We start from the raw sequence: 109,846 nt of genomic DNA, 5'->3' as shown, positions 1-109,846 counted from the left end.
CTTCGAGCGCCTTGTAGATCACGCGCATGCCGTCGTAGCCACCGACCGCCATGAAGTTCGGGCGGAACTTGTTCGCGGCCGTGAAGGCCTCGACGAACTTCTTGTTCGTGGCCGACGGGTGCGCCGCCGAGTAATGGTGCGAGTTGACGACGCCGAGCGCCACGTCGCCCATGTCGTTCAGCTGGTCGTCGTCGGTCACGTCGCCTGTCGCGATCAGGCGGATGCCGCTCTTGTCGAGGCCGCGTTCGGCGAACTGCTTCATGAAGGTCGCGCCCTGGCCGGAGGGCAGGAACACGAACAGCGCGTCGGGCTTGGCGTCGGAAACTTTCTGCAGCACCGGTGCGAAATCGGGCGCGCGCAGCGGCGTGCGCAGCTTGTCGAGGACCTGCCCGCCGTTCAGGCGGAACTGGCTGTCGAAGAACTTCTCGGCGTCGAAGCCGGGGCCGTAGTCGGCCACCAGCGTGATCACCTTCTTGATGTTGTTCTTGATCGCCCAGTCGGCCATGGGTGTGGTCACCTGTGGCAGGGTGAAGCTGGTGCGCACGATGTAGGGCGAGGCTTCGGTGATGCTGCTGGTGGCCGCGGCCATCACGACCAGCGGCGTCTTGCTCTGCGTGGCCAGCGGCGCCGTGGCCATGGCGGTCGGCGTGATGCCGAAGCCGGCGATCACCGCGACCTTGTCGTTCACGATCAGCTCTTGCGCGATGCGCTTGGTGGCGTCGGGCACGGCGCCGTCGTCCTTGACGATGACCTCGACGGTGCGGCCCGCCACCTTGTTGCCGTTCTGTGCGACCCAGAGCTTCACGGCGGCGTCGATCTGGCGGCCGGTGGAAGCCTGCTGGCCGGTCATCGGCAGGATCAGGCCGATCTTGATCGGGCCGGTGTCGGCGGCCATCACGGTGGCACCGCAGGCTGCGGCCACGAGGCCGAGCGAGAGCTGCAGGAGTTGGCGTTTGCTGGTCATGGTGTCTCCGTTTGTCGAGGCTGATGCTGAGGTGAGAGCGAGCGTAAATGTAGCGAAGCTGCGCGAGCGGCGCGGCGCAAGAATCAGTCGGGCCGATAGGCGGAGTCGAGCACCAGACCCCCGCCGCTGACCCGCGAGACGCAGGCGCACAGGCGCTGGTTGGCCGCCTTCTCGTGCGCGCTGAAAAACACGTCGCGGTGGTCTATGGTGCCGTGCGCCGAGACGATGTCCATAACGCACAACCCGCATTCGCCGCGTTTGCAGTCGAACAGGGTCTCGATGCCGGCATCGTTCAGCACGTCGAGCAGCGTGCGATCGGCCGGCACCAGCAACTCGATGCCGTGGCGCGGCAGCTTGACCCAGAACGCCTCGCTGGCGACGGTGCCGCTGTTGCCGAAGGTCTCGAAGCGCAGGTTCGCCGCCGGCCGGGGCGTGCGCGCCCAGGCTTCGCGCACGGCATCGAGCATCGGCAGCGGGCCGCACATCAGCAGCAGCGCGTTCGGGTGCAGCGAGGCGATCTGCGCGGTGATGTCGATCCGCGCGCCGCTGTCGTCGGTGAAGGTCTGCAGCCGGTCGCCCAGCACACTGCGCAGCGTGTCGGCGAAGACCAGCTCTTCGGCGCTGCGCGCGGCGTAACACAGGCGCACATCGGCACCCCGCGCGGCGAGCATCTGCGCCATGCCGACGATCGGCGTGATGCCGATGCCGCCGGCCACCAGCAGGTATTGCTTCGCCGTGAGCGGCAGCTCGAAGTGGTTGTTCGGCTCGCCGACGAGCAGCTCGGCGCCGGTCTCCAGCGACCACAGGTGGCGCGAGCCGCCGCGCCCGGGCTGGGCGCGTTTGACGGCGATGCGGTAGACGTCGGCTGCCGCCGCTTCGTGCGGCAGGCCGACCAGCGAGTACGAGCGCGTCTCGGGCCGGCCTTCGACGAGCACCTGCACGTTCAGGTGGCTGCCCACCGTCCACGGCAGCACGCCACCTTCGGGCCGCAGCTCGAACTCGCGCACGGTCGGGCTCAGGTCGCGGTGCTGGCGCACGGTGGCCGGGTGCCACTGGATCGCATTGCGCATGCTCGAACCTCAGCGAACCGAACGGCGCCGGATCAGGCTCGCGCCCGGCACCAGTTGCAAAGACTGGTGGCTGCGCAAGGCCTGCTGCAGGTTGCGGCGCGCGATGCGCGCGTGCTCGCGCATCAGGCTCTCGGCGCGTGCGCCTTCGCGCTGCACGATGGCCTCGATCAGCATGCGGTGCTGCGCCTGTGCCACCACCAGCACGTCACGCGCATGGGGCCCGACCGACTGCGCCATCACGAAACCGTTGGGCGAAGCGAACGGCAGCGCCTTGGTCTTTTCGAGTTGGCGCGAGACGAGTTCGCTGCCCGCCATCTCTGACAGCAGCGCGTGGAAGCGTGCGTTCTGCTGCACGTAGACAGCGAAAGTCTCGTCGCTCAGCTCGGCCGAAGCCAGCGCTTCGTCGATGCGGTCGAGGCACTCGCGCGCTTCGGTGATCAGCACCGGGCTCACGCCGCGCTCGGCCGCGAGCCGCGCGGCCAGGCCTTCCATGGTGCCGCGCAACTCGATCGCGTCATGGATGTCGGCTTCTGAAAAGTCCTTCACCGCGTAACCGCCCGAAGGCAGCGCGTCGAGCAGCCCTTCTTCGGCGAGCTTCACGAGCGCCAGCCGAACCGGCGTGCGCGAGACCTTGAGCCGCTCCACGAGCCACAGCTCGGCGATGCGCGCGCCCGCCTTCAGCTCGCCGCCGAGGATCAGCTCGCGCAGCGCGAGCTGGGCCTTCACGGTCTGCGACGTGGCGGGCGGCGCTTCGGTGTCCACCGGGCTCGCCGCTGCGCTTTCGAGCGCCGCCATCACGCCGCCGGCCGCAGCGGAATGACCCGCGGCCCGGGTTTGGCTTCGGCCGCGATCATCTTGTCGATGAGCCGGCGCATCCACATCGAGCCGGCGTCGATGTTGAGGTTGTAGAAGCTGTAGCCGGGGTGCTCGTCGATCGCCTGTTGCTGCGCTTCGAGGATCAGCTCGTCTTCGCGGAAGATGCTGGCCACGCCTTCGCGCAGCTCGTGCGTGAGGCGCTGGTCGCGAAGCGCGTAGTTGCGTGCGAAGGCCCAGAAGTACAGGCAGCTCTTGTCGGTTTCGGGTGTGATGGTGTTGAGCACGTAGCCGTTCACGCCTTTGCTGCGGTCGCCTGTCGGTGCGCCGGTGCCGGCTTGTGCCACGCCCACGTCGATGTTGATCGTGGCCGGCGCCTGGAATTTGATGATCTGCCAGCGGTCGACCGGGCCTTCGTAGCCGATGCCGTGGCGGATCTGCTTGGCCCAGAACGGCGGCGCTTCGATGCCTTCCATCCAGCGCGTGACGGTCGCGGTCTTGTCGCCATGGGTCGCAACGAACGGTGCTTCGGCCACGGCCGCCTGGCCGATGCTCGAGCCGTGCACGAAGGTCTCGTGCGTCAGGTCCATCAGGTTGTCGAGCACGAGGCGGTAGTCGCAGGCCACGCGGATCATCTTGCCGTCGCCGGCCCAGGCCGGGTCGTCGTTCCAGTGCAGGTCGGGCACGAGCGCCGGGTCGGCCAGCGCCGCCTCACCCGGCCAGACCCAGACGAAGCGGTGCTTCTCGACCACCGGGTAGCTGCGCACGCAGGCCGAGGGGTTGATCGTTTCCTGCGACGGCATGTGGGTGCAACGGCCGTCGGCGTTGTAGACGAGGCCGTGGTACCCGCAGGTCACCTCGTCGCCGCTCAGCCGGCCCTTCGAGAGCGGCAGCAGGCGATGCCAGCACGCGTCCTCCAAGATCGCGACCGCGCCGTTCAGCTGACGGTACATCACCAGTTTCTGGTTGCAGACGGTGCGCGCGAGCAGCTCGTTCTTCACCTCGACGTCGTAGGCGCAGGCGTACCAGGCGTTGAGCGGGAAGGTGGGCGAGCTCACGACTTATGAATCCAGCATGTATACAGAACCGCAGTTTCATCGCCAGAACGTCGCTTGAATATCGGGTAATCCACTAATAAAGCCGGCTCTCTGGATTCAATCAGTCGACGATTGCAGTCCTATCATCGCCAGACGAAGCACCAGGAGACCCCATGAGCACCCGCAGCACCGCCCCGTTCCGCGCCGACCACGTCGGCAGTTTTCTGCGCCCCAAGTTCCTGATCGACGCCCGCGAACAGCGCGCCAAGGGTGAGATCACGCCCGAACAACTGCGCGCGGTGGAAGACAAGGCCATCACCGAGATCGTGAAGTTCCAGGAGGACGTGGGCCTGCAGTCGGTCACCGACGGCGAATTCCGCCGCACCTACTTCCACATCGACTTTCTCGAGCAGCTCGGCGGTGTGAAGACCGACATCCCGGTCACGATCGAAAAGCCCGACGGCACGCAGGAACTGGCGCCACCGGTGATGCGCGTGGTCGACAAGGTGCGCCACGTGAAAGACATCCAGCGCGCCGACTTCGAGTACCTGAAGAGCCAGGTGAGCGCCGGCCGCACACCGAAGGTGACGATCCCGTCGCCGACGATGCTGCACTTTCGCGGCGGCCGCGCCGGCATCAGCAAGCAGCACTACCCCGAGCTCGACCCGGCGTTCTACGACGACGTGGCCAAGGCCTACGGCGAAGAGCTGCAGTCGCTCGCCGACGCCGGCTGCACCTACGTGCAGATGGACGACACCAACATGGCCTACCTGTGCGACGAGAAGATGCGCGAAGCGGCGCGCCAGCGCGGCGACGACCCGAACGAGTTGCCGCACCGCTACGCCGGCTTCATCAACAAGGTGGTCGCGCACAAACCCAAAGGCATGACGCTCGCCATGCACCTGTGCCGCGGCAACTTCAAGAGCACGCACGCAGCGGCCGGCAACTACGAGCCGGTGGCCGAAGCGCTGCTCGCCGAGATGAACCTCGACGCCTACTTTCTCGAGTACGACGACGACCGGTCTGGCGACTTCCGCCCGCTGCGTTACCTGCCCAAAGGCAAGATCGTCGTGCTCGGCCTCGTGACCACCAAGTTCGGCGAGATGGAAAGCAAGGACTCGCTCAAGCGCCGCATCGACGAAGCGGCGAAATACGCGCCGCTGGACCAGCTGTGCCTGTCACCGCAGTGCGGCTTCAGCAGCACGGTGCACGGCAACAACATCGCGGTGCAGGCGCAGCGTGACAAGCTGCGGCTCGTGGTCGAAACGGCGCAAGAGGTCTGGGGCTGAGCGTCGCCGGCAGCCCGCTCAGAAGCCGGGCCAGATCGTCTTGATCACGGCGGCGTCGTCTTCATCGCCGAGGCCACCGGCCACGGTCGCCTTGAAGACGCCGAGCGCCGCGTCGCCGAGCGGCGTGCCGATGCCGGCGGCCTCGGCCATCTGCACCGCCAAACCCACGTCCTTGGTCAGGATCGCGGCCCGCGCACGCGGTGCGAAGTCGTTCGCCAGCGCCCGCGCGAGCCGGTCTTGCCCGATCCACGAAGCGCCGCTCGACGCGCTGATCACATCGAACAAGGTCTGACGGTCCAGGCCGAGCCGCACGCCGAGCGCCATCGCTTCAGCAGCGGCCACGAGGTTGACGCCGGCGAGCAGGTTGTTGACGAGCTTGGTGCGGGCCGCGTCGCCGAGCTTCGGGCCGATGTGGATCAGCTTCGCGGCCATGTCGCGCAACAGCGTGTCGTGCCGGGCCGCGAGCACCGGCTCGCCGGCCAGCATCATCGACAGGCTGCCGTCTTCGGCACGCGCCGGGCCGCCCGAGATCGGGGCGTCGAGCAGGTCGATCGTGTGGCCTTGCAATCGTTGGCCAAAGCGCTCGGTGTCGTCGCCGGCGATGGTCGAGCAGATCATCACCACGAGCGGTGTGGATCGGGGCGCTGGCTTGGCGTGCACCACGCCGTGCGGCCCGAACAGCACCTGCTCGATCTGCGCCGAATCGACGACCACAACCACCAGCACGTCGCTGCAGGCAGCCAGCGCCGCCGGCGTTGCACAGGCTTCGATGCCGAACGCCGCGGCAGCCGCCACGGCGGCCGGGTCGACGTCGCACACCCGGGGCGCGTAGCCCTTGCGGTGCAGGTTGCGCGCCATCGGCAAACCCATCGCGCCGATGCCGACGATGCCGATGCGTGGCGTGCCGGCGTTCATCGAACGGTCAGGCCCGCTTGGCAGGCTTGCCACCTGCCACCTTCATCAGCAACTCGATCAGCAGCGCACGCTCGGCGGGCGAGAGTACACGCAGCGTGGCCTGCTCCATGGTCGAGGCGATCTTTTCGGCGCGCTGCACCAGCTCGGCGCCCTTGGTGGTGAGGTGGATCTGCTGGGCGCGACGGTCTTGCGTGCTGCGCACGCGCTCGACCCAGCCGCGCTCGACCATGCGGTCGAGCGTGACGGCCATGTTGGGCGGCGAGATGTCGAGCGCGGTGCCGAGCCGCTTCTGGTTGACCTGCGGGTTCGCAGCCACCAGCATCAGGATCGAGAACTCCACCACCTTCAGGTCGAGCGGGCCGAGGTGGCGCGCGAACACACGGCGCATCGTGATCGAGGCGCGCGTCGAGGCATAACCCACCAGGTGAGTCAGGCGCGACTGGTCGAGTTCGTCGGCGCCGGTGTCGTCGCGAAGGGTCGGCATCGCGCTGACAGGCTAGGCCGCGCTCTTGCGCGCGGCGCCCAGGTAGGTGTCGATCACACGCGAATCTTTCGCCAGATCGGAAGCCGGGCCTTCGAGCGCGATCTCGCCCATCTCGAGCACGTAGCCGTAGTCGGCCACTTCGAGCGCGGCACGCGCGTTCTGCTCGACCAGCAGGATCGTCACGCCGGTGCTGCGCAGGCTGTCGATGATGCGGAAGATCTCTTTCACCACCAGCGGCGCCAGACCGAGGCTGGGTTCGTCGAGCATCAGCAGGTCGGGTTGGCTCATCAGCGCACGGCCGACCGCGAGCATCTGGCGTTCGCCGCCCGAGAGCGTGCCGGCGAGTTGCGCGCGGCGCTCTTTCAGGCGCGGGAACAGCGTGTAGACCCTCTCCATCGCGGCGGCACTGTCTTTCACGCCGAGGCGCACCTGGCGGTAGGCACCGAGCAGCAGGTTGTCTTCGACCGGCATGGTGCCGAACAGTGCGCGCGTTTCGGGCACGAGCGCCATGCCCTGCATCACACGCTCTTCGAGCGAGTCGAGCACGACCGACCGGCCCTGGTAGTCGATGCTGCCGCGCGAGGGCAGCACGCCCATCAGCGCGTTCAGCATCGTCGACTTGCCGGCGCCGTTCGGGCCGATCACGGTGATGACACTGCCCTTTTTTGCGCTGAGGTTCAGGCCGTGCAAGACCTCGGCGCGGCCGTAGCCGGCGTGCAGGTCCTTGACGTTCAACAAGAGGTCGTTCGGCATGCTCAGTGCTCCGTGCCGAGATATGCCGCGCGAACCGCGGGGCTGGCCTGCACGACGTCCGGCGTGCCTTCGATCAGCTTCGTGCCGAACTCCATCACCACCACGCGATCGACCAGGCCCATCACCAGGTCCATGTCGTGTTCGACGAGCAAGATCGACAGGCCTTCATCGCGCAGTTGCCGAAGCACATCGGCCAGGCCCTGTTTTTCTTTCAGGCGCAGGCCGGCGGCGGGTTCGTCGAGCAGCAGCAGCGTCGGGTCGGCGCACAGCGCCCGCGCGATCTCCATCAGGCGCTGCGGGCCGAGCGCCAGGTTGCCGGCGAGCTCGTGCATGCTGGCTTCCATGCCGATGCGGCGCAGCTGCTTCTCGGCTTCTTTCAGCAGCTGGCGCTCCTCACTGCGGTCGAGCCTGAACATCGCCGAGGCCACACCGCGGTTACCGCGCAGGTGTGCGCCGAGCGCCACGTTCTCGAGCACCGTCATGCCGGCGATCATCTTCACGTGCTGAAAGGTACGCGACACGCCGCGCCGCGCGATCTCGCGCGAAGGCAGGCTGTCGATGCGCTCGCCACGCAGCGTGACCGTGCCGCGCGTCACCGGCAACACGCCGGTCACGAGGTTGAAGGTGGTCGACTTGCCGGCACCGTTCGGGCCGATCAGGCCGAGGATCTCGCCGGCCCGCACCTGGAAGCTCACGTCGTTCACGGCCACGAGCCCGCCGAATTCCTTTCGAGCCGCGTTCACGTCGAGCACCACCTCGCCGTGCGGCGGCCGGGCGCGCTCGGGCAAGGCGGGCGATTCGACCCAGTCGTTCTTGCGCTGCACGCGGGGCAGCCGCGCTTCGATGAAGGCCCACACGCCGTCGCGCGCGTACTGCAGCACCAGCACCAGCAGGACGCCGAACACGATGATCTCGTAGTTGCCGCTGCCGCCGAGCAGCTTGGGCAAGAGCACCTGCAGCTGGTCTTCGAGGATCTTCACGAGGCCGGCCCCGACCAGCGCGCCCCACACGTGGCCGACGCCGCCGATCACCGCCATGAAGAGGTACTCGATGCCCATCTTCAAACCGAAGGGCGACGGGTTCACGGTGCGCTGGAAGTGCGCGAACAACCAGCCCGACACGCTGGCCAGCAAGGCCGCGAGCACGAAGGCCGTGACCTTGGTCTGGAAGGTGTTCACGCCCATCGCCTCGGCCATGGTCGTGCCGCCCTTCACCGCGCGCAGCGCGCGCCCGGTGCGTGAGTCGAGCAGGTGCGTGACGGCAATGGCGGCGAGCACGACGATGGCCCACAGCAGGTAGTAGAAGCTGCGGCCGGTGTTGAGTTCGGTGCCGAAGAAGCGCAACGCCGGGATGCCGAGCAGGCCGTCGTACTTGCCGAGCGCGTCGATGTTGCCGAGCAGGTAGTACAGGCTCAGGCCCCAGGCGATCGTGGCCAGCGGCAGGTAGTGGCCCGACATGCGCAGCGTGAGCCAGGCCAGCACGAGCGCAGCCAGGCCGGTGACGACCAGGCCGATCCAGACCGTGAACCACGGCGACACGCCGTAGGTGAGCGTGAGGTAGGCGGCCGTGTAGGCACCCAGCCCCACGAACGCGGCCTGGCCGAACGAGGTGAGCCCGGCGATGCCGGTCAACAAGATCAGCCCGATCACGACCAGCGTGTACAGCCCGATGTAGTTGGCTTGCGTGATCCAGAACTCGGGCACCGGCAAGACCGGCATCAGCGCGAGCAGGACGACGAAGACGATGAGGGAGGTGCGGCGCAGGTTCATCGCGTCACTCCTCTTCGTCGTGGTGGCCGTGCTGGAAACTCCTCCACAGCAGCACGGGCAGGATCAGCGTGAACACGATCACTTCCTTGAACGCGCTGGCGTAGAACGAGCCGAAGCTTTCCAGCAAACCGACGAAGATCGCGCCGACCGCCGCGGCCGGGTAACTCGCCAGGCCGCCGAAGATCGCGGCGACGAAACCTTTCAGGCCGATCAGGAAACCCGAGTCGTAGAACATGGTCGTCGCCGGGCCGATCAGCAGGCCCGAGAGCGCGCCCATGAACGCGGCCAGGCCGAAGCTCAGCCGGCCGGCACCCGACGTCGAGATGCCCATCAGGCGCGCGCCGAGCCGGTTCACGGCTGTCGCGCGCAAGGCCTTGCCACGCAGCGTGCGCCCGAAGAACAGGTAGAGCGAAATGATCAGGGCGATCGAGACCAGGAAGATGATGACGGTCTGGCCCGACAGCGTGAGCGCACCGGCCGAGAAGCGCGCGTCCCAGAAGCTCGGGTTGCGGAAACCCTCGGCGCCGAAGAACACGAGGCCAAGACCGGTGAGCGCAAAGTGCACGCCGACCGAGACGATCAGCAGCACCAGCACGGTCGCGTCGGCCAGTTTTTCATACGCCAGCCGGTACACCAGGGGGCCGAGCGGCGTGACGATCGCCAGCGTGAGCAGGCTCTGCAGCAACAGCGGCAGCTTCTGCGGCGCGGCCCACCAGGTGATGGCGGCCACCACGATGGGGATCATCAAAGACTTGCCCGCCGAAGCCAGCACCCTGGCCGCCGGCAGCCCGCGCCGCAACCCCGCCACCACATCGAGCACCGCCACCAGCACGGCCAGGGCCAGCAGCAGCCAGACCGTGCCCGGCACCTTGCCGAGTTGCAGCAGGGCCAGCGTGAGCGCCCCGTAAGCCACGAACTCGCCCTGCGGGATGAAGATGACCCGCGTGACAGCGAACACCAGCACGGTGGCCAGCCCGAGCAGGGCATAGATCGCACCGTTGGTGATGCCGTCCAGCATCAGGATGCTGGCGATAGAGAAGTCCATGGCGGGCGATGTGTAGGGGCAAAAACAGAACTGACCGATCGGTCGGCTATAGCGCGCCGAATCATACAAGCCGGCGGCACCGCAGTCAGCCCTGCGGCATGGCTGCAAACCCTAAGCCGGCGCGGCGCGCGCCGGCTTGTCGGTGCGCACTGTCAGTTCGGCACCACCTGCCATTCACCGCCCACGATCTTCAGCATCACGCCGGTTTCGGGCAGGTAGCCGAAGTGGTCGGTCGCGGTGAAGTTGAGCACGCCTTGCGAGACCGGCGTGCGGCCCATGGTTTCGAGCGCTTCTTTCAGCGCGACGCGGAACTCCTTGGTGCCCGGCTTGCCCTTCTTCATCGCCAGCGGCACGGCCTTCTCGAGCACGATGACCACGTCGAACGCGTGTGCCGCGAACTGGTTGGCCATGCCCTTGCCGTAGACCTTCTCGTAGTCGGCGATGTACTTCACGCCGAGTGCCTTGCTGGCATTGCTGTCGGGCAGCTTGCCGGCCACGACGGCCGGGCCCGAGACCACGAACGAGCCTTCGACATCGGCGCCGCCGACGCGGATCAGGTCGAAGCTGGCGGCGCCGTGCGTCTGGTAGATCTTGCCCTTGGCGTAACCACGCTCGACCAGGCCCTTGTGCGGCATGGCTGCGCCGCTGCCGGAAGCCACGACGAGGATCGCGTCGGGGTTGGCCGAGATCAGCTTGAGCGCCTGTCCGGTCACGCTGGTGTCGGAACGCGCGAAGCGCTCGGTCGCCACCAGCTTGATGCCAGCCTTCTCGGCCAGCGGCGCAAGGTCTTTCAGCCAGGCTTCGCCATACGCGTCAGCGTAACCGAGAAAGCCGTAGGTCTTCACGCCCAGCTTCTTCCACTGCTCGATGATGGGCAGCGCCATCACGGCGGTCGACTGCGGCATGCGGAACGACCAGTCGCCCTTGCCCGGCGGCAGGTTCACCGGCGAGAGCATGAGCTGCACGGTCTGGCCTTCGGCGGCCACGTCGGACATGGCCGCGGCGATCGGCGTGGCGGCTGAGCCGACGATCACGTCGACCTTGTCTTCGGTGATGAAGCGGCGCGTGTTCTTGACGGCCACGGTCGGGTCGGTCGCGTCGTCGAGGATGATGACGTTGAGCTTTTCACCGGCAATGGTCTTGGGCCAGAGTTCGATGCCGTTCTTGGTGGGGATGCCGAGCGCCGAGGTCGGCCCCGTGAGCGGAATGCACACGCCGATCGTGATGTCGGCGTAGGCGAACGAGGTGCCGAGCAAAGTGGCCAGCGTGGCCACCAGGGTGCGGATCTTCAACATGCTTGTCTCTCCTTGGATGTGCAGGGGCGGTGAACGGTTTCAGGTGCAGAGGGCGCGAATGTCTTCGGGCACGGCAATGGCGCGCAGGCGGTCGGGGTCGTGCTCGTCGCGGCGCACGAAGGCACGCACTTCGCGGCCTTCGCAGATCAGGTCTTCGGCCGCACCGTCCTTGCCGGCGCGGGTCACGCGGTGCTGCTGCACGATGACCTTGCTGCGCCATTCTTCGACGTGCGTGGTGATCGTCAGCGTTTCGCCATAGGTGGCCGCCTTGTGGAACTTGGTGTTGATCTCGAGCAAGGGCGTGCCGACGATGCCGCGCGTCTTCACGAGCTCGCGCCAGGGCGGCACGCCGCACTGCATGAAGAACGACAGCGAGGCCGTGTCCATCCAGCGCAGGAAGTTCGGGAAGAACACGATGCCCGCGGGGTCGCAGTCGCCGAAGGCGACGTCGACACGGTGGGCGGTGGAACGCGGCATGGTGGGTGGGTGCGAAAGCTTCGGGGCGATCAGCGCGGCGCCATGCGCAACGCGCCGTCGAGGCGGATCACTTCGCCGTTGAGCGCAAGGTTCTCGACGATAGAGGCGGCCAGGTGCGCGAACTCTTCGGGTTTGCCCAGCCGTTTCGGGAACGGGATGCTCGCGGCGAGCGATTCCTGCACCGGCAGCGGCAGTTCGGCCATCAGCGGCGTGAGGAACAGGCCCGGCGCGATGGTGACGACGCGCACGCCGAACTGCGCCAGGTCACGCGCGAGCGGCAGCGTGAGCGAGACCACGCCGCCCTTCGATGCGGCATAGGCTTCCTGCCCGACCTGCCCGTCGAAAGCTGCCACCGAGGCGGTGTTGACGACCACGCCACGCTCGCCGTCTTGCAGCGGGTCGAGCTTGACGATCTCGGCCACGGCGAGGCGCGTCACGTTGAAGGTGCCGACCAGGTTCACTTCGATCACGCGGCGAAAGTCTTCGAGCGGCATCGGCGTGCCGTCTTTGCCGATGAGGCGTTTCGCAGTGCCGATGCCGGCGATGTTCATCAGGATGCGCGCCACGCCATGCGCTTCACGGGCGGCCTGCAATGCGGCGCTCACGCTGTCGCTCGAGGTGATGTCGCAGCCGACGCCGATGCCGCCGATCTCGGCCGCCACGGCCTTCGCGCCTTCGGCATTGCGGTCGAACACGGCCACTTTGGCGCCACGCCGGGCGAGCTCGCGCGCGGTCTGCGCGCCGAGGCCGGAAGCGCCGCCGGTGACGATCGCGGCTTGTCCTTGGATGTTCATGGGCTGGCTTTCAAACGGGTCAACGGCGCGGCAGGATGACGCTGTCGTCACCGCCCGCGTAAAGATGCTCGACCAGCGCGTCGCGGTGCGTGAGCACCGCGCGCTGGTTGATCGAGCCCTTGTCGGTGATCTCGCCGCGGTCGATGCTGGGCGGGTCGACGAGCACCAGCGAGCGCGCCACGCGCGTGGCGCTGCCGGTGCCGCTGGCGAACATCTCGTCGGCGAGGTTCTGGAAGAACGCACGCACCGGCGCGGCTGAAAGCACGTCGAGCGTGGGCGCGTTCGCGGCCACGCCCGCGAGTTCGCGGCAGGCGTCGAGGCGTGGAAAGATCAAGAGGCCGATCTCGTTGCGGTTGATGCCAGCGACCACCACGTCCTGCACACACGGGCTGCCGGCCGCGATGACCTTGGCCCGCAGCGGGCCGACCGAGACGAAGGTGCCGGTGGCGAGCTTGAAGTCTTCGGCGATCCGGCCGTCGAACGCGAAGCCGAGTTGCGGGTTGCTGGCGTCGATGTACTTGAGCGCGTCGCCGCTGCCGTAGTAGCCCTCGGCGTCGAACGATTCCTGCGTCTGCTCGGGTGCGCGCCAGTAGCCGGGCGTGACGTTCGGGCCGCGGTAGCGCACTTCGAGCTTGCCGTCGACGGGGGTGAGCTTGAGCTCCATGCCGGGCGCCGGCAGGCCGATGTAGCCCGACTTCACGACCGGCCCGTTGGCGCAGATCGCAAAGGGCGCGGTCTCGGTCATGCCCAGGCCGGTCAGCATGCGGATGCGCTCACCGCAGGCGAGCTCGGCCATGTGGTCGAGCTTGTCCCACACCGGCTGCGAGAGCCCGGCACCGGCGAAGAACAGCATCTTCACGCGGCTGAAGAAACGGTCGCGCAAGGCGGCGTCGGTCTCGAGCGCGTTGGCGATTTCCTCGAAACCCTTGGGCACGTTGAAGTAGACGGTGGGCGCGATCTCGCGCAGGTTGCGCAGCGTTTCGCCGATCAGCGCCGGCGTGGGCTTGCCCTCGTCGATGTAGAGCGTGCCGCCGTTGTAGACCGTGAGGCCGACGTTGTGGTTGCCGCCGAAGGTGTGGTTCCAGACCAGCCAGTCGATCAGCACCGGCCGCTCCTGCCCCAGCGACGGAAAACACTGCAGGATCATCTGCTGGTTGCTGCACAGCATGCGCTGCGTGTTGATCACGCCCTTGGGCAGCTTGGTCGAACCCGAGGTGAACAAGAACTTGGCGACGGTGTCGGGGCCGACCTTCGCGTGCGCTTCGTCGACCTGCGCGGTCGGCACGGTGGCGAGCAGGTCGTCGAAGCTCAGCGTCTTGCGGCCGTCGATCGTGCCGCTCGTGAGCAGCACCGTCACATCGGCCGGCACGGTGGCAGTGATCGCCTTGCCGAAGGCCGATGCGCTCGACGCGAACACCAGCCCCGGCGTCAGCACGCCCAGAATGTGCTTGAGCTTGCCGTAGTCCTGCGACATCAGCGAATACGCGGCCGAGATCGGCGCGAACGGCACACCGGCGAGCATGGCGCCGAAGCCGAGCAGCAGTTGTTCGAGGTCGTTGTCGGACAGGATCGCCACCGGCCGGTCGGCCGAGAGCTTCATGTCGATCAGCCCCTGCGCGATGCAGCGTGCGCTGTGCAGCGCCTGGGCGTAGCTGATGCGGCGCCAATCGCCGCCCTGGTGGCGCTTGGCCGCCAGCGTGTGGTCGGGCGCGACGGCGGCCCAGTGCAGCAACCGGTCGGTCAGGCGCTTCGGGTAGGGCTGCAGCGCTTCGGTGGACGTGACGAGCGTGCTGCCGTCGGCCGCGGTGGCGAAGTTCGCCGACAGCGAACCGCCGAGCGCAACGTCTCGGTAGCGGGGCGCTGCGAGCCCAGCGCTCATGACTTCGCCACTTTCGCCGCCTTGCCTTCGAGGAAAGCACGCATGCGCGCCTTGGCGGCTTCGTCGCCGCCGGCGATCGCGGCCATCAGCGATTCGGTGAACAGGCCGTCGCTCTGGCTCATGTCGGCGATGCGCGGCAAGGCGTGCATCACCGCGAAGTTCGAGAGTGGCGCGTTGGCGGCGATCTTCTCGGCCAGCGCCAGCGCTTTCTCGAGCCCCTTGCCGTCTTCGACGAGGTATTGCGACAGGCCGATGCTCAAGCCTTCGGCCGCGTCGTAGACCCGCCCGGTCAGCATCATGTCGGCCATGCGCGCCACACCGATCAGGCGCGGCACGCGGGCCGAACCGCCACCACCGACGAACAAGCCACGCTGGCCTTCCGGCAGGCCGTAGAAGGCACTCGCTTCGGCCACGCGCACGTGCGCCGAACTCGCCAATTCCAGGCCGCCACCCACGACCGCGCCGTGCAGCACGGCGACCACCGGCACGCGGCCGAACTGGATCTGTTCGAACGCGGCGTGCCAGGAACGCGAATGCAGCACCCCTTCGGCGACTGAGCGTTCACCGAGCTCCGACAGGTCGAGCCCGGCGCAGAAGTGGTCGCCTTCACCGCTGATCACCACCGCGCGGGTGCTCGCCGGCAGGTTGACGAAGGCGGTCTGCAGTTGCGCGATCAGCGGGTCGTTGAGTGCGTTGCGCTTGGCCGCGCGAAACAGCCGCAGGTGCGTCACGGCAGCGCTGTGCTCGATGCGCAGCAGGTCGAGTTGCGCGAGCAAACCGGTCGCGGCGACAAAAGGCTGAGACATGGGCTCCCGATCAAAGTTGATTAATTGTATTAACCAGTTTGAGGCCTCGCATCTTGGTACTAACCCTAGCCTTCGGATGCCTTACCGCAAGAAATCTTCTGCAGACTTTGAAGAATCTTCAACCCCGCGGCTACGGGAAAGCCATGAGAACAAAGTTCCAGATAGTTATTAAAGTTAATCAACTGGAACGAGCCCCTTCACTTCTGAGCGCACCAGGAACAGGGCTGCGCCGGCCAATTCGTAAAGGATCCCTGCGCATGAAACACCAGCTCCAGGCCGCCACCGGCGCGCTCAGTCTGCTGACCCTGATGTCCGCCTGCGGCGGTAACGGCGACCCCGCGCCGCTGCCGCAGCTCGGCGCCGCGAGCGGGGCGGCCATCGCCTACTGCACCGAGCTGGCCACGCGCATCAGCTTCCCGAACACCACCATCACCGCGGCCAACGCCATCGCAGCCGGCACGCTCACGGTGGCCGGCACGCCGGTCGGCGCGCACTGCCAGGTCACCGGCAGGATGAATCAGCGCACCAGCACGGTCGACGGCAACAGCTACGCCATCGGCTTCGAGATGCGCCTGCCGAACGCCTGGAACGGGCGCTTCTTCTACCAGGCCAACGGCGGCATCGACGGCAGCGTCGTCACCGCCACGGGCGGCGTGAATGGTGGCGCGGGGCTCACGAACGCGCTCAACATGGGCTTTGCCGTGATCAGCTCAGACGCCGGCCACCTGGCCGCGCAAGGCCCGACCTTCGGCATCGACCCGCAGGCCCGGCTCGACTACGGCTACAACGCCGTGGCTGCGCTCACACCGATGGCCAAGAGCGCCATCAACTCGGCCTACGGCAAGCGCCCCGACCGCTCGTACTTCGGCGGCTGCTCGAACGGCGGGCGCCACACGATGGTGGCCGCCACCCGCTACGCCGACCAGTACGACGGCTTCCTCGTCGGCAACCCTGGCTTCCGCCTGCCGCTCGCAGCGATCGCCAACATGGCGGCCTACCGCGCCTACGCTTCGGTCGCCACCGACCCCGCAAACCCGTCGACCGGCTTCAGCGCCGCCGAGCGCTCGCTGGTCTCGAGCGCGGTGCTCGCCAAGTGCGACGCGCTCGACGGCAGCGCCGACGGGCTGGTGCAAGACACCACCGCCTGCCAGGCCGCCTTCAACCTCGACCGCGACGTACCCACCTGCACCGGCGCGCGCGACGGCACCTGCCTGTCGGCCGCACAGAAGACCGTGATCGGCCAGCGCTTCGCCGGCATGAAGACGAGCGCGGGCGCGAAGATCTACAGCAGCTTCCCGTTCGACAGCAGCCACGGCATCGGCAACTCGGCGTTCTGGAACTTCACCGCGCCGCCGGCCCTCGACTCGGGCGCCACCGCGATGATCTGGCAGGTGCCGCCCGAAAGCCCGACCGGCTTCGTCGGTGCCACGTTCGCGCTGACGGCCGACCTCGACGCGATGCTCGCGAAGATCCAGGCCACGAATGCCACCTACACCGAGAACGCGCTCGCGTTCATGACGCCGCCGAGCGCCAGCCAGCTCGGCACGATGAAAAACCGCGGCGCGAAGATGATGGTCTACCACGGCACCAGCGACCCGATCTTCTCGAGCGACGACACGACCGCCTGGTACAACGAGGTGCGCGCTTCGAACAGCGGTGACGCCAGTGCCTTCGCGCGGCTCTACCGCGTGCCCGGCATGACGCACTGCTCCGGCGGCGCGACCACCGACCAGTTCGACATGCTGACGCCGCTGGTGGCCTGGGTCGAGCAAGGCACGGCGCCCGACAGCGTGACGGCCAGTGCCCGCGGCGCCGGCAACGCAGCCGGCGCCAACGCCGACGTACCGACCACCTGGTCGGCCACACGCACCCGCCCGCTCTGCCCTTACCCGAAAGTGGCAAAGTACAAGGGCAGCGGCGACATCGAACTGGCCGCGAGCTTCAGCTGCCAGTAGCCACCGCCCATCGGCCGAGGACACCATGGACATCCAGAACCTGATCGCGATCGACACCCACACGCACCTCGAGGTGTCGTGCTGGAACCCGTTCGACAACTACGGTGAAGAGTACGACCGCGCCGCCGACAAGTACTTTCGCTCGAGCAAGCGGCCGACGATGGCGGAGTCGCTCGCCTACTACCGCGAAAAGAAGATCGGGTTCGTGATGTTCACGGTCGACGCCGAAACCCAGATGGGCCGGCGCCGCATTCCGAACGAAGAGATCGCCGAAGCGGCCATGGCCAACAGCGACATCATGATCGCCTTCGGCAGCGTCGACCCGCACAAGGGCAAGATGGGCGCGCGCGAGGTGCGCAGGCTGATCGAATCGCACGGCGTGAAGGGCTTCAAGTTCCACCCCACGGTGCAGGGCTTCGAGCCCTACGACAAGATGGCCTGGCCGCTCTACGAAGTGATCGCCGAATACAAACTGCCGGCGATCTTTCACAGTGGCCACTCGGGCATCGGCAGCGGCATGCGCTGTGGCGGCGGTCTGCGGCTGCAGAACTCGAACCCGATGCTGCTCGAAGACGTGGCGATCGACTTCCCAGACATGCAGATCGTGGTCGCGCACCCGTCGTGGCCCTGGCAGGACGAAGCACTGTCGCTGGCGATGCACAAGCCCAACGTGTGGATCGATCTTTCGGGCTGGAGCCCGAAGTACTTTCCGCCACAACTGGTGCAGTACGCGAACACCTTGCTGAAAGACCGCATGCTGTTCGGCAGCGACTTCCCGCTGATCCAGCCCGACCGGTGGATGAAAGACTTCCATGAAGCCGGCTTCAAGCCCGAGGTGCACCCGCTGATCCTGAAAGACAACGCGGTGCGCCTTCTCGGGCTCGGGGCTCAACCCACCGTGACGACCTGATTGCGGCCGCCGAACTTGGCGGCGTACAAGCGCCGGTCGGCCAGCGTCAGCAGCGACTGGCCGTCGGGCGCTTCCACGGCGGCGGCCACGCCGATGCTGACCGAGACTTGCAAGCCTTCGGCCACCGAACTCCAGAGCTCGGCTTCGACCGAAGCGCGCAGCCGGTGCGCCACATCGGTGGCCGCCTCGTGCGCCACACCGAACAGCGCGAGCACGAACTCTTCGCCGCCATAGCGCACGGCCAGGTCGGCACTGCGGCAGTTCTGCTGGATCAACGCCGCCACGCGCCGCAACACTTCGTCGCCCACCGCGTGGCCGAAGCGGTCGTTGACCTGCTTGAAGTGGTCGAGGTCGAGCAGCAGCAAGGTGACGGGTTCGCCCTGCTCGACGCGCGGCAGGCTCTCGCTCATCCACAGGTCGAGCGCACGACGGTTGCCCAGGCCCGTGAGCGGGTCGAGCGTGGCCTGGCGCGCCCAGGTGCTGGTGAGGCGGGCGAGCTCGATGCGCAACTCGCGCTGCGCCATCGTGTTGGCGGCCGCTTCGTCTGACTTGCGGCGGTCGATGGCGCGCACTTCTTTCAGCGCCTGCAGCGCAGCCCGGTGGTCGCCGGCTGCTTCTTCGACGCGAGACAGCCCTTCGTTCGCTTCCTGCAGATCGGGCAGCGTGCCGCCCTCTTTCAGGATCTCGATCGATCGCAGATAACTCTCGCGCGCCGCCGCGTACTGCTGGCGCGCCTCGAAGCAGCGCCCGATCTCGCAGTGGCACAGGCCCTCGTTCGGCCGCAGGCCGAAGGCGCGGTAACGCTCCAGCAAGGCCTGCAGCTCGACCAGGGCCTCGTCGTGCCGGCCGCACTGGCGCAGCGTGATCGCGTGGTTGCCCATCGCCATCACTTCGAGCGTGGCCAGGCCCGCGGCGCGGGTCTGCACCGCGAGCGAGCGCCAGTCGGCCAGCAAGGTGTGCAACTCGGCGCGGCGCTCGTCCGAGGCCTCGGCCAGCGCCATCGCGCGCCGGTTGCGTGCGTTGTTCAGCGACAGGCGCGCCACGTGGCGGTCGTAAGGCGCGCCATCGGGTTCGAGCAAGGCGCAACTTTCGGTCAGGCTCGACAGCGCCTGCTGGTGCCGCCCGACCAGCGAGCAGCAGACGCCGACGTTGCGCAGCACGTCGGCCAGGCGCTTCGGGTCGTCGAGGTCACGCGCCACTTCTTCAGCCCGCTCCAGCGTGGTGATGGCCGAAGCGTGGTCGCCGGCCGAGCGCAGCGACGCCGCGATGCGCACCATCGCGTCGCACACGCCGGGCATGGAGCGGCAACTGCGGAAAGCGTCGCCGGCCGAGACGGCGGCGCGCAAGGCGTCGAGGTTGTCGCCGGCGCTCCAGCACGCGGTCGACAAGGCGAGCAAGACCCGGCCGCGCTCTTCGCCGGTGTACTTCGGCAACTCGCGGCGCGCTGCTTCGATCGCCTTGGCGATCGCCCCTTCTTCGACCCAGCGGAGCAGTTGAGCGGGGAAGTCGGGGAGCATGATGACTGGGTCGGGCCTGGGCTGCGCGGCAATATATCAGCCGATGTCACGGCGCCCGCCGGGCCCCGAATAGTGCAGTATCTTGCACCGACTGGCCGGCAACGGCGACGGCGTCAGGGCCGCGTTGCCGTGTCGCCCAGCAACTCGCGCAAGGCCACGAGCGCGGCGTCGGGGCTCATCTCGCTGGTGTCGAAAACAGCATCGGCCTTCGAGTAGAACGCTGCGCGGCTTTCCAGAATGCGCCGCAGGTCGTTCATCGCTTCGACGTTGCCGGTGTGGCCGGCCATCGGGCGGGTGTCGCCCTGCGCGAGCACACGGCCCATGTGTTCTTCGGGCGTGGCGCGCACCCACACCGTGTAGCAGTGCGCGAGCAGCAGGTTGAAGGTGGCCGGGTCGGAAACGATGCCGCCCGGCGTGGCGATCACGGCGCGCGGAAAGCGGCGGATCGTGTCTTCGAGCGCACGTTTTTCGTAGCGCCGGTAGGCGGCCGGGCCGTAGAGCGAGTGAATCTCCGACAGCGTGCAGCCGGCCAGCGCCTCGATGCCGCGGTTCAGCTCGACGAAAGGCACTTTCCAGCCATCGGCCAGCGCGCGCCCGAGCGTGCTCTTGCCGGCGCCGCGCAGGCCGATCAGCGCGATGCGCTGGCGCCGTGCGGCCTGGCTCGCCGGCTCGCCGAACATCGAAGCGAGCGCGCTGCGCGCCTGCACCAGCTCGGCGTCGCTGCGGCCACGCAGGATCTCGCGGATCATCAACCATTCCGGCGAGCTGGCGGTCTCGTCGCCCACCAGTTCGGCGAGCGAACAGTTCAAGGCCTGCGCCAGCTGGCGCAGGAACTGCACCGACGCGTTGCCCACGCCCATTTCCACGTTCGCGAGGTGGCGCTCCGACACGTCGGCGGCCTTGGCCAGGCCCTTGCGCGTGAGGCCACGCCTTGCGCGCAGTGCACGGGTGCGTTCGCCCAGGGAGATGAGGAACGGGTCCTTGAGCTCGGTTTCGGCCGGTTCGTTGGCAGACAGGTCCACGTGCGGAGCCTTCGGGTTTGCGTGGTGATCGCGCCGAAGAATCGGCGCTATAGTGCAGTCAACATGCAACATATTACATCACATGTCGCACATTCAGAACCCGCAGGTTAACCCGCCGCCGGAGCGTTTCAACGCCGCGGCCCACCTGCTGGCACTGAATGCGGGGCGGGCAGGCAAGCTCGCGTACATCGACGACACGCAACGCCTCACCTACGGTGAACTGGCCGAGCGTGTGCAACGCTGCGCGGCCGGCCTGCTGGCGCTCGGCCTGCGGCGCGAAGAGCGCGTTTTGATGGTGATGCACGACAGCGTCGACTTCCCGGTCGCGTTTCTCGGCGCGCTCTACGCCGGCATCGTGCCGGTGCCGGTGAACACGCTGCTCACCGCCGACGACTATGCCTTCATGCTGCAGCACTGCGGGGCGCGCGCGCTGCTCGTGTCGCGCGCCTTGTGGCCGAGCCTGCAGGCGGCGGTTGCGGGCAGGTCGATTCCGGCGATCGTCAGCGGTGAAGGCCCGGCGATCGACGGCACACTTGCTTTCGCGAACCTGCTCGGCGCTGCGCCGCTGACCGAGCCCGCCGACACGCTGGCCGACGACTTCGGTTTCTGGCTCTATTCGTCGGGCTCGACGGGCCGGCCCAAGGGCACGGTGCACACGCACGCCAACCTGTACTGGACGGCCGCGCTCTACGGCACGCCGGTGCTCGGCCTGCGCGAGAACGACATCGGCTTCTCGGCCGCCAAGCTCTTCTTCGCCTACGGCCTGGGAAACGCGCTGACCTTCCCGCTGAGCGTGGGCGCCACCACCGTGCTGATGGCAGAACGGCCCACGCCGGCCGCCGTGTTCAAGCGCTGGACCGGGCAGGGTGTGACGGTCTTCTTCGGCGCACCGACCGGTTTCGCAGGCATGCTCGCTTCGCCCGATCTGCCGGCACGTTCGGGGGTGAAGCTGCGCCTGTGTTCGTCGGCCGGCGAAGCGTTGCCGAGCGAGATCGGCGAGCGCTTCACCGCCCACTTCGGCTGCGAGATCGTCGACGGGCTGGGTTCGACCGAGATGCTGCACATCTTCCTGTCGAACCGCCCAGGCGACGTGCAGTACGGCAGCACCGGCAAGGTGGTGCCGGGATACCGGCTCAAACTGATCAACGAAGACGGCCTTGAGGCCGCCCCCGGCGAGATCGGCGACCTGTACGTGAGCGGCCCGAGCTCGGCGCTGCTCTACTGGGCGCAGCGCGAGAAGAGCCGCGCGACCTTTCAGGGCGAGTGGACGAAGACCGGCGACAAGTACTCGATCGACGCTCGCGGCTGCTACGTGTACGCCGGGCGCAGCGACGACATGCTCAAGGTGAGCGGCGTGTACGTGTCGCCGTTCGAGGTCGAAGCCACGCTGATGCAGCACCCGGCCGTGCTCGAATGCGCCGTGATCGGCGTGGTCGACGCCGACGGCCTGACCAAGACCAAGGCGTGCGTGGTGCGCAAGCCCGGCCAGCAGGTCAGCGAAGAAGACCTGAAGGCCTTCGTGAAGGAACGACTCGCGGCCTACAAGTACCCGCGCTTCATCGAGTTCATCGACGAGCTGCCGAAGACCGCCACCGGCAAGATCCAGCGTTTCCGGCTGCGCGACGCCGAACGGGCGCGCGGCGACGGGCCTGCCGCTTCGTGAGTGCAGCGCCTCGTCAGCACGCGCTCTTGTCGTGGCGCGGCCAGCCGCTGCGGCTCGAATACCAGTGGGTCGGCGACTTGGCGTCGACCGCCCCGGTCGTGGTGTTCCTGCACGAAGGCCTGGGCTCGATCTCGATGTGGCGCGACTTCCCGGCGAGCTTCTGCACCGAGCACGGCTTCAAGGGGCTGGTGTTCTCGCGCTACGGCTACGGCCAGTCGACCCCGAAGCCACCCGGCGAACACTGGGCGCCCGACTTCATGCACCGGCAGGCGCACGAGGTGCTGCCGCTGCTGTTCGAGCACCTGCAAGTCGGGCGCTCCTGGCTGTTCGGCCACAGCGACGGCGGCTCGATCGCGCTGTTGTACGCGTCGAGGTTCGAGCCGGCGGGCGTGGTCGCGGTGGCGCCGCACGTCTTCGTCGAAGACGTGTCGATCACAAGCATCGAACAAGCGCGCGAGGCTTACGCCACGACCGACCTGCGCGAGCGCCTGGCGCGCCACCACGCCGACCCCGACTCGGCCTTTCGTGGCTGGAACGAGGCGTGGCTGAGCCCGGCCTTCCGGGCCTGGAACATCGAGGCCGAGCTCGGCAGCATCCACTGCCCGGTGCTCGCCGTGCAGGGCGAAGACGACGAGTACGGCACACTCGAACAGGTCCGCGGCATAGCGCGGCGTGTTCCGCACGCCGAATTGCTCGTGATCCCGCAGTGCGCCCACTCGCCGCACCGCGATCAGCCGGAAACCCTGAGCCGCGCCGCCGGCCGCTTCATTCATCATTCCAACCTTTCCTGAGCAGGAGCCTCGCATGTCGTTCAAGACCACCTTCGCAGCCGCCGCCGTCTTCGCCCTGTGCGCCGGCGCGGCCCACGCGCAGAACAACGCCCCGATCAAGGTCGGCCTCATGTTGCCGGCCACCGGCACCTTCGCCGCGCTCGGCAACATGATCGAAAGCGGCTTCAAGCTCTACGTCCAGGAACAGGGCGGCAAGCTCGCGGGCCGCGAGATCCAGTACTTCAAGGTCGACGACGAGTCCGACCCGTCCAAGGCCACCGACAACGTCAACAAACTGATCAAGCGCGACAACGTCGACGTGCTCGTCGGCACCGTGCACTCGGGCGTGGCGCTCGCGATGGCCAAGGCCGCCAAAGACAACAACACGCTGCTGATCGTGCCCAACGCCGGCGCAGACGGCATCACCGGCCCGATGTGCGGCCCGAACATCGTGCGCAGTTCGTTCTCGAACTGGCAGCCGGGTTATTCGACCGGCGTGGTCGCCGCGCAAAAGGGCTACAAGCGCGCGATGACGATCACCTGGAACTACGCCGCCGGCAACGAGACGGTGAAAGGTTTCACCGAGTCGTTCGAAAAGGGTGGCGGCAAGGTGTTGAAAGACCTGAACCTGCCTTTCCCGAACGTCGAGTTCCAGGCGCTGCTGACCGAGATCGCGGCGCAGAAGCCCGACGTGGTGTTCGCATTCTTCGCCGGCGGCGGTGCCGTCAAGTTCGTCAAGGACTACGCAGCGGCCGGCCTGAACAAGTCGATCCCGCTGTTCGGCTCGGGCTTCCTGACCGACGGCACGCTCGAAGCGCAAGGCGCCGCCGCGCAGGGCCTGTTCACCACGCTGCACTACGCCGACAACCTCGACACACCACGCAACAACGCCTTCCGCAAGAGCTTCGCATTGACGTACAAGGCCAACGCCGACGTCTACGCAGTGCAGGGCTACGACGCGGCGCAGATCTTCGCTGCCGGCCTGAAAGCGGTGAACGGCGACCTGAGCAAGCGCGACGCGCTGACCGCGGCGATGCGCAAGACCACGGTCGACAGCCCGCGCGGCAAGTTCACGATCTCGGCCGCCGGCAACCCGGTGCAGGACATGTACCTGCGTGAAGCCAAGGGCGTGAACAACGAGTACCGCTCGGTGGCCGTGAAAGCCCTGGCCGACCCGGCGCGCGGCTGCAAGCTCTGACAAGACCGGCCTGGCGCAGGCCGGCATCCAGAGAGGCCATGACATGGACCACACCACGCTCGAACCGGCTCCTGTCACGGCCCCCGCGGCGGTCGCGCCCAGGCTGCGCCACATAGCCGACCTGCCCGGCCCGCGCGGCCTGCCGGTGGTGGGCAACCTGCTCCAGCTCGACACGCCGCGCCTGCACCAGCAGCTCGAAGGCTGGTGCCGCGAGTTCGGCCCTTTTTTCAGGTTGCAACTCGGCAGCCGGGGCGTGCTCGTGGTCGGCGACCACACGGCCGTGGCGTCGATCCTGCGTGACCGGCCCGAAGGCTTTCGGCGCACCGTGCGGCTCGAAGAAATCTGGACCGAGATGAAGCTCCAGCCGGGCGTGTTCGGCGCCAACGGCGATGTGTGGAAGCGCCAGCGCCGCATGGTGATGGCCGGCTTCGACCCGGCCCACGTGAAGCGTTATTACCCGGCCATGCTGACCACCGGGCAGCGCCTCGGGAACCGCTGGTCGCTGGCCGCGAAGAACGGCACGGCGATCGACCTGCAGGCCGACCTGATGCGCTACACCGTCGACGCGATCGCCGGCCTCGCCTTCGGTGCCGAGGTCAACACGCTCGAGTCCGACGGCGACGTGATCCAGCAGCACCTCGACAAGATCTTTCCGGCCCTGTTCAAGCGCCTGCTCTCGCCCTTGCCGACCTGGCGCTTTTTCAAGTCGGCGGCCGACCGTCAGCTCGACCGCAGCGTGGCCGCCGTCACCGAGGCCGTGGCCGGCTTCATCGCCCAGGCCCGCGCGCGCATGCAGGCCGACCCCGGCCTGCGTGAGCGCCCCGAGAACCTGCTCGAAGCGATGATCGCCGCTGCCGATGCCGAAGACAGCGGCATCGACGACGCGCAGGTCGCCGGCAACGTGCTGACCATGCTGCTGGCCGGCGAAGACACCACGGCCAACACCGTCGCGTGGATGATCGACCTGCTGTGGCGCCACCCCGAAGCGCTGGCGCGCGCCAGCGCCGAAGTGCGCAGCATCGTCGGCGACGCCCGCGCGCCCACGCTCGAACAACTCGCGCAGCTCGACTACGTGGAAGCCTGTGCGCACGAGACCATGCGGCTCAAGCCCGTGGCGCCGATGGTCGGGGTGCAGGCGCTGCGCGACACCACCGTGGGCGACGTGCAGGTGCCGACCGGCACGGTCATCTTCAACGTGATGCGGCGCGACAGCGTGAGCGAGGCCCATGTGCAAAACGCCGCCGCGTTCGAGCCCGAGCGCTGGCTCGTGCAGGGCGCGCCGGGGGCGCAGGCCAGCGCGGCCAAGCGCACCTCGATGCCCTTCGGCGCCGGCCCGCGCATCTGCCCGGGGCGTTACCTCGCGCTGCTCGAAATGAAACTGGCGATGGCCACCCTGCTCGGCCGTTTCGACATCCAGAGCGTCGACACGCCTGACGGCGGGCAAGCCCGCGAACACCTGTCGTTCACGATGACGCCGGTGGGGCTGCGCATGCGTGTCCGCGAGCGAAACCAGGCTCACGCCGCATCCTAGAATCCGGCAGCCTCTCGCTGCCACGCACTGACCGATTTCCCTTGGACCTGTCGACCTTTCTTGTTCAGTGCCTGAACGCCGTTCAATACGGCTTGCTGCTGTTCCTCGTGGCCAGCGGCCTGACGCTGATCTTCGGCATCATGGGCGTGATCAACCTCGCCCACGGCAGCTTCTACATGATCGGCGCCTACATGGCCTTCGTGCTGGCGCCGTATTTCGGCGACTGGTTCATCACCCGTCTGCTGGTCGGTGTGTTGCTCGCGGCGCTGTTCGGCTTCGTGCTCGAATGGGTGTTCTTCAGCTTCCTGTATCAGCGCGAACACCTGCAGCAGGTGCTGATGACCTACGCGCTGATCCTCGTGTTCGAAGAAGCGCGCAGCCTGCTCGTGGGCAACGACGTTCACGGCGTGCAGCCACCGGCCTGGCTCACCGGCGGGTTCCAGCTCGGCGAACTGATGTCGTACCCGTGGTACCGCGTGTTCGCGTCGGTCGCCTGCATCGTGGTTGCGCTGGCGCTCTACTTCGTCGTCAACCGCACGCGCCTGGGCATGATGATCCGCGCCGGCGCGAGCAACCGCGACATGGCACGCGGCCTGGGGCTCGACATCCAGCTGCTCTACCGCGTGGTGTTCGCCGGCGGCGTGGCGCTCGCGGCGCTGGCCGGCATGATCGCCGCGCCCCTGTCGTCGGTGTACCCGGGCATGGGCGGCAGCGTGTTGATCATCTGCTTCGTGGTCGTCGTGATCGGTGGCATCGGCTCGATCACGGGCGCGTTGATCGCCTCGCTGCTGGTGGGCTTCGTCGACACCTTCGGCAAGGTTTTCTTCGCCGAGTACAGCGGCATCGGCGTGTACCTGCTGATGGCGGTGATCCTCGTGTGGCGGCCCGAAGGCCTGATGAAGCGGGCCTACTGAGATGGCCCGCACCTGGATCGTTCCGGCCGCGGCCGCCCTCTTGCTGCTGATGCTGCCGCTCGGCCTGTCGCCTTACCTGCAAGAGACGGTGGTCAAGATCGCCGTCTACGCCATCTTCGCGCTCAGCCTCGAACTGCTGGTGGGCGTGACGGGCCTCGTGAGCCTGGGCCATGCGGCCTTCCTGGGCATCGGCGCTTATGTCACCGTGATCGCGTCGGGCGACAGCGGCGGCTCGATCGCCAAGGTCGCGCCACTCGCGGTGTTGGCGGCCGCCGTCTACGCCGTCTTCGTCGGCGCGCTGAGCCTGCGCACCAAGGGCGTGTACTTCATCATGGTCACGCTCGCGTTCGCGCAGATGGCCTACTTCGTGTTCCACGACACCAAGCTCGCCGGTGGCAGCGACGGCCTGTTCCTCTACGCCAAGCCCACGCTCGGTGCACTGAACCTCGACGACAAACATCAGCTGTACTACGTGGTGGTGGGCACGCTCATCGCCACCTACGCGCTGCTCGCTTTGCTGATGCGCTCGCGCTTCGGCCACACGCTGGCCGGCATCCGCGTCAACGAACAGCGCATGCGTGCGGCCGGCTTCAAGACCTACGGCTACAAGCTCGCGGCGTTCGTGATCGCCGGTGCGCTGGCGGGCCTGGCCGGCTTTCTGCTCGCGGTGAAAGACGGCGCAGTGAACCCCGAGCTGCTGAGCTGGCACGAGTCGGGCGCGGTGCTGCTGATGCTGATCCTCGGTGGCATCGGCAGTCTGCGCGGCGCGGTGATCGGCGCGATCGCGTTCACCTTGCTGAAAGAGCTGTTCCAGTTCGAACCCCTGCTCGGGCCGCTCGCCAGCCACTGGCAGATGACGCTGGGCTTCACGATCATCGCCTTCGTCGCCCTGTTGCCGAAGGGCCTGATCGGGCTGCGTGCGCGGCTCGCGGGGGCGGCGCGTGGCTGAGTCGACCGTGCTGCTGCGCGCCAGCGGCCTGACCCGCCGTTTCGGCGGCCTGACGGCCGTGAACGAGGTCTCGCTCGACCTGCACGTCGGTGAGGTGCATGCCGTGATCGGCACCAACGGCGCGGGCAAGTCGACGCTGATCAACATGCTTTCGGGCGAGATGCCGGCCAGCAGCGGCCGCATCGAACTCGACGGGCAAGACATCGGCGGCTGGTCGCAACCGAAGCGCGCCCGCGCCGGCGTGGGCCGCAGTTACCAGCGCACCACCATCTTCCCGAGTTTCAGCGTGCTCGAGAACTGCCGCCTCAGCGCACAGGCTGCCTTGCCGCGCCCGTGGGCGGTGTGGCAGTCGGCGCAGCGTTGTGCGCAGAGCCTGGCGGCCGCGCGCGCAGCGCTCGAATCGGCCGGCCTGAGCGGCGACGCCGACCGCCCTGCGGGGCTCTTGAGCCACGGCGGCCAGCGCCAGCTCGAGATCGCGATGTGCCTGGCCTTGAAGCCGCGTGTCCTGCTGCTCGACGAACCGCTCGCCGGCATGGGCGCCGAAGAAACCGGCCGCATGCTGGCGCTGCTCGCCGAGCTGAAACGCCAGCACGCGGTGCTGCTGGTCGAACACGACATGGACGCGGTGTTTCGCATCGCCGACCGCATCACGGTCATGGTCAACGGCACCGTGATCGCAAGCGACGCGCCGGAACGCATCCGCACGAACCACGACGTGCAGGTCGCCTACCTCGGCGACGCGCATTGAGTCAGGGCCATGTTGCAGATCGACGACCTCAACACGTACTACGGTGACAGCCACATCTTGCGCGGCGTGAGTCTGACGTTGCCCGCCGGCACCGCGCTCGGCCTGCTCGGGCGCAACGGCATGGGCAAGACAACGCTGATCCGCTCGCTGATGGGCTACGTGCGTGTGGCCAAAGGCAGCGTGAAGTGGCACGGCGCCGACGTGACCCATGCCGTGCCCGAGCGCATGGCGCGGCTCGGCATCGGCTACGTGCCCGAAGGGCGCGGCATCTTCCCGAACCTGTCGGTGCGCGAGAACCTGGTGATGACGGCACGCGCCGGCGTCGACGGCAAGAAAGACTGGACCTACGAACGTGTGCTCGCCACCTTCCCGCGGCTGACCGAACGGCTCGGCCACGGCGGCCAGCAGCTCTCGGGCGGCGAGCAGCAGATGCTCTCGATCGGCCGCGCGCTGATGACGAACCCGCAGCTGCTGATCCTCGACGAAGCGACCGAAGGCCTGGCGCCGCTGATCGTGGCCGAGATCTGGCGTGTGGTCAGCGAGATCCGCGCCACCGGCATCAGCACGCTGATCGTCGACCGCAACTACCGCGCGGTGTTGGCCCACACCGACCGCGCGGTGGTGCTGGAAAAAGGCCTGATCGTGATGAGCGGCGAGTCGGCCGCGCTCGCTGCCGACACCGAAGGGCTGGCGCGCTGCCTGGGTGTTTGAGCGCGCTGCGGTGCGGGCGGCTCGGCGCTTGTAGACTGGCGCCCACCTGCCACGGAGCCACCCATGATTCTCGAACTCGCCGACATCCGCATCCCGCCCGGCAAACAGGCCGAATTCGACGCCGCCATCCAGCACGGTGTCGAAACCGTGGTCTCGCAAGCCAAGGGCTTCAGGGGCTACAAGGTCAACAAGGGGGTCGAGTCGCCGGAGCGTTACGTCCTGATGATCTACTGGGAAACGCTCGAGAACCACACCGTCGACTTCCGCGGCGGCCCGCTGTTCCCGCAGTGGCGCGCGATCGTCGGGCCGTTCTTCGCGGTGCCGCCGACGGTCGAGCACTTCACGCTCGTTGCCAAGTCGGCCTGAGCGGCACGCCATGAGTCGCTTGCTGCCGCGCCTGCTCGTCGCCCTCTCTCTTTGCGCCGGCCTGGGTGCGACGCTCGCTGCGCCCACGCCGCCGAAGATCGTGCCCGTGGTCTTCGCCGAGCGGGTGTTGCCCAACGGCCTGCAGGTGATCTCGGTGCGCAGCCAGACCAGCCCGACCGTCAGCGTGCACGTCTGGTACCACGTCGGCTCGAAGGATGACCCGGCCGGGCGCTCGGGCTTCGCCCACCTCTTCGAACACCTGATGTTCAAGAGCACGCGCTACCTGAAGAGCGAGCAGTTCGACCGCCTGACCGAAGACGTGGGCGGCTCGAACAACGCGTTCACGAGCGACGACGTGACGGCCTACCACGAGGTCGTGCCGTCGAACCACCTGGAGACGCTGCTCTGGGCCGAGGCCGAGCGCTTGTCGAACCTGAACGTCGACGACGCCAACTTCGTGTCGGAGCGCGCGGTCGTCAAGGAAGAGTACCGCCAGCGTGTGCTCGCCACGCCCTACGGCCTGTTCTACAACGCGCTGGAGCCGGCCGCCTACCTCTCGCACCCGTACAAGCGCCCCGGCATCGGCAACATCGCCGACCTCGAAGCCGCCTCGCTCGCCGACGTGGAGGCCTTTCACCGCAACTACTACCGGCCCGACAACGCCACGCTCGTGGTCGCCGGCGACTTCGACCAGAAGCAGCTGGACGCCTGGGTCGACAAGTATTTCGGCCCGATCGTGCGCCCCTCGGCCGCGATCCCGCGTGTCACCGCGACCGAACCGCCCTGGCCGAGCGACCGCAGCGTCGCCGTGACCGGCCCGGCAGTGCCGCTGCCGGCGGTCGCGATGCTTTGGCTCGCGCCGCCCGTGACCCACCCCGACAACGCCGCGCTGCAGATCGCTTCGGCCCTGCTCAGCGGCGGCGAATCGTCACGCCTGAACCAGTCGCTCGTCTATCGCCGCCAGCTCGCCAGCCAGGCCGGCTTCAGCGCTGACCTGCGCGCCGGGCCGGGGCTGCTCGCGGCCACTGCAGTGGCGGCCGGCGGCAAGCGCCTGGCCGACGTGAAGGCGGCCCTGCTGGCCGAAGTGCAGGCGCTGGCGGCCAGGCCGGTCGGTGCAGCCGAGCTGGCCAAGGTCAAGACGCAGTTGTTGACGAGCACCCTGCTGGCGCGCCAGACCCCCGACGGCCTGGCGCAGGCGCTGGCCGGGGCGGCCGTGCTCGAAGGCGGGCCGGCGCAGGTCAATGCCGGGCTGCAGGCTTTGCTGAACGTGACGCCGGCCGACGTGCAGCGTGTGATGCGCCAGTACGTGGTGGGCGCGCACAAGGTGAGCGTCGAGTACACCCAGGAAAAGAAGGCGACCCCATGACGCGGCATCCGATGATGAAAAGCGCGCTGCGCCGTGGCGCTTGCCTGGTGGGCGCCTTCACCGCGTTCGCACTCGCGCCCGGCGTTCGGGCGCAGCCTTACGAGACGCCGCCACCGCCGGCCGCCCCGCGCGAACTGCGCATCGGCGCGCCGATCGAACAGGCGCTGCCGAACGGCCTGCGCGTGGTGCTGGCCGAACGCCGCGGCGTGCAGCTCGTCAGCGCGCAATTGCTGGTGCTGTCGGGCAGCGAGGCCGACCCCTCGCAGCGCGCCGGGCTGGCGTCGCTCACCGCCGGTTTGCTGACCAAAGGCACGCGGCGCTACAGCGCCTCGGCCCTGGCGCAGGCCGCAGAAACACTCGGCGGCTCGCTCGAGAGCGCGGCGGGCTGGAACCAGACGACCGTGGCGATCACGGTCGCGGTGCCCCAGCTCGACGCCGCGCTCGCGCTCGTCGGCGAAGCGGTGTTGCGCCCGAGCTTCGCGCAGGCCGAGCTCGACCGCTTGCGCACCCAGGCGCTCGACGAAATGAAGGTGGCCTATTCGCAGCCCGGCACGCTCGCCGCGTTGGCAGCGCAGCACCTGCTGTTCGGCACCGGCCCTTACGGCCACCCCGCCGGCGGCACGCCGGTGTCCTTGCCACGCATCCAGCGGGCCGAGCTGCAGGCCCTGCACGCACAGCGCTTCCGGCCCGACAACGCGGTGCTGGTGCTGGCGGGTGACCTCGACGCTGCCACGGCGCTGACACTGGCGAAAAAGCACTTCGGCGCCTGGAAGAAGCCAGCCTCGGCCCTGCCGACCGACAGTCTGGCGAGCGCCGGCCTGCCACTCGGGCTGACGGTGATCGACATGCCGCAATCGGGCCAGGCGGCCGTGGTCGTGGCGCTGCCGATCCCCGACAGCGAGCGTGACCGCGCCACCCGCGACGTGATGAACTCGGTGCTGGGCGCGGGTTATTCGTCGCGCCTGAACCAGGAAATCCGCATCAAGCGCGGCCTGAGCTACGGCGCCGGCAGCCGCCTCGACGCGCGCCGCGAAGGCGGTGTGCTGCGGGTGTCGGTGCAGACCAAGAACGAGTCGGCTGCCGAAGTGCTGGCGCTGGTGCAGGCCGAGCTCGACGGGCTCGCCAAGGCGCCGGTCGGCCCCGATGAGCTGGCAGCGCGCAAGGCCACGCTGATCGGCGGCTTCAGCCGCAGCGTCGAGACCACGGCCGGCCTGAACGACGCCGTGGGCTCGCTGATCGTCGCCGGGCGCTCACCGGCCGAGCTGCAGCGGCGCATTGACACGCTGACGGCGGTGAGCCCGGCCGAGATCCAGGCCTATGCCGCTGCCACCATGCAGCCGGCGCGCCGGCGCGTGGTGGTGGCCGGCGTGGCGGCGCAGTTCATGGAGGCGCTGAAAGCCCAGGGCGCGCCCGTCACGGTGGTCCCGCAAGACGCGCTCGACCTGGAACGGGGTGATTCGCTGACGCGGCGCTGAGCGGCCGCAAGCGAGCCGTTTCTACCCTGTTCCGGGGCCAAAACGCAATCCCTTGCCTGATCCCGGCCCCGCCCTGCACGCGGGCTCGCGAATGCTGGGACAATAGACGCCTTCGCGGTCAGGCCACCCTCCCGGCAACCCGACCGCTCGCATACCTTTTCAGGGACCGCCATGGCCACCCGTCGCCCTTCTCCCGCTTCCACCACCCCCGACACCTCGCAGAAGCTGCGCCAGACGCAAGCCGAGTACGTGGCCGCGCGCCCGGCCGGCGAGCCCGGCGTGAAGCCGATGATGTCGAGCTCGAAGATGTACGTCTGCCGCCGCTGCCAGGCCAATTTCAAGACCGGCGACGGCAAGCCCGACGCGCGCCTGCCCGGCCTGGGCAAGTGCAACAAATGCCTCGCTGCCGCCACGGCCGCGCTCGCCGCCTGAGCTGAAGCGCCCGCTGCGCCTGCGGGCGCGGTGATCGCCAGCGTCAGTGGCCCGGGCTGCGGCTCGGGACCAGCCGTGCCAGCACGTGCGTCGACATGCCGAGCGCGAGCTCGTGCTCGCCGACGAAGATCTTCCCGACCTGTTCCTTTTCCAGCAGCGCCGCGTCCTCCAGGTCGTGGCTGCGCACGACGAGTTCGATCGCCGGGTTGAGCGCCCGCGCCACTTCGGCCATCTTGCGCACGCCGAAGCTGTCGGGCGTGGCGATCACCAGCATGGCGGCCCGAGCCACGTGCGCCTGGATCAGCACCGCCGGGTCCGAGGCGTCGCCGCTCACCGCGGCGACACCTTCTTCACGCAGGCGCTCGACGATCTCGCGGTTCTGCTCGGCCACCACGAAAGGCACGGCCCGTTCCTTGAGCGCCTGCGCGATGCGCCTCCCCACGCGCCCGTAGCCGACCAGCACCACCTGGCCCGTGAGCAGCGCCTGATCGACGGTCATGGGCAACTCGGCCAGCGGGTCGTCGGGTTGTTCGAGCCGCCGCGCCAGCGCCGAGCGTTGGCGCAGCCAGCCCTGCAGCGGGTCGATGGCGCTGAACAGCAGCGAATTGAGCGCGATCGAGATCAGCGCGCCGGCCAGGATCAGGTTCTGACCTTCGATCGGCAAGAGCTTCAACGCCACCCCGAGCCCGGCCAGGATGAACGAGAACTCGCCGATCTGCGCCAGGCTCGCGCCGACCGTGAGCGCGCTGTTCAGCGGGTAACGGAACGCCACCACCAGGGCGATCGCAGCCAAGGTCTTGCCAAGCACGATGATCGCCACGACCACCAGTACCTTGAGCGGCTCGTCGACCAGCACCCGCGGGTCAAACAGCATCCCGACCGAGACGAAGAACAAGACCGAGAACGCGTCGCGCAGCGGCAGCGATTCTTCGGCCGCTCGGTGGCTGAATTCAGACTCGCGCATCATCATGCCGGCGAAGAAAGCGCCGAGCGCGAACGACACGTCGAAAAGCTTGGCCGAGCCATAGGCCACGCTCACGGCGCCAGCAATCACGCACAGCGTGAACAGCTCGCGCGAGCCAGTGCGTGCCACCAGCCACAGCAGGCGCGGGAACACCCGGCGCCCGACCACCAGCATCAGCGCGATGAACGCCCCCACCTTGGCCAGCGTGATGCCGAGCGTGGCCCAAAGGCCCTGGCCGTTCACCGCCTCGGCCCCGGCACCGCCGAGCAGCGGCGCAAGCGCCGGCAGCAGCACCAGCACGAGCACCATCACCAGGTCTTCCACGATCAGCCAGCCCACGGCGATCTGGCCGTTCACCGAGGCCAGCACGCCGCGCGATTCGAGCGCCCGCAGCAGCACCACCGTGCTCGCGACCGACAGCGCCAGCCCGAACACGAGCGACGCACCCAGGCCCCAGCCCCACCAGGTGGCCACGCCCATGCCCATGGCCGTGGCCACGACGATCTGCAACAGGGCTCCGGGGATCGCGATGCGCTTGACCGCGAGCAGGTCGTCGAGCGAGAAGTGCAGGCCGACACCGAGCATCAGCAGCATCACGCCGATCTCGGCCAGCTGGCCGGCCAGCGCCACGTCGGCCACGAAGCCTGGCGTGGCCGGGCCGATCAAGATGCCGGCCAGCAGGTAGCCCACCAGCGGCGGCAGCTTCAGCCGCGCGGCCACGTAACCCAGGATCAGCGCCAGGCCGAAGCCGGCGGCGATGGTGGAGATGAGGCTGACGTCGTGGGGCATTCGGTCCGGTGTCTGCGTGGCGTTGATGCGCGCGCAGAGTCTAAAGGCAGGCTTTGCCCCCGGACGGGAAAGGCCTGTTTCGCGTCAGCAGGCGAGCAGCTCGCCGCGCTTGCGGATCGCCTCTTGCGCCTTGTTGATGGCGTAGGCCAGGGCCGCGTCGGCCGATTCCCAGCGGTGGCCGCAGGCCAGGCCTTCGTCGCGCAGCACTTCGCGCGGCAGGCCGGGTTCGCCGTGCACACGCTGCACGATCATGGTGGCGGTGTAACCGTCGCCGATGGGCGCTTCGAGCGCGCCGGCGTAGATGCGGAAGTCACCGATCTCACGTTCATCGAATCGCATGGATGTCGCTCCGGCCGGCACCTTGCCCGCCCATGCGACGAATGATCGGCGCCACCGTTCGCTTTCGCCATCCACCACAAGGGGGAGCGCTGACGAAGGTCACTTTCCGTAGGGGCCTAGCGCATCACCCCGAAACGCGCTTCGCCCTGGCGCCGGAATTCCTTGGGCGTCATGCCCTTGATCTCGAGGAAGCGTCGGTTGAAGTTGGCCACGTTGTTGAAGCCGCAGTCGTAGCAGACGTTGCTGATGTAGCGGTCGGTCTCCATCAGCAGCTGGCAGGCGCGCGAGATGCGCAGCCGGTTGACGAAGTCGGTGAAGGTGTTGCCGGTGGCACGCCGGAAGTAGCGCGAGAACTGGCTTTCGCTCATGCCTACACGCTGGCTCAGCTCGGCCATCGAGAAGGTCTCGGTCGCGTGTTCGGTGATGTGGTCGACGATGGCGCTGATCTGCGCCAGCGACTTGTCGTCTTCGAAGCTCTGCAGCGGCGTGCTCGAGAGCAGGCGGTAGTCGGTGCAGTCGGCCAGCTCACCGAGAAAGCCCAGGAACTCGGTGAAACGCTTCAGGCCGTGCAGGTGCTTGATGCGGTCGAGCGTGAGACGCGCCCGATCGGTCATGCCGAAGAATTCGATGCCCAGGCGCGCACGCTCCAGCAGCGGCAGCACGTCGCGCAGTTCGGGCACCAGCTCGGCAGCGCGGCGCAGCGGCTCGTCGCTGAACTGCAGCACCACGTCGCGCTGCGCCACACCTTCGGGGCCGACGTCGCTCGAGATCCAGTTGTGCGGCAGGCGCGGGCCGGTCAGCACCAGGTGGCCGGGCTCGAAGTGGCCGATGTAGTCGCCGACGAAGACCTTGCCGTGGGTCTGCACGATCAGGTGCAGCTCGTACTCTTCGTGGTAATGCCAGCGCACCAGCGGGTTCGGGAAGCCGTGCTCCAGGCAACGCACGTAACCGTAGCTGCCTTCGGGTTCGTAGCCGAGTGTCGCGTCACGAACGAAGTCGTGCTCGAGCTCGGGGGTGCGGGATCGTTTCAGATTCATGCCAGGGTGCTGCACAACACGTTCAAGGCGCCATTCTCAGCTCATCACGTTGCCGCCGTCCACGTTCAGCGTCTGCGCGGTGATGTAGGACGAGGCGGCGCTCGCCAGGAAAACCGCCGCCCCGGCGATGTCTTCGGGCAAGCCCATGCGGCCGAGCGGCACGGCCAGGCCCACCGCCTTCTTTTTCTCGCCGAGCTGCAGCCCTTCGGCCTTGGCGAACAGCGCATCGACGTGCGCCCACATGGGCGTGTCGACCACGCCCGGCGAGATGCCGTTCACGCGGATGCCGTGTGGCGCCATCGCCAGCGCCGCCGACTGCGTGTAGCTGATCACCGCCGCCTTGCTCGCACAGTAGTGCGCGACCAGCGCTTCGCCGCGGCGCCCGGCCTGCGACGCCAGGTTGATGACGCTGCCCTTCACGCCGGCCTCGACCATCTGCTTCAGCACCGCCTGCATCGTGAAGAACATGCCCTTCACGTTGACGTCGAAGATGCGCTGGTAGCTGGCTTCGTCGGCTTCGAGCAGCGGCGCCAGGTCGAACACGGCCGCGTTGTTGAAGAGCGTGGTGACGGTGCCGAACCGGGCGCGGGCGGCAGACACCATCGCTGCCACGCCTTCCGCCTTGGCGACATCGGCGCCCACGTAGTGCAGCTTCTCGGGGTGACGCGCGAGCAGCGCCTGCAAGCCGGCCGAAGGCGTGGTTGCGATGTCGGCGGCGGTGCAACGCGCGCCCTCTTCGAGGTAGGCGTTCGTCACGGCCAGGCCGATGCCGCCGCCGGCGCCGGTGATCAGCGCATGGGTTGATGCGAGTTGTTCAGCCACGGCCGTTCTCCCGCAGGAACTGCAGCACTTCGCGATGCGCTTGCCCGATCGCGGCCACGAGCCGTGCGTCGCCGGCCAGAGGCCCCCAGAGGATGGGGTCGCGGCAGAACGCCGCGAGCGGGTCGGCAGAGTCGAACAATGCATGTGCCGCGGTGGGGTCCATGCCCTGGTCCTGGTAGGCGTAGGCCAGCTCGCCGCGGTGCCAGCGGCCGAGAAACTCGAAGAACAGCGCCGGCAGCTTGGCGGTCTTCAGCACCGGCGCACCCCGCGCCAGGCATTCCTGCAGCGTGGGCCACAAAAAGCCGGGAATCTTCGCGAAGCCGTCCATCGCCACACGCTGGTTGGTGTCTTGCAGGTGGGGGTTGCTGAAGCGGTCGATCACGACGTCGCGGTAGGCCGCGAGGTCGAGCGGGTAGGGGTGCATCGACGCGTGCAGCGAAGGCATGACGTCGTCGGTCACGTAGTCGAAGGCCATCTTGCGGATGGCCGGGTGCATCACACCCTCGTGGATGTATTGCAGGCCGAGCAGCGTGCCGGCCCAGGCAAAACAGCTGTGGCTCGAATTCAGGATGCGGATCTTCGCTTCTTCATACGGCAGCACCGAAGCCACCATCTCGGCACCGGCCTTCTCCCAAGCCGGGCGGCCGTTGATGAAGTGGTCTTCGATCACCCACTGGATGAACTTCTCGCCCATCACCGGCGCGCCGTCGTCGACGCCGGTGGCGGCTTTCACGCGTGCCGCCACCTCGGGCAAGGGCCGCGGCGTGATGCGGTCGACCATGTCGTTGGGCGCGCTGGTGTTGTCGTGCACCCAGTCGAGCAGCGCTTTCTCGCCGCGCCGCGACAGAAAGTCGGTGAAGCCGGCCTGGAAGCGTTCGCCGTTGCTGCGCAGGTTGTCGCAGTTGAGCAGCGTGACCGAGCCGCCGCCGCGCTTCATGCGCTCGGCCAGGATCGCGGCGAGCGCGCCGTAGATCGTGCCGCGCGTCTGGCCGGCGAGGTCGCTCGCCAGCTCGGGGTAGCTCGTTTCCAGCCGGTTGTCGCTGTCGAGGTAGTAGCCCGCTTCGGTCACGGTGAACGAGATGATGCGCGTGTTGGCGTCGGCGCCGAGCGCGATCAGGCCAGCGAGCGAAGGCTCGTAGGGCACGATCTGGCGGATCGACGTGATGCGCTGGTAGTGGCGTTCGCCCGCCGGCGACACCGTCTCGAGCGTGTACGCGCCGCCCTGCTTCTGCAGCGCGGCCACCGTGTCGGCCATGTCGGGTCGCAGGTTGCCGCCGGCCAGCACCCACGAACTGTCGCCCTGGTCGATCAGCCGCTGCAGATAAACCGCTTGGTGCGCACGGTGGAACGACCCGAGCCCGAGGTGAAGAATGACGTGTGGAGTCGAGGCCATGATGCTCTACGCGGCTTGTTTGACTGGCCGCAGCACACGGCCCTGCTTGTCGAAGAAGTGCAGCACGTTCGGATCGATCTCGACACTCACCGCGTCGCCCACGCGCAGCCCCGTGCGCTCGCTCTGGCGCGCCACCAGGGGCGCACCCGAAGCCACGGCGGTGTGGATCAAGGTGTCGGCGCCGAGCGATTCGATCAGCGTGACCTTCGCAGAGATCGCCCCGCCCGCCGGCAGCACGCGCACGCCTTCCGGGCGCACGCCCACCGAGCCGTCGGCCGGCAGGCGGTCACCGGCCACGCGCGTGAGCTCGGGCAGGGCGCTGGCCGGCATCAGGTTCATTTGCGGCGTGCCGATGAACTGCGCCACGAACTGGTTGGCCGGGCGGTCGTAGAGCTCCAGCGGCGAGCCGACCTGCTCGATCAGCCCGTCGCGCAGCACGACCACGCGGTCGGCCAGGGTCATCGCCTCGATCTGGTCGTGCGTGACGTAGATCGTGGTGGCGCCGAGCGAGCGGTGCAGCGCTGCGATCTCCACGCGCGTCTGGCCGCGCAGCGCGGCGTCGAGGTTCGACAGCGGTTCGTCGAACAAGAAGACCTTGGGCGCACGCACGATCGAGCGCCCGATCGCCACGCGCTGGCGCTGGCCGCCCGACAGTTCTTTCGGCGTGCGCTTCAGGTAATCGGTGAGGTTCAGGATCTTTGCGGCACGGCCGACCTTTTCGTCGATCTCGGCCTTGGCGACCTTGGCGAGCTTGAGCGCGAACGACATGTTCTCGAACACCGTCATGTGCGGGTACAGCGCGTACGACTGGAACACCATCGCCAGCTCGCGCTTGCTCGACGGCAGCTCGGTGATGTCGCTTCCGTCGAGCTCGATGCGGCCCTGCGTCACCGGCTCGAGCCCGGCGATGATGCGCAGCAGCGTCGACTTGCCGCAGCCCGAGGGCCCGACGAAGACGACGAACTCGCCCTTCTCGATCGTCAGGTCGATGCCCTTGATCGTGCGCACCGGCCCGAATTCCTTGACGATGCCCTTGAGTTGCAGGAATGACATGGTCTTGTCTCCGTGATGTTTACTTCACTGCGCCGAAGGTCAGGCCCTGCACGAGCTGCTTCTGGCTGAACCAGCCGAACACGATGATCGGTGCGATGGCCAGCAGCGAAGCGGCCGAGAGCTTGGCCCAGAACAGACCTTCCGGGCTCGAGTACGAGGCGATCAGCGCGGCCAGCGTGCCGGCTTTGGCCGCCGACAGGTTCAGCGACCAGAAGGCTTCGTTCCAAGACAGCACCAGGCACAGCAGGCCGGTCGACGCCAGGCCACCCATGCCCAGCGGCAGGATCACGTAGCGGAACTCGTTCCAGATGCCGGCGCCGTCCATGCGCGCCGCTTCCAGGATGTCGGGCGGGATGTCCTTGAAGTACGAATACAGCATCCACACCATGATCGGCAGGTTCGACATCGTGAACACGATGGTCAGGCCGGTCAGCGTGTCCAGCAGGCCGCTGCTCTGCGCCATCACGTACACCGGCACGAGCGCGCCGACGGCCGGCATCATCTTGGTGGAAAGCATCCACAGCAGCAGGTCGCGGGTCTTCTTCGTGCGGAAGAAGGCCATCGAATACGCGGCCGGCGCGGCGATCAGCAGGCCGAGCAACGTCGACAACACGCTCGTGATGAGCGAGTTCTTCGCGTACAGCATGTAGTCGCTGCGCTCCTGCACTTCGGTGAAGTTCTCGAGCGTGGGCGTGAAGACCAGTTGCGGCGGCACGCTGATCGCCTGCAGCTCGGTCTTGAACGAGGTGAGAAAAAGCCAGAACAGCGGGAAGAAGATCAGCAGCGTGATGGCCCACGCGGCGATCGAACGGATGACGAGCGGAAGGTGTTTCATGGCGCTCATCCTTCAGTCGAGGTTCTTGCCGATCATGCGGATCAGGAACACCGCAGCCACGTTGGCCAGCAGCACCGCGAACAACGCACCGGCCGAGGCCACGCCCACGTCGAAGTTCATCAGTGCCTGCTTGAAGATCAGGAACGCGATGTTGGTGCTCTCGTTGCCCGGGCCGCCGCCGGTGGTCGTGAAGATCTCGGCGAAGACGCTCATCAGGAAGATCATCTCGATCATGATCACCACCGCCATCGGCCGGGCCAGGTGCGGCAGGTAGAGGTACCAGAACTTCTGGAACGCGTTGGCGCCGTCCATGCCGGCGGCTTCGAGCTGGTCGCGGTCCATCGACTGCAGCGAGGTGATGAAGATCAGGCAGGCGAAGGGCAGCCACTGCCAGGCCACCATCGTGATCACCGAAGCGAGCGGAAAGTCCGTCAGCCAGTCCACCGGCTGCAGCCCGAAATAGAGCCAGACCTGGGCGAGCACGCCGTAGATCGGGTTCATCATCATGTGCTTCCACAGCAGCGCGTTGACCGTGGGCATCACGAAGAAGGGCGAGATCAACAGCACGCGCACGATGCCGCGGCCGGGGAACGGGTCGTTGACGAGCAGCGCCAGCAGCACGCCGAACACCACCGTGATGATGATCACCGCGCTCAGCAGCAGCAGCGTGTTGCCCACCGCCGGGCCGAAATCGGGGTCGGTGACGAAGAAGTGGTAGTTCGCGAGACCGAGCCACTCTTTCTCGCCCGGCTGCATCAGGTTGTAGCGGACGAACGAGAAGTAGATCGTCATCACCAGCGGCACGATCATCCACAGAAACAGGGAGATCACGGCCGGCGCGAAGAGCACGCGGGGCAGGAAGCGTTTCATGGCGGCAGCGCTGGTGCGCGGTTGGCAGAGCCGGTCTCGTTCGGGCGACACGGGTCGCCCGAACGAACTTCGGCAGAACGAAGGTCGGACAGAGGCTCGCCGCATCGGCGGCGGCCTCGCAGTGCGGCTTACTTGTAGTAGCCGCCCTTCTTCATCTCACGGTCGGCCGCGAGCTGAGAAGCCTTCAGTGCCGCGTCGACCGTGGCCTTGCCGGCGAGCGCCGAACTCATCTGCTGGCCCACCGCCACGCCGATCGCCTGGAACTCGGGGATCGCCGCGTACTGCACGCCGACATAGGGCGACTTCGGCAACGTCGAATCGTTCGGGTTGGCGCTGTCGATGGCCTTCTTCTCGGCCTCGGCGAAGCGCGCCGCCTTCAGGAACTCAGGGCTCGCATAGGTCGACTTGCGCGTGCCGGTGGGCACCGCAGCCCAGCCCTTTTCCTTGGCCACGAGCTGGATGTAGGCTTTCGAGGTCGACCAGTTGATGAACTTCTGCGCCGCGTCGGTGTTCTTCGAGCCGGCCGGAATGGCGAGTGCCCAGGCCCACAGCCAGTTCGCGCCTTTCTGCGTGGCGCTGTACGGCCCTTGCGCGAAGGCCACCTTGTCGGCCACCTTGCTCTGCTTCGGGTCGGTGATGAACGAAGCGGCGATGGTCGCGTCGATCCACATGGCGCACTTGCCTTCGTTGTAGAGCGCGAGAATCTCGTTGAAGCTGTTGGCGCTCGAACCAGGCGGGCCGTATTTCTTCAGCAGGTCCACGTAGAACGTGACCGCGTCTTTCCAGGGCTTGCTTTCGAGCTGGGGCTTCCACGACATGTCGAACCACTGGCCGCCGAAGCTGTTGACCATCGTCGTCAGGAAGGCCATGTTGTCGCCCCAGCCCGGCTTGCCGCGCAGGCAGATGCCGTAGACGCCGGCCTTCGGGTCGTGCATCTTCGAGGCGGCGTCACGCACTTGTTCCCAGGTCGGGCGTTCCTCGAACTTGATGCCGGCCTTGTCGGCCAGGTCCTTGCGGTACATCAGCATCGAGCTCTCGCCGTAGAACGGCGAAGCGTAGAGCTTGCCGTCGACCGACAGGCCGTTGCGCATCGCGGGCAGCAGGTCGTCGACGTCGTAAGCGGCGTCGGCCTTGATCTCGTTGAGCCAGCCCTTCTTGCCCCAGATCGGGGTTTCGTACATGCCGATCGTCATCACGTCGAACTGGCCGCCCTTGGTGGCGATGTCGGTCGTGACACGCTGGCGCAGCACGCCTTCTTCGAGCGTGACCCATTTCAGCTTGATGTCGGGGTTGGCCGCTTCGAAGTGCTTGCCGAGCTTCTGCATTTCGATCATGTGGCCGTTGTTCACGGTGGCGATGACGAGGTCGAGCGCCGACGCAGACGCCGCCGCCACGACACCGAGCCCGAAGGCGAGTGCAGTCCTGAACTTCATGTGCTTGTCTCCTTGTTGTCGGAAGGTGCGATGTGGTGTGCACACCTGCAGACTGGAAGATAGGCGTATCGAGTTGCCGAATTTGGTACGGCCATTGCGACTGCTGATACTCAATTGCACCGCCCGCCCGGGGTTTTCCTGTATCGGCGGGCACAGCGTGTCGGGCCTCCCGGCCCGACGCGAGCTTCAGTGAAAGGCCACCCTTGAGGCAGCGAACCCGGCGCGGCAGCCGCGTGAGCGAACAGTGCTCCGGTCTTCAGTGCCCGGGCGCGGCCTTGGTTTCGATGTCGAGACCGCGCTCGGGCGACTCGAACACCTGCGCTTCGCCGGGCGCCTGCTCGACCAGTTCTTCGATGATGAAGCGGCCGTAACGCTGCGCTGCCACCGCCTTCATCTCGCGAGCCACGACGGCCACACGTTCGGCCAGGTCGTCGTCGGGCGCATGCACCACAAGGAAGTAGCACCCGCTTTCGGCCAGCGCACGGTGTGCCTTGACGAGGTTGAGCTCCTGGCCGAGCGACGCCAGTGCACTCGCGCCCTTCATGTCGGCATCGACCCGGGCTTTCATCTCGTCGGGCGTGAAACGCATCAATGCCGACGCCGCGAAGCCTTGCTGAAGCAAGGCCTGGGCCGCAGCCTGCTGGTCGGCGGCCGTGCGAAATGCGGCGATGACGTGGCCAACCGGCTTGAAGACACCGAAGGCTTCGGGAAGATCGTTCTTTTGCATGGGCTTCTCGCGTGAACCACGGCCGGTGCGGCCGTGCTGAAAGCATCGTGGCGCCATGCTTTCGCCGGCGTGGCCGGACGAGCGCGCTTTCGCCTGTCGGAGAACGCCGGCCCTTCGATCAGCTCGCCAGAAAGCGGTCGAGCGCGAACTTGCCGGCGGCGGCCGACACGCTGCTCACCACCACGCCCCAGGCCATGTCGATCAGCGACATGCCGACCGGCCAGCCCTTCAGCGTGGCGAGGTTGGTCAAGTCATAGGTGGCGTAAGCGAAAAAGCCGAAGAGCGCGGCCGACAACAGCGTCTTGCCCCAGGCGTCGCCGGGCGCATGTGACACCACGGCGAAGTAGACCAGGCCCGCGGCATAGAGCGCGTAGAACAGCACGGCCACGCCGATCTTGGGCGCGTCGGCCATCAGGTGGCCGATGCCCTGCTGGTAGATCGGCTTGGCGATCAGGCCGAGCCAGAGCAGGTCAAGCGCGACCATCACGGCCAGGGTGGCGCCGTAGGCGACGAGGTACTTGGTCATTGGTCGGTCGGCGCAGTGAAATTGATCGTCAGTATGGCGGGCTTCGCGTCAGGGCTTCGCGGTGACACGCCAGACCACGTTGCCGACATCGTCGGCGACGAGCAAGGCCCCCTTGCGGTCGACCGCCACGCCGACCGGCCGGCCGTAGGCCGCGCCCTCTTCGCTCAGAAAGCCCGTGAGCACATCGATCGGTTCACCCGCCGGCTTGCCGGCCGCGAACGGCACGTAGATGACCTTGTAGCCGCTGTGCGGCCGGCGGTTCCACGAACCGTGCTGGCCGACGAACATGCCGCTCGCGAACGGCGCGGGCAGCGTGGTGCCAAGCGACGAAGCAAGACCGAGCGACGCGGTGTGCGGGCCGAGCGCGTAGTCGGGCGCGATCGCCTTGGCCACCATCTCGGGCTGCGGCGGCTTCACGCGCTCGTCGACGTGCTGGCCGTAGTAGCTGAACGGCCAGCCGTAGAACGCGCCGTCGCGCACCGAGGTCATGTAGTCGGGCACGAGGTCGCTGCCGATCTCGTCGCGTTCGTTCACGACCGTCCAGAGCGCGCCACTGGCGGGCTCCCAGGCCATGCCGTTCGGGTTGCGCAAGCCTGATGCAAAGATGCGGTGCGAGCCGTTCTTCACGTCGACTTCCCAGATCGCCGCCCGTTCGGCTTCGGCATCGAGGCCACGTTCGCCCACGTTGCTGTTCGAGCCCACGGTGACGTAGAGCTTGCTGCCGTCGTTGCTGGCGATCAGGTTCTTGGTCCAGTGGTGGTTGATCGGGCCGGCGGGCAATTCGAGCACCTTCAGACCTGGCGCCTTGATGCGCAACTCGCCTTCGGTGTACGGGAACTTCATCACCGCGTCGGAGTTGGCGACGAACAATTCGTTGTCGATCAAGGCCATGCCGAAAGGCGAACTCAGGTTGTCGAGCAAGACCGAACGCAGGTCGGCCACGCCATCACCGTCGGTGTCGCGCAGCAGCGTGATGCGGTTCGCGCTCGGCGTGCCGGCACCGGCGCGTTTCATCACCAGGCCCATCACCCAACCCTTCAAGCCCTTGGCATCTTCGGGCTTGGGTGGCGCGTTGGTTTCTGCGACGAGCACATCACCGTTGGGCAACACGAGCAGCCAGCGCGGGTGGTCGAGCTTGTCGGCGAACGCCGCGACCTGCGTGCCCGCGGCGGCTTTGGGCGTGGCGCCTGGCGCCCAGCCTTTCGCCTTGGCGATGTTCACGGTCGGGATCAGCGACGGTGCCGGCGCCGGCAGTGTCGGCTGCGGCCCGGTACCGGCCGAGACCGGCAGCGTGGCCACCTCGCTGCAGCCGGCGAACCCGGCCAGCAGCGCCATCGTCGCGACGAGGCCTGTCTTCAAATCCGCCCCATCAGCAGCAGCACGATCAGGATCACGACCACGAGGCCGAGGCCACCGCTCGGCCCGTAGCCCCAGCTCTTGCTGTGGCCCCAGGTGGGCAGCGCGCCGACGAGCATCAGGATCAGGACGATCAGCAGAATGGTTCCAAGTGTCATGGTGTTCTCCTCTTGTGGTGGTTGTGGTTCGTTGGGGTTGATCAGTTCGACGCGGCGGAAGCCGCAGGCATCACGATGACCGTGGTGCTCGAGGCTTCACCCGTCGCGCCCGTCGCCCCGGTGGCCCCGGTCGGGCCCGTGGCGCCTGCCGAGCCCGGCGGGCCAGGCACGGCAACAGGCACCGGCACGGCCACGACCGCCGGCTTGTTGTCGCAGGCGCTCACGCCAAAGGTTGCGCCCAGCGCGCAGATCAGCAGTGTCTTGTTCATGTGTGTTCCTCGAAAGCTCAAGGCGGTGTTCATGGGCGGGCCGTTTGTCGCGGCCCGCCCGATACAACAAGGCCCCGCGGCGCAGCGTGCGCCGCAGGGCCGAGCGGTTGAGCGAGGACGCTCAGACGCGGTCCTTCGCCTTGGGCTCGAACCACTTGTCGGTGGCACTGCGTTCCCATTCGGAGACGCGGCGTTCGGCTTCGTCCTTGGCGTAGCCATAGCGCTCCTGCAACTTGCCGGCGAGCTGGTCACGGCGGCCGGCCACGACATCGAAGTCGTCGTCGGTCAGCTTGCCCCACTGCTCTTTCACGTTGCCCTTGAGTTGTTTCCAGTTGCCTTCGATGCGGTCCCAGTTCATGTGATGCTCCTTGCTGCGCAATGCGCGTGATGGAAAGGCTCGCGGTGAGCGCTGGCCAGTGGCCTGCTGCCCGCTGCGGTGGCGGGGAGACCCCGTGACTGAACTCTAAGAAGCATGTGCCGGGCGGCCCATCGGCCACCGGGCCGAAGGCGTGTAGGAAAGGCGGCAGTCCGCTGTTTGCGCGCAGCCGAGTACGGGGCAACCCCTACACGGCATTTCCGAATCGTTGACCGCGGTCAAGCCGTTTTCCGAAGCGGCAGTCGCAGCATTCAATGGTTGGAATCTGTATCAGCATTCCAAAGCAACGTGCCCCTTAGACACACAGGAGACAGCATGATCAAGAACCTCTTCTCGCCTTCACGCATCTGCGCAGCCGCCGTGATGGCGCTCGCGTTCGTGGCGCCTTCCCACGCCTGGGAGCCGACCAAGCCGGTCGAGTTCGTCGTGCCGGCCGGCACCGGTGGTGGCGCCGACCAGATGGCGCGCCTGGTGCAAGGCATCGTGATCAAGCACAAGCTGATGAAAGAGCCGCTGATCGTCGTGAACAAGTCGGGCGGTGCCGGCGCCGAGGGCTTCCTCGCCGTCAAGGAAGCCAAGGGCGACCCGCACAAGATCATCATCACACTGTCGAACCTGTTCACCACACCGCTGGCCACGGGCGTGCCGTTCAACTGGAAAGACATGACCCCGGTCGCCATGCTGGCGCTCGACCAGTTCGTGCTGTGGGTCAATGCCGACACGCCGTACAAGACCGCCAAGGACTTCCTGGCCGCCGCGAAGGCCGCTGGCCCCAACAAGTTCAAGATGGCCGGCACCGGCTCGAAGCAGGAAGACCAGATCATCACCGTGGCGCTCGAGAAGGCGACCGGCACCAAGTTCATCTACGTGCCCTTCAAGGGCGGCGGTGACGTGGCGGTGCAGCTGGTGGGCAAGCACGTCGACTCCACCGTCAACAACCCGATCGAGGCCGTGGCGCAGTGGCGCGCCGGCTCGCTGCGCGCGCTATGTGTGTTCGACGACGAGCGCATGCCGTTCAAGGCCAAGGTCACCGACGCGATGTCGTGGAACGACATTCCGACCTGCAAGGAAGCCGGCGTCCCGACCGACTACACGATGCTGCGTGGCATCTTCATGGCGCCCGGCACCACGCCCGACCAGCTCGCGTTCTACGTTGACCTGCTCAAGAAAGTGCGGGCCACGCCCGACTGGGCCGAGTACATGGAAAAGGGCGCCTTCAACCCGACCTTCCTGACCGGCGCGCCGTTCGGCAAGTGGCTCGAAACCGCCGAGGCCACGCACCGCACGCTGATGACCGAAGCCGGGTTCCTGGCTCCGAAGTAAAGCCGGCGCGATCACCGCGAACGACAGGGCTGCCCCACGCCGCGCGCGTGGGGTGGGTGGGCGCAGCGTCGCCCGATTGAACATCCAGCGAACATCAAGCAAGAGGGGGCTCCATGGAGCATGACAAAGACGCCGGCGAAGAAACAGGCCGGCCCGTGATCGCCACGAACATGGTCGAGGCCGTGGTGGCGGTGATCCTGCTGGTCGTCGGCGCGGTGGTGGTCTTCGAGAGCCGCCGCCTTGGCGCCGGCTGGACCAGCGACGGCCCGGGCGCGGGCTACTTCCCGTTCCTGATCGGCATGCTCATTCTGATCGCCAGCGCCGGCATGCTGTACGAGGCGCTGCTCGGCAAGAAGAAGAACACCGGCACCTTCGTCGACACGGTGCAGCTCAAGCAGGTGCTGTCGGTGCTCCTGCCGGCGATGGTCTACGTTCTTGCGGTCTCGTTCCTCGGCCTCTACGTGGCGTCAGCGGTCTACATCGCGCTGTTCATGGTGATCCTGGGCAAGTACTCCTGGGTCAAGAGCCTGATCGCCGCGTTGGCGGTGAACACGCTTTTCTTCTTCATGTTCGAAGTCTGGTTCAAGGTGCCGCTGTTCAAGGGCTCGCTCGACCCGCTGCACTTTCTCGGCTACTGAGCCACACGGAGCACCATCAAATGGATGAAATCAGCTCTCTGCTGCACGGCTTCGCGGTGATCCTCACCCCGATGAACATCGGCCTGATGTTCGTCGGCATCATTCTCGGCGTGCTGATCGGCGTGCTGCCCGGCCTCGGCGGCGCCAACGGGGTGGCGATCCTGCTGCCGCTCACGTTCACGATGTCGCCCACCTCGGCGATCATCATGCTGTCGTGCATCTACTGGGGCGCCTTGTTCGGCGGCGCCATCACGTCGATCCTGTTCAACATACCCGGTGAACCCTGGTCGGTGGCGACCACCTTCGACGGCTACCCGATGGCGCAGAACGGCCAGGCCGGTGCTGCGCTCACGACCGCGTTCACCTCGTCGTTCATCGGGGCCTTCGTGGCGGTGGTGATGATCACCTTCCTGGCGCCGCTGGTCGCGAAGTTCGCGCTCAAGTTCGGTTCACCCGAGTTCTTCGCCGTCTACCTGCTCACCTTCTGCAGCTTCGTCGGCATGGGCAAGGGCTCGCCCTACAAGATCCTGGCCTCGATGGCGCTCGGCTTCGCGCTGGCGAGCGTCGGCATGGACACCGTGACCGGCCAGTTGCGCCTGACCTTCGGCCAGTCCGAGTTGATGCGCGGCTTCGACTTCTTGATCGCCGTGATCGGCCTGTTCGGCATCGGCGAGATCCTGCTGTCGATGGAAGAGGGGCTGAGCTTCAAGGGCAAGAGCGCCCGCATCGACCCGAAGGTCGTGTGGCAGACCTGGAAACAGCTGCCGAGCTACTGGGTCACTTCGCTGCGCAGCTCGCTGATCGGCATCTGGATGGGCATCACCCCGGGCGGCGCCACACCGGCCTCGTTCATGAGCTACGGCCTGGCCAAGAAGATGTCGAAGAACGGCAAGAAGTTCGGCACCGGCGAAATGGAAGGTGTGGTCGCCCCCGAAACCGCGGCACACGCCGCCGGCACCAGCGCGCTGCTGCCGATGCTGGCCCTCGGCATCCCGGGCTCGCCCACCGCCGCGGTGCTGCTCGGCGGCCTGCTGATCTGGGGCCTGCAACCAGGCCCGCTGCTCTTCGTCGAGCAGAAGGACTTCGTCTGGGGGCTGATCGCCAGCATGTACCTCGGCAACGTGGTCGGCCTGATCGTGGTGCTGAGCACCGTGCCGCTGTTCGCGTCGATCCTGCGCATCCCGTTCTCGATCATCGCGCCGGTGATCATCGTGATCTGCGCGATCGGTGCCTACACCGTGCACAACGCGATGCTCGACATCTGGTTCATGATGGGCTTCGGGGTGGTCGGCTACGTGTTCAAGAAGATCGACATTCCGCTCGCCCCGCTGGTGCTGGCGCTGGTGCTCGGCGACAAGGCCGAAGACTCGTTCCGCCAGGCCATGCTGGTCTCGCAGGGCGACGTGGGCATCATGTTCTCGAACCCGCTGGTCGGCAGCATCACCACGCTGGCGTTGACGCTGCTGTTCTGGCCGCTGATCTCGAAGCTGATCGCGCTCGTCAAGCCCCCGAAGGCCGACGAGTTCGCCGCGGACCGGCCGGTGGACTGAGCCCGGCGTGCTGCCGAACGCCGGTGCCGCGCCGTGGCGTCAGATCTTGCCGCTCTTCCTCAACCTGCTCAGCGTTTCGGCCGACAGGTTGAGGTAGGAGGCGAGTTCCTTGCTCGGAATGCGTTCGACGAGCTCGGGGTGCTTGCGCAGGAAACGGTGCACGCGGCCCGGCGCGTCGAGCAGGTGCAGCGTGATGGTGTGGGCCATGATCTCGCTCATCAGCTGCATCACGGCGTATTCGAACAGTTCCTTGGTCGACGCGTGACGCTCCAGGAACTCGATCCACACGAGCAGCGGCAGGCTCGCCACGCGCGCCTTGGTGACACACACGATGCCGTAGGGCGTGGGCGTGCCCAGGCGCATGGCGGCGTAACTGGTCTCCATGTCGTTCTCGTCGGCGAAGCGCAGGATCATCTCCTTGCCTTCGGGGTTGGAGACCACGCGCTTCAGGATGCCGTCGAGGATGAAGTACTGCTCCATCTCGCGCACCCCCTGGTGCAACAGGAAATCGCCCTTGTTGCCCTCGACGACGACGAGGTGCGGTTCGAGCTCGGCACGGTCGTCTTCGCTCAAGCCTCGCAGCACGACGTTCTGCTTGAGCTGCAAGCGGATGACGTTGCGTTCGGGGTGCTGGGAAAGCAGTGTCATGGCCGACGCGCGGGTCCAATTTTCGAAAGTTGACCGCGGTCAAGGGGTGGAACAAGGATCGATTCCTATGATACCGCGACAGTGCAGGACCACGAGTGAAGCGGGACCTTTGTACGAGTAAAACGGAGAGACATCTCAACATGGCAAACGACACACAAACATCCGCAATGACCGACGGTTTTCACCTGGTCATCGACGCGCTGAAACTCAACGACATCGACACGATCTTCGGCCTGCCCGGCATCCCGGTGACCGACCTGTGCCGCATGGCGCAAGCCGAAGGCATGCGCGTCATCTCGTTCCGCCACGAGCAGCACGCCGGCAACGCCGCGGCCGCTGCGGGCTTCCTGACGCAAAAGCCCGGCATCTGCCTCACGGTCTCGGCGCCCGGCTTCCTGAACGGCCTGACCGCACTCTCGAACGCCACCGTCAACTGCTTCCCGATGATCCTGATCAGCGGCTCCTCCGAGCGCGAGATCGTCGACCTGCAGCAAGGCGACTACGAAGAGATGGACCAGCTCGCGATCGCCAAGCCCTTGTGCAAGGCGGCCTACCGTGTATTGCATGCACAAGACATCGGCATCGGCATCGCACGCGCCATCCGCGCCGCCGTGTCGGGCCGCCCGGGTGGTGTGTACCTCGACCTGCCGGCCAAGCTCTTCGCGCAGACGATGGACGCTGCCGCCGGCCGCGCTTCGCTGGTGAAGGTGGTCGACCCGGCGCCGCGCCAGATCCCGGCCCCCGAAGCCGTGAACCGCGCGCTCGATCTGCTCAAGGGCGCGAAGCGCCCGCTGATCATGCTCGGCAAGGGCGCTGCCTACGCGCAGGCCGACGCCGACATCCGCGCCCTGGTCGAGAAGACCGGCATCCCCTACCTGCCGATGTCGATGGCCAAGGGCCTGCTGCCCGACACGCACGTGCAGTCGGCCTCGGCCGCACGCTCCTACGTGCTGGCAGAAGCCGACGTGGTGGTGCTGATCGGCGCGCGCCTGAACTGGCTGCTGTCGCACGGCAAGGGCAAGACCTGGGGCGCCGACAAGGGCGCGAAGAAGTTCATCCAGATCGACATCGCTCCGACCGAGATCGACAGCAACGTGGCGATCGCCGCGCCGCTGATCGGCGACATCGGCTCTTGCGTCGCCGCATTGCTCTCGGGCATCGACGCCAAGTGGCCCAAGGCCCCATCCGACTGGACCGGCGCGATCGCCGAGCGCAAGGACAAGAACCTCTCGAAGATGGCCGAGACGCTGGCGGCACGCCCGTCGCCGATGAGCTTCCAGAGCGCGCTCAGCGTGCTGCGCGACCAGGTGAAGGCCCGGCCCGACGCGATCGTCGTCAACGAAGGTGCGAACACGCTCGACTTCGCGCGCAGCATCGTCGACATGTACGAACCGCGCAAGCGCCTCGACGTGGGCACCTGGGGCATCATGGGCATCGGCATGGGCTTTGCGGTGGCCGCCGCGGTCGTCACCGGCAAACCAGTGATCGCGATCGAAGGCGACAGCGCGTTCGGCTTCAGCGGCATGGAAGTCGAGACCATCTGCCGCTACAACCTGCCGGTGTGCGTGGTCGTGTTCAACAACAACGGCGTGTACCGCGGCACTGATGTGAACCCGTCGGGCACGGCCGACGTGGCGCCCACCGTGTTCGTGAAGAACGCGCGCTACGACAAGCTGATGGAAGCCTTCGGTGGTGTCGGCGTCAACGCCACCACGACCGACGAACTCGCCAAGGCCCTGAGCGAAGCCGTGGCGTCCGGCAGGCCCACGCTGATCAATGCCGTCATCAACGAAGCCGCCGGCACCGAAAGCGGCCGCATCGGCAACCTGAACCCGCAAAGCGCAGTCAAGAAATAAACCCGCGCAGACTTCCCCCGCCAACCAAAGGAGCACTCATATGAGCACCAAGGCACTAGACGACATCAAGATCATCGACTTCACGCACGTGCAGGCCGGCCCGGCCTGCACCCAAATGCTCGCCTGGTTCGGCGCCGACGTGATCAAGGTCGAGCGCCCCGGCTCGGGCGACGTGACGCGCAGCCAGCTGCGCGACATCCCGAATGTCGACGCGCTGTACTTCACCCAACTCAACAGCAACAAGCGCTCGCTCACGCTCGACACGAAAACGCGCGAAGGCAAAGAGATCCTCGAGAAGCTGATCAAGGTTTCCGACGTGATGGTCGAGAACTTCGGCCCCGGCGCGCTCGACCGCATGGGTTTCACCTGGGAGCGCATCCTCGAGCTGAACCCGAAGATGATCCTGGCCTCGGTGAAGGGCTTCAGCGACGGCCACCACTACGAAGACCTGAAGGTCTACGAAAACGTGGCGCAGTGCGCTGGCGGCGCCGCGTCGACCACCGGCTTCTGGGACGGCCCGCCGACCGTGAGCGCGGCCGCTCTCGGCGACAGCAACACCGGCATGCACCTGGCCATCGGCATCCTGACCGCGCTGCGCCAGCGTGACAAGACCGGCCGCGGCCAGAAGGTGGCCTGCTCGATGCAGGACGCCGTGTTGAACCTGTGCCGCGTGAAGCTGCGCGACCAGCTGCGCCTGGACCGCCTCGGCTACCTGGAAGAGTATCCCCAGTACCCGCACGGCAAGTTCACCGACGTGGTGCCCCGCGGCGGCAACGCCGGCGGCGGCGGCCAGCCGGGCTGGGTGCTCAAGTGCAAGGGCTGGGAAACCGACCCGAACGCCTACATCTACTTCACGATCCAGGGCCAGGCCTGGGCGCCGATCTGCGACGCCATCGGCAAGCCCGAATGGAAGACCGACCCGCTCTACATGACGCCCAAGGCACGTCAGCCGCACATCACCGACATCTTCGCCACCATCGAAACCTGGCTGGCCGACAAGACCAAGTTCGAGGCGGTCGACATCCTGCGCAAGTTCGACATTCCCTGCGCACCGGTGATGTCGATGAAGGAAATCTCGGTCGACCCGTCGCTGCGCGCCAGCGGCACGATCACCGAAGTCGACCACAAGGAACGCGGCAAGTACCTCACGGTCGGCAGCCCGATCAAGTTCTCAGACATGAAGGTCGAGATCACCGGTTCGCCGCTGCTGGGCGAGCACACCGACGAGGTGCTGTCGGAGCTGGGCTACAGCGCCGACAAGATCGCCACGCTGCACGCCGCCAAGGCGGTCTGAGGCGGAGCCCGCCGTGCAGACCAACGTGGACCTGGCTCAACTCGTCAGCGGTGCTGGCGACGCGATCATGGTCTGCGACGCGGCGGGCGCGATCACGCTCTGGAACGCGGCCGCCGAGCGCATCTTCGGCTTCACCGAAGCCGATGCGCTCGGCCAGTCGCTCGACATGATCATCCCCACCCGGCAGCGCGGCCGGCACTGGGAGGGTTACCACAAGACCATGGAAACGGCCGTCACCAAATACGGGGCCGACGTGCTGCGTGTGCCGGCGCTGCACAAGGACGGCCACACGCTTTCGATCGCTTTCACTGTTTCGATGCTTTTTTCCGAAGATCACAAGGTCACGGGCATTGCCGCTATCGTTCGCGACGAGACCGCCCGCTTCACCGAAGAACGCAAACTGCGCGCTCGGTTGTTGGAAGCGGAGGCCAGGACCCAAGGAGAAAAGTGATGAGCAAGGCACTCGACGGCGTAAGAATTCTCGACTTCACCCACGTGCAGTCAGGCCCCACCTGCACCCAACTGCTGGCCTGGTTCGGGGCCGACGTGATCAAGGTCGAACGCTCCGGTGAGGGCGACGCCACACGCGGCCAGCTGCGTGACATTCCCGGTGTGGACAGCCTCTATTTCACGATGCTGAACCACAACAAGCGCTCGATCACGCTCGACACGAAGAAGCCCAAGGGCAAGGAGGTGCTCGACGCGCTGATCAAGACCTGCGACGTCCTGGTCGAGAACTTCGCCCCCGGCGCGCTCGACCGCATGGGCATCACCTGGGAACACATCCAGAAGCTCAACCCGCGCATGATCGTGGCCTCGGTCAAGGGTTTCGGCCCGGGCAAGTACGAGGACTACAAGGTCTACGAAAACGTGGCCCAGTGCGCCGGTGGCGCCGCTTCGACCACCGGCTTCGACGACGGCCCGCCCATGGTCACGGGCGCCCAGATCGGCGACAGCGGCACCGGCCTGCACCTGGCGCTCGGCATCGTGGCCGCGCTCTACCAGCGCAACACCACCGGGCGTGGCCAGAAGGTGCTGGCGCCGATGCAAGACGCGGTGCTGAACCTGTGCCGCGTGAAACTGCGCGACCAGCAACGCCTGGAGCGCACGCACACGCTGCACGAGTTTCCGCAGTACCCCGACGGCAAGTTCGGCGATGCGGTGCCGCGCGCCGGCAACGCCTCGGGCGGCGGGCAACCGGGTTCGGTGCTCAAGTGCAAGGGCTGGGAAACCGACCCGAACGCCTACATCTACTTCATCACCCAGGCGGCCGTGTGGCCGTCGGTGTGCAAGGTGATCGGCGAAGAAGGCTGGATCGACGACGAGGCCTTCGCCACGCCGGCGGCACGCTTGCTGCACCTGAAGCCGATCTTCGCGCGCATCGAGAAATGGACCATGACCAAGACCAAGTTCGAGGCCATGGACATCCTGAACAAGTACGACATCCCCTGCGGCCCGATCCTCTCGATGAAAGAGATCGCCGCAGACGCCGGGCTGCGGCAGACCGGCACGATCGTCGAGGTCGACCACCCGACGCGTGGCAAGTACCTCACGGTCGGCAACCCGATCAAGATGTCCGACAGCGCCACCGAGGTCACCCGCTCGCCGCTTCTTGGCGAGCACACCGAAGAAGTGCTGAGCCAGCTCGGCTACAGCGCCGACGACCTGGCACAGCTGCGCGCCGAGCGCGTGATCTGACCGACGCGTGCCACGCGCACGCTCCTACCGCGAGCCTCTCACCAGAATGAACAGCCAAGTCATCCCCCTCGCGGTCTTGAAGGTCGAAGTCTCCAAGCAGCGCAAACGCCAGGCCCCGAAGGGCCGGCGTGTCGACCCGGGCGCGCTCGAAGACGTGCAGCGCCTGCTCGGCACCGAGTCGCGCCAGCGCGACCTGCTGATCGAACACCTGCACAAGCTGCAAGACAGCTTCGGCCACCTGTCGTCGGCGCACCTCGCCGCGCTGGCGCACGAGATGCGCCTGGCGCAGACCGAGGTGTACGAAGTGGCGAGCTTCTACCACCACTTCGACATCGTGAAGGAAGGCGAGACGGCGCCGCCTGCCTTGACCGTTCGGGTCTGCGACGGCCTGTCGTGCGAGATGGCGGGCGCGGGCGATCTGCTCGCGCGCTTGCCGAAGTTGCTCGGCCAGGATGTGCGCGTGATCGCCGCCCCGTGCATCGGCCGCTGCGAGCAGGCGCCGGCGGTTTGTGTCGGGCAAACCGCCGTGCCGAACGCGAGCTGCGAGAAGGTCGCGGCGCAGGTTGCCGCCACGCCGAAACGTGATCTGCCCGAAGGCCACATCGATCACGCCGCGTACGTGGCCGGCGGCGGCTACGCGCTGCTGAAAGCCTGCCACGCCGGCGAGCGTGATGTCGAAGCCATCATCACCACGCTCGAACACTCGGGCCTGCGCGGCCTGGGCGGTGCCGGCTTTCCGACCGGGCGCAAGTGGCGCATCGTGCGCGCCGAAGCGGCGCCGCGCTTGATGGCCGTGAACATCGACGAAGGCGAGCCCGGCACCTTCAAGGACCGGGTGCTGCTCGAGACCGACCCGCACCGCTTTCTCGAAGGCATGCTGGTCGCGGCCTGGGCCGTGGGCATCCAGCGCATCTACGTGTACTTGCGCGACGAATACCACGCCTGCCGCGCGCTGCTGGAGGCCGAGCTCGAGAAGCTGCGCGCGCACCCGCCCGTCGCGGCCATGCCCGAGATCATCCTGCGCCGCGGTGCCGGCGCCTACATCTGCGGCGAAGAGTCGGCGATGATCGAATCGATCGAAGGCAAGCGTGGCATGCCGCGCCTGCGCCCGCCCTACGTGGCGCAGGTCGGCCTGTTCGGCCGGCCGACGCTGGAGCACAACTTCGAGACGCTGTACTGGGTGCGCGAGCTGGTCGAAAAAGGCGGCGAGTGGTTCGCTTCGCACGGCCGGAACGGCCGCAAGGGCTTGCGCTCCTTCTCGGTTTCGGGCCGCGTGAAACACCCCGGCGTGAAGCTCGCGCCGGCCGGCATCACGATCCAGGAACTCATCGACGAACACTGCGGTGGCATGCAGGCCGGGCACACGTTCTACGCCTACCTGCCGGGCGGTGCCTCGGGCGGCATCTTGCCGGCGACGATGAACACGATCCCGCTCGACTTCGACACGCTGCAGCCCTACGGCTGCTTCATCGGCTCGGCCGCGGTGATCGTGCTGTCTGACGCCGACACCGCCACCGACGCGGCGCGCAACATGATGCGTTTCTTCAAGCACGAGAGCTGCGGCCAGTGCACGCCCTGCCGCAACGGCACGGCCAAGGCCTCGGCCCTGATCGAACAGAAGAGCTGGGACGTCGACCTGCTCGCCGACCTGTCGGCCGTGATGCGCGACGCCTCGATCTGCGGGCTGGGCCAAGCCGCGCCGAACCCGGTCGACTGCGTCGTGAAATACTTTCCGCAAGAGCTGGTCTGAGGGCAGGCAGGAACATGAACGCGATCACCAAGACCGAATCGATGCACCTCGAAGCGCCGCTCGTCGAGTTCGAACTCAACGGGCGCAACGTGCAGGGCCGTGCGAGCGAGACCCTGATCGAGATCGCCGACCGCGAGGGCATTCAGATCCCGCGCCTCTGCTACAAGCCCGGCATGGAAGCGGTGGGCAACTGCCGCTCGTGCATGGTCGAGATCGCCGGCGAACGCGTGCTCGCGCCCTCGTGCTGCCGCGCGCCGACCGCCGGCATGAAGGTCACGACCGACAGTGAACGCGCCGTCAAGTCGCAGAAGCTGGTGCTGGAGTTGCTGCTCTCCGACATGCCCGAAGCGGCCTACACGCGCCACAACGAAGTCGACGAGTGGGCGCGCAAGCTCGGCGTGGGCAAACCGCGTTTCGAAGCGCGCGAGAAGGTCGTGCAAGACCTGTCGCACCCGGCCATCGCGGTCAACCTCGACGCCTGCATCCAGTGCACGCGCTGCCTGCGCGCCTGCCGCGACGAGCAGGTGAACGACGTGATCGGTCTCGCCTTCCGCGGCGACCACGCGAAGATCGTGTTCGACATGGACGACCCGATGGGCGCTTCCACCTGCGTGGCCTGCGGCGAGTGTGTGCAGGCCTGCCCGACCGGCGCGCTCATGCCGGCGCGCGAAGTGGCGCTGGCCGTGCCCGACAAGCAAGTGGAATCGGTGTGCCCGTATTGCGGTGTGGGTTGCCAGCTCACCTACAACGTGAAAGACGACAAGATCCTCTTCGTCGAAGGCCGCGACGGCCCGGCCAACCAGGAGCGGCTGTGCGTGAAGGGCCGCTACGGCTTCGACTACGCGCACCACCCGCACCGCCTCACGGTGCCGCTGATCCGCCGCGAAGGCGTGCCGAAGAACGGCGACTTCGTGATGGACCCCGACCAGGTGATGCAGGTCTTCCGCGAAGCCACATGGGAAGAAGCGCTCGAACTCGCCGGCGGCAAGCTCGCGCAGATCCGCGACACGTTTGGTGGCAAGGCGCTCGCCGGCTTCGGCTCGGCCAAGGGCAGCAACGAAGAGGCCTACCTGTTCCAGAAGCTGGTGCGCACCGGCTTCGGCAGCAACAACGTCGACCACTGCACGCGCCTGTGCCATGCGTCTTCGGTGGTGGCGCTGCTCGAAGGCATCGGCTCGGGGGCGGTCTCAAATCCGGTGATGGACGTGACCAAGGCCGAAGTCGTGATGCTGATCGGCGCCAACCCGACCGTGAACCACCCGGTGGCCGCCACCTGGATCAAGAACGCGGTGAAGAACGGCACCAAGCTGATCGTCTGCGACCCGCGCCGCTCCGACCTGGCGCGCGTGGCACACCGCTTCGTGCAGTTCAAGCCCGACACCGACGTGGCGCTTCTGAACGCGATGATGAACGTGATCGTGACCGAAGGTCTCGTGAACGAAGAGTTCATCCAGAGTCGCACGATCGGCTACGACGAACTGCGCCAGAACGTCGAGGGCTACAGCCCGGAGGCGATGGCGCCGATCTGCGGCATCGACGCCGACACGATCCGCCACGTGGCGCGCCTGTTCGCCACCTCGAAAGCCTCGATGATCCTGTGGGGCATGGGCGTGTCGCAGCACGTGCACGGCACCGACAACGCACGCTGCCTGATCGCGCTGTCGCTCATGACCGGCCAGATCGGCCGCCCCGGCACCGGCTTGCACCCGCTGCGTGGCCAGAACAACGTGCAGGGCGCCTCCGACGCGGGCTTGATCCCGATGATGCTGCCCGACTACCAGCACGTCTCGCAGCCCGCAGTGCGGGCCAGTTTCGAGCAGGCCTGGAAGCTGCCCGCCGGCACGCTCGACGCCGAGCCCGGCCTCACGGTCGTGGAAGTGATGCACGCGATCAAGGCCGGTGGTGTGCGCGGCATGTACGTGATGGGCGAGAACCCGGCCATGTCGGACCCCGACGCCAACCACGCGCGCGAAGCGCTCGCGGCGCTCGACCACCTGGTCGTGCAAGACATCTTTCTGACTGAGACCGCCTACCTCGCCGACGTGGTGCTGCCGGCCAGCGCCTTCCCCGAGAAGAACGGCAGCTTCACCAACACCGACCGCCTCGTGCAGATGGGCCGCCAGGCCGTCAACCCGCCGGGTGATGCACGGCAAGACCTGTGGATCATCCAGCAGATCGCGCAGCGCCTGGGCCTCGACTGGCAATACGGCCACGTCAGCGAAGTGTTCGACGAGATGCGGCACACCATGCCGAGCATCGCCGGCATCACTTGGGAGCGGCTGGACCGCGAACATGCCGTCACCTACCCGTGCCGCAACGAAGGCGACCCGGGCGACCCGGTGGTCTTCGTCGAGAGCTTCCCGCGGGAAGGCGGGCGTGCGCGCTTCGTGCCGGCCGACATCATCCCGGCCAACGAACGGCCCGACGCCGACTACCCGATGGTGCTGATCACCGGCCGCCAGCTCGAACACTGGCACACCGGCAGCATGACGCGGCGCGCCACCACGCTCGACACGCTCGAGCCCGATCCGGTCGCGCTCGTGCACCCGCTCGACCTGGCCGCGATGGGCGCCCAGCCGGGCGACGTGGTGACGATCGAATCGCGCCGTGGTGAAGTGGTGCTGTACGCACGTGCCGACGAAAGCTCGCCACGTGGCGCCGTGTTCGTCCCCTTCTGCTACTACGAAGCGGCGATCAACCGGCTGACCAACGCGGCACTCGACCCGTTCGCGAAGATCCCCGAATTCAAGTACTGCGCGATCCGCGTCTCGCTCGGCGGCACGGCGCCGGCGCAAGGCAGTTACGGCGGCGGCATCGCGCTGCAGAACGTGCTCGACGCCGCGCTCGCGTGAGCCCGAAAGATCATCATCTTCTCTGAATGCTTCACATAAAATAGTTTAACTATCGCTTATCGATCACCGAGCCTACATTCTGAACATGCCAACGCGATCTGCCCCAGGCGGGCAGCGCGGAAAACCAGTTCAAGGAGCAGCTCATGGTCAACGATTTCCCCCACCAGTACCGGTTCGACGAAACCGAGCGCAACGCCTACAACGCGGCCTTCCACGAGCTGGGTTTCCGCTGGCACTGGGACGCCGGCACCTACCAGCAGCTGACCCGCAGCGGCCTGAGCGCCGAACAGCAACTGCGCCACTACCTCGAGACGCAGCAGGCCCATCTGCTGAAGGCTTACGACACCGAGTTTCTGGTCGGTGTGATCCAGCAGAAGCAGTCGGCCCACCGCCAGCGCGCCACGGCGTGTGCAGCCCGGCCCGGCCGGCATTTCGACTGGGCCCAGACCCTGGGCGGCGAGCTCGGCGCCTGATTTCTTCTGCACTGCAGCAAAGTCATCGACAATTCGTGAATCCGGTCGTGAATATCCAGTGAAGGAGTATTTGCGGAAACTAGGAAGAGAGAACTTTTCATGCGCAACCTTTGGGTCCGCTACGAACACACCGGCAAGATCGGCTTTGGAACGCTGGACGGGGCCCAGGTGCATGAACACTCCGGGGACATGTTCGGCGAAGCCCGCCCCACGGGCAGTGTGCTGGCACTGAACGACCTGCGCCTGCTCTCGCCCACCGCGCCGAGCAAGGTGATTGCGCTGTGGAACAACTTCCACGCGCTCGCCGCCAAGCTGAACCTGGCCGACCCGGCCGAGCCGCTCTACTTCCTGAAGTCGCCGAACTCTTTCGCCGCCCACGGCGACGCGATCCGCCCGCCGCGCAGCGCCGGCAAGGTGGTGTTCGAAGGCGAGCTCGGCATCGTGATCGGCAAGGCTTGCAGCGGCGTGGCCGAGGCCGAAGCGCTCGACCACGTGTTCGGCTACACCTGCGCCAACGACGTGACCGTGGCCGACATCCTGAACCGCGACGCCTCCTTCGCGCAGTGGACACGCGCCAAGGGCTTCGACACCTTCTGCCCGATGGGCCCGGTGGCCGCCACCGGCCTCGACCCCGCCACGCTGACGGTCACGACCACGCTCAACGGCGAAGTCAGACAGAATTACCCGATCAGCGACATGCGCTTCTCGGTCCAGAAACTGGTCAGCCTGATCTCCCTCGACATGACGCTCTACCCCGGCGACGTGATCCTGTGCGGCACATCGGTCGGTGTCGGCTCGATGAAGCCGGGCAGCGAAGTCGAGGTCGAGATCGGCGGTATCGGCAAGCTCGCCAACCGCTACGGCTGAGTTTCTCGCCAGCGCTTGCGCCAAAAGAATCAACTACCGGAGTTCGACATGAAGATTGCAGTGATCGGCGCAGGCGCGATCGGCGGGTTGGTGGGCGCCAAGCTCGCCCTCGCCGGAGAAGACGTGACTTTCATCGTGCGGGGCGCCAACCTCGAGGCGATCCGCGACAAGGGCATCACCCTGATCGCGGCCGACGGCTCGCGCCAGAGCACGCGCAACGTCAAGGCCACCAACGACTACGCCCAGGCCGGGCCGCAAGACGTGGTGATCCTCGCCATGAAGGCGCACCAGGTCGAGGCTGTGGCGAACGACGTGCCCAAGCTCTTCGGCCCCGAGACCGTGGTCGTGACGATGCAGAACGGCGTGCCCTACTGGTACTTTCATCAGCACGGCGGCGCGCTCGCCGGCACACAGGTGAAGAGCGTCGACCCGAGCGGCCTGGTCGGCAAGATGATCCCGGCCGAGCGGGTGCTCGGCTGCGTGGTCTACCCCGCCTCCGAACTGGTGGCGCCGGGCGTGGTGCAGCACATCGAAGGCGACCGCTTTCCGCTCGGCGAGCTCGACGGTTCGATCAGCGAGCGTGTGAACCGCGTCTCGGCGTGCCTCATCAACGCCGGGTTCAAGGCGCCGGTGCTCGACAACATCCGCTCCGAGATCTGGCTCAAGCTGTGGGGCAATCTCACCTTCAACCCGGTCAGCAGCCTGAGCCACGCCACGCTGGTCGACATCTGCCAGTACCCGCTCACGCACGCGCTCGCCGCGGCGATGATGGCCGAGGCGCAGACGGTCGCCAACAAGCTTGGCATCACCTTCCGCGTGTCGATCGACAAACGCATCGCGGGCGCCGAGAAGGTCGGCAAGCACAAGACCTCGATGCTGCAGGACGTGGAAGCCGGCCGGGCACCCGAGATCGACGCGCTGGTCGGCGCCGTGACCGAGCTGGCGCGCCTGACCGACACGCCCACGCCGCACATCGACACGGTCTATGCCCTCGTGAAGCTGCTCGCGCAGATGATGGAGCAGGAACGTGGCCAGGTGCGTATGCAGCCGGTGGGCTGAAGCCCCTTCTTCGCGCACGCGCTCGATGAAACACGCCACGCTGCGCCAGCTGAAAGTGTTCGAATCGGTCGCGCGCAACCTGAGCTTTTCGCGCGCGGCCGAAGAACTGCACCTCACGCAGCCGGCCGTTTCCACGCAGGTGAAGAAGCTCGAAGAGCATGCCGACAACGCGCTCTTCGAGCAGTTCGGCAAGAAGATCTACCTCACGCCGGCCGGCACCGAGCTGCTGCAGATCAGCCGCGCGATCATCCAGCAGTTCGAAGCGGCCGAGATCGCCATGACGCAGTTCAAGGGCGTCTCGGGCGGCAAGCTCAACGTGGGCGTGATCAGCGCCGGCGACTATTTCTTTCCGCACCTGCTGGTCGAGTTCGCGAGCCGCCACCGCGGCGTGACGCTGAACTTCTCGGTGCACAACCGCGCCGGCCTGCTCACGCACATCAACGACAACCTGACCGACCTGGCGATCATGGTGCGGCCGCCGACCGACATGGACACGGAGAACGCACCGTTCGCGCCGCACCCCTACGTGATCGTCGCCGCGCCCAGCCACCCGATGGTCGGCAAGAGCGCGATCACCGTCGCGTCACTGATGCGTCAGCCTTTCGTGGTGCGCGAGCGGGGCTCCGACACCTGGCACTCGATGGAAGAAGGCTTCGGCCGCGCGCTCGACGACATCAACATCACGATGGAGATCCGCAGCACCGAAACCATCAAGCAGGCGGTGATCGCCGGCATGGGCATCAGCTTCCTGTCGGCCCACACCATCAGCCAGGAACTGCAGAACGGCCACCTGCGCGTGCTCGACGTGCGCGGCTTTCCGCTGATGCTGCACTGGTACGTGGTGCACCGGCGCCACAAGCGCCTGCCGCCGGTGGCTCAGGCCTTCAAGGACTTTCTGCTCGGCGAAGGTGCCGCACTCATCGAGCGCATCGTGCCGTTCGAGGGGCTGGCGACACCGGGCTGAGCCCATTCCGACCAGACCGCGCCCAGCGGCTTGCGGGTGGCGGAGGGCGGTGTTTTCAGCACCGTGCCGGCACTGATGAAACCCGCCAGCTTTTCGCTCTCGTGCAGGCCGAGTTGCTGCGCGAGCAGCGCATCGCCACAGCGGTCACCGCTGAGCACGATGGCGCCGAAGCCCAGCAGGTGAAAGGCGTTCAGCAGGTTGCCCAGCGCCGCGCCGGCCGCGAGCCATTGTTCGTGCAGCGGCACGGTGGTGCCCGGCCGCGGGCACACGACGAAGGCCAGCAGAGTCGGCGCATTGAGCGCATGTTCACGCGCACGCACCAGGTCGTCGGCCGAGACCAGCGGGTCGCGGCGGCGTTTTTCTTCGACGAAGAGTTGCGCGAGCGCTTCTCGCCCGTGCGGCGCGATGTGGATCGCCCGCCATGGCATCAGGCCGCCGTGATCGGGCGCACGCAGCGCCGCCTGCAGCGCGCACTCGAGCTGTTCGCGTGACGGGCCCGGCGCGCCGAGGCGCCGGGGGGACACCGAGCGCCGCTCGAGCAGGCTGCCCATGCCTTGCGACGCGGCAACGGCCGGGCTCATCGCGTTCATCTCAGGCGAGCACCGCGCGGTGCAGGCTGATCGCCTCGGCCACCATGCCGCTCAGTTCGGCCGTGCCGGCTTCGTCGATGTGCGCGAGCAGCGCGCGCCGCATGCGCGGCTCCCAGAAGCGCTTGAGGTGCATCGCCACGCCTTCGAGTGCTTCGGCGCGGTCGGGCATGGCTTCGAAGAAGGTGCCGATCTGGTTGGCCATGCGGATCAACGAGTCAGTGTGCATGGGCGGCTCCCGGTTCGAGCGCCAGGCGCTCGGGGTTGCAGTAGACGACCAGGTCTTGCGCCCGCGCGAAGCCGACCAGCGTCATGCCGGCCTTCTGCGCGGTGGCCACGGCGAACGAAGTCGGCGCCGACACCGCGGCGAGCAGTGATACGCCGGCCATCGCGGTCTTCTGCACCATCTCGAAACTGGCGCGGCTGGTCACGGCGATGAAACCGGCGGTGGCGTCGACGCCGTTGTTCGCCAGGGCGCCGATCAGCTTGTCGAGCGCGTTGTGGCGGCCCACGTCTTCTCGCAGCCAGCGCACTTCACCATCGGCCGAACACCAGGCCGCCGCGTGCACCGCACCGGTGGCCTGCTGCAGGGTCTGCAACGCGCAGAACTGCGCCATGGCGTGCGCGATGGCTTCGCGGCCCGGCAAGGCTGCGCCGCGAAGCGCCGGCAGGTCACGCGCCACCTGCGACAGGCTCTCGGTGCCGCACAGCCCGCAGCCGGTGCGGCCGCTCATCGAGCGGCGCCGGTCTTTCAGGCGCGCGAATGCCGAGCTCGCCACCTGCAGGTGCAGCGTGATGCCGAGCGCCGACGGTTCTTCTTCCACGGCATAGAGCTGGTTCGCGTCGTCGAGGATGCCTTCGCTGAGCGAGAACCCGAGCGCGAAGTCTTCCAGGTCGAGCGGTGTGGCCAGCATCACCGCGTGCGAGATGCCGTTGTATTCGAGCGCGACCGGCACTTCTTCGGCCACCCAGTCCTGCACGGCGAACGCCCGGCCCGCGCGCACGCCGCGCACCGGGAGCGATCGGGCACCTTCGCAGAACGGCACGGTGTCGATGGGGCTCATGTCACTTCGCTCCCACGGTCTCGCCGGCGTCGCTGGCCGACTTCAACAGGTCCTGCTGCACGCGGTTGAACCGGCTGTACTCCTGCTGCCAGGCCGAAGGCTGCATCACGGGCATCACCTGCACAGCCGTCACCTTGTACTCGGGGCAGTTGGTCGCCCAGTCGGAGTTGTCGGTCGTGATCACGTTCGCGCCCGACTCGGGGAAGTGGAAGGTCGTGTAGACCACGCCCGGCTGCATGCGCTCGGAAACGACCGCACGCAACACCGTCTCGCCAGCGCGGCTGCCGATGCCGACCCAGTCGTCGGTTTGGATGCCGCGCTCTTCAGCGTCGTGCGGGTGGATCTCGAGCCGGTCTTCGCTGTGCCACTGGTTGTTGTCGGTGCGGCGCGTCTGGGCGCCCACGTTGTATTGCGACAGGATGCGCCCGGTCGTCAGCAGCAGCGGGAACTTGCGCGTGACCTTCTCGTCGGTGGCCACGTACTGCGTGATGATGAACTTGCCCTTGCCACGCACGAACTCGTCGATGTGCATGGTCGGCGTGCCCTCGGGCGCTTCGTCGTTGCACGGCCACTGGATGCTGCCGAGCTTGGCGAGCTTCTTGTAGCTCACGCCACGGAACGTGGGCGTGAGCGCCGCGATCTCGTCCATGATCGCCTCGGGGTTCTTGTAGTTCATGCGGTAACCGAGCGCGTTGGCGAGCTTGACCGTCACTTCCCAGTCGGCGAGCCCCGCTTTGGGCGGCATCACCTTGCGCACCCGCGAGATGCGGCGCTCGGCGTTGGTGAAGGTGCCGTCTTTCTCGAGGAACGACGAGCCCGGCAGAAACACGTGCGCGTACTTCGCGGTCTCGTTCAGGAACAGGTCCTGCACGACCACGCATTCCATCGCCATCATGGCCGCGGCCACGTGCTGCGTGTTCGGGTCGGACTGCACGATGTCTTCGCCTTCGCAGTACAGGCCCTTGAAACCACCGCCCAGCGCCGCGTCGAACATGTTCGGGATGCGCAGGCCCGGCTCGGGGCTGATGGCCACACCCCACGCGTCTTCGAACGACGCGCGGGCGGTCGCGTCCGACACATGCCGGTAGCCCGGCAGCTCGTGCGGGAACGAGCCCATGTCGCAGGCGCCCTGCACGTTGTTCTGTCCGCGCAGCGGGTTCACGCCCACGCCTTCGCGGCCGACGTTGCCGGTGGCCATTGCGAGGTTGGCGATGCCCATCACCGCGGTCGAACCCTGGCTGTGTTCGGTCACGCCCAGACCATAGTAGATGGCGCCGTTGCCGGCGTTGGCGTACAGGCGCGCCGCGGCGCGCAGCTCGGCCGCCGGCACCCCGGTGCGGGCCTCCATCGCCTCGGGCGAGTTCTCAGCACGCGAGACGAACTCGCGCCATTCGTTGAACGACTTGGCGTCGCAACGTTCGGCCACGTAGTCTTCGGCGACCAGCCCTTCGGTCACGATCACGTGCGCCATCGCGGTGACCACGGCCACGTTGGTGCCCGGCCTGAGCTGCAGATGATGTTCGGCCTGCACGTGCGGCGAACGCACGATGTCGATGCGGCGCGGGTCGACCACGATCAGCTTCGCGCCTTCGCGCAGGCGTTTCTTCATGCGCGACGCGAACACCGGGTGGCCGTCGGTCGGGTTGGCGCCGATGACCATGATCACGTCGGCCTTCTCGACCGACTTGAAGGTCTGCGTGCCGGCCGACTCGCCCAGCGTCTGCTTCAGGCCGTAGCCGGTGGGCGAGTGGCACACGCGCGCACACGTGTCGACGTTGTTGTTGCCGAAGGCCGCGCGCACCAGCTTTTGCACCAGGTAGGTTTCTTCGTTGGTGCACCGTGACGAGGTGATGCCGCCGATCGAGTCGTTGCCGTACTTCGCCTGCAGGCGCTTGAACTCGCTCGCCGCGTGGCCGATGGCCACCTCCCAGCTCACTTCTTGCCACGGGTCGGTGATCTTGGCGCGGATCATCGGCTTCAGCATGCGGTCTTGATGGGTCGCGTAGCCCCACGCGAAGCGGCCCTTCACGCAAGAGTGGCCGTCGTTGGCCTTGCCGTCTTTCCACGGCACCATGCGCACGACTTCGCTGCCCTTCATCTCGGCCTTGAAGCCGCAGCCGACGCCGCAGTAGGCGCAGGTCGTGATCACGCTGTGCTCGGGCTGGCCGAGCCAGATCACCGATTTTTCCTGCAGCGTGGCGGTGGGGCAGGCTTCGACGCACGCGCCGCAGCTCACGCATTCCGATTCCATGAAGGGCTCGTTCTGCCCCGGCGACACGCGCGACTCGAAACCGCGCCCGCTGATGGTGAGCGCGAACGTGCCTTGCGTTTCTTCGCAAGCCCGCACGCAGCGGTTGCAGACGATGCACTTCGAGGCGTCGTAGGTGAAGTACGGGTTCGACTCGTCTTTCTGCGCGTCGAGATGGTTCTTGCCGTCGAAGCCGTAGCGCACGTTGCGCAGGCCGGTCACGCCGGCCATGTCCTGCAATTCGCAATTGCCGTTGGCCGAACACGTGAGGCAGTCGAGTGGGTGGTCGGAGACGTAGAGCTCCATCACGCCCTTGCGCAGGTCTTGCAGCTTGGGCGTTTGCGTGCGCACCTTCATGCCGGCTTCTGCCGGCGTGGTGCACGAGGCCGGGAAACCCTTGCGGCCTTCGATCTCAACCAGGCACAGGCGGCACGAGCCGAAGGGCTCCAGGCTGTCGGTGGCGCAGAGCTTGGGCACCTTGATGCCCGCGTCCATCGCAGCGCGCATCAGCGACGTGCCCTTGGGCACGCTCACCTCTTCGCCGTCGATCTCCAGCGTGACCATCTCCGCGGACTCACGCAGCGGCGTGCCGAAGTCGATCTCCTTCAGATGCTCGATCATGGTGATGTCTCCTTCAGGCGGCAGCGCGGTCCGGGGCTTCGAGGCCGAAGTCCTGCGGGAAGTGGTTGAGTGCAGAGATCACCGGGTACGGCGTCATGCCGCCCATCGCGCACAGCGAACCGTGAACCATGGTGTCGCACAGGTCACGCAGCAAGATCACCTGCTGCGGCCGGTTGTGGTTGGCGCGGATCTTGTCGATCACTTCCACGCCGCGTGTCGAGCCGATGCGGCAGGGTGTGCACTTGCCGCACGACTCGAGCGCGCAGAACTCCATGGCGTAACGCGCCAGGCCAGAAAGGTCGGCCGTGTCGTCATGCACCACGATGCCGCCGTGGCCCACGGTGGCACCGATCGCAGCGAAGGCTTCGTAGTCGAGCGGCGTGTCCCACTGCGACTCGGGTAGATAGGCCCCGAGCGGCCCGCCGACCTGCACCGCCTTGATCGGCCGGCCCGAGGCCGAACCGCCGCCGTAGTCGTAGAGCAGCCCGCGCAGCGTCACGCCGAAAGCCTTCTCGACCAGGCCGCCGTGTTTGATGTTGCCGGCGAGCTGCATCGGCAGCGTGCCGCGCGAACGGCCCATGCCGAAGTCGCGGTAAAACGCCGCGCCGCGCGCCAGGATGATCGGCACGCTGGCCAGCGTGATCACGTTGTTGATCAGCGTCGGCTGGCCGAACAGGCCGGTGATGGCCGGCAGCGGCGGCTTGGCGCGCACGATGCCGCGCTTGCCTTCCAGGCTTTCGAGCAGCGCCGTTTCTTCACCGCACACGTAGGAGCCGGCGCCCTTGCGCACCTGCAGCGAGAAGGCCTTGCCCGAACCGAGGATGTCGGTGCCCAGAAACCCCGCCAGCTCGGCGCGGTGGATCGCCTCGTTCAGCGCCGCGATCGCGTGCGGGTACTCGGAGCGCACGTACACATAACCCTGCGTGGCACCGGTCGCGATGCCCGCGATCGTCATGCCTTCGATCAGCATGAACGGGTCACCTTCCATCGTCATGCGGTCGGAAAACGTGCCCGAGTCGCCTTCGTCGGCATTGCAGACGATGTACTTCTGCGCCGCCTTCGTGCCCAGCACGGTCTTCCACTTGATGCCGGCCGGAAACGCTGCGCCGCCGCGGCCGCGCAAACCGGAGTCAAGCACCTGCTGCACCACGGCTTCGGGCGCGAGCGCCAGCGCCGCACGCAAGCCGGCATAACCTTCGTGCGCCTCGTAGTCGGCGAGTGACAGCGGGTCGGTCACGCCCATGCGCGCGAAAGTCAGGCGCTCCTGCTTCTTCAGGTACGGGATCTGCTCGGTCAGGCCGAGGTGGAGCGCGTGCGCACCGCCGCCGAGAAAGCCGGCGTCGAAGAGGCTGGCCACGTCGTCGACCGAGACCGGCCCGTAGGCGATGCGGCCCGCGGGCGTGGCCACCTCGACCATCGGTTCGAGCCAGAACAGGCCGCGCGAGCCGTTGCGCACGAGTTGCACGTCGACCCCGCGCACCGCGGCTTGTTCGACGATGCGGCGCGCGACGCGGTCGGCGCCGGCGGCCAGCGCCGCGGAATCGCGCGGCACGTAGATGGTGGTGGCGGTGATGCTCATGCAGCCCTCCGCGCTTCGGCGACCAGCCGCTCGAAAGCCACCGGCGTGACCCGCGCATGCGGCTCGTCGTTCAGCGTGATGGCGGGTGACGAGGCGCACAGGCCCAGGCAATAGGCCGGCTCCAGCGTCACGCTGCCGTCTTTCGAGGTGCCGTGGCCGTCGCAGCCCAGGTGCTGGCGGGCGTGCGCGAACAGCGCTTCGGCGCCCATGGCCTGGCAGGCTTCGGCGCGACAGATCTGAACCACATTCTTCGCCGCCGGCTCGGCGCGAAAGTGGTGGTAGTAGGTGACGACACCGTGCACCTCGGCGCGCGACAGGTTTAGCGCGTCGGCGATCCGCGGCACCACGTGGCCGGGCACGCAGCCCAGTGCGCCCTGCACGTCGTGCAGGATCGGCAGCAGCGCGCCGGGCTCGCCGGCGTGCGCGGCCAGCACGGCCTCGACAGCGGCGAGATCGTCGGGCGAAGACATGGGGTGAGCGACTGACATGCGGGCCTCCTTCGTCGCCGCAACGCGACGCAGGGGCGCAGTGTCGACACCGCGGCGGGATCAGTCCAATTGACTCGGTGAATGAACCGATGCGATCCGGAAATGATGAAGCCCGGCCCGCTGCAGCGCCGCGTTCACCCCGACAACAAGCCGCTGTACTGGGCCGCGTGCGCGAGCCATACCGGGTCTTGCGCGAAAGCCAGTGCCGCTTCGAGCGTGCGCGAGGGGCGGTTGCTGTCGTGCACCATGAAAGCGATCGGCACCGCCACCTGCGGCTCGACCAGAGGCAGCGCTTCCAGGTCTCGCTGCCCCTGCATCGCACCGACCAGCGCACCCGGCATCACGCCACAGACCCGCCCCGCCGCGACGCTGAGCACCAGCGTGAGGATCGAATTGGTCTCGATGGCGGGTGACGGGTGAGCGCCGGCCTCGGCGAACGCGCGGTCGACGATGGTGCGGTTGTGCATCTCGGCGCTCATCAGGCACAGCGGCAGGCCGGCGGCCTCGCGCCAGGTGGTCGAAGGGCCGATGCGCAGCGGCTGGTCGGCCGGCGCCGCCGCCTTGCGCAGCAGGAAGTAGCGCTCCTCGTACTGCGGCACCACGCGCAGCTGCGAGCGGCTGCCGTCGAGCCGCTCGGTGTAGCCCAGGCCCATGTCGAGCGCCAGGGTTTCGAGCCGCGCTTCGAGCTCGACCGAGCTCATCGAGCGCACGCTCGGCACGATGCCGGGGTGGCGGTCGTGCAGCATCGCCGCGAAGCGTGCCGCCATGGGCGTGGCGGTGGGCACGGCGCCGATCAGCAGGTGGCCGCGCGGCTCGCCGGCGGCGCTGCGCAAGTCCTGCTCGAGCAGTTCGTGCTCATGCAGCATGCGGCGCGCGCTGACGAGGATGCGGTCACCTTCGGTCGTGAAGCCACCGAAGTTGCGGCCCCGCTTGACGATCGCCGCACCGAAGTGTTCTTCGAGCGCCTTGAGCGCATTCGACAAGGCCGGCTGCGTGACATGGCAGGCCAGCGCGGCACGCCCGAAGTGCCGGTGGTCGTCGAGGGCGACCAGGTACTTGAGCGAGACGAACAGGTTCATGGGCCGCGAGTCTATGCGCGTGGCCACTAGGAATGGCCTTGCATAAGAGCCTGGGGCGCGGGCGCGGCACACTCGGCATTGGCGAACGGCGAACGAGCCCACGAGGAGTCCACACCCATGAACCGAAGCATCCGTCGGGCCGGCCTGTTGTGCATGCTGCTGGCCGCGGCCGGCCTCTCGCAGGCCGCAGAGATCGTGCTGGAACGTTCTGCCGTCGAAAAGCTGGTGATGCAGACGATGTTCAACAACGCCGGCCGCCACGACCTGCAGCGCGGCGCCTGTTTCGCCTACCTCGAAAGCCCCGGCGTGGAACTGAAAGAAGGCCGCATCAGGATCCGCTCGCGGCTCGTTTCGCGCGTGGGCCTGGACACCGGCAACGCCTGCGTGGGTGTGAGCGTGGCCACCTGGACCGTCGTCTCAGGCCGCCCCGCCGCCAACGGCGGCAGCGTGCGGCTCGACGACCTGCGCATCGACAGCGTCGACGACCCGACCGTGCGCCTGGTGCTCGAATCGGGCCTGCTGCCGGCGCTGCCGCGTGCGATCGACCTCGACGTATTGAAGGCGGTGCGCTCGATGCTGCAGAACAGCGCGGCGCAGTTGCAGACGACGGTGGAGGCGTTTCAGATCGAGGCGGTGGCGGCGGGGGAGGACCGGCTCGCGGTCAGGTTCAATTTCAGGTTGGTGGCGAAGTAGCCTCGTCAGACCCGATGCTGCCGTCGCAGCCGCTTCAGCAGGTTCAGGCATTCCGCGAGCGAGCTCAGGCCCACGGTGTCGTCGGCCGCCCACGAAACCACTTGGCGCTCGTGCAGCACGTTTTCGACGATGCCTTGAAGCTCCAGCGGCGCCACGTCACGCAGCAGCCGCAGGGCGCCGGAATCAGAAGCCTTGAACGAGTCGCGAACCCACTCGGCCAGTGCCTGGTAGCTGGCCGGGTGCATCGAGATCGCGCCTTTGGCGAAGCCGCCCAGGAGCTCGTCGACCATCAGCATCTGCTCGGCCATGCGTCTGGGGTCGGGTGTCGTGCGCATGCCGGGTTATCGGCAAGCGCTCGGGAATCTGAGGGGCGGCCAGCAGGTCGGCTGTCGCTCAAGGTCCGCGTTCGGCTGCTAGCTCGGCCAGGAAATCGACGAGCGCAGCGGCCCCGCACGGCGTCACCGGCGGTGCAGACCAGCAGGCGGCATATCGCCCAGGCATCGATCAATGCGCCGAGCCGTGTCGGTCGAAGGCCAATGGCGCTTCACCCACAAGGACGGCACGCCTTGTTGAGCGGCGGGTCGGCCGCGTCAGATCGAAAGCGAAACATGCGTGTTCTGAGCACGCACAGCTCGCCGTGTTCTTGATTTCGCAGGCTGGCGCGGCAGTTTGAGCCTTGATCAAACCCCACCGACGATTCGGATGTCTCGTTCCGCACCGTCGCCCAGAGCAGCCAGGGCCTCTTGGTAGGCGGGGCTGTCGTGCGCTGCGACGGCCTGTTCGGCACTGTCAAACTCGATCACGACCGTGCGCTGCTTCAACCCGAGTTCATAGACCGTCGACGGCTCACCACGCGCCAGGAAGCGGCCGCCCGCCGACATGAGCGCCGGGCCCGCCAGCTTCGCGTAAGCGGCGACCTTCTCGGCATCCTTCACGGCGCGGTATGTAGTAACCCAAAAAGCTTTGGACATCAGACTTCCCTTGTGGACGTGTGAAATGGGCTGGCGGCTCTCGCAGACGCTCGACGGCGGTGAACTCGAATTGGTTTGGTTGATGCAGTTGACCATCGCCATCGCCACCAGTGCAATGAGCGGCAGTTATAGCACCAGCCTACCCAGACCCACTGGCTGGCCGCCTCCGCGGCGACTCCGGCCATCGTTTGTCGACAGCGCCGAAGCCTGATCCGATACTCAGGACCGGCGATGGAGCAATTCGTCTATCAGCAGTTGCGCGGCGGGCTGCGGCGCCCCTCCCTTGCGGGTGACGAGCTCATAGGGTTCGCTTCGCGACACCAGATTCAACGGCAGGATGCACGACATCTGCTGGCGCGCGAAGAACCGCGCAACTTCGATGGACACCACTGCCACGAAAGAGGGGTTGGCCTGCAGCAGCGCCAGCGTCGCAAAGGCGGAGGTCGTCTCGAGCAGGTGCTGGGGAAACCGGATCCCGCTGTCGCGGAATTCACCTTCGAGCAAGAGCCGCATCGGCATGTTCGTGCGGTACACCACCCATCGATATGGCGCCAGTTGATGCAGGGTGACCTTCTTCGCGCGCCGCAGAGGATGGGCGACGTTGGCAATGACCGCGAGCGTTTCATCCTGGAGCTTCACGCTGTCGTAGGCGTGCGGCGCTTCGCTGATGGTCGTGCGACAGATCGCCAGGTTGAGGCGGCCGGCGTCGAGTTGGGCGAGCAGCGCAGCGCTGGTGTCCTCGACGATCTCGACGGACAGGTCCGGCTGCCGCGCAACGAGCGCAGAGATGGCATCGGTGAGCAGCGGTACAGCGCCCATGATGACGCCGGCGGCCACTCGTCCGCCCTGGCCACGCATGATCCCGATGATCTCGTCGCGCAGGTGCGCGACATCCGTCTGGATCAGGCGTGCATAGCGAATCACGCAGTGGCCGACGGCGTTGGGCTCGAGGCCCCGGTTGGTGCGAACGAACAGCGGCGTGCCGAAGGTCGTCTCGATTTCCTGCAATGCCTTGCTTGCGCCCGGTTGGGTCAACGCGACCTGCTGCGAGGCCTTCAACAGCGAGCCGTTCTCGCCCAGCGCCACCAGCAGCCGCAGCTGTTTCAAGTGGAGCCTGGAGATGATCGAATGGAGCGGTGGAGTCATGCGCGGGTTGCCAAAACGTTATAGCGACATCATATTCTCTCAGTTGTCGTGCGAACGAATACTGCAATACTGATCGCGTGCTGCAGGCATTCGCGGCGCGATCTACACGTTTCGTGCGCTCGACGGCAGGGCCGCCGTCAACAGCGTCGACAGAAGGACGAGGTCAACCTCGCGAACCATGCCACCACCCCTGCCACCATCAAAAGAGAGCGTTGCCCAAGGGTCGCCGTGCCATGAAGGCCTCTTCTTTCAAACCGGACCAAGCTGTCTCGGCGCAAGGCCGGCCCCGGCCGCAGGACCGGCCGGTCGGGTGCTTCCTGGAGTCTGAGGAAGAGTGATGAGGCATCGGCTTTCGTCGTCGCTTTGGTTCTGCGCTCCCTTCGCAGTGCTGCTGGTCCTTTGGGCGGTCCTGGTCCCGTACTTCGATGTCAATCCCCGCTTGTTCCCGCATCTCGGCTCGGTGGCGCAGGCCGGTCTCGATGGGATCAAAGACGGCACCTTGATTCAGCACATCGGTGCCAGCCTGCTGCGCGTGACGGTCGGCACGGCCCTCGCCCTCGTGTTCGCTGTTCCCCTTGGTATCGCGATGGGCGTCAGCCCGGCGGTCTCCAGCTTTCTCACGCCCCCTTTGAGGTTCTTCTCGGTGCTGGCAGGCATCGCCTGGATCCCGCTCGCATCCCTGTGGTTCGGCTACGGGTTCGGCGCCATCACTTTCGTGATCTTCAACGCCGTGTTCTTCATCGTCACGTACAACACGCTGCTCGGTGTCTCGACCATTCCGCTGGAGGTGCGTAACGCGGCCGCCTCGTTGGGCGCGGGGCGATGGGCGATGCTCACCGAGATATTGCTGCCCGGCGCGCTTCCCAACATCGTCACTGGCATACGCACGGGGCTGGGCTTTGCCTGGCGCGGGCTGATCGCCGCCGAGATGATCGCCACCAACGTGGGCCTCGGCTACATGCTGTTCGTGGCACGCGATTTCTACAAGACCGAAGTGATCGTGCTCGGCATGATCGTCATCGGCGTGCTGTGGTTGCTGCTGGATCGCTTGCTGCTGGCTCCGATCGAGCGCGCCACCAGCGAGCGCTGGGGCCTGGTGCAGCGCGCATGACGACACTTCTCCTCAAGGCCTGGAGCAGCTACCTGCGCCTGACGACGCGATGGCCGTCGATCGGCACGATCGTGCCGTTCCTTCCGTTGATCGCGGCCTGGTGGGTCGTGACCGAGGCCCAGCTTTTCCCGCGGGCGTTTCTGCCCGGGCCGGCGGAGGTCGTGCGCTCGTTCGGGACGCTCGTCTACACGGGCGTGCTGCCAGACTACCTGCAAGACAGCGTCGTGCGCCTCGTCGTCGGGTCGTTCTGGGGCATCGCGCTGGGCATCCCCCTCGGAATCCTGGTGGGCCTCAGCCAGCGTGCGCACAAAGTGCTGTGGCCGTTGCTGATGTTCTTTCAGGCCATCGGCGACATCGCGTGGTTGCCGATCCTGGTGATCTGGTTCGGCTACGGGCTGACGACCATGACGGTCGTCATCGTCTACACGGTCATCTTCCCGGTCATCTTGAACACGGTGCTCGGAGTGCGTTCAATCCCGATCAACATGCATCGCGCCGCGCTGAGCCTCGGTGCGTCGCGCACCCGCATGCTCTGGGAGGTGGTGCTGCCGGGTGCGCTCCCCAACATCATGACCGGCCTGCGAAACGGCCTGGGCTACGGCTGGCGCGCGCTCATCGCGACCGAGATCATCGTCGGCACCAGCGGCATCGGCTTCCTCATGTTCGATGCGCGCCGCGCCGGCTCGGTCGTCGAGATCCTGCTGGGCATGATCATTCTCGGGTTTCTTTGGTACATCGTTGACAGCTGGATCCTCGCGCCGATCGAGCGGGCCACGGGACAGCGCTGGGGATTGGTGACGAAGTGAAAAGCCTGACGATTCGCAACCTTTCGAAGACCTATTTCGACGTGCACGCTGGCGCGAACGTGACGGCGGTGCGCGACTTGTCACTCGAGATACCGGAGGGCGAGTTCGTGTCCATCGTCGGCCCGTCAGGGTGCGGCAAGACCACGCTCCTCAACATGATCGCGGGTTTTCTCCCGCACACCGAAGGCGAAATCCTGGTGGGCGGCCGGCCGGTGAAGGGGCCGGGCCCCGACCGCGGCGTGGTGTTCCAGTCATGGGCCCTCTTCCCGTGGCGCACCGTCCTCGACAACGTCGCGTTCGGCCCCAAGATGCGCGGCGTCGGCCGCGCCGAACGCGAGAAGATCGCGCACGAGTATCTGGCGCTCGCCAAGTTGTCCCATGCCGCAACGCGCTATCCCAACGAACTGTCGGGCGGCATGCAGCAGCGTGTCGGTGTGGTGCGCGCGCTGGCCAACGAACCCGACGTGCTGCTGATGGACGAACCCTTCGCCAGCGTGGATGCGCAGACGCGCATGACCTTGCAGGAAGAACTGACCCGGATATGGGAGCAGAAGCGGCCCACGGTCATCTTCATCACCCACGATGTGGCGGAAGCGGTGTTCCTGGGCAACCGGGTGGTCGCCCTGTCCAAGGGGAAGGTGCTGGAGGAGATCGCCGTCGACCTGCCGCGGCCCAGGGTGTGGGACCACCTCAACGAGGACGACCGGTTCAAGGCCCTCACCGCGCGCGTTCTTCAACTCGTGCGGTCAGCCTGAATCATGCTGCGTGACGTGCTCAGGTCTGGGAGGTTTCACATCCTGCTGGCGGTCGCGCTCTGCTATGTGGCGTGGCAGGTGTGGTTGACGATCGCTGCCCCGAACAAGATCGCAGGCCTTGCGGGCAATTCCGAGAAGGTGAACGTGCTGGTCACGTTGGCCTTTCCTCCGGAGCGCTTTCATTTTCAGCGGTTCCAGGCCTATGGCCGGGTATCCGGTACGGAGCAGAACGCCGTTGAAGTTCGCGGAGTGAAACGAGTGGATCTGACAACCGTCGCCCGCCCTTACTGGGTGACGCGTGTTGAGCCGCTACAACCATGATGGAGACCATGATGAAACGAATTGCGCTACTGCTCTGTTCTTTGCTGTTCTTGCCGCTCCTGGCGCTGGCCCAGCCCACGAATCTCGTCAAGGTGAGGGTCGGCATGGTGGCCGCCGTCGACATGTTGGCCTTGCCGGTTGCCGTCGAGCGTGGCTTCTTCGAAAAGTACGGGCTCGACGTGACGATCGCGCGCCCCTACGCCACCGGCGTCGATGCGCTCAACGCACTGCAGGCGGGCGAGACCGACATGGTCCAGGCCGGCGTCCCGGCGATCGGCGCCATCCTGCGCGGCATGGACCTGGTGTTCCTCGGCAACTTCAGCGGCAACGCCACCAAGCTCGGGTCCGATGCCACGCTCGCCATGATCGCGAACAGTGGTACCGGCATCGTCAAGGGTGACCTGAAGAGCCTCAAGGGCAAGAAGATCGCGACCTCGTTCGGAACGATCAACCACCTGTACGTCCTCGGGCTGCTCGAGAAAGGCGGCCTGACGCCGGCCGACGTGACGCTGGTCAACACGCCGCCGCCGGAGATGACGGTGGCGTTGCTGGCCAAGGGCGTGGATGCGTTCGTGGCGTGGGACCCGGCGCCGGTCATGGGCATGAAGGACGTGCCCGGTGCGATCGAGGTGATCCGCGGCGGCGATGTGATTTCGTATCTCGGCTTCAACATCGCCCTGCGGCCCTGGGTCGAGAAGAACGGCGCAACGATCGAGAAATTCCTGGCGGGCGTGTCCGAGGCCGACCAGTGGATGCGAAAGAATCCCAAGCAAGCCGCTGCCATCGGCACGCGCTGGATTCCCGGCTTGAAGCAGGACGTTGCGGAAACTGCGATGCAGTACAACATTGCGCAACTGGACCGCCGCATCTCCGCGTACAACTATCGTGCGCTCTGGAAGGCGCAAGACACACTGCAACGGCTGGGCGTGATCAAGTCGGTGTTCGACGTGAACAAGCACATCGAGCCCAAGTACATCCTCAATGTGATGCAGACCTACCCGGCGCTGTTCTCTGACCTGCAGCCCATCCCTGCGGAGGTGGCGATCAAGCCGGGCTTCGTTTTCAAGCCCTGATCCGTTGCCCGCCGCGGCACGCTAGCCGCGGCCGATGAATGGCATTTTCGTGGCCATGATGGTCATGAACTGAACGTTCACGTCGAGTGGCAGGTTGGACATGTGCAGCACGGCGTCGCCGGACGTGTTGCACGTCCATCAGCGGCTCGCCGTTCGTCATGCCTGTGGCCAGTTCGGTGAGCGCGTTGCCGATGTCGATCTGGCTCGCCGCGATGTCGTTCACGCGGCCGTCGAGCGAGATGGACTTGGTCAGGCCGGTGACCGCGTGCTTGGTGGCCGTGTAGGCAGCCGACATCAGCCGCGGCGCGTGTGCCGAAAGCGAACCGTTGTTGATGATGCGGCCGCCCTTCGGGTCCTGCGCCTTCATGATGCGGATGGCGTGCTGGGTGCACATGAACATCGCCACCAGGTTGAGGTTGACCACCTCGCGGAATTTCTCGATCGGCAGGTCTTCCATCGGCATCGCGGGCGCGCCCATGCCGGCGTTGTTGAACAGGACGTCGAGCCTGCCGAACCTGGCTTTGACTTCGGCAAACACTTTCTCGACGTCGGCGTCCTTCGTGATGTCGGCGGCGAGCACCAGCGCGCGGTCCCCGGCGGCGGATTCCGCCGCGGTCTGCTCCAGCTTGTCCTTGCGCCGGCCGACCAGGCCGGCGTGGTAGCCGTCCTTCAGGAGCGCGAGCGCCGCGGACTTGCCTATGCCGCTGCCAGCGCCCGTGACGAGCGCGACTCTTCTTTGTGCCATGGGTGCCTTCGCAGAAATGGGAATGGAACGCGCAGCGCTTCGTGCGGCCGCTGCGCGCGGCGCCGATCAGGCGGCCGTGTACGCCGTCTTGACCGTGGTGTAGAACTCCGCGGCGTAGCGCCCCTGCTCACGCGGCCCGTAGCTGGAGCCTTTGCGGCCGCCGAAGGGCACGTGGTAGTCCACGCCCGCGGTCGGCAGGTTCACCATCACCATGCCGGCCTGAACATGGCGCTTGAAATGCGTTGCGTACTTGAGGGACGTGGTGGCGATGCCGGCGCACAGACCGAACTCGGAGTCGTTGGCCAGGTGCAGTGCCTCGTCGTAGTTCTTCGCGCGAATGACGCTGACCACGGGGCCGAACACCTCTTCGCGGTTGATGCGCATCTGCGCGGTCGTCTCGGCGAAGAGGGCGGGACGCATGTAGTGCCCGGGGGCCCCGTCCCCGTTCCTGTCGATCGCTTCGCCGCCCGCCACCAACCTGGCGCCTTCGGCCGTGGCGATCGCGATGTACCGGAGGTTTTGAGCGAGCTGCTTGTCGTCGACCACGGGACCGATGTCGGTGCCCGTCTTGCGTGCGTCGTCGACCTTCAGCCTCTTCATCTTGTCGGCCATCGCAGCGATAAAGCGGTCGTGGATACCTTCAGTGATGATCAGTCGCGACGAAGCCGTGCAGCGCTGGCCGGTGGAGAAGAAGCCGCTGTTCAGCGCCGCGTTCACCGCGATGTCGAGGTCAGCGTCGTCCAGCACCACCATCGGATTCTTGCCGCCCATCTCCAGCTGAAACTTGGCCATGCGCGCAACACAGGCCCGCGCGATGCGCTGGCCTGTGGCCACCGAGCCGGTGAAGCTGATCGCGTTCACGCGTTTGTCTTCCAGCAGCACCTGGCCCACTTCGGAGCCGCGGCCCATCAGCAGATTGAACACCCCGGCCGGCAGGCCCGCGCGATGCAGGATGTCGGCGATGGCCCAAGCGCTGCCAGGCACCAGATCAGCCGGCTTGAGCAACACGGCGTTGCCGTAAGCCAGGGCCGGGGCGATCTTCCAGGCGGGGATCGCGATCGGGAAATTCCAGGGCGTGATGAGGCCCACGACGCCGACGGGCTCGCGGGTGACTTCCACGCCGACGCCCGGACGCACGGACGGCACCACATCGCCACCCGCACGCAGCGCTTCGCCGGCAAAGAACTTGAAGATGTTGCCGGCCCGGGCCACCTCGCCCGTGGCCTCGGGCAGGGTCTTGCCTTCCTCGCGGGCCAGCAGGTCGCCAAGTTCGGCCTTTCGCGCCAGTATCTCGGTGCCGGCGGCATCGAGGATGTCGAATCGCTGCTGCGGGGTGGACAGGGCCCATGCCGGCTGAGCCTGTGCGGCTGCGGCGATCGCCTGCGCGGCTTGGGCCGGGTCGGCTTGAGCGAACTCGCCGACAACGTCGCGCGTGTCCGAGGGGTTGATGTTGCGCGAGACGCGAGGGCCTTCGACCCACTCGCCGCCAATCAGGTTCTTGAACATGGCTTGGTGGCCCCTTTACATGCTGACTTCGAGCATGGCTTCGTAATCGCTGTCGGATGCGACGCGGGGATTGCTCCGGTGGCTGTGGTCCTTCAGGGCGCCCCGAACGATGTCAGGAAACATCGCCCGCGTCACGCCCAGCGGGGCCAGGCCCGTGGGCAAGCCGAGCCGCTCGGTCATGGCGCGCACGGAAGGCCCCACCTCGGCCCCGCTGGCCAAGCCCATCGCCTGGGCGAGCCGGGCGAGCTTGCCCTCCTCGCGCACCGACGCGGCCTCTTGGTTGAATGCGATCACGGCGGGCAGGAAGATCGCATTGAGCGTGCCGTGATGAAGCCGCGGGTCGACACCACCGAGCGAGTGACTCAGGCTGTGCACGCACCCGAGCCCCTTCTGGAACGCCAGGGCGCCTTGCATCGACGCGCTCATCATGTTCAGCCGCGCGTCGCGGTCGTCGGGCTGGCGCACTGCGCGCTCGATGTGACGCCAGGCGCGCCACAAGCCATCGAGCGCGATGCCGTCGGCGGGCGGATTGAAGGCGGGAGACAGGAAAGTCTCGATGCAATGCGCGATGGCATCCATGCCTGTGGCCGCCGTCAGCGCCGGCGGCAGGCCCAGCGTCAGTGCCGGGTCGCAGATGGCAACTCTGGGCACGACGAACGGCGAAATCACGCCGAGCTTGCGGCCGTCGTCGAGGATGAGGATCGCACCGCGACCCACTTCGCTGCCGGTGCCGGCGGTCGTGGGGACGGCGATGACGGGCGCCGTGCGGGATGTGATGCGATCCACCCCACCTTCGATCGCTGCAAAGCCTTGCAACGGGCCGTCGTGTGTCGCGCAGACGGCGACGCCTTTGGCGAGATCGATGGATGAGCCGCCGCCCACGGCAACGATGCCATCGCAGGCGCCCTTCCGGAACGCGTCGACCGCCTCACGCACTGCAGCCTCGTTCGGGTTCGGCGGAGTGCCGTCATAGAGGGCCACGGTGCCCTCAGATGCGAGCGCGTCCAGGACGGTGTCGATGATGCCGGCCGCCTTCACGCCCCGGTCGGTCACGATCAGCGGCCGGCGGATGCCGACACGTTCGCACTCCTGCCTCAGAAGGCGGACAGCGCCGAACTCGAACTGGACTTGGGTGATGTAATTGATGAGGGCCATGGCAATAAGAAGAGGTTATATCGAGGCGTTTGGTCGAGGTTGTCGGTGCAGGCTCACGAGATCCGTCGAATCAGGTGCGCAAATGGGTACACGCCATTGACGACGGCATTCGGCTCGAATCCTCGGAAAAGAAAAGAGTGACGGACAACGCCTGCATTTCGAAAGATCTGGGCCTGTAGATCCAACTGCCCCTTTTATGACCTTGTAGAGAGCTGATCAGTCGCCAATGTTTGCACTAATGGCTCACAAGACAACTGAGAAGATGTGATGTCGCTATAACGGATTCACATTTCAGACCGTTGCCGCCGCCGATTCACACAACCATCTCCAGGCTCCTCGGCAACAGATGGGGATGTCGATCGCGCTCGGCGGCCCAGCGTCACGCTTGAAGCGTTTGAAGCAAGGCGTGTTGACGAAGTCCATGCGAAGGAAGAGTCGTGTCTCCGTTCATCGAGTTCGCAGGGTCATGCAAGCGTTCGGCGTTTGACAAACTCGGGCGGGCAGGTCGACAAGAAAAAAGGGCGTCCGTCTCCCGACGAACGCCCTTCAGATCGGCTCCGATCTAGCCCTTCACGCACACCACCTGCTTCAAGGTGTGCACCACGTCGACCAGATCACGTTGCGCCTCCATCACCGCATCGATGTCCTTGTAGGCCGCGGGCGTCTCGTCGATCACGTCCTTGTCCTTGCGGCACTCGACACCTTCGGTCGCAGCGCGGTGGTCGGCCAGCGTGAAGCGGCGCTTCGCTTCGCCACGGCTCATTGCGCGCCCGGCGCCGTGCGAGCAGCTCTCGAACGATTCCGGGTTGCCCTTGCCGCGCACGATGTAGCTGCGCGCACCCATGCTGCCGGGGATGATCCCCAATTGCCCGGCCTTCGCACTCACCGCGCCCTTGCGGGTCACGTACACGTCTTCGCCGAAGTGATGCTCCATCTGCACATAGTTGTGGTGACAGTTCACCGCTTCGATGTGGCTCTGAAAACTCTTGTGCAGCACGGTCTTCGCGGCTTCGATCACACGCTTCATCATCACTTCGCGGTTCAGCGCTGCGAACTTCTGGCCCCACCCGACGGCGCGCACGTAGTCGCCGAAGTAGCGCGCACCTTCTTCGAAGTAGGCCAGATCACGATCGGGCAGGTTGGCGTTGTTGCGCAGCGCGTCCTGCTTCGCCAGCTCGATGAACATCGTGCCGATGAAGTTGCCCACGCCACGCGAACCCGAGTGCAGCATGAACCACACCGCACCCTGCTCATCGAGGCAGACCTCGATGAAGTGGTTGCCGGTGCCCAACGTGCCGAGGTGCGCACGGTTGTTGGTCTTCGCCAGCTTCGGGTAATCGCGGCACAGTTCGGTGAACTCGGGCTCCAGTTGCGCCCACGCAGTGTCCACCGAGCCCGGTACCTTGCCCCAGGCGCCCGGGTCGCGGGCACCCGGAGAACGCCCGTGCGGTACCGCGCGTTCGATGGCCGAACGCAGCGGCGCCAGGTTGTCGGGCAGGTCTTCCGCCGTCAGCGTGGTCTTGCAGGCCATCATGCCGCAGCCGATGTCGACACCCACCGCGGCCGGGATGATCGCGCGCAGCGTGGGGATCACCGAGCCCACGGTCGCGCCGATGCCGAAGTGCACATCCGGCATCGCGGCAATGTGCTTGAACACGATCGGCAGGCGCGCGGCGTTGGTGAGCTGGCGCTTGGCTTCGTCTTCGACGGGCACGCCACGCGTCCACATCTTCACCGGCACTCCGCCGGGTACGTCTTCTTCGATGTAGTTGATTTCTTCCATGTGAATTCTCCTTTTGCGGAGGGCGCCTTCACGCCACGTGCAGCGCACCGCGCTCGATGCGCTTGCCAACACGTTCGATTCGGCGCCAGCCGCTGTTGTCGTTCATCGTGATCCAGCGCCGCTCTTCGGCGCGATAGAACCAGTCCTTGTCCTGTTGGTAGTAGACCTGCGCGCCGCTCGATTCCCAGATGTTGGCGATCTCGTTGCTGTGCGCGCGCGTCTCGTCGAAGTCGGTCGTCGCCTTCTGGCCCATCTCGCTGTAGAAGGCGTTGAGCTGCAGCAGCAAGGCGTTCACGTCGGCCGGCATGCGCTGCGCCTGCAGGCCAATCTTCACCGCCTCGTCGAGCAGGATTGGATAGCCGTGCGACGGGTACTTGCCATTCAGCGCGGTCGCGATCGCGTCGGCCTTCGCTTCGTCTGCGATGTGATACGCCAGCAACTCGCGGCACAGCATGATCGACAGTGACTCCGCGCGGTCGACCGCACCGATGACCAGCGGGTGAACGTACTGGAACAACGCCTTGTACGCGTTCTCCGGCACATCACCCTGTTGCTCGCGCCACAGGCGGATCACACGCTGCAACTCGTTCAGGCTGACGCTGACCCGGTCGTTGTCGCGGTCCACCGGCGAGAGCGCGTGGTTCAGCGAGGTGTCGACCGCGGTCAGGTAAGCGGTCGGCCCCATCTGGATGCCGTCGGCACCGAGCGCGATCATGGTCGCGGCCGAGGCGCATTCCAGCGGCACCAGTGCCACGAGTCGATTGCAATGCTGACGCAGCAGATTGACCAGACGCAGCGACACCTGGCCGCTGCCGCCATCCGACTTCAGGAACAAATAGATCACCTCAACTCGGCCGAGCCGCTCGAGCACGCGGTACAGCGCCACCACGTCGGTGTGGCACACCGACCCACGCGGGCCATTCCAGTAGGCCACGAGCGGGCCGCCCAGCCGCTGCGCGAGCCGGGCGATCAGCGCCTGCGTCTTCGTGAAGAGCACGGGCGGCTGCTTGACCTTGATGTCGATGACAGGGAGTTGTTCGTTCTTCATGATGTTCTTTCGAATCCTCGGGGAGCGCACCCAACATGTGACGTGGTGCGCTCCCCCGACATGCACCTTGAGGTGCGATGGATGCCAACTGCGTCAGCTGAGGCGCGATCCCTTCGGGAGCCGTGCAGCCAACCACTCGTGCACGTCCGCGCGGATGTGTCGGCCTTCGAGCAGAAAGTCCTCGAAGCGGCTCGGTACGTACGGCAGGTACACCAGCGGCATTCGCGCTTCCTCCGGCGTGCGGTCGGCCTTGCGACCGTTGCACACACCGCAGGCCGTGACCAGGTTCATCCAGGTCCAGCCGCCACCGCGCGATTCGGGCACGATGTGCTCGCACTGCAGGTCACGCTCCGAAAAGCGCTGGCCGCAATACGCGCAGGTCAGCCGGTCCCGACGAAACAGCTTGCCCTTGTTGAAGGCCGGCACCACGTCGAACAGGTTGACGCGCGACGCGCCGTGCAGCGCAACGATCGGGTAGACGTCGATGGTCGACTGCTTGCCGCGCGCGACGTTGAAGCCACCACGCAGCGTGGCGAGCGGGCCAACACCCTCGACCCACGCCACGGCACCCGCAGCGACGTGCGAAGCGGCATGCTCGAGCGAGATCCACGCCTGGGGCGTGCCCTGGATGTCGAGCTGCAGCACGTGGCTGTGTGAATGTGAGCGCATGGGTGGCCTCCTTTCACGGGCCGTACAGGTAAGAAAGTGAATGGCACGTCCGGGTGGGTTTGAACCACCGGCCTCGACCTTCGGAGGGTCGTGCTCTTCCAGCTGAGCTACGGACGTAGTGAGTGATGGGTTGGTAGCCCCTGACGATTTCGAAACGTCGACCGTCGCTTTGTAAGAGCGCTGCTCTGCCTCTGAGCTACACCCGCAAGGGCGACGAGCAATCAACGCTCGTAGTGATCGCGGTTCACGCCGTCGAAAACAGCCGCTGCGCAGGCAGCAGCGATTGAAACGACTTCGGGGAGCCACATGGGCAGGGGTCGTTGCGCCCGAGCTTCTCGATGAGCTCCTTCACGCCGCCGACAACACGAGCACCACGCTTGACTCCCGTCTCAGACGGGAAGCCCTTGCGCCGCTTGCTCGTGACCTCGAAAGCACACGTCGTCTTCATTGATCAGTTTCATGTCACACCTCCTTGGTGGTTGTTGGTCTTCTGAGATCCTTGGTCGTCCGGGGTGGGCACGATCCACCGACCTTCGCCTTATGAGGGCGCTGCTCTGCCGCTGAGCTACCGGACTGCTGAAGATGGTCCCCTCGGTCCGAGTCGAACGGACATGCCCTGCGGCTCCGGTTTCTGAGACCGGTGCGTCTGCCGATTCCGCCACGAGGGGGTTGCTGGGTGGTGCGTCGCCAGGGGCTTGAACCCTGACCATCCGGGTTAAGAGCCCGGTTCTCTGCCACTCGAGTTCGCGACGCATGAGAGTCAGAATGCGCTAGGGGGTGACCGGCCGGAGTCGAACCGGCACGAGCGGGTTCACAGCCCACGGCTCTTCCATTGAGCTACGGCCACACCCAAGCGCACGCTTGACTGGTCTCGGTGGCAGGTCTCGAACCTGCGGCCTCGTGATCCCAAATCACGCGCGCTGCCATCTGCGCCACACCGAGCTGAAACGGGTACCCGCGGATGGGAACCCGCAACGCGCCATGCGCGTTGCACGTTCCCTTCGACCTGTGGGGATCGCGGGCAAAGCCCGCGAGCACCGACCTGCGCCTTATCAATACGCTGCTCTGCCACTGAGCTACGCGAGATCAAACTGAACTGGCTCCCCGACGTGGTTTCGAACCACGGACCTCCTGGTTAACAGCCAGGCGCTCTGCCATCTGCGCTATCGGGGAATGGATCTGGACTCGACGGTCCGATTCGAACGGACGCGGGCTTGCGCCGCCTGGTTTGCAGCCAGATGCCTTCGACCACTTGGCTACGTCGAGTGAACTGGTACCTCGTGCACGATTCGAACGTGCGACCTCCGGCTTCGTAGACCGGCGCTCTTGATCCAGCTGAGCTAACGAGGTTCTGACTGTCTGGTGCCGAGAGAGGGAATCGAACCCCCGACGCGCGCGCCTTCAACGCACCGCTCTACCTGCTGAGCTATCTCGGCAAACTGATCTGGCGCCCCGTGCGGGATTCGAACCCGCGGCTTCCGACTAGACAGGCCGGCACTCTGGCCACTGAGTTAACGAGGCAATGCATTTCCATCCGGTCACGGGTTCCGGCGCCGCCCAATGCTTGCGGCCGATTTCCACCCCCGAAGCGTGAGCTCGACGAGGGTTCCTTGTGCTGGCGTCGCGTACGGGATTCGAACCCGCGTATCCACCTTGAAAGAGTGGTGTCCTCGGCCGTCTAGACGAACGCGACTTGTCTGGTGGTGCCCTCGGCGACGGTTCAAACGCGCGGCCTGCCGCTCACAAGGCGGCTGCTCTGCCTGCTGAGCTACGAGGGCGATGGAGATCCACTTCGGCTGTGCCCAAACGCGAGCATCCCGTCGGATGTGGTGTCTCGCTGCACGTGGCCTGGCCAAGGGTCGCGCACATCCCGCACCGCCAACACCATGTCGCGCGGCAACGGAGTGAAAAGACACACCCGAAGTGGAGCGGATGACGAGTCTCGAACTCGTGGCCTCGACCATGGCGTGGTCGCACTCTGCCTGCTGAGCTACATCCGCAAAAGTTGCGAGGCACTCCATCGGCCAGTACCGAGGTCGCCTCGCAGCAAGTTGTTAAAGAGCGTCCACCGTCGCTGGTGGTGCGATCCATCGATCGCGGGCCTGTGCCGATGCGCGGGCCGTTTGAAGTCAGAAATGAAAAAAGGCCCGGATCCTTTCGGAATCCGGGCCTCTGCGTACAGAGCTTGGAGGGTGCGCGTCTACGCGCTGCCCTCTCCCGGATGCACCTGGCCCTCGTTCCGATCAAGCGCTTGATAGCTGGCCGGCAGGGTCAGATGCAGTGCACTCGTGCACGCGCCGAACGACTGCTTCACCGCCGTCATCGAAAACGCGGGCACGAACGCGACCAACCCCTCCATGGGTCGGTTGGCTGTGACGATGTGCGCGGCTTTCACGATGAGTCTTCCAGAGAAAAGGTGATGCTCGATGAGCAGAGGAGGCGGACTGTAAATAGTCTTTACTACGTCGTCAACCCCCTGCGACAATGTTGCTTGAACCCGTTGCATCGTGAACACACCCCGTGGTCAACATCACCGTCACTCGAAGACAGAACGCACTCGCTCTGTTCCAGGCCTACGCTGAGAAGGCGCTCGCCTCCGGCGCATCGCCCAAGGGACTGGAGCAGGCCTTCGCGACCACCCTGCAGATCTCACCGAGCATGTGGAGCCAGATCAAGTCGTCGCGACCCATCGGCGACAAGCTCGCACGACAGATCGAGTCGGCGTGTGCTCAACGCGCGGGATGGCTCGATGAGTCGCGCAAGGACGTTGCACCTTCGGTTGCCGAGACCGCGTTTCTGGAACTCGCGCTATCAGCATGGCGAGCCACCAACCACGCAGGACGCAAGGCACTGCGTGAGCGCCTGAAGGAGGCGGTCGCGAAGTCTCGTTGAACTGGCGATGGTCAAAAACGACAAGCAGAGCAGAACTTGAGTCGCACTGCCTTGAGGATCACGAGCCGTCGCAGGTACGAGGGTCCGCTTTCATCCGAACGCACCCGTTCAGCAAGCGCTCGAGTGGTTCATGCCCCGCTTCCCAGCCAGCTATCAAGCTATCAAGCGAGGCAACTCTTCGGCGCCACACGGCCTCCAGCCGCCGCCAGCCGGCGATCCGCGCGTGCTGGTCTCGGTACCGGAGCAAGCAAGAGCGAGCGCCTCGACCTGCGACGGCCATGAACCAGACCTACATCGACACCGTTCGGCTACTGCTCGCCATCGCGCCCGCGGTCTTCGCCTCCGGGCGCTTCGCGATGAAGGGTGGCACCCCGCTGAACCTGTTCGTGCGAGAGATGCCGCGCCTGTCGGTCGACAGCAATCTCGTGTTCGTCGACCATCGTTTGGATCGCCAGACCGCATTGCAGGCGATCGGCAAGGAACTGGCCAGCGTGCAGGCCGCGCTCGCACGCCAGGGATACCGCGTCCACTTGCCGGCCAACGGCGTTGTCCGTGGTGCGGAAGCAGATCGGCAAGCACCACGCCCACGGGTTCACCTAAAAGAGCCAGCCCATCGGCCAACTCAACGCCAAGGCTTGGTCGGCGGCGCTCAAGCGAGGAGGTACCGAGAACTTCGAATGGCACGATCTGCGCCACACCTTTGCACCCTGGCACCGCCGGGCTGGCACCCCGGCGCACGAACTGCAACGGCTGGGCGGCTGGGAAACCGGGGCGATGGTCGAACGATATGCCCACGTCGCGCCCGAAGCGCTGCAAGGTGCGGCCAGTCGGCTCGATGCCTTCGGCGGGTACGCCCAAACAAAAAGGACCCAGTGCTTTCGCGCTAAGTCCTTGAATTCACTGGTGGCCTGGGGCGGAATCGAACCACCGACACGCGGATTTTCAACCGGCCCAGGCGCCTCATCACTTACGACCACGGCACACGCATACCGGGGAGTGGGGCGCTAAAGGGAACCAAGAACCGAGTAATCGGACAATTGCCAGCTACGAATTGGCTACGTCGGTGCGGGCACCACGGCGGCAACCTGCGGAGCTTCGGCGACCTCGGCAACTATGGCGGCATAAAGCTGCTCGATCGTCCACACCTCGAATGACACTCCAGTCAACGCTCGAACTTCAGCGGCGAGAACCGGGTGTGCGATGCCACTTCGACTCCAATCCAGCTTCAGATCCTGCGTGACCATAACGGCGTGGTCAAAAGCCATCTCCCGCTCCTTCGCCAGCAGAAGCCCCAACAAGAAGTCCGCCCAGATATAGAAGTCGCCGTCAGCTTCATCTTTAAATCCAGGTGGTGTCCTTGTTCTTTTTCGCCCGGCAGCAATATTCTGAAATACTTGCCGAGGAACATACGGGCTAATCGCTTTTCGATGTAGCAACTCAAGAATTTTTAGTGTGTTTCTGAGAGTGGATTCATGATATACGTACCCGTAATCAGTACCGAATTTCAGCAAAAGACCATCCATTTCATTCGCATATTCTCCGAAGTTGGGATCGATCTTTTGTGCATCGATTCGAAGCGCATCGAACTTCTTTTTGACAGAAGCTGATACGGTTTCAATTGCGGAAAGCTGATTATTCCAGAATTCTTGAATTGCTTGACCAGGAAGTATCAATGGCGCAGGATGCCGCTCGTCTAAATAGTCAACAATATCTTCGCGCCGAGCGTGGCTCCCCAACTTTAAGAACACATTCGCGTCTAGTCCAATCGCGATCGTCGATATTGATCTTCCATTCACCATGACGGGCGACATTGCAGTAACGAGCGCGCCCAAAGAATCAATAGTTGTATGTCGATCGAGCAATTTAACTAACACCTCGATGTGCATGGTACTGAACCGGTGAGCGTCAGAACCAGACGTCGCCAGCGACTTGCGCCAACTCCGACCCGACTGACTCAATCGTCCGAGCATCCCAAGGATCCAATTCAACCAATGTTTCCACCCATTCATTATCAATTCCCGTTCTCAGCATACTCGACTTGAATCCTTCCCAAGAATTCGCCCCTTTTGGCCGTCGCTTAAGAGTTGAGAGGAATGTATTTCCTATCGTACTTCCCCAGAAATTCGCGTCTTCCTCGCTGATGCCATCCCACGTCTCAGCGTTTCTCGGCAATATAAAATGAAGTTCACCAGCTTCATCGGGAGTTACGCTTCTCGCGATAGTCGATCGCCGGAGAAATGCAAGTACTTCTTTGTTGAAAGATCGCTTCGTTAGTTGACGAATGAAGTCATCCTTCTCAGGATTCAAGTCTCGAAGGTCATCAACAAGTACTTTCCAGTTCTTAGAGGCGTTTACTTTCCACGCTGCTTCACCGAATCTTCGCTCCACATTGCCGGTCCCTAGGTTACCCACGACAATTCTGCGAACAACTAGCCTCAATATACTTGTCATGCCTTCCAGTTGGTTTGGTGCATGTGATACCGCCAATAAGATCGGGCGAATCGATATAACACTTAGACTATTGAGTGCTGAAAATATTCTCAGAGCAACAGGGTCTGCTGGACCGTCTAACGACGGATCCACCATCTGAAGATAGAGCGGGAGGTTTGTTTCAAGTTGATCCATCAACTCACTCGGAGTCGGCGGCTTCCTATGACCATACGTGGCTCTCTGGGCAAGAAAGTCAAACAAGTCTTTCGGAAGAATATGCCCACCATTGAGCGTCACCACATGCCTAATATATTGAACAAAAGAATTCGCACCGGCTATGGGGAATTGCCTGGCAATTGCCTGCCAACGGGCATATAAAGCATCCCGCGCTGCGGGCTTTGTTTGACTCAGAATATAGTTTTTGAGCAGATCAGCGGTGGTTAATTCTCGGCCTCGAGTATTGATTACTTCATATACTCTATATGCAGATGCGGAGTCCGGATGAACGAACACTGCGAAATACACCCTGTTGGTAAGAAAATCAGTCCACGCTCCGAGCCTCTTAAACGGATCCTGAGCCAAGTCTTTGCGAAGTCTAGAGCGCAGAAATTCGAATGCTTCTAGCAAGCGTTTCGATATTGAATTCTGTTCGATACCCCCAACGAAGCTGTCGCCACCATTCTCCAGTATGGCCTGCAACGTTTGATTATCCAGACTGTCCGACAATGTCACCCGAGGATTCGTTTCGTCAGTGTTGTAATCAATCGACCTAAGGAAGTCAGATTGAATTCTCTCAGCCAAAGCTTTCCGCTTGCTTCTGATCGCCTCATGAAATAGGGCAGCTGCTAACAATGTGAGAGTTAATATTCTTTGCTGTCCATCGACCACCTGTTTTCGGCCTTCCTCCTCTGTCAATATCACAAGACCGAGAAAATATGGCTCATCACCGAGACCTTTGCTCAGATCGTTCCAAAACTCGGAGACCTCGTCCTCCCAAGAATACTCACGTTGGTAAGGAGGAATGACGAATTCCGAGCTGGACATTAGGGCGCCAGCCGTTGTTGCTGAAGCGTTAAGTGGAGTATTCAATGTTGTTCCAGATAGGATTTATGTGATCCTGCCGCCCAGTTATTTCGTTAACTCGTTCTAGAATTCCGTCGTTGCCGACGCGCACCATTCCCACCCGAAGTCGGGCACGCTATCAGGGTTCCGGCGTCTTGCATACTGCCGAGTCTTCGGGAAAAGTGGCCCGCAACACGAACTTCCGGCAGCTCGCTCGCAACGGAGGCTTCACCGCAAGCGGGACACCAAAACGGGGCGCAGCTTACTGCTGCAGGTGTCAGGGTTGTCCGCCGGGCTTGGTTGTGGGCAACGCGCCGGCCCCTCCCAGGCCACAGGGCGTGTTGTCCACAACTGCGAAGCACTCGGTGGGGAACCCGTGTTCGCAGCTCACCGAGCTACACCGGCTGCTGAATACTTGCATACCCACTACTTCCGTTTGGTAGAGTCGCTTCACCAAGTGACGTGGATCAGCGAGCCCCACTAGGTCAGATTTCCGCGCGAGCATAGCCAGGCAAAAAGCCACAAGTAGGCCGCTCCTCAGGACAAGAGAAACGCATTCGCACTTCAACGACCGTCATCAACCTGGCGGGCGGCAGGTGCTTGCGGCGTACTCGTCCTCCACTCCTTCCGCACGTCGCAGCTGCGAAGGAGTTCTTCATGTCCAAACAGGGCAACGAATCGGTAGTGAGTGAGCAAGGCGCGCGCGCCGGCGTGGAGCGAGCGGCGGAGCCGCCGCGCCTCGACGGCACGGGCGCCACGGAAGGCCCCCGTACAGTAACTACGGGGGGAAAGAAAGAAGCCGACAGCTTCCAAAGCCGTGACCAGCCCCCGAAAGGTTTCGACACCGAAACAGGCGAGCCTGTCGAGGTTTACGTCTTCAGTGAGCACAACGTGCAGGTCACTCGACACCTAGTCGTGGATGCTGCCGCGCCACCGCGGGCCGCGCAGCTCGATGCGCTCGCCTTCACGGTGCGGCCACCCGCGGCAGAATCGATGCGGTGGGTCATGGCGCAGATGCAGCGCTTTCTGCCAGTCGAGCGCCTCGAGCAGCGGAACGGTTGCTTTGGATTCAAGCAGTCAGTGCGCTTCGGGAGCGGCGCAGGCCTCATCGCCTGGGGCGGCGCGAGCCAGCGCGGTCACGTCTACTTCAGCATTCAAGGTCAGGGCTGCGCCATGGTCGAAGACTGGGCTGGTCTTGCAACCTGGCTGCGCGAACACGCGGCCAGCATCAAGCGCGCCGATGTGGCCTATGACGATTTCTGCGGCGAGGTTGCCAGCATTGCCTGGGCCATCGATCAGTACGCGGCCAGTGGATTCAACGCCGGAGGGCGCAAGCCGCGGCATCAAGTGTTCGGCGACTGGCTGGCGGGTGAATCGTCGTCCAAGGGCCGCACGCTCGGCATTGGCAGTCGCACGAGCGGCAAGTACTGCCGCATCTACGAAAAGGGCAAGCAGCTCGGGAACCCTTCAAGCCCTTGGACTCGCATCGAGGTCGAGTGGCACGGCAAGGATCGATTGATCCCCTACGAGCTGCTCACAGAGCCCGGGAAGTACTTGGCTGGGGCCTATCCCTGCCTCGCCTTCCTCAACGCGGAGCAGGCGCGCATCAAGACAATCGCCAATAGCGTGACGATCTCGTTCGATTCGGCTGTAGAGCACGGCAGGCAGCAGGTCGGCAAGCTGGTGAATCTGATGAGCCACGTGTACGGCGGTGATATGGGGCGCGTCGTGACGGAGTTGTGGCGCGACGGCATACCGGCGCGAATCGAACCGTACAGCTACCACTTGGCTGGCTCGCCGGAACGGCTCGATCCGGAGTCACCGGGCAGCTTCTCGTCAATGCTTCCATCGGACTGAGGGCCGGTCGTGTCCACCCTTGATCTCACGGAAGCCGCGCGGCTGCTGAAGGTTCATCCGAAGACGTTGCAGAAGCTGGCACGCAGCGGCGCGATGCCTGCCTGCAAGGTCGGTCGGGCTTGGGTCTTCGTCGAACGCTTGCTGATTGATCGGCTGGTGTCAGAATCACTCGCGCGTGTGTCCGTGGTCGATCTTCAGGAGAAATCTGAATGTCGCTCTACAGACGCAAGGACTCACGGTATTGGTGGGTCAAATTACCGCCCATCCGGGGTGAATCGAAGCCTTTACAGCAGGGCACTGGGACTACCGATCGACGAGAGGCGAAAGAGGTCCACGACCGACTCGCTCACTCACGATGGGAACAAGCCAGGCTCGGCGTAAAGCCTCGTCACGACTGGCAGGAGGCGGCCGAACGGTGGCTCTTGGAAACGAAGCACAAGGCCACGCACGGTGATGACATCGCAAAGCTTCGTTGGCTGCATCCTTACCTGGGAGACAAACGACTCGACGAGATCGACCGAACGTTGATTGATCGCATCAAGTTCGACCGCGAGAAGATCGCCAAAGGCGGAACGACGAATCGCTACCTCGCGTTGATACGCGCCATTCTGCGGCGTGCGTGCAATGAGTGGGAATGGACCGAGCGGGTACCGAAGTTCAAGATGTTCAAGGAAGCCGAAGGGCGGGTTCGCTCCCTGAGCCCCCAAGAGTTCGAAAAGCTGCGCCTAGAGCTACCGACACACCTAGCCGATATGGCTGTGTTTTCAGTGGCAACCGGGCTGCGACAGGCGAACGTGAAGGGACTTGAGTGGCAATGCGTGGACTTGGACCGCAAGCACGCATGGATACCGGGGAGCCAACACAAGAACGGCAGCCCGCATTCCGTACCGCTCAACGAGATGGCGTTGTCGGTGTTGCGCAGACAGGTTGGCAAACACCCCACGAAGGTGTTCACCCACAAGGGCGAGCCACTAGCCAACGTCTACACCAAGGCCTTCAAGGCAGCGCTGGAACGCGCAGGCATCGAGAACTTCAAGTGGCACGACTTGCGGCACACCTTTGCAACCTGGCATCGCCAGGCCGGAACACCGACACACGAGCTTCAACGGCTTGGGGGTTGGAAGACTGGGGCGATGGTTGAGCGCTACGCCCACTTGGCCCCAGAGGCTTTGCAGGGCGCAGCGAATCGGCTTGATGCGTTTGGTGGCTACGCTGCAGCTACGCAGAATGAACAAAGGACCTAGCACTTTCGCGCTAAGTCCTTGAATTCACTGGTGGCCTGGGGCGGAATCGAACCACCGACACGCGGATTTTCAATCCGCTGCTCTACCAACTGAGCTACCAGGCCGTGAGCCGACGATTATAGCTGGCTCGGCGGGCCTGCCCTCACAGCATGCCGCTGCGCTTGTTTCGCGACAGGTCCACACCCAGCTGTTTGAGCTTGCGGTACAGGTGGGTGCGCTCCAGCCCGGTCTTTTCGGCCACGCGCGTCATGCTGCCGTTTTCTTGCGCCAGGTGGAACTCGAAGTAGCTCTTCTCGAACGCGTCGCGCGCTTCGCGCAGCGGGCGGTCCAGGTCGAAGCTCTGCTCCGACTGCGGGCCCAGCATCAAAGGTGCGGTGGGCAGCATCACGCCGCCGGTCATGGCCGACTCGACGGTGAGGCCGGCGTCGTTGTGCAGGTTGTTGCCGGTATTCGCCGCCGTGCCCGTGCGCGAGGCTGGCTTGGCCAGGCCCTGCTCCACCGCACGCAACAGCTTCTGCAGGGTGATCGGCTTTTCCAGGAAGGCCATCGCGCCGAACTTGGTGGCCTCGACGGCGGTGTCGATCGTGCCGTGGCCGCTCATCATGATGACCGGCATGTTCAGCAGCGAGGTGGCGCCCCATTCCTTCAGCAGCGTGATGCCGTCGACGTCGGGCATCCAGATGTCGAGCAGCACAAGGTCGGGGCGCAGGCGTTCGCGGCAGGCGCGGGCCTGCGCGGCGTTTTCGGCCAGCTCGATCGTGTGGCCTTCGTCGGCCAATATTTCCGACAGCAGCGCGCGGATGCCGAGTTCGTCGTCAACTACAAGAATGGTCGCCATGGATGCTCAGTGCGCTTCGGCCCGATCGTTGGCCGCGGGTGCGCGGTTCGGGTCGGCCGGTGCGAATTTCGCGAATGATAGCGAGACTTGCGCCCCGCGCGCCACAGGCGCCCCGCCCTCGCCTTCGGCGTTGCTGCCCAGGTTGGTGATGCGCACCCGCGCGCCATGTTCGTCGGCGATCTTCTTCACCACCGCCAGCCCCAGGCCGGTGCCCTTGCTCTTGGTGGTGACGTAGGGCTCGAAAGCCCGCTTGAGCACCTTGTCTGAAAAGCCCGGGCCGTTGTCGATCACGTGCAGGCGCACCACGCGCGGCTGGCCCTGTTCGTTGCGCGCCACCTCGGTTTCGATGCGCACGCGGCCGTCGGCCTGCTCGTTCACGGCGTCGAGCGCGTTCTGCACGAGGTTGTGGATCACCTGGCGCAGCTGGGTGCTGTCACCCACGATCGCCGGCAGCGCAGCGCCGAGCTTCGCGCCGAGCCGGCCGGCTTCCTGCGCGTTGCCGTACAGGCCCAGCACTTCGCTGACGAGCGCATTCAGGTCGAGCGGCGCCAGGTGCGCGGCCGGCAGGCGGGCGTAGTCGCGGAACTCGTTGACCAGCGCCTTCATCGCCTGCACCTGGTTGACGATGGTGTCGACCGATCGGGCGAGCATGGCCTGGTCGGCCCCTTCGAGCTTGTTGCCGAGCTTGTGCTGCAGGCGCTCGGCCGACAACTGGATCGGCGTGAGCGGGTTCTTGATCTCGTGCGCCAGGCGCCGCGCCACTTCGCTCCAGGCCTCGCTGCGCTGCGCCGAGACGAGCTCGGTGATGTCGTCGAACACCATCAGCCGCGCGCCGTGCGGCATGGCCGCGCCACGCACGAGCAGCGTGGTCGAGTCGCGGTCGCGGCCGTCCATCGCCTGCGTCTGCAGCTCGAACGAGTCTTGCCAGTGGTCCCGCTCGCCGGCCTCGGGGCTGGCAGCGTGCAGCTCGAAGCGCTGCCACACCGCCTGCGCGAAAGCGCCGATGCCGGGCACGTCGGTCAGCGGCCGGCCGCGGTAGGCCGAGAGCGGCAAACGCACGATGCGCGTGGCGCCGGGGTTCACGGTGTCGATGTTGCCGGCGCGGTCGAACACGATCACGCCGGCGGTCAGGTTGTCGAGAATGGTCTGCAGGTTGGCGCGCGCGCCTTCCACCTGCACCACGCTGCGCTGCACCAGCGAGCGCGCGTCTGAGAGCTGCTCGGTCATGTCGGCGAAAGAACGGGTCAGCCCGCCGAGCTCGTCGCCCGAGGCGAACACGGCCTTGGTGCTCAGGTCGCCCTGCGCCACCTGGCGCATGCCGTCGGCCAGCAGCAGCAGCGGGCGCGCGAGCTGGTTGCCGAAAGCCACCGCCATCAACAAGGCGCCGAACACCGCCAGCACCAGCGCGAGCGTGAGCGTGCCGATGTACATCTGGCGCAGCCCGGTGCGGGCCAGGGCGCGCAGCTGGTATTCGCGGTAGGCCGTCTGCACCGCCAGGGCGTTGGCGGCCAGCGTGGGGGGCAGCAACTGCGTGACCAGCAGGTAGTGGTCTTCTTCGCCGAGCGCGAAGCTGGTGCTCGGGATGTAGGCCAGTGCCCGCACCCGCGCAGCACCGGCGCTGCCGGTGGCATTGGCGTCTTCGTCGAGCCCGACCAGTTCGCTCACCACGCGTGCGCTGCGCGCCTGGCGCAGCAGCGTGGCGGCCGGGCGCTCGGGCATCCAGCGCTCGGCCGTGGCGCCGGTGGTCAGCAGGCTCTGGCCGGCGGCGCCGACGATCGAGATGTCTTGCGCCGAGAGCTGCTCGCGCAGCCGCTCCAGCGCCAGCGGCTGAGCTGCACCGGGGGTGTCGCCCAGGCGCTCGGCGGCCAGGCGGGTCTTGGCGGCCACGTCGCTCACCACCGAGTCGAGCGTGCCCTTGCCGAGCTTCAGGCCGGCGTCGAGCGCGGTTTCGACCTTCACGTCGAACCAGCTCTCGATGCTGCGCGAGACGAACTGGTAACTCACGGTGTAGATCAGCACGCCCGGCACCACGCCGACGAGCGCGAAGATCGCCGCCAGCTTGAGCAGCAGGCGGCTGCCGAACTTGCGCCGCCGCACACGCAGCAGCAGGCGCACCGCGGCGATCGCGATCACCAGCACCAGCAAGCTGGCAACGACCAGGTTGACCCAGAACAGCCAGACGTAGTGGCGCTCGTACAGTGCCGGGTTGTTGGTGGCGATCGACAGCAAAAACGCCAGCACCAGGCCGGTGCCGGTGGCCGCCACGGTGGAGATGATCCACGCCCAGCGTGTCGCTTTTTTCATGGGGCTGACTGCCGCGCCTGAAGGGCTGTCAGTTGATGCGCTGGACCCGCTGCACGGCGTAGTTCCAGTCGGCCTGGCCGCCGACGCCGATCTGCATCGGCCGCGGCAGCAGCGTGGTGTCGAGCCGGTAGCTGAACTCTACGTAGTGGCGGCTGCCGTCGGCCAGTTGCGTGGCCTCGGCGATCTTCCAGCGCGAGGTGCGGCTGATGGCCGCGAAGGCTTCTTCGCGGCTGTTGTAGTTCTGGCTCAGGCCGCCGAAGGTGACGCGGTAGGTCGAGGTGAGCGGCTGGTACACGATGCGCCAGATGCGCACGGCGTTGGCCACGCGCAGGTCACGCCAGTACCAGCGGTCGCGGAAGATCTCGGCCTCGGCCACGAAGTACAGCGGCACGGCCTTGCCGAGCGCGTCGTCCACGCTGCGCGACAACTCGCCGTTGACGGCGTAGGTCAGCAGCACGCCTTCTTCGTTGTGCACCACTTCGAAGTTCGCGAGTTGCGGGTCGGCGGCGCGGGCCGCGGGCACGAGCCACAGCGCCATCAGCACCAGGCCCTGAAGCAGCACGGCCCAGCCCCGCCGGCCGCGCTGCGATGCGCGGGGCCGGGAAACAGGGTGTGCCGATACCGCGCTGTGCATGGGGCCGTGGACCTCAGGTCTTCTCTAGCAGGGCGTAATAGAACCCGTCACCCGGCGCGGGTTCAGCTGTCGCCGGGTGCTCGCTTCCATTGTCGGGCAGTGGCAGCAGGTGGCCGGGCGATGGGGGGCTGGCGGCCAGCTTCGCGCCGGGCTGGCGTTGCAAAAAAGCGTCGATGCCGGCCTGGCCCTCGGCCTTGAAGACCGAACAGGTGCAATACAGCAGCCGGCCGCCGGGCTTGAGCAAAGGCCACAGCGCGTCGAGCAGACGGGCCTGGGTGTGTGCCAGCGTGTCGATGTCGGTGGCTCGGCGCAGCCAGCGCACGTCGGGGTGGCGGCGCACGATGCCGGCGGCGCTGCAAGGCGCGTCGAGCAATATCGCGTCGAACGGCCGGCCGTCCCACCAGGCCGACGGGTCGCCGGCATCGGCGGCCACGCTGCGGGCCGTGAGGCCGAGCCGCGCCAGCGTCTCGTGCACCCGCTGCAGGCGTTGGGCATCGCTGTCGAGCGCCAGCACGTCGAGATCGGCCAGCTCCAGCAGGTGCGCCGTCTTGCCGCCGGGGGCGGCGCAGGCGTCGAGCACACGCGCGCCGGGCGGCAGGCCGGGGCCGATCAACAACGGTGCGGCAAGCTGCGCGGCGGCGTCTTGCACCGACACATCACCTTGCGCGAAGCCGGGCAGTTGTGTCACCGGGCGCGGCTCGGCCAGCGTCACGGCGTGCGGGCCGCTGGCTTGCGCCGGGATGCCGGCCTCGGCCAGCCGGGCCACATAGGCAGGCGCCGTGGTTCGGCGCGCGTTGACCCGCAATGTCATCGGCGGGTGGGCGTTGTTGGCCTCGAGAATCGCCTGCCACTGCGCGGGCCAGTCGGCCTTCAGCCGGTCGATCCACCAGCGCGGGTGGTTGTAGCGCGCCATCGGATCGCGCAGCGCGGCTTCGACGAGCGTGTCTCGCTCGCGCAGAAAGCGCCGCAGCACCGCGTTGACAAAAGCCGCGCTCTGCCGGGCGCGCTGGCGCGCCGCGTCGACCGCCTGGTCGACGAGCGTGTGCTCGCCATAACGCGACTCGGCCGCCGGCCAGAGCAGCGCCAGTGCCGTGAGCAGCAAGGCGTCGACCGCCGGCGCGGGCGCTTTCGGGGCCAGTTGCGCGCGCAAGGCCTGCGCGGCGCCGAGCCAGCGCAGTGCGTGGAAGCTCAGCGCCTGGGCGCCGGGCCGGGCCGCCGCCGGGCAGGCCGCCAGCGCGGCGTTGAGCGAGCGGCCGGCGCGCACCGCCTGCACCGCGTCGGCCGCATGGTTCAGCAGCCGGGCGAGCGGCAGCGAAGCTGGCGGAGACGTTGGTGCGGTGACGGTATTCACCGCGCGCAGTCTACGGTCTGGGCTGTGGCGCCCGCCCGATTCCCTTGGCTGCGGTACGCTCTCTGGCTGATCACCCCCGAAAGTGACCGATGCGCGGCGAGAACCCGACCCCGATTTTCAGAACCGAAGAAGACCTGTCGCGCCTGGCGGCGTCGGAGCGCATCCGTTACCGCCTGGTCGGTGCGCAGTGCCGCTTCCACGCCAACGACAACATCTCGGCCTTCATCGAAGACGGCGAGATCGACGAGTTGCGCACCGAGGTCGAAGCGAAGATGCAGGAGGTGCTGCGCTCGCTCGTCATCGACACCGAGAGCGACCACAACACCAACGAAACGGCCAAGCGCGTGGCCAAGATGTTCCTGACCGAAGTGTTCCGCGGGCGCTACGTGCCGATGCCGTCGGTCACCGAGTTCCCGAACGCGTCGCGGCTGAACGAGCTGATGATCGTCGGCCCGATCAAGGTGCGCAGCGCCTGCTCGCACCACCTGTGCCCGATCATGGGCAAGGTCTGGATCGGCATCATGCCGAACGAACACTCGAACCTGATCGGCCTGAGCAAGTACGCGCGCATCTGCGACTGGATCATGAGCCGCCCGCAGATCCAGGAAGAGGCGGTCACGATGCTGGCCAACGAATTGCAGGCACGGGTCAAGCCCGACGGCCTGGCCATCGTGATGGAAGCCGACCACTTCTGCATGCACTGGCGCGGCGTCAAGGACGACGAGTCGATGATGACCAACAGCGTGATGCGCGGCGCCTTCCTGAAAGACGCCAACCTGCGGCGCGAATTCCTGTCGCTGCTCAGCAAGAAAGTTTGAGGACAAGAACATGTTGACCCCGAGTCTCACTACGTTCGCCGCCCCCCAAGGGGGTGCAGTTCCCCTTGGGGCGGCCCGGCGGGAGAACTGACATGCTGGTACGACTGATGTATGCGAGCCGCGCCACCGAGCCGGTGCGGCAGGATTCGCTGCAGGCGATCCTGAAGAAGTCCACCCTCAACAACCCGCCCGCGGGCGTGACAGGCGTGTTGTGTTTTTCGGGCGACATCTTCCTGCAGGTGCTCGAAGGCGGGCGTTCGCAGGTGAGCGCCCTGTACAACCGCATTGCGCAAGACCCGCGCCACCGCGACGTGGTGCTGCTCAGCTACGACGAGATCGAAGAGCGCAGCTTCGCCGGCTGGGCGATGGGCCAGGTCAACATGAACCGGCTGAACCCGGCGCTGCTGCTGAAGTACTCGGAATCGGCGGTGCTCGACCCGTACGCGGTGTCGGGCAAGGCCTCGGCCGCGCTGTTCAACGAACTGGTGGCGACCGCTTCGGTGGTGTGCCTCGGCTGAGGCAGAAGCTCAGAGACCCAGCCAGACGCCCATCGCCATCAACGCCGCCTGGTCGTAGGCCGCGAAGCCCTGCCACTTGGTGGGCGCGAGCTTCTTCTTGCCATCTTCAGTCGCGTCGAGCGACAAGAGGTAGTCGCGCACCGCGTCGACATCGGCGGCGCTCATGCTGGGGCTGGCGATGATGTGCTTGATGGGCACCGGCTTCGACTGCGCCAGCACCTTGCCGCCCTTGGCCTTCCAGTCCTTGATCACGCCGCCGGCGGCGGTCGCGCCCGACAGCGTCAGGTTGTTCTCGACGAAGAACGGCACGGCGTCCTGGTAGCGGGTGTAGACGTAGCTCACCTGCTTGGCATCACCCAGCGCGTCGCGGATGCTCGCGCGGATCATCCACGCGGTGATCGAATCTTCGTCGGGCGCGCCGAGCTTGCTGCCCTTCAGTTCGGCGAGCGAGGTCAGCTTGGAATCGGCCTTCACGAGGAAGTTGGCGCGGTAGTCCTGAAAGCCCTTGGTCACGGCCACGAGCTTGTAGCCGGAGTTCTTCATCGCCACGATCGACAGGTGCGCCGGGTGCACCATCGCCAGATCGTAGGCCTTGTCGGCCAGCCCCTGGCGCAGGGCAGGGTAACCGCCGATCGGCTCGATGACAACCGGCTGCCTCAGCAGCTTGGTCAGGTCGGCAGCGATGGCAGCGTACTTCGCGCGGATTTCTTCGTTCGGCACGCGGTAGGTCACGCCTTCGTTCACAGCGAACACCAGCGCGTGCGACAGCGTCGACGACGCTGCCAGAAGCAGCGCCACACCCCAGCGCTTGAAAATCGGTTTCATCTTGTTTCCTTGCGGCGAAAAAGCACCGAAGGCAGGAGTTTCCGCGCTTTTGAACGGTGAACCCATGTCTCACTCGGCCACGCGGCGGGGCAGCGTGGCGTTTTGCACACCACCCTGCCGACGCTACGAGGCCTTCTTGGCGGCGGCCTTGCGCGGGGCGGCCTTCTTCGCAGCAGGCGCTTTCTTCGCGGCGGGCGTCTTCACTTCGACCTCGGCCTCGGCTGCGGGCGCCTTGTCGGCCGCCGCCGTCTTGGCCGCCGGCCCCTTGCCCGGCCGCGCCACGCGCGGCTCGAACTCGAAGCTGACCTTGCCTTCCTTCTTGTCGTAGGCCAGGCGCGCCTTGAACTTGCGACGGGTCTTGTTGGAGACGAAGTTCTCCAGCAGGTCGGTCTTGCCGCTGGCGAGCAGCTTCGTCATCTGCTCGCGCGCCACCGGCTGCTGCAGGATGATCTTGCCGCTCTTGAAGTCGCAGGTCACGTTGGCGCCGACCGCGTGCTCGCACACATAACTCGTGCCGTGCTCGTACACGCGGCCCTGATCCTTCGGGCAATGCCCCAGGCTTTCCTGGGCCGAGAAGTCGATCGGCTCGCCCGACTCGCCGGCATTCTTCGCGTCTTCGCCGAAGTCGAATTCGAGCTTCCAGTTCTTGATCTCGTCGTCGAACGCGAGCTTGAGTTCGGCGGTGAAAGGCCAACCCGCCTTCGAGCGAAAACCTTCGAGCGGGCCGATCTTCTTGTCGGCGAGAAAGGTCTCCACTTCGTCGAGCTCGAACGAGCGCGAGCCCGGAATCTTGCTGATCGAGAAGCCGCAGCCTTCGGCGGCGCCCGGCTTGCCGGTGCAGGCGAAGCGGCGGTAGTTTTCCTTCACGACGCCACCGCAGTTCGGGCACGGTGTCTTCAGCGTCGCGTAGTCGCCGGGGATCGTGTCGCGGTCGTATTCCTTGGCTTTCTTGACGATGCGCTCGGCCATCGCCGCGATCTCGGCCATGAAGGTCTCGCGCTCGAGCTTGCCCTTTTCCATCTCGGAGAGCTGGTATTCCCAGTTGCCGGTGAGTTCGGGCTTGGTCAGGTCTTCCACGCCCAGCCCGCGCAGCAGCGTCATCAACTGGAAGGCCTTGGCGCCCGGCACCAGCTCGCGGCCTTCGCGGTGGATGTACTTCTCGTAGATCAGCCCCTCGATGATGGCCGCGCGCGTGGCCGGCGTGCCCAGGCCCTTTTCCTGCATCGCTTCGCGCAGTTCGTCGTCGTCGATGAGCTTGCCGGCGCCTTCCATCGCGCTGAGCAGCGTCGCCTCGGTGTAGCGCGCGGGCGGCTTGGTCTTGAGTGCGTTCACGACCACGTCTTCGGTGCGCACGATCTCGCCCGGCGCCACGGCCACCAGGTTGGCGTCGTCTTCCTGCGCTTCGCGGCCGTAGACGGCGAGCCACCCGGGCTTGACCATCACCTTGCCGTTGGTCTGGAACTTGTATTCCTTGCCTTCGTTCGCGACCGTCGAGATGCGCGTCGTGACCATGAACTCGGCGCTCGGGAAAAACACCGCGAGAAACCGCTTGACCACCATGTCGTAGAGCTTGGCCTCGATCTCCGAGAGGCTCTTCGGCGCCATCAGCGTCGGGATGATCGCGAAGTGGTCCGACACCTTGGCGTTGTCGAAGATCTTCTTGTTCGGCTTGACGTAGCCTTCCTTGACCGCCGTCTTCGCATGTGCGGCCAGAGCGCGCAGCGGGCCGGGCATGTCTTCGGTGGAGATCATCTTCATCGTCTGCTTGACGACGTCGACGTAGTCTTCGGGCAGGTGCTTGCTGTCGGTTCGCGGGTAGGTGAGCACCTTGTGCTTTTCGTACAGCGCCTGCGCGATGCTCAGCGTGGTCTTGGCACTGAAGCCCAGGCGCGAATTGGCCTCGCGCTGCAGCGTGGTCAGGTCGTACAGGCCGGGCGAGCTCTGCGTGCTGGGCTTGGCCTCTTCGCTCACGCTGGCGGGCTGGCCGAGCGCGGCGTCCATGATCGCGCGGGCGTCGCGCTCGTTCCACAGGCGGTCGGCGCGCGCTTCGGCGTCGTCGGGGTTCTTCTTCCACTTCGGGTCGAACCACTTGCCCTCGTACTCGCCGGCCTGGGCCGCGAACGTGGCCTTGATCTCCCAGTAGTCGCGCGAGACGTGCTTGCGGATCTTCTCTTCGCGTTCGACCATGATCGACAGCGTGGGTGTCTGCACCCGGCCCACGGTGGTGAGGAAGAAGCCGCCGTCGCGCGAGTTGAAGGCCGTCATCGCGCGCGTGCCGTTGATGCCCACCAGCCAGTCGGCCTCGGAGCGGCAGCGCGCGGCGCTGGCCAGCGGCAACATCTGCGCGTCGCTGCGCAGGTGCTCGAAGCCGTCGCGGATGGCCGCCGGCGTCATGCTCTGCAGCCACAGCCGCTTGACCGGGTGCTTGCTCTTGCTGTGCTGCTGGATCAGGCGAAAGATCAGCTCGCCTTCGCGGCCCGCGTCGCAGGCGTTGATGAGCTCGCTCACGTCCTTGCGCTTGACGAGCTTCATGATCGCGCCGAGCCGGCCCTTGCTCTTGTCGATCGGGTTCAGCTCGAAGTGCGGCGGGATCACCGGCAGGTTCGCGAAGCTCCATTTGCCCCGCTTGACGTCGAACTCTTCGGGCGCCTTGATCTCCAGCAGGTGGCCCACGGCCGACGTGACGAGAAAGGTGTCGCTCTCGAAGTATTCGTCGTGTTTGTCGAACTTGCCGGCGCTGGGGGTGAGGGCGCGCACGATGTCCTGCGCGACAGAAGGCTTCTCGGCAATGATCAGGGACTTGCTCATGTTTCTTTCGTCAATGGGCGGGGCCACGCCACCGCATCAATACAATCCGGGCTTCTCGCGCGCACGCACACGCGCGCGCACCCATGATTTCAATGTACCCAAAGAATCCGATGACGCAAGCCGCCGCCGCCAACGACCCTTCGCCCACTTCTGCCAAGGCCAGTGGCCGCCGCATCCAGGTGCGCCTGTCGGGCGTGCACGGCAAGGGCGTGTTCGCAGTGGCGCCGATCAAGCGCGACGACTTCATCATCGAGTACAAGGGCGAGGTCATCACCTGGAAGGAAGCGCTGCGCCGCCACCCGCACGACCCGAAAGACCCCGACCACACCTTCTACTTCCACGTCGATGACAAGCATGTGATCGACGCCAAGGTCGGCGGCAACGCGGCGCGCTGGATCAACCACGCCTGCAGCCCCAACTGCGAGGCCGACGAAGTCGGCGGCCGGGTCTTCATCAAGGCGCTGCGCGCCATCAAGCCCGGCGAAGAGTTGTTCTACGACTACGGCCTGATCATCGACGAGCGCTACACGCCCAAGCTCAAGAAGCAGTTCGAGTGCCGCTGCGGCACCAAGGGCTGCCGCGGCACCATGCTCGCCCCCAAGCGCTGACGCACACGCACCATGCCCGAACAATCGCTGCAGTGGGGCGCCGAAGCCTTGTGGCAACAGCTCGAACCGCTGTTGCCAGGCCTCAGCGTCGAGGTCGTCCATAGCACGATCTCGACCAACACCGCCCTGCTCGACCGCGCCCGCGTGGTCCAGGAAAGCGAACTCGAAGCCGGCAACGTGCAGGTGCGCCGCAGTGTCGAGAGTGCTGCTTTCGGGCGGCGCGCGGTCGACGTGCAGCCCTGCCTGCTGGTGGCCGAGAACCAGATCGGCGGCCGCGGCCGGCAAGGCCGCGCCTGGAAGTCTGCGCCGGGCTCGTCGCTCACCTTTTCGCTCAGCCTGCCCCTGGCGAGCAGCGACTGGTCGGGCCTGTCGCTGGCCGTGGGCGTGGCGCTGGCCGACGCGCTCGACGCCACGCCGGGCAGCCTGCGCATCGGCCTGAAGTGGCCCAACGACCTGTGGCTCGTGGCCGAGGGCCAGGAAGGCCGCAAGCTCGGTGGCGTGCTGATCGAGACCGTGGCGGCCGGGCCGCAACGGCTGGTCGTCATCGGCGTGGGCCTGAACATCCTGCCCTTCGGTGCCGACGACTTCGCCAGCGGCTTCGGGGCGATCCAGGAGCTGGCCCCCACCAGCACCGCGCCGAGCGTGCTGGCGCAGGTGATCGTGCCGCTGGTGCACGCGCTCAAGCGCTTCGAGGCCGAAGGCTTCGCGGCTTTCGCGGCTGGCTTCGCGGCCCGCGACCTGCTGTGCGGCCGGGCCGTGCGCACCACGCAGGCCGACGCGATCGACGGCGTGGCGCAAGGCGTTTCAGAGCACGGCGAACTGCTGGTCCAGACCGACGCCGGGCTGAAGCGCGTGTCGAGCGGCGAAGTCAGCGTGCGCCTGCGAGGCAACTCGTTGCAGGCGCCGCTCGGCCCGCGCTGAAGGCGGCGCGATGCTCAGGCTGGTGCTGCTCGCGCTGATCCTCGCGAACGTGGGCTTCTATTCCTGGAGCCAGGGCTGGCTCGACGGCGTGGTGGGCGTTCGCGCCATCGGCGACCGCGAACCCGAGCGCCTGGCGCGCCAGGTGCGGCCCGAGACCGTGCAGATCCTGCCACCTGAAGCGGCGGCCTCGAGCGTGAAGGCCAGCGCAGCGCCGGTCTGCCTGGAAGCCGGCCCGTTTGGCGGCCCCGAGCTGGTGGCTGCGAACGCGGCGCTGAAACAGGCCTTGCCCAACGCCGCCGAGGGCAGCTGGGCCGAAGTGAAAACCGAAACCCCGGGCACGTGGATCGTCTACATGGGCAAGTTCGTCGACACCGAAGGCCTGACGAAAAAAGAGCAGGAGCTCAAGCGCCTGAAGCTCGACTTCGAAGTGGTGCGCACGCCGCCCGCACTCGACCGCGGCCTGTCGCTCGGGCGCTTCGACGTGCGCGCTGCCGCCGACGCCGCGCTCGAGCGCTTCACGCAGCAAGGTGTTCGCACGGCACGGGTGGTTGAACTCAGCCCCGTGGGCAGCGCGACCTGGCTGCGCGCAGCGCGCGCCGACGAAACGCTGGCGGCCCAGCTGCTGGCGCTCAAGGCCGGCAGCGTGGGCAAGGGTTTCGTGCCCTGCGCGAAGGCGCCGTAGCGCCGCGGGTCGACGCGCCGGTCAGCGCGCTTTTGCCAGGCGCCGCTGGCGCCGCGCGGCCAGGTGCAGGGCCAGCGTCGACGCCACCAGCGTCAGCAGCCATTCGAGGTTCAGTGCGCCACCACCACCACCGCCACCCGAGGTGGGCGCGGGGGTCACCGGCGTTCCTGGGCTGGCGCTGACCGTGAGCGTGGTGTTCGTGCTGGCCTGGCGGCCGGCGCTGTCGGTCACGGTCAGGCTCACGACAACGGTGCCCGCCGCGCTGGCCACCAGCGTGGCGCTCGATGCATTGGTGGCGCTCGTGATCGCGGCGCTGCCGCTCGTCACTTCCCACAAGTAGTCCGCAATGCTGGCCGTGCCGCTGGCCCGCGACTGCGTACCGTTGAGCGCGACCACGTCGCCCACCACGACCGCCGACGACGCGACCGCGATGTTCGCGGTGACCACCGCCACCGCCGCGACCGCCGCGCCGGCGTCGAGCATGCCGGCGCCGCAGGTGCTGGTGGTGCAGTAGCACTCGCTGTTCTGCGCCGTCGAGGTGGGCGTGGTGCAGGCTTGCACGCCGGGGTCGGCACCGGTCGATGGGAAGGCACGCGCCGTGCTCTTGAGCGCGGCGAGCACTTGGGCCGGGCTCAGCGCCGGGTTGGCCGAGATCATGAGCGCCGCGGTACCCGAGACCAAAGGCGCCGAGAAACTCGTGCCGAGCGTCAGGTCGTTGATGCCGTCGGTGTAAGTGTTGGCGACCGGGCCCTGCGTGCCGGAATTGGTGGTCGTCAGCAGCGGGTACAGGCAGGCGCCGGCACTGTTGAAGCAGTTGCCAGCCGGCGCGCTGATCGACGCCTTGGCGCCCAGGTTGGAATACCCGACCTTGGTGCCAGTGTGGCGCAAGCCCGCCACGCCGATCACACCGGTGCAGTTGGCCGGCGAACCGACCGTGAGGCCTTCGTTGCCGGCCGCAGCGACCACGACGACTCCGGCCGCGACCACCGCGTTCACCGCGTCCTGATAAGACTGGCTGCAGGTGGCAGAGGCCGAGCCCAGGCTGAGGTTGATCACCTTCGCCGGGTTGGGGTTCGTGGGCACACCGCTGACCGCCAAACCGGCAGACCACAGCATCGCCGCCTGGATGTCGGAAGACAACCCACCGCACTTGCCCAGCACCCGCACCGGCAGGATCCGCACGTCGCGGCCGATGCCGGCCATGCCGATGCCGTTGTTGGTGGCCGCGCCGATCAGGCCCGAGGTCTGCGTGCCGTGCCAGATGCTGTCGCCGATGTCTTCGTTGGCGCAGCCGGGCACCACGCCCACGTCGGCCGCATCGACCCAGTCGCCGGGGTCGGACGGGTCGGCGTCACGGCCGTCACCGTCGTTCGCGTTGAGGCTGTTGCTGATGAAGTCGTAACCCGGCAGCAACTTGCCGGCCAGGTCGGGGTGGTCACCGCGGATGCCGGTGTCGAGCACGGCCACGACGACCGCGCTGCGGCCGGTGGTGATGTCCCACGCCGCTTCGGCGTTCACGGCCGAGACCAGCGTGGCGTTCGGTGCCCGCAGGTACCACTGCCCGGCGACTGGGCTCGGCGAGGTGAGGTAACGCGGGTCGTTCGGCGCGGCCATGGCGCGCATGCGCTCGTCGACCTCGGCGTATTCGACGTCGCCCTGCGCCGCCAGGCGCGCCGCCAGTTCACGCGAGCCGATGCCCTTGGCGGTGATCACCTGGGTGCGCGGCCCGAGCGCGTGGCCGTCGCTCATCTCCAGGCCGAGGCGTGTCGACAAGGCTTGTGCCTGCATCGGCCGCGCCGCGTTCGCGCTGGCGGCGAGCGCGCGCATCATGCTCGAATCTGCCTTGAACTTGACGATCACGCGCGCTTCGGTTTCGGCCACCTGAACCAGAGGTGCGCGCCGCAGCGGGCCGCGTTCGGCGGCGCTCCAGGCGGAGGTGGCGGCCGCGGCACCCAGCAAACCCAGCCCGATGACCGTGATCGAACGACGAAACGATGTGATCTGCATGTGAACCCGACACCCGACGATGGACCGCAAAGTGTAGGCCTCGGCCACCCCTGCCGAGCGCGTAGGAATACCGCCACCTCGCACGCGGTTGTACGCGGATGTAAAGCCCGCAAGCAACAAAAAGCCCGCTCGAGAGCGGGCTGGTCAGCAGATCGGGCCGCCGCTTACTTCGCGACCACGCGCACCATCTCGAGCACCTTGTTCGAGTAGCCCCACTCGTTGTCGTACCAGGAGACGACCTTCACGAAGGTGCCGTCGAGCGCGATGCCGGCTTCGGCGTCGAACACCGAGGTCATCGACTCGCCGCGGAAGTCGGTCGACACCACCTTGTCTTCGGTGTAACCGAGCACGCCCTTCAGCGCACCTTGCGACTGCGCCTTCATCTCGGCGCAGATCTCCTTGTAGCTGGCTTCCTTCTCGAGCTCGACGACGAGGTCGACCACCGACACGTCGGAAGTCGGCACGCGGAACGACATGCCGGTGAGCTTCTTGTTCAGCGACGGGATCACCACGCCCACGGCTTTAGCAGCACCGGTGCTCGAAGGAATGATGTTTTCCAGAATGCCGCGGCCGCCACGCCAGTCCTTGTTGCTCGGGCCGTCCACGGTCTTCTGCGTGGCGGTGGTGGCGTGCACCGTGGTCATCAGGCCGCGCTTGATGCCCCACTTGTCGTGCAGCACCTTGGCCACGGGCGCCAGGCAGTTGGTGGTGCAAGAAGCGTTCGAGATGATCGCTTCGCCCTTGTAGCTCTTGTCGTTCACGCCGAACACGAACATCGGCGTGTCGTCTTTCGACGGCGCCGACATGATCACCTTCTTCGCACCCGCGTCGATGTGCTTCTGCCCGGTCTCCTTGGTCAGGAACAGGCCGGTCGCCTCGACCACGATGTCGGCGCCGACCTCGTTCCACTTCAGCGCCGCGGGGTCACGCTCTTGCGTCAGGCGGATCTTCTTGCCGTTCACGACCAGCGTGTTGCCGTCGACCGCGATCGTGCCCTTGAAGCGGCCGTGCACCGAGTCGTACTGCAGCATGTAGGCCAGGTACTCGGGTTCGAGCAGGTCGTTGATGCCGACGACTTCGATCTCGTTGAAGTTCTGCACGGCAGCGCGAAACACCATGCGCCCGATGCGGCCGAAGCCGTTGATGCCGATTTTGATGGTCATGTTGAAAAGCTCCTGGAAAGATTGAACGGAATCACAAAAGATCGAGCACGCCGCACGGGACAGATACTGTGGTCGAGTTGCCAATCACGGTCTTCATGGCCTGCGGGGGGATGTCGAGGGTGGCGGCACGAAGCCACTCCAGCAGTTCGCGCCGGTTCGGGTCGCTCGTGACCAGTTCTGCCACGCGGTTGGATGTGTAGGGGCGATAGGGGCTGAACTTCAAGTCGAATGGGCACCCCATCGTGTTGAAATCGAAGCGCACCTTCTGCGCGGCCACGTCTTTGATCATGGCCGCGAGTTGCAGGAGACTCACCTGGGGTTGCAGTTGAGATTCTCCGTCACCAAAGCTGAACTTGAAACTCTGTATTCCGCTCAATGGAGGCTCGCCGGGTTTCATGCAGGGAAGGCGGTACTTGGCAGCGGCATTGCGCGCTACGTTCCCCAGCAAGCGACTGCCGGCGTTGTACAGAACCTTCACATCCGGCTCGGCTTCGGCACTCACGAACGTCACCTGGATGACCACGGTCCCGAATTCGCCACGTGTACGGGCATCGGGAGGGTATGCGGGTGGTGGCGCGTTGAAGATCGGCGCCAGGCATG

103 protein-coding genes, 16 tRNA genes and 3 pseudogenes (2 of these 122 cut by a window edge) are annotated in these 109,846 nt (G+C 66.2%); 45 read left to right on the top strand and 77 right to left on the bottom strand.

Features of this window, described 5'->3' with window-relative positions:
- The 4 genes from AC30PD_RS07005 to AC30PD_RS06990 all read right to left on the bottom strand — a co-directional run.
- Positions 1–964: the 5' portion of an ABC transporter substrate-binding protein gene (locus tag AC30PD_RS07005; protein ID WP_489534917.1), read on the bottom strand. Its footprint begins 218 nt before the window's first position; the window shows 964 of its 1,182 coding nt (coding positions 1–964); its start codon is at positions 962–964; its stop codon lies off the left edge, out of view.
- Positions 965–1,047: 83 nt separating this feature from the next.
- Positions 1,048–2,034, bottom strand: a complete 987-nt coding sequence (locus AC30PD_RS07000) for a PDR/VanB family oxidoreductase (RefSeq protein ID WP_489534916.1) — start codon at positions 2,032–2,034, stop codon at positions 1,048–1,050.
- A gap of 9 nt (positions 2,035–2,043) precedes the next feature.
- Positions 2,044–2,829, bottom strand: coding sequence for a GntR family transcriptional regulator (locus AC30PD_RS06995; RefSeq protein WP_489534915.1), 786 nt, complete (start codon positions 2,827–2,829; stop codon positions 2,044–2,046).
- Positions 2,829–3,905, bottom strand: coding sequence for an aromatic ring-hydroxylating dioxygenase subunit alpha (locus AC30PD_RS06990; RefSeq protein ID WP_489534914.1), 1,077 nt, complete (start codon positions 3,903–3,905; stop codon positions 2,829–2,831). The genes AC30PD_RS06995 and AC30PD_RS06990 overlap by 1 nt, the downstream gene beginning before the upstream one ends.
- 152 nt (positions 3,906–4,057) lie before the next feature.
- Between AC30PD_RS06990 and AC30PD_RS06985 the strand changes: the two genes are divergently transcribed.
- Complete coding sequence (locus AC30PD_RS06985; RefSeq protein WP_489534913.1) at positions 4,058–5,173, top strand: 5-methyltetrahydropteroyltriglutamate--homocysteine S-methyltransferase; 1,116 nt, start codon at positions 4,058–4,060, stop codon at positions 5,171–5,173.
- An 18-nt stretch (positions 5,174–5,191) separates the two neighbouring features.
- Here the strand turns inward: AC30PD_RS06985 and AC30PD_RS06980 are convergent, their stop codons facing one another.
- The 10 genes from AC30PD_RS06980 to AC30PD_RS06935 all read right to left on the bottom strand — a co-directional run bounded on the left by AC30PD_RS06980 (position 5,192) and on the right by AC30PD_RS06935 (position 15,390).
- Positions 5,192–6,088 carry an NAD(P)-dependent oxidoreductase gene (locus AC30PD_RS06980; RefSeq protein WP_489534912.1) on the bottom strand — a complete coding sequence of 299 codons (897 nt, stop codon included), beginning with the start codon at positions 6,086–6,088 and terminating at the stop codon, positions 5,192–5,194.
- Positions 6,089–6,095: 7 nt separating this feature from the next.
- Positions 6,096–6,572, bottom strand: coding sequence for a MarR family winged helix-turn-helix transcriptional regulator (locus AC30PD_RS06975; protein ID WP_489534911.1), 477 nt, complete (start codon positions 6,570–6,572; stop codon positions 6,096–6,098).
- A 12-nt stretch (positions 6,573–6,584) separates the two neighbouring features.
- Entirely contained in the window at positions 6,585–7,325 is a 741-nt protein-coding gene (locus AC30PD_RS06970; RefSeq protein ID WP_489534910.1) for an ABC transporter ATP-binding protein, read from the bottom strand.
- A gap of 2 nt (positions 7,326–7,327) precedes the next feature.
- Positions 7,328–9,094, bottom strand: coding sequence for a branched-chain amino acid ABC transporter ATP-binding protein/permease (locus AC30PD_RS06965; protein WP_489534909.1), 1,767 nt, complete (start codon positions 9,092–9,094; stop codon positions 7,328–7,330).
- A 4-nt stretch (positions 9,095–9,098) separates the two neighbouring features.
- On the bottom strand, positions 9,099–10,139 hold the full coding sequence (locus AC30PD_RS06960) for a branched-chain amino acid ABC transporter permease (protein ID WP_489534908.1): 1,041 nt from the start codon (positions 10,137–10,139) through the stop codon (positions 9,099–9,101).
- Positions 10,140–10,291: 152 nt separating this feature from the next.
- Positions 10,292–11,434 (bottom strand): ABC transporter substrate-binding protein, encoded by a 1,143-nt coding sequence (locus AC30PD_RS06955; RefSeq protein WP_489534907.1) that lies wholly within the window; start codon positions 11,432–11,434, stop codon positions 10,292–10,294.
- A gap of 39 nt (positions 11,435–11,473) precedes the next feature.
- Positions 11,474–11,911, bottom strand: coding sequence for an acyl-CoA thioesterase (locus AC30PD_RS06950; RefSeq protein ID WP_489534906.1), 438 nt, complete (start codon positions 11,909–11,911; stop codon positions 11,474–11,476).
- Between the two features lie 29 nt (positions 11,912–11,940).
- On the bottom strand, positions 11,941–12,705 hold the full coding sequence (locus tag AC30PD_RS06945; protein ID WP_489534905.1) for an SDR family NAD(P)-dependent oxidoreductase: 765 nt from the start codon (positions 12,703–12,705) through the stop codon (positions 11,941–11,943).
- Positions 12,706–12,724: 19 nt separating this feature from the next.
- Entirely contained in the window at positions 12,725–14,584 is a 1,860-nt protein-coding gene (locus AC30PD_RS06940; protein WP_489534904.1) for a feruloyl-CoA synthase, read from the bottom strand.
- Positions 14,581–15,390, bottom strand: a complete 810-nt coding sequence (locus tag AC30PD_RS06935; protein WP_489534903.1) for a crotonase/enoyl-CoA hydratase family protein — start codon at positions 15,388–15,390, stop codon at positions 14,581–14,583. The genes AC30PD_RS06940 and AC30PD_RS06935 overlap by 4 nt, the downstream gene beginning before the upstream one ends.
- Positions 15,391–15,647: 257 nt before the next feature.
- Between AC30PD_RS06935 and AC30PD_RS06930 the strand changes: the two genes are divergently transcribed.
- Positions 15,648–17,345 carry a tannase/feruloyl esterase family alpha/beta hydrolase gene (locus tag AC30PD_RS06930; RefSeq protein WP_489534902.1) on the top strand — a complete coding sequence of 566 codons (1,698 nt, stop codon included), beginning with the start codon at positions 15,648–15,650 and terminating at the stop codon, positions 17,343–17,345.
- A gap of 25 nt (positions 17,346–17,370) precedes the next feature.
- Positions 17,371–18,255, top strand: a complete 885-nt coding sequence (locus AC30PD_RS06925) for an amidohydrolase family protein (RefSeq protein WP_489534901.1) — start codon at positions 17,371–17,373, stop codon at positions 18,253–18,255.
- Here the strand turns inward: AC30PD_RS06925 and AC30PD_RS06920 are convergent.
- Positions 18,234–19,772, bottom strand: coding sequence for a GGDEF domain-containing protein (locus AC30PD_RS06920; RefSeq protein WP_489534900.1), 1,539 nt, complete (start codon positions 19,770–19,772; stop codon positions 18,234–18,236). The genes AC30PD_RS06925 and AC30PD_RS06920 overlap by 22 nt on opposite strands.
- A 113-nt stretch (positions 19,773–19,885) precedes the next feature.
- The gene (locus AC30PD_RS06915; protein ID WP_489534899.1) at positions 19,886–20,866 is read right to left on the bottom strand and encodes a helix-turn-helix transcriptional regulator; all 981 of its coding nucleotides are present in this window, start codon (positions 20,864–20,866) and stop codon (positions 19,886–19,888) included.
- 10 nt (positions 20,867–20,876) lie between these two features.
- Here AC30PD_RS06915 and AC30PD_RS06910 point away from each other — a divergent pair, with 10 nt between their 5' ends.
- The 12 genes from AC30PD_RS06910 (at position 20,877) to AC30PD_RS06855 (ending at position 32,917) form a co-directional block, all read left to right on the top strand.
- Positions 20,877–22,457 (top strand): benzoate-CoA ligase family protein, encoded by a 1,581-nt coding sequence (locus AC30PD_RS06910; RefSeq protein WP_489534898.1) that lies wholly within the window; start codon positions 20,877–20,879, stop codon positions 22,455–22,457.
- A 26-nt stretch (positions 22,458–22,483) separates the two neighbouring features.
- Positions 22,484–23,248 (top strand): alpha/beta fold hydrolase, encoded by a 765-nt coding sequence (locus tag AC30PD_RS06905; protein ID WP_489534897.1) that lies wholly within the window; start codon positions 22,484–22,486, stop codon positions 23,246–23,248.
- A 13-nt stretch (positions 23,249–23,261) separates the two neighbouring features.
- Positions 23,262–24,425 (top strand): ABC transporter substrate-binding protein, encoded by a 1,164-nt coding sequence (locus AC30PD_RS06900; RefSeq protein WP_489534896.1) that lies wholly within the window; start codon positions 23,262–23,264, stop codon positions 24,423–24,425.
- 43 nt (positions 24,426–24,468) lie between these two features.
- Positions 24,469–25,956: a cytochrome P450 gene (locus AC30PD_RS06895; RefSeq protein WP_489534895.1), complete on the top strand. Its 1,488-nt coding sequence runs from the start codon at positions 24,469–24,471 to the stop codon at positions 25,954–25,956.
- Positions 25,957–25,997: 41 nt separating this feature from the next.
- On the top strand, positions 25,998–26,870 hold the full coding sequence (locus AC30PD_RS06890; RefSeq protein WP_489534894.1) for a branched-chain amino acid ABC transporter permease: 873 nt from the start codon (positions 25,998–26,000) through the stop codon (positions 26,868–26,870).
- 1 nt (position 26,871) lies between these two features.
- Complete coding sequence (locus tag AC30PD_RS06885; protein ID WP_489534893.1) at positions 26,872–27,819, top strand: branched-chain amino acid ABC transporter permease; 948 nt, start codon at positions 26,872–26,874, stop codon at positions 27,817–27,819.
- On the top strand, positions 27,812–28,567 hold the full coding sequence (locus AC30PD_RS06880) for an ABC transporter ATP-binding protein (protein ID WP_489534892.1): 756 nt from the start codon (positions 27,812–27,814) through the stop codon (positions 28,565–28,567). The genes AC30PD_RS06885 and AC30PD_RS06880 overlap by 8 nt, the downstream gene beginning before the upstream one ends.
- A 9-nt stretch (positions 28,568–28,576) precedes the next feature.
- Positions 28,577–29,278, top strand: a complete 702-nt coding sequence (locus AC30PD_RS06875; protein ID WP_489534891.1) for an ABC transporter ATP-binding protein — start codon at positions 28,577–28,579, stop codon at positions 29,276–29,278.
- 63 nt (positions 29,279–29,341) lie between these two features.
- Positions 29,342–29,644: an antibiotic biosynthesis monooxygenase family protein gene (locus tag AC30PD_RS06870; RefSeq protein ID WP_489534890.1), complete on the top strand. Its 303-nt coding sequence runs from the start codon at positions 29,342–29,344 to the stop codon at positions 29,642–29,644.
- 10 nt (positions 29,645–29,654) lie between these two features.
- A complete protein-coding gene (locus tag AC30PD_RS06865) occupies positions 29,655–31,010 on the top strand; it encodes a M16 family metallopeptidase (RefSeq protein ID WP_489534889.1) in 1,356 nt (451 codons plus the stop codon).
- Positions 31,007–32,485, top strand: coding sequence for a M16 family metallopeptidase (locus tag AC30PD_RS06860; RefSeq protein WP_489534888.1), 1,479 nt, complete (start codon positions 31,007–31,009; stop codon positions 32,483–32,485). The genes AC30PD_RS06865 and AC30PD_RS06860 overlap by 4 nt, the downstream gene beginning before the upstream one ends.
- 171 nt (positions 32,486–32,656) lie before the next feature.
- Positions 32,657–32,917: a hypothetical protein gene (locus tag AC30PD_RS06855; protein WP_489534887.1), complete on the top strand. Its 261-nt coding sequence runs from the start codon at positions 32,657–32,659 to the stop codon at positions 32,915–32,917.
- Positions 32,918–32,960: 43 nt separating this feature from the next.
- Here AC30PD_RS06855 and AC30PD_RS06850 read toward each other — a convergent pair whose 3' ends face one another.
- The 15 genes from AC30PD_RS06850 to AC30PD_RS06780 all read right to left on the bottom strand — a co-directional run bounded on the left by AC30PD_RS06850 (position 32,961) and on the right by AC30PD_RS06780 (position 45,846).
- The gene (locus AC30PD_RS06850; protein WP_489534886.1) at positions 32,961–34,670 is read right to left on the bottom strand and encodes a cation:proton antiporter domain-containing protein; all 1,710 of its coding nucleotides are present in this window, start codon (positions 34,668–34,670) and stop codon (positions 32,961–32,963) included.
- Positions 34,671–34,754: 84 nt separating this feature from the next.
- Entirely contained in the window at positions 34,755–35,009 is a 255-nt protein-coding gene (locus AC30PD_RS06845; protein ID WP_489534885.1) for a hypothetical protein, read from the bottom strand.
- Between the two features lie 116 nt (positions 35,010–35,125).
- Entirely contained in the window at positions 35,126–36,046 is a 921-nt protein-coding gene (locus AC30PD_RS06840) for an AraC family transcriptional regulator (protein ID WP_489534884.1), read from the bottom strand.
- Between the two features lie 36 nt (positions 36,047–36,082).
- Complete coding sequence (locus AC30PD_RS06835) at positions 36,083–36,868, bottom strand: L-iditol 2-dehydrogenase (protein WP_489534883.1); 786 nt, start codon at positions 36,866–36,868, stop codon at positions 36,083–36,085.
- Positions 36,861–38,261, bottom strand: a complete 1,401-nt coding sequence (gene dalD / locus AC30PD_RS06830) for a D-arabinitol 4-dehydrogenase (RefSeq protein ID WP_489534882.1) — start codon at positions 38,259–38,261, stop codon at positions 36,861–36,863. Before dalD ends, AC30PD_RS06835 begins: the two co-directional genes overlap by 8 nt.
- 6 nt (positions 38,262–38,267) lie before the next feature.
- Positions 38,268–39,314, bottom strand: a complete 1,047-nt coding sequence (locus tag AC30PD_RS06825; RefSeq protein WP_489534881.1) for an ABC transporter ATP-binding protein — start codon at positions 39,312–39,314, stop codon at positions 38,268–38,270.
- A gap of 19 nt (positions 39,315–39,333) precedes the next feature.
- A complete protein-coding gene (locus AC30PD_RS06820; protein ID WP_489534880.1) occupies positions 39,334–40,149 on the bottom strand; it encodes a carbohydrate ABC transporter permease in 816 nt (271 codons plus the stop codon).
- Positions 40,150–40,161: 12 nt separating this feature from the next.
- A complete protein-coding gene (locus tag AC30PD_RS06815; RefSeq protein ID WP_489534879.1) occupies positions 40,162–41,019 on the bottom strand; it encodes a carbohydrate ABC transporter permease in 858 nt (285 codons plus the stop codon).
- A 128-nt stretch (positions 41,020–41,147) separates the two neighbouring features.
- Complete coding sequence (locus AC30PD_RS06810) at positions 41,148–42,452, bottom strand: ABC transporter substrate-binding protein (RefSeq protein ID WP_489534878.1); 1,305 nt, start codon at positions 42,450–42,452, stop codon at positions 41,148–41,150.
- A 256-nt stretch (positions 42,453–42,708) separates the two neighbouring features.
- Complete coding sequence (locus AC30PD_RS06805; RefSeq protein ID WP_489534877.1) at positions 42,709–43,179, bottom strand: hypothetical protein; 471 nt, start codon at positions 43,177–43,179, stop codon at positions 42,709–42,711.
- Between the two features lie 118 nt (positions 43,180–43,297).
- Positions 43,298–43,705: a DUF2177 family protein gene (locus tag AC30PD_RS06800; RefSeq protein WP_489534876.1), complete on the bottom strand. Its 408-nt coding sequence runs from the start codon at positions 43,703–43,705 to the stop codon at positions 43,298–43,300.
- 48 nt (positions 43,706–43,753) lie between these two features.
- Positions 43,754–45,040 (bottom strand): PQQ-dependent sugar dehydrogenase, encoded by a 1,287-nt coding sequence (locus AC30PD_RS06795; protein ID WP_489534971.1) that lies wholly within the window; start codon positions 45,038–45,040, stop codon positions 43,754–43,756.
- A gap of 20 nt (positions 45,041–45,060) precedes the next feature.
- On the bottom strand, positions 45,061–45,219 hold the full coding sequence (locus tag AC30PD_RS06790; protein ID WP_489534875.1) for a DUF3309 family protein: 159 nt from the start codon (positions 45,217–45,219) through the stop codon (positions 45,061–45,063).
- A 41-nt stretch (positions 45,220–45,260) separates the two neighbouring features.
- A complete protein-coding gene (locus AC30PD_RS06785; RefSeq protein ID WP_489534874.1) occupies positions 45,261–45,488 on the bottom strand; it encodes a hypothetical protein in 228 nt (75 codons plus the stop codon).
- Positions 45,489–45,609: 121 nt separating this feature from the next.
- Positions 45,610–45,846, bottom strand: coding sequence for a CsbD family protein (locus AC30PD_RS06780; RefSeq protein ID WP_489534873.1), 237 nt, complete (start codon positions 45,844–45,846; stop codon positions 45,610–45,612).
- Between the two features lie 333 nt (positions 45,847–46,179).
- Between AC30PD_RS06780 and AC30PD_RS06775 the strand changes: the two genes are divergently transcribed.
- The 3 genes from AC30PD_RS06775 to AC30PD_RS06765 all read left to right on the top strand — a co-directional run bounded on the left by AC30PD_RS06775 (position 46,180) and on the right by AC30PD_RS06765 (position 49,375).
- Positions 46,180–47,187, top strand: a complete 1,008-nt coding sequence (locus AC30PD_RS06775) for a Bug family tripartite tricarboxylate transporter substrate binding protein (RefSeq protein ID WP_489534872.1) — start codon at positions 46,180–46,182, stop codon at positions 47,185–47,187.
- Positions 47,188–47,300: 113 nt separating this feature from the next.
- On the top strand, positions 47,301–47,825 hold the full coding sequence (locus AC30PD_RS06770; protein WP_489534871.1) for a tripartite tricarboxylate transporter TctB family protein: 525 nt from the start codon (positions 47,301–47,303) through the stop codon (positions 47,823–47,825).
- 20 nt (positions 47,826–47,845) lie between these two features.
- On the top strand, positions 47,846–49,375 hold the full coding sequence (locus AC30PD_RS06765) for a tripartite tricarboxylate transporter permease (protein WP_489534870.1): 1,530 nt from the start codon (positions 47,846–47,848) through the stop codon (positions 49,373–49,375).
- A 39-nt stretch (positions 49,376–49,414) separates the two neighbouring features.
- Here the strand turns inward: AC30PD_RS06765 and AC30PD_RS06760 are convergent, their stop codons facing one another.
- The gene (locus tag AC30PD_RS06760; protein ID WP_489534869.1) at positions 49,415–50,023 is read right to left on the bottom strand and encodes a Crp/Fnr family transcriptional regulator; all 609 of its coding nucleotides are present in this window, start codon (positions 50,021–50,023) and stop codon (positions 49,415–49,417) included.
- A gap of 140 nt (positions 50,024–50,163) precedes the next feature.
- Here AC30PD_RS06760 and oxc point away from each other — a divergent pair, with 140 nt between their 5' ends.
- The 10 genes from oxc to AC30PD_RS06710 all read left to right on the top strand — a co-directional run bounded on the left by oxc (position 50,164) and on the right by AC30PD_RS06710 (position 62,836).
- A complete protein-coding gene (gene oxc / locus AC30PD_RS06755) occupies positions 50,164–51,879 on the top strand; it encodes an oxalyl-CoA decarboxylase (RefSeq protein WP_489534868.1) in 1,716 nt (571 codons plus the stop codon).
- Between the two features lie 40 nt (positions 51,880–51,919).
- Entirely contained in the window at positions 51,920–53,173 is a 1,254-nt protein-coding gene (gene frc, locus AC30PD_RS06750; protein WP_489534867.1) for a formyl-CoA transferase, read from the top strand.
- Between the two features lie 13 nt (positions 53,174–53,186).
- Complete coding sequence (locus AC30PD_RS06745; protein ID WP_489534866.1) at positions 53,187–53,624, top strand: PAS domain-containing protein; 438 nt, start codon at positions 53,187–53,189, stop codon at positions 53,622–53,624.
- Positions 53,624–54,871 carry a formyl-CoA transferase gene (gene frc, locus AC30PD_RS06740; RefSeq protein ID WP_489534865.1) on the top strand — a complete coding sequence of 416 codons (1,248 nt, stop codon included), beginning with the start codon at positions 53,624–53,626 and terminating at the stop codon, positions 54,869–54,871. Before AC30PD_RS06745 ends, frc (AC30PD_RS06740) begins: the two co-directional genes overlap by 1 nt.
- 46 nt (positions 54,872–54,917) lie before the next feature.
- On the top strand, positions 54,918–56,621 hold the full coding sequence (locus AC30PD_RS06735) for an NADH-ubiquinone oxidoreductase-F iron-sulfur binding region domain-containing protein (protein ID WP_489534864.1): 1,704 nt from the start codon (positions 54,918–54,920) through the stop codon (positions 56,619–56,621).
- A 14-nt stretch (positions 56,622–56,635) separates the two neighbouring features.
- On the top strand, positions 56,636–59,473 hold the full coding sequence (gene fdhF / locus AC30PD_RS06730; RefSeq protein WP_489534863.1) for a formate dehydrogenase subunit alpha: 2,838 nt from the start codon (positions 56,636–56,638) through the stop codon (positions 59,471–59,473).
- Between the two features lie 143 nt (positions 59,474–59,616).
- On the top strand, positions 59,617–59,946 hold the full coding sequence (locus AC30PD_RS06725) for a hypothetical protein (RefSeq protein ID WP_489534862.1): 330 nt from the start codon (positions 59,617–59,619) through the stop codon (positions 59,944–59,946).
- Positions 59,947–60,045: 99 nt separating this feature from the next.
- The gene (locus tag AC30PD_RS06720) at positions 60,046–60,813 is read left to right on the top strand and encodes a fumarylacetoacetate hydrolase family protein (RefSeq protein ID WP_489534861.1); all 768 of its coding nucleotides are present in this window, start codon (positions 60,046–60,048) and stop codon (positions 60,811–60,813) included.
- A gap of 48 nt (positions 60,814–60,861) precedes the next feature.
- Positions 60,862–61,872: a 2-dehydropantoate 2-reductase gene (locus tag AC30PD_RS06715; RefSeq protein ID WP_489534860.1), complete on the top strand. Its 1,011-nt coding sequence runs from the start codon at positions 60,862–60,864 to the stop codon at positions 61,870–61,872.
- Positions 61,873–61,897: 25 nt separating this feature from the next.
- Positions 61,898–62,836 (top strand): LysR family transcriptional regulator, encoded by a 939-nt coding sequence (locus AC30PD_RS06710; RefSeq protein ID WP_489534859.1) that lies wholly within the window; start codon positions 61,898–61,900, stop codon positions 62,834–62,836.
- Here the strand turns inward: AC30PD_RS06710 and AC30PD_RS06705 are convergent.
- The 7 genes from AC30PD_RS06705 to AC30PD_RS06675 all read right to left on the bottom strand — a co-directional run bounded on the left by AC30PD_RS06705 (position 62,749) and on the right by AC30PD_RS06675 (position 70,502).
- Complete coding sequence (locus AC30PD_RS06705; RefSeq protein WP_489534858.1) at positions 62,749–63,417, bottom strand: nitroreductase family protein; 669 nt, start codon at positions 63,415–63,417, stop codon at positions 62,749–62,751. The two genes, AC30PD_RS06710 and AC30PD_RS06705, sit on opposite strands and share 88 nt — an antisense overlap.
- Before the next feature lie 10 nt (positions 63,418–63,427).
- Positions 63,428–63,652, bottom strand: a complete 225-nt coding sequence (locus AC30PD_RS06700; protein WP_489534857.1) for a formate dehydrogenase subunit delta — start codon at positions 63,650–63,652, stop codon at positions 63,428–63,430.
- Positions 63,642–64,487 carry a formate dehydrogenase accessory sulfurtransferase FdhD gene (fdhD, locus tag AC30PD_RS06695; protein WP_489534856.1) on the bottom strand — a complete coding sequence of 282 codons (846 nt, stop codon included), beginning with the start codon at positions 64,485–64,487 and terminating at the stop codon, positions 63,642–63,644. The genes AC30PD_RS06700 and fdhD overlap by 11 nt, the downstream gene beginning before the upstream one ends.
- Position 64,488: 1 nt before the next feature.
- Entirely contained in the window at positions 64,489–67,356 is a 2,868-nt protein-coding gene (fdhF, locus tag AC30PD_RS06690; protein ID WP_489534855.1) for a formate dehydrogenase subunit alpha, read from the bottom strand.
- Between the two features lie 13 nt (positions 67,357–67,369).
- Positions 67,370–68,935 (bottom strand): formate dehydrogenase beta subunit, encoded by a 1,566-nt coding sequence (locus AC30PD_RS06685; protein WP_489534854.1) that lies wholly within the window; start codon positions 68,933–68,935, stop codon positions 67,370–67,372.
- Positions 68,932–69,423, bottom strand: coding sequence for a formate dehydrogenase subunit gamma (locus AC30PD_RS06680; protein WP_489534853.1), 492 nt, complete (start codon positions 69,421–69,423; stop codon positions 68,932–68,934). The genes AC30PD_RS06685 and AC30PD_RS06680 overlap by 4 nt, the downstream gene beginning before the upstream one ends.
- 134 nt (positions 69,424–69,557) lie before the next feature.
- Positions 69,558–70,502, bottom strand: coding sequence for a LysR substrate-binding domain-containing protein (locus tag AC30PD_RS06675; protein ID WP_489534852.1), 945 nt, complete (start codon positions 70,500–70,502; stop codon positions 69,558–69,560).
- Between the two features lie 117 nt (positions 70,503–70,619).
- On the opposite strand from AC30PD_RS06675, the gene AC30PD_RS06670 reads away from it, so the two are divergent.
- The gene (locus AC30PD_RS06670; RefSeq protein WP_489534851.1) at positions 70,620–71,195 is read left to right on the top strand and encodes a hypothetical protein; all 576 of its coding nucleotides are present in this window, start codon (positions 70,620–70,622) and stop codon (positions 71,193–71,195) included.
- Between the two features lie 5 nt (positions 71,196–71,200).
- Here the strand turns inward: AC30PD_RS06670 and AC30PD_RS06665 are convergent, their stop codons facing one another.
- The 3 genes from AC30PD_RS06665 to AC30PD_RS06655 form a co-directional block, all read right to left on the bottom strand.
- Positions 71,201–71,530, bottom strand: a complete 330-nt coding sequence (locus AC30PD_RS06665) for a hypothetical protein (protein ID WP_489534850.1) — start codon at positions 71,528–71,530, stop codon at positions 71,201–71,203.
- A 345-nt stretch (positions 71,531–71,875) separates the two neighbouring features.
- Complete coding sequence (locus AC30PD_RS06660) at positions 71,876–72,166, bottom strand: DUF1330 domain-containing protein (protein ID WP_489534970.1); 291 nt, start codon at positions 72,164–72,166, stop codon at positions 71,876–71,878.
- 219 nt (positions 72,167–72,385) lie between these two features.
- Complete coding sequence (locus AC30PD_RS06655; protein ID WP_489534849.1) at positions 72,386–73,312, bottom strand: LysR family transcriptional regulator; 927 nt, start codon at positions 73,310–73,312, stop codon at positions 72,386–72,388.
- A gap of 337 nt (positions 73,313–73,649) precedes the next feature.
- Here AC30PD_RS06655 and AC30PD_RS06650 point away from each other — a divergent pair, with 337 nt between their 5' ends.
- The 5 genes from AC30PD_RS06650 to AC30PD_RS06630 are packed head-to-tail and all read left to right on the top strand — an operon-like array spanning position 73,650 to position 77,378.
- Positions 73,650–74,423 (top strand): ABC transporter permease, encoded by a 774-nt coding sequence (locus AC30PD_RS06650; protein WP_489534848.1) that lies wholly within the window; start codon positions 73,650–73,652, stop codon positions 74,421–74,423.
- A complete protein-coding gene (locus tag AC30PD_RS06645) occupies positions 74,420–75,229 on the top strand; it encodes an ABC transporter permease (protein ID WP_489534847.1) in 810 nt (269 codons plus the stop codon). The genes AC30PD_RS06650 and AC30PD_RS06645 overlap by 4 nt, the downstream gene beginning before the upstream one ends.
- Positions 75,226–75,984 carry an ABC transporter ATP-binding protein gene (locus AC30PD_RS06640; protein WP_489534846.1) on the top strand — a complete coding sequence of 253 codons (759 nt, stop codon included), beginning with the start codon at positions 75,226–75,228 and terminating at the stop codon, positions 75,982–75,984. The genes AC30PD_RS06645 and AC30PD_RS06640 overlap by 4 nt, the downstream gene beginning before the upstream one ends.
- A 3-nt stretch (positions 75,985–75,987) precedes the next feature.
- Positions 75,988–76,305: a hypothetical protein gene (locus tag AC30PD_RS06635; RefSeq protein WP_489534845.1), complete on the top strand. Its 318-nt coding sequence runs from the start codon at positions 75,988–75,990 to the stop codon at positions 76,303–76,305.
- An 8-nt stretch (positions 76,306–76,313) separates the two neighbouring features.
- Positions 76,314–77,378 (top strand): ABC transporter substrate-binding protein, encoded by a 1,065-nt coding sequence (locus tag AC30PD_RS06630; RefSeq protein WP_489534844.1) that lies wholly within the window; start codon positions 76,314–76,316, stop codon positions 77,376–77,378.
- Between the two features lie 21 nt (positions 77,379–77,399).
- Here AC30PD_RS06630 and AC30PD_RS06625 read toward each other — a convergent pair.
- The 23 genes and pseudogenes from AC30PD_RS06625 to AC30PD_RS06515 form a co-directional block, all read right to left on the bottom strand.
- Positions 77,400–78,123 (bottom strand): annotated as a pseudogene (locus AC30PD_RS06625) (SDR family oxidoreductase).
- 66 nt (positions 78,124–78,189) lie between these two features.
- Complete coding sequence (locus AC30PD_RS06620) at positions 78,190–79,629, bottom strand: aldehyde dehydrogenase family protein (protein WP_489534843.1); 1,440 nt, start codon at positions 79,627–79,629, stop codon at positions 78,190–78,192.
- 15 nt (positions 79,630–79,644) lie between these two features.
- On the bottom strand, positions 79,645–80,784 hold the full coding sequence (locus AC30PD_RS06615; protein WP_489534842.1) for an iron-containing alcohol dehydrogenase: 1,140 nt from the start codon (positions 80,782–80,784) through the stop codon (positions 79,645–79,647).
- Positions 80,785–81,346: 562 nt separating this feature from the next.
- Positions 81,347–82,567: an RtcB family protein gene (locus AC30PD_RS06610; RefSeq protein ID WP_489534841.1), complete on the bottom strand. Its 1,221-nt coding sequence runs from the start codon at positions 82,565–82,567 to the stop codon at positions 81,347–81,349.
- Positions 82,568–82,595: 28 nt separating this feature from the next.
- Positions 82,596–83,615: a hypothetical protein gene (locus AC30PD_RS06605; protein ID WP_489534840.1), complete on the bottom strand. Its 1,020-nt coding sequence runs from the start codon at positions 83,613–83,615 to the stop codon at positions 82,596–82,598.
- Positions 83,616–83,708: 93 nt separating this feature from the next.
- Positions 83,709–84,284, bottom strand: a complete 576-nt coding sequence (locus AC30PD_RS06600) for an HNH endonuclease (protein ID WP_489534839.1) — start codon at positions 84,282–84,284, stop codon at positions 83,709–83,711.
- 41 nt (positions 84,285–84,325) lie between these two features.
- A tRNA-Arg gene (locus AC30PD_RS06595) sits at positions 84,326–84,401 on the bottom strand.
- 14 nt (positions 84,402–84,415) lie between these two features.
- Positions 84,416–84,482: transfer RNA gene (locus AC30PD_RS06590), tRNA-Val, on the bottom strand.
- A gap of 46 nt (positions 84,483–84,528) precedes the next feature.
- On the bottom strand, positions 84,529–84,732 hold the full coding sequence (locus tag AC30PD_RS06585) for an SEC-C metal-binding domain-containing protein (RefSeq protein ID WP_489534838.1): 204 nt from the start codon (positions 84,730–84,732) through the stop codon (positions 84,529–84,531).
- A gap of 52 nt (positions 84,733–84,784) precedes the next feature.
- Positions 84,785–84,859, bottom strand: a tRNA-Met gene (locus AC30PD_RS06580).
- A gap of 8 nt (positions 84,860–84,867) precedes the next feature.
- Positions 84,868–84,952, bottom strand: a tRNA-Leu gene (locus tag AC30PD_RS06575).
- Between the two features lie 9 nt (positions 84,953–84,961).
- Positions 84,962–85,037 (bottom strand) — tRNA-Lys (locus AC30PD_RS06570).
- A gap of 23 nt (positions 85,038–85,060) precedes the next feature.
- Positions 85,061–85,131: transfer RNA gene (locus tag AC30PD_RS06565), tRNA-His, on the bottom strand.
- Positions 85,132–85,150: 19 nt separating this feature from the next.
- Positions 85,151–85,226 (bottom strand) — tRNA-Pro (locus tag AC30PD_RS06560).
- A gap of 155 nt (positions 85,227–85,381) precedes the next feature.
- Positions 85,382–85,457, bottom strand: a tRNA-Asn gene (locus AC30PD_RS06555).
- A gap of 7 nt (positions 85,458–85,464) precedes the next feature.
- A tRNA-Cys gene (locus AC30PD_RS06550) sits at positions 85,465–85,550 on the bottom strand.
- 5 nt (positions 85,551–85,555) lie between these two features.
- Positions 85,556–85,634 (bottom strand) — tRNA-Arg (locus AC30PD_RS06545).
- A 10-nt stretch (positions 85,635–85,644) separates the two neighbouring features.
- A tRNA-Phe gene (locus AC30PD_RS06540) sits at positions 85,645–85,720 on the bottom strand.
- 9 nt (positions 85,721–85,729) lie between these two features.
- Positions 85,730–85,805, bottom strand: a tRNA-Asp gene (locus AC30PD_RS06535).
- A gap of 95 nt (positions 85,806–85,900) precedes the next feature.
- Positions 85,901–85,977 (bottom strand) — tRNA-Glu (locus AC30PD_RS06530).
- Between the two features lie 8 nt (positions 85,978–85,985).
- Positions 85,986–86,062: transfer RNA gene (locus tag AC30PD_RS06525), tRNA-Thr, on the bottom strand.
- Between the two features lie 146 nt (positions 86,063–86,208).
- A tRNA-Gly gene (locus AC30PD_RS06520) sits at positions 86,209–86,284 on the bottom strand.
- Positions 86,285–86,484: 200 nt separating this feature from the next.
- Positions 86,485–86,679: a hypothetical protein gene (locus AC30PD_RS06515; protein ID WP_489534837.1), complete on the bottom strand. Its 195-nt coding sequence runs from the start codon at positions 86,677–86,679 to the stop codon at positions 86,485–86,487.
- A gap of 125 nt (positions 86,680–86,804) precedes the next feature.
- Here AC30PD_RS06515 and AC30PD_RS06510 point away from each other — a divergent pair, with 125 nt between their 5' ends.
- The 3 genes and pseudogenes from AC30PD_RS06510 (at position 86,805) to AC30PD_RS06500 (ending at position 88,184) form a co-directional block, all read left to right on the top strand.
- A complete protein-coding gene (locus AC30PD_RS06510; protein WP_489534836.1) occupies positions 86,805–87,176 on the top strand; it encodes a hypothetical protein in 372 nt (123 codons plus the stop codon).
- A 278-nt stretch (positions 87,177–87,454) separates the two neighbouring features.
- Positions 87,455–87,673, top strand: a pseudogene (locus AC30PD_RS06505) (nucleotidyl transferase AbiEii/AbiGii toxin family protein); the annotation flags it as partial.
- 115 nt (positions 87,674–87,788) lie between these two features.
- Complete coding sequence (locus AC30PD_RS06500; protein ID WP_489534969.1) at positions 87,789–88,184, top strand: tyrosine-type recombinase/integrase; 396 nt, start codon at positions 87,789–87,791, stop codon at positions 88,182–88,184.
- 47 nt (positions 88,185–88,231) lie between these two features.
- Here the strand turns inward: AC30PD_RS06500 and AC30PD_RS06495 are convergent, their stop codons facing one another.
- Positions 88,232–89,062 (bottom strand): hypothetical protein, encoded by an 831-nt coding sequence (locus AC30PD_RS06495; protein ID WP_489534835.1) that lies wholly within the window; start codon positions 89,060–89,062, stop codon positions 88,232–88,234.
- 19 nt (positions 89,063–89,081) lie between these two features.
- Positions 89,082–90,650 carry a DUF262 domain-containing protein gene (locus AC30PD_RS06490; RefSeq protein WP_489534834.1) on the bottom strand — a complete coding sequence of 523 codons (1,569 nt, stop codon included), beginning with the start codon at positions 90,648–90,650 and terminating at the stop codon, positions 89,082–89,084.
- Positions 90,651–91,325: 675 nt separating this feature from the next.
- Between AC30PD_RS06490 and AC30PD_RS06485 the strand changes: the two genes are divergently transcribed.
- From AC30PD_RS06485 to AC30PD_RS06475, 3 genes and pseudogenes are all read left to right on the top strand, one after another.
- Entirely contained in the window at positions 91,326–92,525 is a 1,200-nt protein-coding gene (locus AC30PD_RS06485) for a replication initiation factor domain-containing protein (protein ID WP_489534833.1), read from the top strand.
- Positions 92,526–92,534: 9 nt separating this feature from the next.
- Positions 92,535–92,642, top strand: a pseudogene (locus AC30PD_RS06480) (helix-turn-helix domain-containing protein); the annotation flags it as partial.
- Between the two features lie 92 nt (positions 92,643–92,734).
- A complete protein-coding gene (locus AC30PD_RS06475) occupies positions 92,735–93,769 on the top strand; it encodes a tyrosine-type recombinase/integrase (protein ID WP_489534832.1) in 1,035 nt (344 codons plus the stop codon).
- A 28-nt stretch (positions 93,770–93,797) separates the two neighbouring features.
- On the opposite strand, the gene AC30PD_RS06470 is transcribed toward AC30PD_RS06475, so the two are convergent.
- The 5 genes from AC30PD_RS06470 to rsmB form a co-directional block, all read right to left on the bottom strand.
- Positions 93,798–93,873 (bottom strand) — tRNA-Phe (locus AC30PD_RS06470).
- Positions 93,874–93,911: 38 nt separating this feature from the next.
- A complete protein-coding gene (locus AC30PD_RS06465; RefSeq protein ID WP_489534831.1) occupies positions 93,912–94,607 on the bottom strand; it encodes a response regulator in 696 nt (231 codons plus the stop codon).
- Positions 94,608–94,613: 6 nt separating this feature from the next.
- Entirely contained in the window at positions 94,614–96,911 is a 2,298-nt protein-coding gene (locus AC30PD_RS06460) for a sensor histidine kinase (RefSeq protein WP_489534830.1), read from the bottom strand.
- A gap of 28 nt (positions 96,912–96,939) precedes the next feature.
- The gene (locus tag AC30PD_RS06455) at positions 96,940–97,473 is read right to left on the bottom strand and encodes a DUF4390 domain-containing protein (RefSeq protein WP_489534829.1); all 534 of its coding nucleotides are present in this window, start codon (positions 97,471–97,473) and stop codon (positions 96,940–96,942) included.
- Positions 97,474–97,558: 85 nt separating this feature from the next.
- Entirely contained in the window at positions 97,559–98,896 is a 1,338-nt protein-coding gene (gene rsmB, locus AC30PD_RS06450) for a 16S rRNA (cytosine(967)-C(5))-methyltransferase RsmB (protein WP_489534828.1), read from the bottom strand.
- A gap of 89 nt (positions 98,897–98,985) precedes the next feature.
- Between rsmB and folE the strand changes: the two genes are divergently transcribed.
- Positions 98,986–99,714: a GTP cyclohydrolase I gene (folE, locus tag AC30PD_RS06445; RefSeq protein WP_489534827.1), complete on the top strand. Its 729-nt coding sequence runs from the start codon at positions 98,986–98,988 to the stop codon at positions 99,712–99,714.
- 92 nt (positions 99,715–99,806) lie between these two features.
- Entirely contained in the window at positions 99,807–100,232 is a 426-nt protein-coding gene (locus AC30PD_RS06440) for a BLUF domain-containing protein (protein ID WP_489534826.1), read from the top strand.
- A 9-nt stretch (positions 100,233–100,241) separates the two neighbouring features.
- Here AC30PD_RS06440 and AC30PD_RS06435 read toward each other — a convergent pair whose 3' ends face one another.
- Complete coding sequence (locus AC30PD_RS06435; RefSeq protein ID WP_489534825.1) at positions 100,242–101,057, bottom strand: phosphate/phosphite/phosphonate ABC transporter substrate-binding protein; 816 nt, start codon at positions 101,055–101,057, stop codon at positions 100,242–100,244.
- Positions 101,058–101,180: 123 nt separating this feature from the next.
- Positions 101,181–103,865 carry a DNA topoisomerase III gene (locus AC30PD_RS06430; protein ID WP_489534824.1) on the bottom strand — a complete coding sequence of 895 codons (2,685 nt, stop codon included), beginning with the start codon at positions 103,863–103,865 and terminating at the stop codon, positions 101,181–101,183.
- Positions 103,866–103,975: 110 nt separating this feature from the next.
- Here AC30PD_RS06430 and AC30PD_RS06425 point away from each other — a divergent pair, with 110 nt between their 5' ends.
- Genes AC30PD_RS06425 through AC30PD_RS06415 form a run of 3 tightly spaced genes read left to right on the top strand, consistent with a single transcriptional unit; the run spans position 103,976 to position 106,076 of the window.
- Positions 103,976–104,473, top strand: a complete 498-nt coding sequence (locus AC30PD_RS06425; protein WP_489534823.1) for an SET domain-containing protein — start codon at positions 103,976–103,978, stop codon at positions 104,471–104,473.
- A gap of 12 nt (positions 104,474–104,485) precedes the next feature.
- The gene (locus AC30PD_RS06420; protein WP_489534822.1) at positions 104,486–105,394 is read left to right on the top strand and encodes a biotin--[acetyl-CoA-carboxylase] ligase; all 909 of its coding nucleotides are present in this window, start codon (positions 104,486–104,488) and stop codon (positions 105,392–105,394) included.
- A 10-nt stretch (positions 105,395–105,404) separates the two neighbouring features.
- Positions 105,405–106,076, top strand: a complete 672-nt coding sequence (locus tag AC30PD_RS06415) for a hypothetical protein (RefSeq protein WP_489534821.1) — start codon at positions 105,405–105,407, stop codon at positions 106,074–106,076.
- Positions 106,077–106,097: 21 nt separating this feature from the next.
- On the opposite strand, the gene AC30PD_RS06410 is transcribed toward AC30PD_RS06415, so the two are convergent.
- From AC30PD_RS06410 to AC30PD_RS06400, 3 genes are all read right to left on the bottom strand, one after another.
- On the bottom strand, positions 106,098–108,083 hold the full coding sequence (locus AC30PD_RS06410; RefSeq protein WP_489534820.1) for a S8 family peptidase: 1,986 nt from the start codon (positions 108,081–108,083) through the stop codon (positions 106,098–106,100).
- Positions 108,084–108,247: 164 nt separating this feature from the next.
- The gene (gene gap / locus AC30PD_RS06405; protein WP_489534819.1) at positions 108,248–109,246 is read right to left on the bottom strand and encodes a type I glyceraldehyde-3-phosphate dehydrogenase; all 999 of its coding nucleotides are present in this window, start codon (positions 109,244–109,246) and stop codon (positions 108,248–108,250) included.
- Between the two features lie 31 nt (positions 109,247–109,277).
- Positions 109,278–109,846, bottom strand: the 3' portion of a protein-coding gene (locus tag AC30PD_RS06400) for a hypothetical protein (protein ID WP_489534818.1). It continues 442 nt past the right edge of the window; the window shows 569 of its 1,011 coding nt (coding positions 443–1,011); its start codon lies off the right edge, out of view; its stop codon occupies positions 109,278–109,280.

The sequence above is a fragment of the Rhizobacter sp. genome (genome assembly GCF_032229685.1).
Classification (GTDB): Bacteria; Pseudomonadota; Gammaproteobacteria; order Burkholderiales; family Burkholderiaceae_C; genus LMDS01.
This window is presented reverse-complemented; position numbering and strand designations above follow the sequence as displayed.

Excerpts from the sequence above, each read along its gene's own strand:
- dalD (WP_489534882.1), bottom strand. The coding sequence starts at position 38,261 with ATGGCCTCGACTCCACACGTCATTCTTCACCTCGGGCTCGGGTCGTTC.
- AC30PD_RS06975 (WP_489534911.1), bottom strand. The coding sequence starts at position 6,572 with ATGCCGACCCTTCGCGACGACACCGGCGCCGACGAACTCGACCAGTCG.
- fdhF (WP_489534863.1), top strand. The coding sequence starts at position 56,636 with ATGAACGCGATCACCAAGACCGAATCGATGCACCTCGAAGCGCCGCTC.
- AC30PD_RS06700 (WP_489534857.1), bottom strand. The coding sequence starts at position 63,652 with ATGCACACTGACTCGTTGATCCGCATGGCCAACCAGATCGGCACCTTC.
- AC30PD_RS06635 (WP_489534845.1), top strand. The coding sequence starts at position 75,988 with ATGCTGCGTGACGTGCTCAGGTCTGGGAGGTTTCACATCCTGCTGGCG.
- AC30PD_RS06675 (WP_489534852.1), bottom strand. The coding sequence starts at position 70,502 with ATGAACCTGTTCGTCTCGCTCAAGTACCTGGTCGCCCTCGACGACCAC.
- AC30PD_RS06850 (WP_489534886.1), bottom strand. The coding sequence starts at position 34,670 with ATGCCCCACGACGTCAGCCTCATCTCCACCATCGCCGCCGGCTTCGGC.
- AC30PD_RS06420 (WP_489534822.1), top strand. The coding sequence starts at position 104,486 with ATGCCCGAACAATCGCTGCAGTGGGGCGCCGAAGCCTTGTGGCAACAG.
- AC30PD_RS06995 (WP_489534915.1), bottom strand. The coding sequence starts at position 2,829 with ATGGCGGCGCTCGAAAGCGCAGCGGCGAGCCCGGTGGACACCGAAGCG.
- AC30PD_RS06895 (WP_489534895.1), top strand. The coding sequence starts at position 24,469 with ATGGACCACACCACGCTCGAACCGGCTCCTGTCACGGCCCCCGCGGCG.
- AC30PD_RS06945 (WP_489534905.1), bottom strand. The coding sequence starts at position 12,705 with ATGAACATCCAAGGACAAGCCGCGATCGTCACCGGCGGCGCTTCCGGC.
- AC30PD_RS06915 (WP_489534899.1), bottom strand. The coding sequence starts at position 20,866 with ATGTTGCATGTTGACTGCACTATAGCGCCGATTCTTCGGCGCGATCAC.
- AC30PD_RS06645 (WP_489534847.1), top strand. The coding sequence starts at position 74,420 with ATGACGACACTTCTCCTCAAGGCCTGGAGCAGCTACCTGCGCCTGACG.
- AC30PD_RS06785 (WP_489534874.1), bottom strand. The coding sequence starts at position 45,488 with ATGAACAAGACACTGCTGATCTGCGCGCTGGGCGCAACCTTTGGCGTG.
- AC30PD_RS06845 (WP_489534885.1), bottom strand. The coding sequence starts at position 35,009 with ATGCGATTCGATGAACGTGAGATCGGTGACTTCCGCATCTACGCCGGC.
- AC30PD_RS06970 (WP_489534910.1), bottom strand. The coding sequence starts at position 7,325 with ATGCCGAACGACCTCTTGTTGAACGTCAAGGACCTGCACGCCGGCTAC.
- AC30PD_RS06720 (WP_489534861.1), top strand. The coding sequence starts at position 60,046 with ATGCGCAACCTTTGGGTCCGCTACGAACACACCGGCAAGATCGGCTTT.
- folE (WP_489534827.1), top strand. The coding sequence starts at position 98,986 with ATGCGCGGCGAGAACCCGACCCCGATTTTCAGAACCGAAGAAGACCTG.
- AC30PD_RS06920 (WP_489534900.1), bottom strand. The coding sequence starts at position 19,772 with ATGCTCCCCGACTTCCCCGCTCAACTGCTCCGCTGGGTCGAAGAAGGG.
- AC30PD_RS06650 (WP_489534848.1), top strand. The coding sequence starts at position 73,650 with ATGAGGCATCGGCTTTCGTCGTCGCTTTGGTTCTGCGCTCCCTTCGCA.
- AC30PD_RS06940 (WP_489534904.1), bottom strand. The coding sequence starts at position 14,584 with ATGAGCGCTGGGCTCGCAGCGCCCCGCTACCGAGACGTTGCGCTCGGC.
- AC30PD_RS06770 (WP_489534871.1), top strand. The coding sequence starts at position 47,301 with ATGGAGCATGACAAAGACGCCGGCGAAGAAACAGGCCGGCCCGTGATC.
- AC30PD_RS06495 (WP_489534835.1), bottom strand. The coding sequence starts at position 89,062 with ATGCACATCGAGGTGTTAGTTAAATTGCTCGATCGACATACAACTATT.
- AC30PD_RS06485 (WP_489534833.1), top strand. The coding sequence starts at position 91,326 with ATGTCCAAACAGGGCAACGAATCGGTAGTGAGTGAGCAAGGCGCGCGC.
- AC30PD_RS06765 (WP_489534870.1), top strand. The coding sequence starts at position 47,846 with ATGGATGAAATCAGCTCTCTGCTGCACGGCTTCGCGGTGATCCTCACC.
- fdhD (WP_489534856.1), bottom strand. The coding sequence starts at position 64,487 with ATGAGCCCCATCGACACCGTGCCGTTCTGCGAAGGTGCCCGATCGCTC.
- AC30PD_RS06865 (WP_489534889.1), top strand. The coding sequence starts at position 29,655 with ATGAGTCGCTTGCTGCCGCGCCTGCTCGTCGCCCTCTCTCTTTGCGCC.
- AC30PD_RS06810 (WP_489534878.1), bottom strand. The coding sequence starts at position 42,452 with ATGAAGTTCAGGACTGCACTCGCCTTCGGGCTCGGTGTCGTGGCGGCG.
- AC30PD_RS06440 (WP_489534826.1), top strand. The coding sequence starts at position 99,807 with ATGCTGGTACGACTGATGTATGCGAGCCGCGCCACCGAGCCGGTGCGG.
- AC30PD_RS06980 (WP_489534912.1), bottom strand. The coding sequence starts at position 6,088 with ATGAACGCCGGCACGCCACGCATCGGCATCGTCGGCATCGGCGCGATG.
- gap (WP_489534819.1), bottom strand. The coding sequence starts at position 109,246 with ATGACCATCAAAATCGGCATCAACGGCTTCGGCCGCATCGGGCGCATG.
- AC30PD_RS06490 (WP_489534834.1), bottom strand. The coding sequence starts at position 90,650 with ATGTCCAGCTCGGAATTCGTCATTCCTCCTTACCAACGTGAGTATTCT.
- AC30PD_RS06600 (WP_489534839.1), bottom strand. The coding sequence starts at position 84,284 with ATGCGCTCACATTCACACAGCCACGTGCTGCAGCTCGACATCCAGGGC.
- AC30PD_RS06815 (WP_489534879.1), bottom strand. The coding sequence starts at position 41,019 with ATGAAACGCTTCCTGCCCCGCGTGCTCTTCGCGCCGGCCGTGATCTCC.
- AC30PD_RS06620 (WP_489534843.1), bottom strand. The coding sequence starts at position 79,629 with ATGTTCAAGAACCTGATTGGCGGCGAGTGGGTCGAAGGCCCTCGCGTC.
- AC30PD_RS06655 (WP_489534849.1), bottom strand. The coding sequence starts at position 73,312 with ATGACTCCACCGCTCCATTCGATCATCTCCAGGCTCCACTTGAAACAG.
- AC30PD_RS06475 (WP_489534832.1), top strand. The coding sequence starts at position 92,735 with ATGTCGCTCTACAGACGCAAGGACTCACGGTATTGGTGGGTCAAATTA.
- AC30PD_RS06985 (WP_489534913.1), top strand. The coding sequence starts at position 4,058 with ATGAGCACCCGCAGCACCGCCCCGTTCCGCGCCGACCACGTCGGCAGT.
- AC30PD_RS06670 (WP_489534851.1), top strand. The coding sequence starts at position 70,620 with ATGAACCGAAGCATCCGTCGGGCCGGCCTGTTGTGCATGCTGCTGGCC.
- AC30PD_RS06605 (WP_489534840.1), bottom strand. The coding sequence starts at position 83,615 with ATGAAGAACGAACAACTCCCTGTCATCGACATCAAGGTCAAGCAGCCG.
- AC30PD_RS06725 (WP_489534862.1), top strand. The coding sequence starts at position 59,617 with ATGGTCAACGATTTCCCCCACCAGTACCGGTTCGACGAAACCGAGCGC.
- AC30PD_RS06795 (WP_489534971.1), bottom strand. The coding sequence starts at position 45,040 with ATGGCGCTGCTGGCCGGGTTCGCCGGCTGCAGCGAGGTGGCCACGCTG.
- AC30PD_RS06410 (WP_489534820.1), bottom strand. The coding sequence starts at position 108,083 with ATGCAGATCACATCGTTTCGTCGTTCGATCACGGTCATCGGGCTGGGT.
- AC30PD_RS06425 (WP_489534823.1), top strand. The coding sequence starts at position 103,976 with ATGACGCAAGCCGCCGCCGCCAACGACCCTTCGCCCACTTCTGCCAAG.
- AC30PD_RS06805 (WP_489534877.1), bottom strand. The coding sequence starts at position 43,179 with ATGCAAAAGAACGATCTTCCCGAAGCCTTCGGTGTCTTCAAGCCGGTT.
- AC30PD_RS06735 (WP_489534864.1), top strand. The coding sequence starts at position 54,918 with ATGAACAGCCAAGTCATCCCCCTCGCGGTCTTGAAGGTCGAAGTCTCC.
- AC30PD_RS06860 (WP_489534888.1), top strand. The coding sequence starts at position 31,007 with ATGACGCGGCATCCGATGATGAAAAGCGCGCTGCGCCGTGGCGCTTGC.
- AC30PD_RS06965 (WP_489534909.1), bottom strand. The coding sequence starts at position 9,094 with ATGAACCTGCGCCGCACCTCCCTCATCGTCTTCGTCGTCCTGCTCGCG.
- AC30PD_RS06460 (WP_489534830.1), bottom strand. The coding sequence starts at position 96,911 with ATGAAAAAAGCGACACGCTGGGCGTGGATCATCTCCACCGTGGCGGCC.
- AC30PD_RS06760 (WP_489534869.1), bottom strand. The coding sequence starts at position 50,023 with ATGACACTGCTTTCCCAGCACCCCGAACGCAACGTCATCCGCTTGCAG.
- AC30PD_RS06935 (WP_489534903.1), bottom strand. The coding sequence starts at position 15,390 with ATGTCTCAGCCTTTTGTCGCCGCGACCGGTTTGCTCGCGCAACTCGAC.
- AC30PD_RS06925 (WP_489534901.1), top strand. The coding sequence starts at position 17,371 with ATGGACATCCAGAACCTGATCGCGATCGACACCCACACGCACCTCGAG.
- AC30PD_RS06840 (WP_489534884.1), bottom strand. The coding sequence starts at position 36,046 with ATGAATCTGAAACGATCCCGCACCCCCGAGCTCGAGCACGACTTCGTT.
- oxc (WP_489534868.1), top strand. The coding sequence starts at position 50,164 with ATGGCAAACGACACACAAACATCCGCAATGACCGACGGTTTTCACCTG.
- AC30PD_RS06790 (WP_489534875.1), bottom strand. The coding sequence starts at position 45,219 with ATGACACTTGGAACCATTCTGCTGATCGTCCTGATCCTGATGCTCGTC.
- AC30PD_RS06960 (WP_489534908.1), bottom strand. The coding sequence starts at position 10,139 with ATGGACTTCTCTATCGCCAGCATCCTGATGCTGGACGGCATCACCAAC.
- AC30PD_RS06435 (WP_489534825.1), bottom strand. The coding sequence starts at position 101,057 with ATGAAACCGATTTTCAAGCGCTGGGGTGTGGCGCTGCTTCTGGCAGCG.
- AC30PD_RS06885 (WP_489534893.1), top strand. The coding sequence starts at position 26,872 with ATGGCCCGCACCTGGATCGTTCCGGCCGCGGCCGCCCTCTTGCTGCTG.
- AC30PD_RS06415 (WP_489534821.1), top strand. The coding sequence starts at position 105,405 with ATGCTCAGGCTGGTGCTGCTCGCGCTGATCCTCGCGAACGTGGGCTTC.
- AC30PD_RS06910 (WP_489534898.1), top strand. The coding sequence starts at position 20,877 with ATGTCGCACATTCAGAACCCGCAGGTTAACCCGCCGCCGGAGCGTTTC.
- frc (WP_489534867.1), top strand. The coding sequence starts at position 51,920 with ATGAGCACCAAGGCACTAGACGACATCAAGATCATCGACTTCACGCAC.
- AC30PD_RS06900 (WP_489534896.1), top strand. The coding sequence starts at position 23,262 with ATGTCGTTCAAGACCACCTTCGCAGCCGCCGCCGTCTTCGCCCTGTGC.
- AC30PD_RS06800 (WP_489534876.1), bottom strand. The coding sequence starts at position 43,705 with ATGACCAAGTACCTCGTCGCCTACGGCGCCACCCTGGCCGTGATGGTC.
- AC30PD_RS06630 (WP_489534844.1), top strand. The coding sequence starts at position 76,314 with ATGATGAAACGAATTGCGCTACTGCTCTGTTCTTTGCTGTTCTTGCCG.
- AC30PD_RS06465 (WP_489534831.1), bottom strand. The coding sequence starts at position 94,607 with ATGGCGACCATTCTTGTAGTTGACGACGAACTCGGCATCCGCGCGCTG.
- AC30PD_RS06955 (WP_489534907.1), bottom strand. The coding sequence starts at position 11,434 with ATGTTGAAGATCCGCACCCTGGTGGCCACGCTGGCCACTTTGCTCGGC.
- AC30PD_RS06950 (WP_489534906.1), bottom strand. The coding sequence starts at position 11,911 with ATGCCGCGTTCCACCGCCCACCGTGTCGACGTCGCCTTCGGCGACTGC.
- AC30PD_RS06660 (WP_489534970.1), bottom strand. The coding sequence starts at position 72,166 with ATGTCCAAAGCTTTTTGGGTTACTACATACCGCGCCGTGAAGGATGCC.
- AC30PD_RS06870 (WP_489534890.1), top strand. The coding sequence starts at position 29,342 with ATGATTCTCGAACTCGCCGACATCCGCATCCCGCCCGGCAAACAGGCC.
- AC30PD_RS06825 (WP_489534881.1), bottom strand. The coding sequence starts at position 39,314 with ATGTCATTCCTGCAACTCAAGGGCATCGTCAAGGAATTCGGGCCGGTG.
- AC30PD_RS06930 (WP_489534902.1), top strand. The coding sequence starts at position 15,648 with ATGAAACACCAGCTCCAGGCCGCCACCGGCGCGCTCAGTCTGCTGACC.
- AC30PD_RS06665 (WP_489534850.1), bottom strand. The coding sequence starts at position 71,530 with ATGCGCACGACACCCGACCCCAGACGCATGGCCGAGCAGATGCTGATG.
- AC30PD_RS06430 (WP_489534824.1), bottom strand. The coding sequence starts at position 103,865 with ATGAGCAAGTCCCTGATCATTGCCGAGAAGCCTTCTGTCGCGCAGGAC.
- AC30PD_RS06680 (WP_489534853.1), bottom strand. The coding sequence starts at position 69,423 with ATGTCAGTCGCTCACCCCATGTCTTCGCCCGACGATCTCGCCGCTGTC.
- AC30PD_RS06775 (WP_489534872.1), top strand. The coding sequence starts at position 46,180 with ATGATCAAGAACCTCTTCTCGCCTTCACGCATCTGCGCAGCCGCCGTG.
- AC30PD_RS06615 (WP_489534842.1), bottom strand. The coding sequence starts at position 80,784 with ATGGCCCTCATCAATTACATCACCCAAGTCCAGTTCGAGTTCGGCGCT.
- AC30PD_RS06820 (WP_489534880.1), bottom strand. The coding sequence starts at position 40,149 with ATGAAACACCTTCCGCTCGTCATCCGTTCGATCGCCGCGTGGGCCATC.
- AC30PD_RS06710 (WP_489534859.1), top strand. The coding sequence starts at position 61,898 with ATGAAACACGCCACGCTGCGCCAGCTGAAAGTGTTCGAATCGGTCGCG.
- AC30PD_RS06610 (WP_489534841.1), bottom strand. The coding sequence starts at position 82,567 with ATGGAAGAAATCAACTACATCGAAGAAGACGTACCCGGCGGAGTGCCG.
- AC30PD_RS06705 (WP_489534858.1), bottom strand. The coding sequence starts at position 63,417 with ATGAGCCCGGCCGTTGCCGCGTCGCAAGGCATGGGCAGCCTGCTCGAG.
- AC30PD_RS06715 (WP_489534860.1), top strand. The coding sequence starts at position 60,862 with ATGAAGATTGCAGTGATCGGCGCAGGCGCGATCGGCGGGTTGGTGGGC.
- AC30PD_RS06780 (WP_489534873.1), bottom strand. The coding sequence starts at position 45,846 with ATGAACTGGGACCGCATCGAAGGCAACTGGAAACAACTCAAGGGCAAC.
- AC30PD_RS06685 (WP_489534854.1), bottom strand. The coding sequence starts at position 68,935 with ATGAGCATCACCGCCACCACCATCTACGTGCCGCGCGATTCCGCGGCG.
- AC30PD_RS06855 (WP_489534887.1), top strand. The coding sequence starts at position 32,657 with ATGGCCACCCGTCGCCCTTCTCCCGCTTCCACCACCCCCGACACCTCG.
- AC30PD_RS07000 (WP_489534916.1), bottom strand. The coding sequence starts at position 2,034 with ATGCGCAATGCGATCCAGTGGCACCCGGCCACCGTGCGCCAGCACCGC.
- frc (WP_489534865.1), top strand. The coding sequence starts at position 53,624 with ATGAGCAAGGCACTCGACGGCGTAAGAATTCTCGACTTCACCCACGTG.
- fdhF (WP_489534855.1), bottom strand. The coding sequence starts at position 67,356 with ATGATCGAGCATCTGAAGGAGATCGACTTCGGCACGCCGCTGCGTGAG.
- AC30PD_RS06585 (WP_489534838.1), bottom strand. The coding sequence starts at position 84,732 with ATGAAGACGACGTGTGCTTTCGAGGTCACGAGCAAGCGGCGCAAGGGC.
- AC30PD_RS06875 (WP_489534891.1), top strand. The coding sequence starts at position 28,577 with ATGTTGCAGATCGACGACCTCAACACGTACTACGGTGACAGCCACATC.